This window comes from Staphylococcus caseorum (genome assembly GCF_049943195.1).
Classification (GTDB): domain Bacteria; phylum Bacillota; class Bacilli; order Staphylococcales; family Staphylococcaceae; genus Staphylococcus; species Staphylococcus equorum_A.
Genome location: NZ_JBNFUA010000001.1, coordinates 2,133,849 through 2,249,191, shown reverse-complemented (window position 1 = coordinate 2,249,191; position 115,343 = coordinate 2,133,849). Strand labels below are relative to the sequence as shown.

Annotated in this window: 104 protein-coding genes, 3 pseudogenes, 1 riboswitch and 2 other annotated features (2 of these 110 cut by a window edge); of the genes and pseudogenes, 56 read left to right on the top strand and 51 right to left on the bottom strand. The window is 33.3% G+C overall.

Annotated elements, in window-relative coordinates; genetic code table 11:
* The 5 genes from metX to hutH all read right to left on the bottom strand — a co-directional run.
* Positions 1 to 346, bottom strand: partial view of a homoserine O-acetyltransferase MetX gene (gene metX, locus ACP3TL_RS11465; RefSeq protein ID WP_069817318.1) — the beginning only. Its footprint begins 623 nt before the window's first position; 346 of the gene's 969 nt are visible here — the first part of the coding sequence; the start codon lies at positions 344 to 346; its stop codon lies off the left edge, out of view.
* A gap of 60 nt (positions 347 to 406) precedes the next feature.
* A riboswitch (SAM riboswitch) is annotated at positions 407 to 507 on the bottom strand.
* Between the two features lie 128 nt (positions 508 to 635).
* Positions 636 to 965 carry an AzlD domain-containing protein gene (locus tag ACP3TL_RS11460; RefSeq protein ID WP_069832335.1) on the bottom strand — a complete coding sequence of 110 codons (330 nt, stop codon included), beginning with the start codon at positions 963 to 965 and terminating at the stop codon, positions 636 to 638.
* Positions 962 to 1,657, bottom strand: coding sequence for an AzlC family ABC transporter permease (locus ACP3TL_RS11455; protein WP_285326564.1), 696 nt, complete (start codon positions 1,655 to 1,657; stop codon positions 962 to 964). Before ACP3TL_RS11455 ends, ACP3TL_RS11460 begins: the two co-directional genes overlap by 4 nt.
* 328 nt (positions 1,658 to 1,985) lie before the next feature.
* Positions 1,986 to 3,269, bottom strand: coding sequence for a serine--tRNA ligase (gene serS, locus ACP3TL_RS11450; protein ID WP_069826406.1), 1,284 nt, complete (start codon positions 3,267 to 3,269; stop codon positions 1,986 to 1,988).
* 67 nt (positions 3,270 to 3,336) lie between these two features.
* Positions 3,337 to 3,531: a binding site (T-box leader), on the bottom strand.
* 63 nt (positions 3,532 to 3,594) lie between these two features.
* On the bottom strand, positions 3,595 to 5,103 hold the full coding sequence (gene hutH / locus ACP3TL_RS11445; protein ID WP_069832333.1) for a histidine ammonia-lyase: 1,509 nt from the start codon (positions 5,101 to 5,103) through the stop codon (positions 3,595 to 3,597).
* Positions 5,104 to 5,507: 404 nt separating this feature from the next.
* Between hutH and ACP3TL_RS11440 the strand changes: the two genes are divergently transcribed.
* On the top strand, positions 5,508 to 6,320 hold the full coding sequence (locus ACP3TL_RS11440) for an NAD(P)H-hydrate dehydratase (protein WP_069826408.1): 813 nt from the start codon (positions 5,508 to 5,510) through the stop codon (positions 6,318 to 6,320).
* A 71-nt stretch (positions 6,321 to 6,391) separates the two neighbouring features.
* Here ACP3TL_RS11440 and gyrA read toward each other — a convergent pair whose 3' ends face one another.
* The 6 genes from gyrA to dnaA all read right to left on the bottom strand — a co-directional run bounded on the left by gyrA (position 6,392) and on the right by dnaA (position 15,693).
* On the bottom strand, positions 6,392 to 9,097 hold the full coding sequence (gene gyrA / locus ACP3TL_RS11435; protein WP_069832332.1) for a DNA gyrase subunit A: 2,706 nt from the start codon (positions 9,095 to 9,097) through the stop codon (positions 6,392 to 6,394).
* Between the two features lie 35 nt (positions 9,098 to 9,132).
* Positions 9,133 to 11,064: a DNA topoisomerase (ATP-hydrolyzing) subunit B gene (gene gyrB, locus ACP3TL_RS11430; RefSeq protein ID WP_176721542.1), complete on the bottom strand. Its 1,932-nt coding sequence runs from the start codon at positions 11,062 to 11,064 to the stop codon at positions 9,133 to 9,135.
* A 12-nt stretch (positions 11,065 to 11,076) separates the two neighbouring features.
* Positions 11,077 to 12,192 (bottom strand): DNA replication/repair protein RecF, encoded by a 1,116-nt coding sequence (gene recF / locus ACP3TL_RS11425; protein ID WP_069832331.1) that lies wholly within the window; start codon positions 12,190 to 12,192, stop codon positions 11,077 to 11,079.
* Positions 12,189 to 12,422, bottom strand: a complete 234-nt coding sequence (yaaA, locus tag ACP3TL_RS11420; RefSeq protein WP_172793137.1) for a S4 domain-containing protein YaaA — start codon at positions 12,420 to 12,422, stop codon at positions 12,189 to 12,191. Before yaaA ends, recF begins: the two co-directional genes overlap by 4 nt.
* A gap of 524 nt (positions 12,423 to 12,946) precedes the next feature.
* Positions 12,947 to 14,077 (bottom strand): DNA polymerase III subunit beta, encoded by a 1,131-nt coding sequence (gene dnaN / locus ACP3TL_RS11415; RefSeq protein WP_069832330.1) that lies wholly within the window; start codon positions 14,075 to 14,077, stop codon positions 12,947 to 12,949.
* Positions 14,078 to 14,325: 248 nt separating this feature from the next.
* The gene (gene dnaA / locus ACP3TL_RS11410; RefSeq protein ID WP_069817338.1) at positions 14,326 to 15,693 is read right to left on the bottom strand and encodes a chromosomal replication initiator protein DnaA; all 1,368 of its coding nucleotides are present in this window, start codon (positions 15,691 to 15,693) and stop codon (positions 14,326 to 14,328) included.
* Between the two features lie 736 nt (positions 15,694 to 16,429).
* Between dnaA and rpmH the strand changes: the two genes are divergently transcribed.
* From rpmH to ACP3TL_RS11370, 8 genes are all read left to right on the top strand, one after another.
* On the top strand, positions 16,430 to 16,567 hold the full coding sequence (gene rpmH / locus ACP3TL_RS11405) for a 50S ribosomal protein L34 (protein WP_000240855.1): 138 nt from the start codon (positions 16,430 to 16,432) through the stop codon (positions 16,565 to 16,567).
* A 160-nt stretch (positions 16,568 to 16,727) separates the two neighbouring features.
* Positions 16,728 to 17,072, top strand: coding sequence for a ribonuclease P protein component (gene rnpA / locus ACP3TL_RS11400; RefSeq protein ID WP_069817419.1), 345 nt, complete (start codon positions 16,728 to 16,730; stop codon positions 17,070 to 17,072).
* A gap of 162 nt (positions 17,073 to 17,234) precedes the next feature.
* Positions 17,235 to 18,614, top strand: coding sequence for a tRNA uridine-5-carboxymethylaminomethyl(34) synthesis GTPase MnmE (mnmE, locus tag ACP3TL_RS11395; protein ID WP_141714387.1), 1,380 nt, complete (start codon positions 17,235 to 17,237; stop codon positions 18,612 to 18,614).
* A gap of 16 nt (positions 18,615 to 18,630) precedes the next feature.
* Positions 18,631 to 20,508: a tRNA uridine-5-carboxymethylaminomethyl(34) synthesis enzyme MnmG gene (gene mnmG, locus ACP3TL_RS11390; RefSeq protein WP_069817342.1), complete on the top strand. Its 1,878-nt coding sequence runs from the start codon at positions 18,631 to 18,633 to the stop codon at positions 20,506 to 20,508.
* Between the two features lies 1 nt (position 20,509).
* Positions 20,510 to 21,229: a 16S rRNA (guanine(527)-N(7))-methyltransferase RsmG gene (gene rsmG / locus ACP3TL_RS11385; protein ID WP_069826411.1), complete on the top strand. Its 720-nt coding sequence runs from the start codon at positions 20,510 to 20,512 to the stop codon at positions 21,227 to 21,229.
* 41 nt (positions 21,230 to 21,270) lie between these two features.
* On the top strand, positions 21,271 to 22,110 hold the full coding sequence (locus ACP3TL_RS11380) for a ParB/RepB/Spo0J family partition protein (protein ID WP_002506209.1): 840 nt from the start codon (positions 21,271 to 21,273) through the stop codon (positions 22,108 to 22,110).
* 204 nt (positions 22,111 to 22,314) lie between these two features.
* Positions 22,315 to 23,769, top strand: a complete 1,455-nt coding sequence (locus tag ACP3TL_RS11375) for a carbon starvation CstA family protein (RefSeq protein WP_069832329.1) — start codon at positions 22,315 to 22,317, stop codon at positions 23,767 to 23,769.
* A 232-nt stretch (positions 23,770 to 24,001) separates the two neighbouring features.
* Positions 24,002 to 24,562, top strand: a complete 561-nt coding sequence (locus ACP3TL_RS11370; RefSeq protein ID WP_069832328.1) for a helix-turn-helix domain-containing protein — start codon at positions 24,002 to 24,004, stop codon at positions 24,560 to 24,562.
* A 276-nt stretch (positions 24,563 to 24,838) separates the two neighbouring features.
* Here ACP3TL_RS11370 and ACP3TL_RS11365 read toward each other — a convergent pair whose 3' ends face one another.
* Both ACP3TL_RS11365 and ACP3TL_RS11360 read right to left on the bottom strand, forming a co-directional pair.
* Positions 24,839 to 25,618 carry a cytochrome c oxidase assembly protein gene (locus ACP3TL_RS11365; RefSeq protein WP_069832327.1) on the bottom strand — a complete coding sequence of 260 codons (780 nt, stop codon included), beginning with the start codon at positions 25,616 to 25,618 and terminating at the stop codon, positions 24,839 to 24,841.
* A 20-nt stretch (positions 25,619 to 25,638) separates the two neighbouring features.
* The gene (locus ACP3TL_RS11360; RefSeq protein WP_256092653.1) at positions 25,639 to 26,094 is read right to left on the bottom strand and encodes a DUF2243 domain-containing protein; all 456 of its coding nucleotides are present in this window, start codon (positions 26,092 to 26,094) and stop codon (positions 25,639 to 25,641) included.
* A gap of 594 nt (positions 26,095 to 26,688) precedes the next feature.
* Here ACP3TL_RS11360 and ACP3TL_RS11355 point away from each other — a divergent pair.
* From ACP3TL_RS11355 to ACP3TL_RS11330, 6 genes are all read left to right on the top strand, one after another.
* The gene (locus tag ACP3TL_RS11355) at positions 26,689 to 28,119 is read left to right on the top strand and encodes an MFS transporter (RefSeq protein WP_069832326.1); all 1,431 of its coding nucleotides are present in this window, start codon (positions 26,689 to 26,691) and stop codon (positions 28,117 to 28,119) included.
* An 18-nt stretch (positions 28,120 to 28,137) separates the two neighbouring features.
* Positions 28,138 to 30,084, top strand: a complete 1,947-nt coding sequence (locus ACP3TL_RS11350) for a right-handed parallel beta-helix repeat-containing protein (protein WP_069832325.1) — start codon at positions 28,138 to 28,140, stop codon at positions 30,082 to 30,084.
* A 291-nt stretch (positions 30,085 to 30,375) separates the two neighbouring features.
* A complete protein-coding gene (locus ACP3TL_RS11345; protein ID WP_277575742.1) occupies positions 30,376 to 31,452 on the top strand; it encodes an acyltransferase in 1,077 nt (358 codons plus the stop codon).
* Between the two features lie 601 nt (positions 31,453 to 32,053).
* Entirely contained in the window at positions 32,054 to 33,598 is a 1,545-nt protein-coding gene (locus ACP3TL_RS11340; protein WP_285336758.1) for a hypothetical protein, read from the top strand.
* A complete protein-coding gene (locus ACP3TL_RS11335) occupies positions 33,568 to 33,978 on the top strand; it encodes a hypothetical protein (protein ID WP_285336757.1) in 411 nt (136 codons plus the stop codon). Before ACP3TL_RS11340 ends, ACP3TL_RS11335 begins: the two co-directional genes overlap by 31 nt.
* A gap of 104 nt (positions 33,979 to 34,082) precedes the next feature.
* Positions 34,083 to 34,601, top strand: coding sequence for a hypothetical protein (locus tag ACP3TL_RS11330; RefSeq protein ID WP_069826255.1), 519 nt, complete (start codon positions 34,083 to 34,085; stop codon positions 34,599 to 34,601).
* A gap of 187 nt (positions 34,602 to 34,788) precedes the next feature.
* On the opposite strand, the gene ACP3TL_RS11325 is transcribed toward ACP3TL_RS11330, so the two are convergent.
* The 3 genes and pseudogenes from ACP3TL_RS11325 to ACP3TL_RS11315 all read right to left on the bottom strand — a co-directional run bounded on the left by ACP3TL_RS11325 (position 34,789) and on the right by ACP3TL_RS11315 (position 37,138).
* Entirely contained in the window at positions 34,789 to 34,929 is a 141-nt protein-coding gene (locus ACP3TL_RS11325; RefSeq protein WP_081325276.1) for a FeoB-associated Cys-rich membrane protein, read from the bottom strand.
* 12 nt (positions 34,930 to 34,941) lie between these two features.
* Positions 34,942 to 36,909 (bottom strand): annotated as a pseudogene (feoB, locus tag ACP3TL_RS11320) (ferrous iron transport protein B).
* A complete protein-coding gene (locus ACP3TL_RS11315) occupies positions 36,902 to 37,138 on the bottom strand; it encodes a FeoA family protein (RefSeq protein WP_069832322.1) in 237 nt (78 codons plus the stop codon). Before ACP3TL_RS11315 ends, feoB begins: the two are co-directional and overlap by 8 nt.
* A 416-nt stretch (positions 37,139 to 37,554) precedes the next feature.
* On the opposite strand from ACP3TL_RS11315, the gene ACP3TL_RS11310 reads away from it, so the two are divergent.
* Positions 37,555 to 37,851, top strand: coding sequence for a hypothetical protein (locus ACP3TL_RS11310; RefSeq protein WP_069832321.1), 297 nt, complete (start codon positions 37,555 to 37,557; stop codon positions 37,849 to 37,851).
* A 499-nt stretch (positions 37,852 to 38,350) separates the two neighbouring features.
* Here ACP3TL_RS11310 and ACP3TL_RS11305 read toward each other — a convergent pair whose 3' ends face one another.
* Both ACP3TL_RS11305 and ACP3TL_RS11300 read right to left on the bottom strand, forming a co-directional pair.
* Complete coding sequence (locus tag ACP3TL_RS11305) at positions 38,351 to 39,184, bottom strand: aldo/keto reductase (RefSeq protein ID WP_069832320.1); 834 nt, start codon at positions 39,182 to 39,184, stop codon at positions 38,351 to 38,353.
* A 265-nt stretch (positions 39,185 to 39,449) separates the two neighbouring features.
* Entirely contained in the window at positions 39,450 to 39,548 is a 99-nt protein-coding gene (locus ACP3TL_RS11300) for a type I toxin-antitoxin system Fst family toxin (RefSeq protein WP_141714367.1), read from the bottom strand.
* Positions 39,549 to 39,808: 260 nt separating this feature from the next.
* Between ACP3TL_RS11300 and ACP3TL_RS11295 the strand changes: the two genes are divergently transcribed.
* A complete protein-coding gene (locus ACP3TL_RS11295) occupies positions 39,809 to 41,230 on the top strand; it encodes an APC family permease (protein ID WP_277575743.1) in 1,422 nt (473 codons plus the stop codon).
* A gap of 157 nt (positions 41,231 to 41,387) precedes the next feature.
* On the opposite strand, the gene ACP3TL_RS11290 is transcribed toward ACP3TL_RS11295, so the two are convergent.
* The 4 genes and pseudogenes from ACP3TL_RS11290 to ACP3TL_RS11275 all read right to left on the bottom strand — a co-directional run bounded on the left by ACP3TL_RS11290 (position 41,388) and on the right by ACP3TL_RS11275 (position 44,360).
* The gene (locus ACP3TL_RS11290; protein WP_069832318.1) at positions 41,388 to 42,311 is read right to left on the bottom strand and encodes an SMP-30/gluconolactonase/LRE family protein; all 924 of its coding nucleotides are present in this window, start codon (positions 42,309 to 42,311) and stop codon (positions 41,388 to 41,390) included.
* A gap of 542 nt (positions 42,312 to 42,853) precedes the next feature.
* A pseudogene (locus tag ACP3TL_RS11285) lies at positions 42,854 to 43,439 on the bottom strand (stage II sporulation protein M).
* A gap of 177 nt (positions 43,440 to 43,616) precedes the next feature.
* Positions 43,617 to 43,925 carry a hypothetical protein gene (locus tag ACP3TL_RS11280; RefSeq protein ID WP_069832317.1) on the bottom strand — a complete coding sequence of 103 codons (309 nt, stop codon included), beginning with the start codon at positions 43,923 to 43,925 and terminating at the stop codon, positions 43,617 to 43,619.
* Between the two features lie 240 nt (positions 43,926 to 44,165).
* Positions 44,166 to 44,360, bottom strand: a complete 195-nt coding sequence (locus tag ACP3TL_RS11275) for a hypothetical protein (protein ID WP_069832315.1) — start codon at positions 44,358 to 44,360, stop codon at positions 44,166 to 44,168.
* 410 nt (positions 44,361 to 44,770) lie between these two features.
* Here ACP3TL_RS11275 and ACP3TL_RS11270 point away from each other — a divergent pair, with 410 nt between their 5' ends.
* From ACP3TL_RS11270 to ACP3TL_RS11235, 8 genes are all read left to right on the top strand, one after another.
* Positions 44,771 to 45,565, top strand: a complete 795-nt coding sequence (locus tag ACP3TL_RS11270) for an SDR family oxidoreductase (protein WP_277575744.1) — start codon at positions 44,771 to 44,773, stop codon at positions 45,563 to 45,565.
* Positions 45,566 to 45,588: 23 nt separating this feature from the next.
* Entirely contained in the window at positions 45,589 to 47,472 is a 1,884-nt protein-coding gene (locus ACP3TL_RS11265; RefSeq protein ID WP_069832313.1) for a BglG family transcription antiterminator, read from the top strand.
* 3 nt (positions 47,473 to 47,475) lie between these two features.
* A complete protein-coding gene (locus ACP3TL_RS11260) occupies positions 47,476 to 47,949 on the top strand; it encodes a transcriptional regulator GutM (RefSeq protein WP_069817375.1) in 474 nt (157 codons plus the stop codon).
* Positions 47,933 to 48,484 (top strand): PTS glucitol/sorbitol transporter subunit IIC, encoded by a 552-nt coding sequence (srlA, locus tag ACP3TL_RS11255; RefSeq protein WP_002506182.1) that lies wholly within the window; start codon positions 47,933 to 47,935, stop codon positions 48,482 to 48,484. Before ACP3TL_RS11260 ends, srlA begins: the two co-directional genes overlap by 17 nt.
* Positions 48,485 to 48,493: 9 nt before the next feature.
* Positions 48,494 to 49,501: a PTS glucitol/sorbitol transporter subunit IIB gene (gene srlE / locus ACP3TL_RS11250; RefSeq protein WP_069832312.1), complete on the top strand. Its 1,008-nt coding sequence runs from the start codon at positions 48,494 to 48,496 to the stop codon at positions 49,499 to 49,501.
* 21 nt (positions 49,502 to 49,522) lie between these two features.
* A complete protein-coding gene (locus ACP3TL_RS11245; RefSeq protein WP_069832311.1) occupies positions 49,523 to 49,873 on the top strand; it encodes a PTS glucitol/sorbitol transporter subunit IIA in 351 nt (116 codons plus the stop codon).
* 256 nt (positions 49,874 to 50,129) lie between these two features.
* Positions 50,130 to 50,930, top strand: a complete 801-nt coding sequence (locus tag ACP3TL_RS11240) for a Cof-type HAD-IIB family hydrolase (RefSeq protein WP_069832310.1) — start codon at positions 50,130 to 50,132, stop codon at positions 50,928 to 50,930.
* A gap of 108 nt (positions 50,931 to 51,038) precedes the next feature.
* Complete coding sequence (locus ACP3TL_RS11235) at positions 51,039 to 52,415, top strand: MFS transporter (RefSeq protein ID WP_410529836.1); 1,377 nt, start codon at positions 51,039 to 51,041, stop codon at positions 52,413 to 52,415.
* Between the two features lie 54 nt (positions 52,416 to 52,469).
* Here the strand turns inward: ACP3TL_RS11235 and ACP3TL_RS11230 are convergent, their stop codons facing one another.
* The 6 genes from ACP3TL_RS11230 to ACP3TL_RS11205 all read right to left on the bottom strand — a co-directional run bounded on the left by ACP3TL_RS11230 (position 52,470) and on the right by ACP3TL_RS11205 (position 57,647).
* Positions 52,470 to 53,087 carry a flavodoxin family protein gene (locus ACP3TL_RS11230; protein ID WP_069826245.1) on the bottom strand — a complete coding sequence of 206 codons (618 nt, stop codon included), beginning with the start codon at positions 53,085 to 53,087 and terminating at the stop codon, positions 52,470 to 52,472.
* 73 nt (positions 53,088 to 53,160) lie between these two features.
* Positions 53,161 to 53,868, bottom strand: a complete 708-nt coding sequence (locus ACP3TL_RS11225; protein ID WP_285336756.1) for a peroxiredoxin — start codon at positions 53,866 to 53,868, stop codon at positions 53,161 to 53,163.
* On the bottom strand, positions 53,858 to 54,013 hold the full coding sequence (locus ACP3TL_RS11220; RefSeq protein ID WP_256092652.1) for a hypothetical protein: 156 nt from the start codon (positions 54,011 to 54,013) through the stop codon (positions 53,858 to 53,860). The genes ACP3TL_RS11225 and ACP3TL_RS11220 overlap by 11 nt, the downstream gene beginning before the upstream one ends.
* A 94-nt stretch (positions 54,014 to 54,107) precedes the next feature.
* Positions 54,108 to 54,248, bottom strand: a complete 141-nt coding sequence (locus tag ACP3TL_RS11215; protein ID WP_256092651.1) for a hypothetical protein — start codon at positions 54,246 to 54,248, stop codon at positions 54,108 to 54,110.
* A 327-nt stretch (positions 54,249 to 54,575) separates the two neighbouring features.
* A complete protein-coding gene (locus tag ACP3TL_RS11210) occupies positions 54,576 to 55,724 on the bottom strand; it encodes an alcohol dehydrogenase catalytic domain-containing protein (protein WP_069832307.1) in 1,149 nt (382 codons plus the stop codon).
* Positions 55,725 to 55,958: 234 nt separating this feature from the next.
* Positions 55,959 to 57,647 carry a CocE/NonD family hydrolase gene (locus ACP3TL_RS11205; RefSeq protein ID WP_285326593.1) on the bottom strand — a complete coding sequence of 563 codons (1,689 nt, stop codon included), beginning with the start codon at positions 57,645 to 57,647 and terminating at the stop codon, positions 55,959 to 55,961.
* A 170-nt stretch (positions 57,648 to 57,817) separates the two neighbouring features.
* On the opposite strand from ACP3TL_RS11205, the gene ACP3TL_RS11200 reads away from it, so the two are divergent.
* Entirely contained in the window at positions 57,818 to 58,405 is a 588-nt protein-coding gene (locus tag ACP3TL_RS11200) for a TetR/AcrR family transcriptional regulator (protein ID WP_069832305.1), read from the top strand.
* Positions 58,406 to 59,141: 736 nt separating this feature from the next.
* Here ACP3TL_RS11200 and ACP3TL_RS11195 read toward each other — a convergent pair.
* The 5 genes from ACP3TL_RS11195 to ACP3TL_RS11175 all read right to left on the bottom strand — a co-directional run bounded on the left by ACP3TL_RS11195 (position 59,142) and on the right by ACP3TL_RS11175 (position 62,171).
* Positions 59,142 to 60,635 carry a flotillin family protein gene (locus ACP3TL_RS11195; RefSeq protein ID WP_069832304.1) on the bottom strand — a complete coding sequence of 498 codons (1,494 nt, stop codon included), beginning with the start codon at positions 60,633 to 60,635 and terminating at the stop codon, positions 59,142 to 59,144.
* A 109-nt stretch (positions 60,636 to 60,744) separates the two neighbouring features.
* Positions 60,745 to 60,984: a DUF3923 family protein gene (locus ACP3TL_RS11190; RefSeq protein ID WP_285326597.1), complete on the bottom strand. Its 240-nt coding sequence runs from the start codon at positions 60,982 to 60,984 to the stop codon at positions 60,745 to 60,747.
* Positions 60,985 to 61,094: 110 nt separating this feature from the next.
* Complete coding sequence (locus ACP3TL_RS11185; protein WP_069817398.1) at positions 61,095 to 61,355, bottom strand: hypothetical protein; 261 nt, start codon at positions 61,353 to 61,355, stop codon at positions 61,095 to 61,097.
* Between the two features lie 92 nt (positions 61,356 to 61,447).
* Complete coding sequence (locus ACP3TL_RS11180) at positions 61,448 to 61,630, bottom strand: hypothetical protein (protein ID WP_069832302.1); 183 nt, start codon at positions 61,628 to 61,630, stop codon at positions 61,448 to 61,450.
* A gap of 274 nt (positions 61,631 to 61,904) precedes the next feature.
* Positions 61,905 to 62,171, bottom strand: a complete 267-nt coding sequence (locus ACP3TL_RS11175) for a hypothetical protein (protein ID WP_069826239.1) — start codon at positions 62,169 to 62,171, stop codon at positions 61,905 to 61,907.
* Positions 62,172 to 63,756: 1,585 nt separating this feature from the next.
* Here ACP3TL_RS11175 and ACP3TL_RS11170 point away from each other — a divergent pair.
* Positions 63,757 to 63,852, top strand: a complete 96-nt coding sequence (locus ACP3TL_RS11170) for a type I toxin-antitoxin system Fst family toxin (protein ID WP_141714419.1) — start codon at positions 63,757 to 63,759, stop codon at positions 63,850 to 63,852.
* 327 nt (positions 63,853 to 64,179) lie between these two features.
* Here the strand turns inward: ACP3TL_RS11170 and ACP3TL_RS11165 are convergent, their stop codons facing one another.
* Positions 64,180 to 65,373: an MFS transporter gene (locus ACP3TL_RS11165; RefSeq protein ID WP_176722977.1), complete on the bottom strand. Its 1,194-nt coding sequence runs from the start codon at positions 65,371 to 65,373 to the stop codon at positions 64,180 to 64,182.
* A 273-nt stretch (positions 65,374 to 65,646) separates the two neighbouring features.
* Here ACP3TL_RS11165 and ACP3TL_RS11160 point away from each other — a divergent pair, with 273 nt between their 5' ends.
* From ACP3TL_RS11160 to ACP3TL_RS11150, 3 genes are all read left to right on the top strand, one after another.
* Complete coding sequence (locus tag ACP3TL_RS11160) at positions 65,647 to 66,738, top strand: SagB family peptide dehydrogenase (protein ID WP_069832300.1); 1,092 nt, start codon at positions 65,647 to 65,649, stop codon at positions 66,736 to 66,738.
* Positions 66,739 to 66,753: 15 nt separating this feature from the next.
* Positions 66,754 to 67,326, top strand: coding sequence for a hypothetical protein (locus ACP3TL_RS11155; RefSeq protein WP_069832299.1), 573 nt, complete (start codon positions 66,754 to 66,756; stop codon positions 67,324 to 67,326).
* Between the two features lie 488 nt (positions 67,327 to 67,814).
* A complete protein-coding gene (locus tag ACP3TL_RS11150; protein ID WP_256092650.1) occupies positions 67,815 to 68,378 on the top strand; it encodes a GNAT family N-acetyltransferase in 564 nt (187 codons plus the stop codon).
* Between the two features lie 293 nt (positions 68,379 to 68,671).
* Here the strand turns inward: ACP3TL_RS11150 and ACP3TL_RS11145 are convergent, their stop codons facing one another.
* On the bottom strand, positions 68,672 to 69,079 hold the full coding sequence (locus tag ACP3TL_RS11145; RefSeq protein ID WP_069832297.1) for a carboxymuconolactone decarboxylase family protein: 408 nt from the start codon (positions 69,077 to 69,079) through the stop codon (positions 68,672 to 68,674).
* A 109-nt stretch (positions 69,080 to 69,188) separates the two neighbouring features.
* On the opposite strand from ACP3TL_RS11145, the gene ACP3TL_RS11140 reads away from it, so the two are divergent.
* Positions 69,189 to 69,599, top strand: a complete 411-nt coding sequence (locus ACP3TL_RS11140; protein WP_069832296.1) for an Lrp/AsnC family transcriptional regulator — start codon at positions 69,189 to 69,191, stop codon at positions 69,597 to 69,599.
* Positions 69,600 to 69,737: 138 nt separating this feature from the next.
* On the opposite strand, the gene ACP3TL_RS11135 is transcribed toward ACP3TL_RS11140, so the two are convergent.
* The 3 genes from ACP3TL_RS11135 to ACP3TL_RS11125 form a co-directional block, all read right to left on the bottom strand.
* Positions 69,738 to 70,241, bottom strand: a complete 504-nt coding sequence (locus ACP3TL_RS11135; RefSeq protein ID WP_285336755.1) for a hypothetical protein — start codon at positions 70,239 to 70,241, stop codon at positions 69,738 to 69,740.
* A 192-nt stretch (positions 70,242 to 70,433) separates the two neighbouring features.
* A complete protein-coding gene (locus ACP3TL_RS11130) occupies positions 70,434 to 71,234 on the bottom strand; it encodes an ABC transporter permease (RefSeq protein ID WP_069832294.1) in 801 nt (266 codons plus the stop codon).
* 368 nt (positions 71,235 to 71,602) lie between these two features.
* The gene (locus ACP3TL_RS11125; RefSeq protein WP_069832293.1) at positions 71,603 to 72,214 is read right to left on the bottom strand and encodes a YIP1 family protein; all 612 of its coding nucleotides are present in this window, start codon (positions 72,212 to 72,214) and stop codon (positions 71,603 to 71,605) included.
* Positions 72,215 to 72,459: 245 nt separating this feature from the next.
* On the opposite strand from ACP3TL_RS11125, the gene ACP3TL_RS11120 reads away from it, so the two are divergent.
* The 3 genes and pseudogenes from ACP3TL_RS11120 to ACP3TL_RS11110 all read left to right on the top strand — a co-directional run bounded on the left by ACP3TL_RS11120 (position 72,460) and on the right by ACP3TL_RS11110 (position 75,420).
* Positions 72,460 to 73,572: an efflux RND transporter periplasmic adaptor subunit gene (locus ACP3TL_RS11120; RefSeq protein WP_069832292.1), complete on the top strand. Its 1,113-nt coding sequence runs from the start codon at positions 72,460 to 72,462 to the stop codon at positions 73,570 to 73,572.
* The gene (locus tag ACP3TL_RS11115) at positions 73,569 to 74,249 is read left to right on the top strand and encodes an ABC transporter ATP-binding protein (protein ID WP_069826314.1); all 681 of its coding nucleotides are present in this window, start codon (positions 73,569 to 73,571) and stop codon (positions 74,247 to 74,249) included. The genes ACP3TL_RS11120 and ACP3TL_RS11115 overlap by 4 nt, the downstream gene beginning before the upstream one ends.
* A pseudogene (locus ACP3TL_RS11110) lies at positions 74,246 to 75,420 on the top strand (ABC transporter permease). Before ACP3TL_RS11115 ends, ACP3TL_RS11110 begins: the two are co-directional and overlap by 4 nt.
* 153 nt (positions 75,421 to 75,573) lie before the next feature.
* Here the strand turns inward: ACP3TL_RS11110 and ACP3TL_RS11105 are convergent.
* The 4 genes from ACP3TL_RS11105 to ACP3TL_RS11090 all read right to left on the bottom strand — a co-directional run bounded on the left by ACP3TL_RS11105 (position 75,574) and on the right by ACP3TL_RS11090 (position 77,692).
* On the bottom strand, positions 75,574 to 76,041 hold the full coding sequence (locus ACP3TL_RS11105) for a DMT family transporter (RefSeq protein ID WP_285326608.1): 468 nt from the start codon (positions 76,039 to 76,041) through the stop codon (positions 75,574 to 75,576).
* A gap of 12 nt (positions 76,042 to 76,053) precedes the next feature.
* Complete coding sequence (locus tag ACP3TL_RS11100) at positions 76,054 to 76,485, bottom strand: DMT family transporter (protein ID WP_069832291.1); 432 nt, start codon at positions 76,483 to 76,485, stop codon at positions 76,054 to 76,056.
* Positions 76,486 to 76,544: 59 nt separating this feature from the next.
* A complete protein-coding gene (locus tag ACP3TL_RS11095; RefSeq protein ID WP_069832290.1) occupies positions 76,545 to 76,856 on the bottom strand; it encodes an ArsR/SmtB family transcription factor in 312 nt (103 codons plus the stop codon).
* Between the two features lie 215 nt (positions 76,857 to 77,071).
* Positions 77,072 to 77,692, bottom strand: coding sequence for a hypothetical protein (locus tag ACP3TL_RS11090; RefSeq protein ID WP_069814956.1), 621 nt, complete (start codon positions 77,690 to 77,692; stop codon positions 77,072 to 77,074).
* Between the two features lie 563 nt (positions 77,693 to 78,255).
* Here ACP3TL_RS11090 and ACP3TL_RS11085 point away from each other — a divergent pair.
* From ACP3TL_RS11085 to ACP3TL_RS11035, 11 genes are all read left to right on the top strand, one after another.
* The gene (locus tag ACP3TL_RS11085; RefSeq protein ID WP_069832289.1) at positions 78,256 to 78,852 is read left to right on the top strand and encodes an NDxxF motif lipoprotein; all 597 of its coding nucleotides are present in this window, start codon (positions 78,256 to 78,258) and stop codon (positions 78,850 to 78,852) included.
* A gap of 395 nt (positions 78,853 to 79,247) precedes the next feature.
* Positions 79,248 to 79,388 (top strand): hypothetical protein, encoded by a 141-nt coding sequence (locus ACP3TL_RS11080; protein ID WP_285326613.1) that lies wholly within the window; start codon positions 79,248 to 79,250, stop codon positions 79,386 to 79,388.
* 90 nt (positions 79,389 to 79,478) lie between these two features.
* On the top strand, positions 79,479 to 79,634 hold the full coding sequence (locus ACP3TL_RS11075; RefSeq protein WP_176722976.1) for a hypothetical protein: 156 nt from the start codon (positions 79,479 to 79,481) through the stop codon (positions 79,632 to 79,634).
* A gap of 163 nt (positions 79,635 to 79,797) precedes the next feature.
* Entirely contained in the window at positions 79,798 to 80,064 is a 267-nt protein-coding gene (locus ACP3TL_RS11070) for a type II toxin-antitoxin system Phd/YefM family antitoxin (RefSeq protein WP_069832287.1), read from the top strand.
* 370 nt (positions 80,065 to 80,434) lie between these two features.
* Complete coding sequence (locus ACP3TL_RS11065; RefSeq protein WP_069832286.1) at positions 80,435 to 81,337, top strand: ABC transporter substrate-binding protein; 903 nt, start codon at positions 80,435 to 80,437, stop codon at positions 81,335 to 81,337.
* 235 nt (positions 81,338 to 81,572) lie between these two features.
* A complete protein-coding gene (locus tag ACP3TL_RS11060; RefSeq protein ID WP_069814952.1) occupies positions 81,573 to 82,004 on the top strand; it encodes a universal stress protein in 432 nt (143 codons plus the stop codon).
* Positions 82,005 to 82,343: 339 nt separating this feature from the next.
* Positions 82,344 to 83,918, top strand: coding sequence for a fatty acid degradation protein FadX (gene fadX, locus ACP3TL_RS11055; RefSeq protein WP_069832285.1), 1,575 nt, complete (start codon positions 82,344 to 82,346; stop codon positions 83,916 to 83,918).
* An 18-nt stretch (positions 83,919 to 83,936) separates the two neighbouring features.
* Positions 83,937 to 85,463, top strand: coding sequence for a long-chain-fatty-acid--CoA ligase FadD (gene fadD / locus ACP3TL_RS11050; protein ID WP_285326617.1), 1,527 nt, complete (start codon positions 83,937 to 83,939; stop codon positions 85,461 to 85,463).
* 93 nt (positions 85,464 to 85,556) lie between these two features.
* Positions 85,557 to 86,765, top strand: coding sequence for an acyl-CoA dehydrogenase FadE (gene fadE, locus ACP3TL_RS11045; RefSeq protein ID WP_069832283.1), 1,209 nt, complete (start codon positions 85,557 to 85,559; stop codon positions 86,763 to 86,765).
* Between the two features lie 52 nt (positions 86,766 to 86,817).
* A complete protein-coding gene (gene fadB / locus ACP3TL_RS11040; RefSeq protein WP_069832282.1) occupies positions 86,818 to 89,079 on the top strand; it encodes a 3-hydroxyacyl-CoA dehydrogenase/crotonase FadB in 2,262 nt (753 codons plus the stop codon).
* Positions 89,080 to 89,111: 32 nt separating this feature from the next.
* On the top strand, positions 89,112 to 90,296 hold the full coding sequence (locus ACP3TL_RS11035; protein ID WP_069826325.1) for a thiolase family protein: 1,185 nt from the start codon (positions 89,112 to 89,114) through the stop codon (positions 90,294 to 90,296).
* Between the two features lie 108 nt (positions 90,297 to 90,404).
* Here the strand turns inward: ACP3TL_RS11035 and ACP3TL_RS11030 are convergent, their stop codons facing one another.
* The 8 genes from ACP3TL_RS11030 to ACP3TL_RS10995 form a co-directional block, all read right to left on the bottom strand.
* Positions 90,405 to 92,228, bottom strand: a complete 1,824-nt coding sequence (locus ACP3TL_RS11030; protein ID WP_069832281.1) for an assimilatory sulfite reductase (NADPH) flavoprotein subunit — start codon at positions 92,226 to 92,228, stop codon at positions 90,405 to 90,407.
* 99 nt (positions 92,229 to 92,327) lie between these two features.
* Positions 92,328 to 92,789, bottom strand: coding sequence for a DUF3021 domain-containing protein (locus tag ACP3TL_RS11025; RefSeq protein WP_069832280.1), 462 nt, complete (start codon positions 92,787 to 92,789; stop codon positions 92,328 to 92,330).
* The gene (locus tag ACP3TL_RS11020; RefSeq protein ID WP_069832279.1) at positions 92,786 to 93,226 is read right to left on the bottom strand and encodes a LytTR family DNA-binding domain-containing protein; all 441 of its coding nucleotides are present in this window, start codon (positions 93,224 to 93,226) and stop codon (positions 92,786 to 92,788) included. The genes ACP3TL_RS11025 and ACP3TL_RS11020 overlap by 4 nt, the downstream gene beginning before the upstream one ends.
* Before the next feature lie 316 nt (positions 93,227 to 93,542).
* Complete coding sequence (locus ACP3TL_RS11015) at positions 93,543 to 94,283, bottom strand: cyclase family protein (RefSeq protein WP_069832278.1); 741 nt, start codon at positions 94,281 to 94,283, stop codon at positions 93,543 to 93,545.
* Between the two features lie 24 nt (positions 94,284 to 94,307).
* Positions 94,308 to 96,554, bottom strand: coding sequence for a 5-methyltetrahydropteroyltriglutamate--homocysteine S-methyltransferase (gene metE, locus ACP3TL_RS11010; protein ID WP_285336792.1), 2,247 nt, complete (start codon positions 96,552 to 96,554; stop codon positions 94,308 to 94,310).
* Entirely contained in the window at positions 96,548 to 98,389 is a 1,842-nt protein-coding gene (locus tag ACP3TL_RS11005) for a bifunctional homocysteine S-methyltransferase/methylenetetrahydrofolate reductase (RefSeq protein WP_069832276.1), read from the bottom strand. Before ACP3TL_RS11005 ends, metE begins: the two co-directional genes overlap by 7 nt.
* Positions 98,343 to 99,518 carry a cystathionine beta-lyase MetC gene (gene metC, locus ACP3TL_RS11000; protein WP_069832275.1) on the bottom strand — a complete coding sequence of 392 codons (1,176 nt, stop codon included), beginning with the start codon at positions 99,516 to 99,518 and terminating at the stop codon, positions 98,343 to 98,345. Before metC ends, ACP3TL_RS11005 begins: the two co-directional genes overlap by 47 nt.
* The gene (locus ACP3TL_RS10995) at positions 99,515 to 100,618 is read right to left on the bottom strand and encodes an aminotransferase class I/II-fold pyridoxal phosphate-dependent enzyme (RefSeq protein WP_069832274.1); all 1,104 of its coding nucleotides are present in this window, start codon (positions 100,616 to 100,618) and stop codon (positions 99,515 to 99,517) included. Before ACP3TL_RS10995 ends, metC begins: the two co-directional genes overlap by 4 nt.
* Before the next feature lie 62 nt (positions 100,619 to 100,680).
* Positions 100,681 to 101,057, bottom strand: a binding site (T-box leader).
* A gap of 180 nt (positions 101,058 to 101,237) precedes the next feature.
* Between ACP3TL_RS10995 and ACP3TL_RS10990 the strand changes: the two genes are divergently transcribed.
* Positions 101,238 to 102,083: a ParB/RepB/Spo0J family partition protein gene (locus ACP3TL_RS10990; protein ID WP_069832273.1), complete on the top strand. Its 846-nt coding sequence runs from the start codon at positions 101,238 to 101,240 to the stop codon at positions 102,081 to 102,083.
* 305 nt (positions 102,084 to 102,388) lie between these two features.
* Here the strand turns inward: ACP3TL_RS10990 and ACP3TL_RS10985 are convergent, their stop codons facing one another.
* Positions 102,389 to 103,993 (bottom strand): amidohydrolase, encoded by a 1,605-nt coding sequence (locus ACP3TL_RS10985; RefSeq protein ID WP_285326626.1) that lies wholly within the window; start codon positions 103,991 to 103,993, stop codon positions 102,389 to 102,391.
* Positions 103,994 to 104,284: 291 nt separating this feature from the next.
* On the opposite strand from ACP3TL_RS10985, the gene ACP3TL_RS10980 reads away from it, so the two are divergent.
* The 10 genes from ACP3TL_RS10980 to cysC all read left to right on the top strand — a co-directional run.
* Positions 104,285 to 105,430, top strand: coding sequence for a globin domain-containing protein (locus ACP3TL_RS10980; RefSeq protein ID WP_069814921.1), 1,146 nt, complete (start codon positions 104,285 to 104,287; stop codon positions 105,428 to 105,430).
* A gap of 411 nt (positions 105,431 to 105,841) precedes the next feature.
* Positions 105,842 to 106,570: a phosphoadenylyl-sulfate reductase gene (locus ACP3TL_RS10975; RefSeq protein WP_069832271.1), complete on the top strand. Its 729-nt coding sequence runs from the start codon at positions 105,842 to 105,844 to the stop codon at positions 106,568 to 106,570.
* A 331-nt stretch (positions 106,571 to 106,901) separates the two neighbouring features.
* On the top strand, positions 106,902 to 108,725 hold the full coding sequence (locus ACP3TL_RS10970) for an assimilatory sulfite reductase (NADPH) flavoprotein subunit (RefSeq protein WP_069832270.1): 1,824 nt from the start codon (positions 106,902 to 106,904) through the stop codon (positions 108,723 to 108,725).
* 20 nt (positions 108,726 to 108,745) lie between these two features.
* Complete coding sequence (gene cysI / locus ACP3TL_RS10965; RefSeq protein WP_069832269.1) at positions 108,746 to 110,455, top strand: assimilatory sulfite reductase (NADPH) hemoprotein subunit; 1,710 nt, start codon at positions 108,746 to 108,748, stop codon at positions 110,453 to 110,455.
* 23 nt (positions 110,456 to 110,478) lie between these two features.
* Positions 110,479 to 111,252, top strand: a complete 774-nt coding sequence (cobA, locus tag ACP3TL_RS10960) for a uroporphyrinogen-III C-methyltransferase (RefSeq protein WP_285326633.1) — start codon at positions 110,479 to 110,481, stop codon at positions 111,250 to 111,252.
* 14 nt (positions 111,253 to 111,266) lie between these two features.
* On the top strand, positions 111,267 to 112,007 hold the full coding sequence (locus ACP3TL_RS10955) for a sirohydrochlorin chelatase (RefSeq protein WP_069832267.1): 741 nt from the start codon (positions 111,267 to 111,269) through the stop codon (positions 112,005 to 112,007).
* A 36-nt stretch (positions 112,008 to 112,043) separates the two neighbouring features.
* Complete coding sequence (locus ACP3TL_RS10950; RefSeq protein ID WP_069832266.1) at positions 112,044 to 112,655, top strand: NAD(P)-binding protein; 612 nt, start codon at positions 112,044 to 112,046, stop codon at positions 112,653 to 112,655.
* 25 nt (positions 112,656 to 112,680) lie between these two features.
* Positions 112,681 to 113,586 carry a sulfite exporter TauE/SafE family protein gene (locus ACP3TL_RS10945; RefSeq protein ID WP_069826340.1) on the top strand — a complete coding sequence of 302 codons (906 nt, stop codon included), beginning with the start codon at positions 112,681 to 112,683 and terminating at the stop codon, positions 113,584 to 113,586.
* 22 nt (positions 113,587 to 113,608) lie between these two features.
* Positions 113,609 to 114,787: a sulfate adenylyltransferase gene (gene sat, locus ACP3TL_RS10940; RefSeq protein WP_069832265.1), complete on the top strand. Its 1,179-nt coding sequence runs from the start codon at positions 113,609 to 113,611 to the stop codon at positions 114,785 to 114,787.
* Positions 114,788 to 114,805: 18 nt separating this feature from the next.
* A protein-coding gene (gene cysC / locus ACP3TL_RS10935; protein ID WP_069832264.1) for an adenylyl-sulfate kinase crosses the window boundary here: on the top strand, positions 114,806 to 115,343 show its 5' portion. It continues 62 nt past the right edge of the window; only the first 538 of its 600 coding nucleotides appear in the window; it begins with the start codon at positions 114,806 to 114,808; its stop codon lies off the right edge, out of view.

Here is a 115,343-nt window from a genome sequence, read left to right as displayed (position 1 = left end):
TACCTAATTCAATTGCACGCACAATATCACGCAAAGTCAGTTGTTCTGGGAAGTCTTCATCCGTAAGCGCAGAACTAGAGCCAAATGGACTACCAATTACATTGAAAGTTAAAAACTGATAATCATTAATCGGCATATAACCACCATCAATAATACCTCTCCACCATCCAGGTTGTTCATTTGTGCCATATGTTAAGTGATTTCCTGTCAAAGCATGACACACGACCACAAGAGGTTGACCTTTCAATCCAACATGTTCGTAACGTAATTTTAAGTTTGAGATCGTTTCTCCTGACTCTGTTGTAAATGGTCCTAATTCTAATGTATCAACCGTATAATTCGTCATGACTTACCTCCTACTTAGTAAAAAAACTCCTCACTATTCAATAAGTAAGAAGTTGAAAATTACTTATCATTCGACTATATCGTTGGTTTTAGCACCGTACTTTATTTAGCCGGTTGCTGAAGCATCATTGGGCCAAATCCCTTAGCTTCTCGGAATAAGATTTATTTTAATTGTATTGCACTACATTACTACTATTGATGTTCCAACAATTCATTCATTTTTAAAAAATGTCGGAATTTTCTAATTATTGTCATTCTAACGGATAAAATGATTTACATCAATGAAATAATTAAAATACCCATCTTAATGCAGCCATAATAATAATGCCACCTATGATTGTAATTGTTAAACTACGTGTGATAACTGCAATCACTATTGTCGGGACCATCGTAATTAGAAACGGCACATTAATGCTATAACCCATCATGCCATCTTGTTGTTCAATCAAACCATCAATAACTAAAGCAGTAAATAACGTGATTGGTATAAACGACAACCATTTTACAACTCTTTCAGATAGTTTAATTTTAGATATAAGTAAAAACGGTATAATCCGTGTAAACCATGTCACAATACCACAAAGCAAAATAATAATAAGCATATGCGTCGTTGTTGTCATCGTTCCATCACCACCCCTAGTCCAGCTGCTACTGTAGAAGCAAGAATAATTGCCACGTAAGACGGCATAAAGAGACTTAGAAGAAGCATCATCACAATTACAGTAATGATCAATACAAAATACGTCTTGATGCGAGAGCGTTGAACTGATTCAAACTGTGACACAGCTAAAAAGATAAACATCGCAGCAATAGCGAAATCTAAACCTAACGTCTCTGGGTTGTTTATGTATTTTCCAAATATAGCACCAATAACACATGCAAATGTCCAAAACAAATAAGCTGTGATATTTAAACCATGTAACCAACGATCGTTAATTTTTTCTCCTTTAAGATGTGGCGTAATTGCTACACCAAACGTTTCATCTGTAATAAGCGTTGAAAGTCCTATTCGATTTAATAAGCCGTATGATTGGTAACTCGGTGCAAGCGTCATACTTAGTAGAAACATTCTGGAATTTACGATAAATGCTGTTAACACAATCGCAGAAATCGGTGTACCTGCGATGACTAATGCACAAATGACGAATTGTGCAGCACCAGCATATACAAGTAAGCAGAGTAAGATAATTTCAAGCAAACTAAATCCTGAGGCTACAGCAACAATTCCAAAAGACAACCCTATCCCAGCGTACCCTAATAATGTAGGAACACATTCTTTCACACCTTGCTTAAAAGTTACATGCGCTTCCATTACCTCACTCCTTTCATTTTCAATTTTTAAAAACAATAGCTTAAGTTTAATATAAATTAGGCGTTTTATTCAATCACTTTAGCATTCCGTTTGTGTGACGGAAGAAAACCCTCCGTTTTAAAAAGCTTATTTAACAACATTCTAAACCTTTCTTAATCTTATGAAATATTTTAGACTTACCTGTTATTTTTCACATGAAAAACCATTGATGTTACTTACATAATTTTATAAATCCACTTAATTTTACCCCTCCCCCACCCCACCTCGATATAAATAAAGAGCGCAACAAAGGTCTTTGCTACGCTCTTTTAGTCATACTTATTTAATTTTATTTTACAGGACGAATCTCTGTTTTACCGCCCATAAATGGAACTAAAGCATCTGGTATTGTAATAGAACCATCTGCGTTTTGATAGTTTTCAACGATTGCTGCAAATGTACGTCCCACTGCTAACCCACTACCATTTAGTGTATGCACTAATTCTGGTTTAGCATTTTTATCACGTTTGAAACGGATATTCGCACGACGCGCTTGGAAGTCAGTTATATTTGAACATGAACTAATTTCCTTATAATCATTATAGCTTGGTAACCAAACTTCTAAGTCATATGTTTTACTAGCTCCAAATCCAATGTCACCTGTACACAGATTCACACGACGATAAGGTAGCACAAGTTCTTCTAAAATCGCTTCTGCATGATTTGTCATTTCTTCAAGCGCATCCCAAGAATCTTCTGGTTTTTCAAAACGAACCATTTCAACTTTGTCGAATTGATGCAATCGAATCAGACCTCTTGTATCACGTCCGGCTGAACCCGCTTCACTACGATAACATGCTGATTGTGCTGTGAATTTAGCCGGTAAGACATCAGGACCTATAATTTCATTACGGTAATAATTCGTTAACGGTACTTCAGCTGTTGGAATTGTGTACAGCCCTTCTTTTTCAATTTTGAATAAATCTTCTTCAAATTTAGGTAATTGACCTGTTCCATACATTGAATCAGCGTTTACTAATTGTGGTACCATCATTTCTGTATAACCATGCTGTGTTGTATGTTTCGTTACCATATAGTTCATTAACGCTCTTTCTAATTGTGCACCTTCACCAGTTAAGAAGACAAATCTAGCACCTGATACTTTAGCACCACGTTCAAAGTTAGCCATTTTTAAATCTTCTACAAGATCCCAATGTGCTTTTTCTTCAAAATCAAAGTTTCTTGGCGTGCCCCAACGTTTAAGTTCTACGTTTTCTTCATCTGACGCGCCTACAGGAACATCATCTTGAATTATATTCGGAATACGAGACAATTTATCATTAAGGTCTCTGTCTGTTTGGTTTAAATCGTCATCTAAGACTTTAATTTCATCTCCAAGTTTACGCATCTCTGCAATAACGTCATCTGCATTTTCTTTGTTACGTTTCTTCTGAGCAATCTCTCCACTTACTTTGTTACGTTGCGCTTTCATTTCTTCAGCTTGGCTAATTAATTGGCGACGTTTTTCATCTAATGCTAAAATATCGTCAACTACTTGGACATCCATACCACGCTTTGTTACTTTTTCTCTAACTAAATCAGGTTCGTTACGGAATAATTTAATGTCTAACATATCGCATTCATCCTTTCAATTTTTAAAAATGTTTGGATAATAACACAAAAAAGACCACATCCCCTCTACAAGGGACGTGGTCTACGTGTTGCCACCCTATTTAACAGCCTAATTAGACTGCACTCTCCATAAATAACGGCCAAAGCCGGTTGTTCTTCTAATAGTAGGTAGATTCACACTAACGTTGATTACTTGTTCACACCAACCACAAGTTCTCTGAAATCAAACAATTAATACTACTTAGCCTACGAACAATAACTTATTAACTTGTTTTAAATATAGCAAATAACCTTATGTTTTTCAAGAGTGACAGTGCTGACGTCTATTATATCTCATTCATATACGCAGTATCGTGTAAATATTGCGATACCGCTGCGATATCTTTATGAAATTGTCTATCTTCTGTGATTGAAGGTACGATTTGGCGTAACGTTTGATATTTTTCATACGTTTTTGGTGATAGCTTATCAATATCTTTATATTCTACAGCTTGTAATGCAATAATCATCTCTATCGCTAAGACACGTCGTGCATTCTCAACCATCATATAACCGTGACGAGAAGCAATCGTTCCCATAGATACATGATCTTCTTGATTCGCTGACGACGGTATAGAATCGACACTGGCTGGATGTGCAAGTGTTTTATTTTCTGAAACTAAACTTGCTGCCGCATATTGCATAATCATTGCACCACTTTGTAAACCTGGTTGTGGACTTAAAAATGCAGGTAAGCCATTATTCAATTGTGGATTCACAAGTCTTTCTAGTCGACGTTCTGAAACATTAGCCAGTTCGCTGACTCCTAATTTTAAGAAATCTAAAGCAAAAGCAATCGGTTGTCCATGGAAATTACCACCCGATATCACTAGTGTTTCATCATCTTCATCAAATATAAGTGGGTTATCATTTGCAGCATTCATTTCAAATTCTAGTTTTTCTTTAACATAATTGAACACTTGGAAACTTGCCCCATGAATTTGTGGGATACAGCGTAAAGTATAAGCATCTTGCACACGTACTTCACCTTGTGTCGTTGTTAACTCAGAACCTTCTAACCAATCTAACATACGCGCAGCTACATCAATTTGTTCTTGGAAGTTACGTGCTTTATGTACCTTTTCATTGTAAGCATCTGTAATACCATTGAGTGCTTGATGTGTAAGTGAAGCAATCCATTCTGCTTGATAGCCTAGACTCTCTGCTTCTATATAGTTAATTACACCCTGGGCAGTCATCGCCTGTGTACCGTTAATTAGCGCTAGCCCTTCTTTTGCTTGTAATTCTAGTGGTTTACGTTTCAAGTTATTTAAGACATACCGACTGTCTACCTCTTCACCTTGGTAAAACACGTTACCTTCTCCAATCAAGGCCAATGCTAAGTGAGATAATGGTGCTAAATCTCCAGAAGCACCAAGTGAGCCTTGTTGAGGAACTACTGGCACAATTCTATTATTAATGAAGTATACGAGCTGTTCTACTAAATCTACTGTAGTACCAGAATGTCCTTTAAGTAGGGTATTTAATCTTAATACCATCATCACTAATGACACTTCCTCTGAAAATGGGTCCCCCATACCACACGCATGAGAACGGATAAGATTCACTTGTAATTGATTATATTCCCCTTCATCAATACGCACATCACTGAACAAACCAAAACCTGTTGTAATACCATAGACTGTCTCTTTATTCGCTATAATATTCTCTACTGTTTGACGGCTCTGTTTTACACGTTCAAAAGCTTCTTCAGTCACTTCCACCGTATTTTTCTCGTATAAAAATTTCTTGATATCTTCAATTGTAAGCATTTCTCCATTTAATTGTAATGTCATTTCTCCATCTCCCTACTTATGAATTTAATTCGATTAATTCGAGTATACGCTTACATTTTCAGCAGAACAATAGCTTTTGACACATCCGTAACATGGTATCAAATCACTGTTTTAATAGGGTAAAGGAGTATTAATCTTCATTTTAGAAAAGTTAATAATTTCTTAACAGGTTTACCTATTGACTTAAATGCAATGCGGGTTTATTATTTTCTATTGTATTAAAAAACAGCTTAAAAATTTCGAAAATAAAAACACTTCAATAGATAGCAATATTTTGCACGCATAATTGAAGATTTTAAAGTAGATTTATAATTACTTTTGTAATTTTAAACTCTGACTTTTACGCATATTATTCAAAAATCAATAGCGTTAAATTATCATGAATTTTAAAAGGAGGTTTCAATATGGAAACTTTATCATCGGTAAGCATTCCTAAACGTGAAGATGATACACATAAAGGTGATTATGGCAGAATCCTTTTAATTGGAGGTAATGCTAACTTAGGTGGCGCGATTATGCTTGCAGCGCGTGCATGTGTTTATAGTGGCAGTGGACTAATAACAGTAGCTACACATCCAACGAACCATGCTGCACTACATTCTCGTTGTCCTGAAGCAATGGTTATTGATATTAATGATACAAAAATGTTAACAAAAATGATTGAAAACACAGATTGTATCTTAATCGGTCCTGGATTAGGTTGTGATTTCAAGGGTAATAACGCAATTACATTCTTACTACAAAATATCCAACCGCATCAAACGCTAATCGTAGATGGAGATGCTATAACGATTTTCAGTAAATTGAAACCTGAAATACCTGCTTGTCATGTCATTTTCACACCGCATCAAAAAGAATGGGAACGTTTAAGTGGTATTCCTATTGAGGAACAAACATATGAACGCAATCGTGAAGCGGTAGATCGTATCGGAGCAACTATTGTCCTGAAAATGCATGGTACGGAGATTTATTTCAAAGATAAAGATTATAAATTACCAATCGGTACGCCTGCTATGGCGACTGGAGGCATGGGTGATACCCTAGCTGGAATGATTACGAGTTTCGTCGGGCAGTTTGATGATACTCAGGAAGCTGTCACAAGTGCAACATACGCACATAGCTTCATTGGTGAACAGTTAGCAGAGAAAATGTATGTCGTTCCACCATCAAGACTTATAAGCGAAATCCCACATGCCATGAAATCATTAGAAAGTTAACTTATAACGAAAAAAAGACCTACCTTAATGAGGTAGGTCTTTTTATATGTGTATTTATCTTTAATCAAAGATTATTCTTCTTCGTTGTCGTCGCTATCTGCATTATCGATATCTTCGTTAACACGATCCATAAAGTCTTCTCTTACTTCTTTACGGCCATCTTCTTCAGAGTTGTCATCTTCAACTTCTGTATGGATACCATTACCTGGTGTGTTATCTTCTACAACCGCTTCATCACTTGATGACGCATCTTGTGATTCAGAATCCGTTGTTTGGGCATTTGTTAAACCTGATTCAGTTGTTCCAGATTCTTCAGTTGCTTCAACTTCTTCTTCATCTTCTTCGTTTACTATAGCTACAGTAGATACAAATTGGTTATCATCTAATTTGATTAATCTCACACCTTGAGCTGCACGACCATTTTGTGAAATGTCATTTACATCAATACGAATAATAACACCAGAATTTGTGACAACCATCAAGTCTTCTTCTCCTGTGACTGATGTTATACAAACAATATTACCATTACGCTCAGTAATTGTAGCAGTCTTAATACCTTTACCACCACGGTTTGATAATCTGTAATCTCCTACAGGTGTACGTTTACCGTAACCATTTTCAGTAACGACTAGGATTTCATCATCTTGTTCCGCTTTAGTAACATCTAAGCCGACAACTTTATCGCCTTCTCTAAGCGTAATACCTTTCACACCTGCTGCTGTACGACCAAGTGGACGTAATGCAGTTTCGTGGAAGCGAATTAATGACGCATGCGCAGTACCGATAAGAATATCAGTTTCACCATCTGTAAGACGTACTGCAATCAATTCATCATCATCTTTAAAGTTGATAGCAATCTTACCGTTTCTGTTTATGCGTGAGAAGTTGCTTAACGCAGAACGTTTAACTCTACCTTTTAGTGTTGCAAATACAAGGTAATCTTCTTCACTTTCTAAATCTTTAACGGCAATCATTGTACTGATAGATTCATCACTATCTAACTCTATGGCATTGACTACTGGAATACCTTTAGACTGACGTGAAAGTTCTGGTACTTCATAACCTTTAAGTTTATAAACACGACCTTTATTCGTAAAGAATAAAACGTGATCATGCGTGCTTAACGTTACAAGTTGGCTAACGAAGTCTTCTTCGAGCGTGTTCATACCTTGTACACCACGACCACCACGGTGTTGTGATCTATATGTTGAAACAGGTAGACGTTTAATATAGTTATTATGACTTAATGTAATAACAATTTGTTCTTCAGGGATTAAGTCTTCATCCTCAATATTATCAAGGCCACCAAGTTGAATTTCAGTTTTACGTTCGTCACCAAAACGATCACGAACATCAATGAGTTCATCACGCACGATTTGTAAAAGCTTTTCTTCATCTGCAAGAATTGCTTTTAACTCTTCAATATAAGCAATTAAATCATTGTATTCTGATTCAATCTTATCGCGTTCTAAACCAGTTAAACGTCTTAAACGCATATCTAATATTGCTTGAGCTTGGCGTTCAGTTAACTTAAATTGCTCTTGCAAGCTTGCCATCGCAATTTTGTCGTTATCTGATTCACGTATTACTCTAATGATTTCATCAATATGATCCAGTGCAATTCTTAAACCTTCTAAAATATGCGCACGGTCTAATGCTTTTTTCAAGTTGTATTCAGTACGTCTTCTTACAACTACTTTTTGGTGATCTAAGTATTCAACCAATGCTTCTTTAAGCGTGATAAGTCTCGGTCTACCATTTACCAATGCAATCATGTTTACACCAAATGATGTTTGTAATGGCGTTTGTTTATACAAGTTATTTAAAACAACACTTGCGTTTGCGTCTTTACGAACATCAATTACGACACGTACACCTGTACGTAAACTTGTTTCATCACGTAAATCTGTAATACCTTCTATTTTTTTATCGCGAGCTAATTCAGCGATTTTTTCTATCATACGCGCTTTATTGACTTGATAAGGTACTTCAGTCACTACGATACGTTGACGTCCGCCACCGCGCTCTTCTATTTCAGCACGAGAACGCATTATAACTGAACCACGTCCAGTTTCAAATGCACGACGGATGCCACTTTTACCAAGAATTAAAGCACCTGTAGGGAAATCAGGACCTTGGACATCTTCCATTAATTCAGAAATAGTGATGTCAGGGTTATAACTTAAACTTAATACGCCGTTAATAACTTCTGTTAAGTTATGCGGTGGAATATTAGTAGCCATACCAACAGCAATACCCGAAGCACCGTTAACTAATAAGTTCGGGAACCTTGATGGTAAGACTGACGGCTCTCTTTCATTACCATCATAGTTATCTATGAAATCAATTGTATTTTTGTTAAGGTCTCTCAACATTTCAAGCGTGATTTTAGACATACGTGCTTCTGTATAACGCATCGCAGCAGCACCATCGCCATCCATTGAACCAAAGTTACCTTGACCATCAATTAAAGGATATCGATAGCTGAAGTCCTGCGCCATTCTTACCATTGCTTCATAAATCGATGAGTCACCATGCGGGTGATATTTACCCATTACGTCCCCAACAATACGTGCAGATTTTTTATATGATTTGTCAGGTGTCATACCTTGTTCATGTAATCCGTATAATATACGTCGATGTACTGGTTTTAATCCATCTCTAACGTCTGGCAAAGCACGTGAGACAATAACGCTCATCGCATAATCTAAGAACGATTCGCGCATTTCATTGGTTATATTTCGTTCATTAATTCTTGATTCAGGTAGTTCAGCCATCAAGATATCCTCCTTCAAAAATTCAGTTCATTGTATTAGAAATCTAAGTTCGCATAGACTGCGTTATCTTCAATAAACTGTCTACGATTCTCAACAACATCGCCCATCAACATTTCAAATACTTGGTCTGCTTCTATCGCATCATCTAGTGATACTTGTAGTAACGCTCTGTGTTCAGGATTCATTGTAGTTTCCCACAATTGATCCGCATTCATTTCACCAAGACCTTTGTAACGTGAAATCGACCATTTTGGACTTGGGTCTAGTTCTTCTTTAAGCTTATCTAATTCACGTTCGTTAAACACGTAATATTTTTGTTTACCTTGCGTCAATTTGAAAAGTGGTGGTTGCGCAATATACACGTATCCCGCTTCTAATAACGGTCTCATAAAGCGATAGAAGAATGTTAAAAGTAATGTTCTAATGTGCGCGCCATCGACATCGGCATCTGTCATAAGGACAATCTTGTGATAACGTGCTTTACTTAAATCAAATTCTCCGCCAATTCCTGTACCAAAAGCAGTAATCATTGAACGAATTTCATTGTTATTTAGTATTCTATCTAATCGTGCTTTCTCAACGTTTAAAATCTTACCACGTAACGGTAAAATCGCTTGTGTTTCTGAATCACGGCCTGATTTTGTAGACCCTCCGGCAGAGTCACCCTCGACGATAAAAATTTCACTTCGAGACGGATCTTTACTAGAACAGTCTGCAAGTTTACCAGGTAGACTTGAGATTTCCAAAGCAGATTTACGACGTGTCACTTCACGTGCTTTTTTAGCTGCAAGACGTGCATGTGATGCCATAATACTTTTCTCAACGACAATACGTCCGACTTGTGGATTTTCGTATAAGAATCTTTCAAATAGTTCAGAGAATAATTTATCAACGACTTGACGCACTTCTGAGTTACCAAGTTTCGTCTTAGTTTGTCCCTCAAATTGTGGATCACTATGTTTGATAGACACGACCGCTGTTAAACCTTCACGTGTATCCTCACCTGAAAGTCGCTCTTTATCTTCTTTGATTATTTTACTGTTTATACCATAGCTGTTTAGCACACGAGAAAGAGCACGTTTGAATCCTTCTTCATGTGTACCACCTTCGTATGTGTGGATGTTATTCGCATATGTTAATAAGTTAGTTGCATAACCTTTGTTATACTGTAATGCGATTTCAACCTCAATATCATCTTTTGATTCATGCACATAAATCGGTTCATCATGAAGTGGTTCTTTCGTTTCATTCAACATTTCTACGTAAGATTTAATACCACCTTCATAGCGATAAGAGTCTTCTCTAACTTCCTCTTCACGTTCATCTCTTAACGTAATTGAAATACCTTTATTCAAGAAAGCAAGTTCTCTTGTACGTTGTTGTAACGTTTCATAGTGATATTCTGTAGTTTCAGTGAATATTTCAGAATCCGCTTTAAAACGAATTACCGTACCAGAAGCCTCATCAGTTTCTCCGATAACTTTCAAATCGAATTGTGGTATCCCTTTTTTATAGGCCTGATGATAAATTTGGTTATCTTTGTAAACGTACACTTCAAGATCTTCAGACAACGCGTTAACTACTGATGAACCTACACCATGTAAGCCACCAGATACTTTGTATCCGCCGCCGCCAAATTTACCGCCAGCATGAAGCACTGTCAAAATAACTTCTACAGCAGGACGTCCCATTTTTTCTTGAATACCTACTGGAATGCCTCGTCCGTTATCAGTAACTTTTATCCAATTATCTTTTTCTATAACAATTTCAACTTCGTCGGCATATCCAGCAAGTGCCTCATCGATACTATTATCGACGATTTCCCATACAAGATGATGCAAACCTCTTGCTGAAGTTGAACCTATATACATACCTGGTCGTTTACGAACCGCTTCTAGACCTTCTAATACTTGAATCTGACCAGCACCATAATCTTCCGTGTTGTTCACATCTGACAATGCTTCCACCTTCACTTTCTATTACTTTATAATTTCGCCTTGGTTAATGCGATAAAGTTTAGCGTTCTTCATAATTTCATGCTCTATACCCTCGACTGATGTTGTAGTTACAAAAGTCTGCACTTTATGTTGAATTGTGCTTAATAAATGCGACTGACGTGAATCATCTAATTCACTTAATACATCATCTAGCAATAAGATAGGGTACTCTCCTACTTCGATATTCATTAACTCGATTTCTGCGAGTTTTATCGATAAAGCAGTAGTCCGTTGTTGGCCTTGAGAGCCATACGTCTGAGCATCCATATCATTTACATTGAAACCTAAATCATCTCTGTGAGGGCCGTATAAACAAACGCCTCTATCTTTCTCACGTTCCATATTGTCATTGAGTAAAATTAAGACTTCTTCTAAGCGTTCCGTCTCACTTTTCTCTTCATTGTCGAGTTTTATACTTGGCAAATATTTTAATGACAACGTCTCACGTTCGTCCGTTATCCCAGAATGGATAGGCTTAGCTAGTGATTCAAGTTCTTTAATAAAATGTTCACGTCTGAGCGTAATTTTGAGTGCATACGCTGCAAATTGTTGATTTAAGACATCTAGCATTGTGCTGTCTGTCTTTTGACCATATTGCAGTTGCTTCAAATAATTATTTTTTTGTTTTAAAATTCGCTGGTACTGGGACAAATCATTTAAGTATACTGCAGAAATTTGTCCAAGCTCCATATCTATAAATCTGCGTCTAATTTGTGGTGATCCTTTGACAATATTTAAATCTTCAGGCGCAAACAATACGACGTTCAAGTGACCAATATATTGAGTCAGTCTACTTTGTTCCAAGTGATTAATTTTAACTTGCTTACCTTTTTTGGTTATAAACATCGTTAAAGGCATTTCACCGTATCTATAACTAAGTTCACCTTCTATTTTAGCATAGTCCATACCGAAACGTATAAGTTCCTTGTCATTGGACGTTCTATGACTTTTAGCCAATGCTAATGTATAAATAGATTCAAGGAGGTTTGTCTTCCCTTGTGCATTCTCGCCAATCAATATATTGACCTCTGGATGACAATCAAGGGTAACTGAATCATAGTTACGATAATTTTCTATCTGGAGTGTCTTTAATCTCATTCTTCACCTTGATGTAAAATAACAAATGAACCGACTTCTGGTATGACAATGCTATCTTGATGGTTTAACTTTTTACCGCGACGTGTTTCACGTTCGTCATTTATCAAGACATCAAAATCTTGTAAGAACCATTTTGCTTGTCCGCCAGATTCGATAATACCTTCTGTCTTTAGAAATTGCCCTAAAGTAATGTCTCCATCAACGATTACCTCTTCAACCAAATCAATCACTCCGTTTCTTTTAAGCTCACTAATATATTATACCTTTTTTCACGAAAAATTTCATGTAAAATACAGCATGTAAGCGTATTCTTCTAACTAATTTTCACTTCTTTTTAATAATTATGTACAAAGCCCGTTATAGCGGTTGTTTTACATATAATATTATATCAAATTTCGAGTGATTTTATTCCGTTTTTTGATTCTCTATCAATAAGTTCCAAATTTAATATGAAATTAGAGCAGCATTTTTAATATGCGAGATTTTAAATGACATTTAAAGCGTGTTTTAGACGCTTTATAAAGTTTTATTAAAATACCCTAACAATTAACAATAAATGCTTATATTTAATCGCTCAGTGCCTTTAAAAATGAAATATACCTCTTAAAATACTTCTGAAATTTATCCTTCTCGTAAAAAGTGTCCCCTGCTTTATTTATATACACGTATATAGACAAGCGATTACTTTTGAATTTAAAAATTAAAAGAAAAAACCCCAGACAAAATAAATTGTCTAGGGATAAGTTATTAAGTTCTAATATGTTCTGATTGGCAGAATTAATTGTGTTACTGAATCATCGTCTTTGGGTTTTAAAATAAATGGTTTCATTGTGCCAAAGAATTCTATTTCGACTTCGTCATTATCGATTGCTTTTAATGCGTCCATCATATATTTCGAGTTGAATGAAATCTTCAAGTTGCCACCGTCAACGTTACTTGCTTTAACGTCTTCATTTACGGTACCAATTTCAGGAGATGTTGAAGATAATTCTACTAATTCATTACCAGTACTTAATTTAATAACGTTATTGCCGCCTTCACGTGCTAATAATGATGCACGATCGATTGCATGATAGAATTCACCGTTATTAATGCCTAATTTAATTTCGTAATTCTCTGGGAATAAACGAGATGTATCAGGATAATGACCTTCTAATAAACGTGAAATAAAGTTCACATTGCCAACTTTGAATAGTACTTGGTTTGATGCAAAGAAGATATCAATCTCTTCTTCACTATCTGTCATTATTTTATTTAACTCTGATAATGCCTTACCTGGAATGATGACATTTTTATTTTCAGACTCGTCTTCTAATGCCACTTTTCTTACAGCCAAGCGGTGTGAATCAGTAGCCGTGCATATTAATTCACTATCTTGTATAAGCCAGTTAACACCAGTGAGTACTGGGCGTGTTTCTGAGGTGGACACTGCGAAATTCGTCTGTGCTATCACGTTTTTAAGTACTTTTACAGATAATTGAATTGCATCATTGCGAGAAACTTGTGGTAACAATGGGTATTGATCTGGATCTAAACCACTTAAGTTAAATTCAGAATGACCTGAAGTAATTAATGTTTGAAATTGTTCATTTGTAGAAAGTTTTACTTCTTTACCAGGTAATTTTTTAATGATGTCTACGAAGAAACGACCAGGGAGTACGACTGATCCAGTTTCTGCAACTTCTATAATGTCTTCACCATCAACTTGTTTAGGTATAGTGATTTCGATAGATATTTCTGAGTCAGAACCAGTAAGTATCACTTCGTTATTTTTAACTTCAATTTTTATACCAGTTAATATTGGTAATGTAGTTCTTGGTGAGATGGCTTTTAATGTGTCATTTAATTGAGCAATAAAATAATCTCTTCTTATTGTGAATTCCATCTAATTTTCAAACTCCTTCCAGTCGTTTATATATAAATTATATAGGTTTTAAAACAGTAGTAATAGTAGTAGGGCCTGTGGATTACGGGATAACTTATATGAATTCAGGTGTGGCATTATTTAACGACTGTGGATAACTTGTGCACAGTGTGTATGACTTTTACACATTATCCACAATTCCCTGAAAATTATCGCTACTATGTTATTCCTCAATTTTCCTACAATTAATCTGTTATAGTACAGTTTTTTTATTGATTTCTAATTTCTTTTTCTAAGTTTTCAAGTTCTTGTTTAAAAGTTGAATCACTACTTACTTCTTTAGCTATTTTCTCATGCGCATGAATAACAGTAGTATGATCACGGCCACCAAACTCTTCACCAATTTTAGGTAATGAGAAATCAGTTAGCTCCCGTGATAAGTACATTGCAATTTGGCGCGGATAGGCAATGGATTTTGTACGTTTTTTAGCACTAAAATCTTCAATTCTCACGTTATAGTATTGTCCAACTATCTTTTGAATATCCTGAATCGTAATTTTTTTCGATTTTGGCGCTTGGATAATATCTTTTAACGCTGCAGCAGTTAATTCAGTTGTAATCGGTTGGCCTTGAAGTTTAGAAAATGCTAATACACGAGTGAGTGCACCTTCAAGTTCACGAATATTAGACTGGATTTGATTAGCAATATAAGTTAATGCTTCAGTTGGAATATTTAAATTTTCTTCTCCAATTTTTTTCTGCAAAATAGCCATTCTTGTTTCGTAATCAGGAGGCGTAATATCAACGATTAATCCCCATTCAAAGCGAGAACGCAAACGATCTTCTAATTTAGCAATTTCTTTCGGCGGTCTATCACTCGAAATAACAATTTGTTTGTTTGCTTGATGTAATTCATTAAAAGTATGGAAGAATTCTTCTTGTGTTTGCTCTTTATTTTGGATGAATTGAATATCATCTATTAATAAAACGTCAATATTACGGTATTTTTCTCTAAAACGCTCAGTTTTATTATCACGAATAGATTTAATAAATTCATTAGTAAATTTTTCACTAGACGTGTAAATAACTTTAGCATCAGGATTGTTTTCTAATACATAATGACCAATCGCATGCATTAGATGCGTTTTTCCTAAACCAACGCCACCATAAATGAAAAGCGGGTTATAGGCTTGAGCAGGTGCTTCGGCAACAGCGAGACTTGCTGCATGAGGAAATCTATTGCCAGGTCCGATCACAAATGTATCAAAAGTATTGTGTGTATTGAATTGTTCGCCGCCAATGACAGCTTCATCTACACCCGGTGTATACTTTTTCTTTTGTGGAACGTCTGGATTCGTGTGTTGATTCTCACCTGATTTTAAACTCTCTAATTGATCTTCAGAATAGAAAACTGGCATAATTTCATGACCGATTGCCTCATATAATGCAGTTTGAATAATTTCAACATAATGCGTTTTTAACCAATTGGCAACAAATGGATCATCGATAACAACAATGGCTTCATCATTTTGCAATGAGTAAAGCTTAGTATCTTTAAGGAAAGTTTGATAGCTAGGATAACTTACTTTCTCTTGAGCCAAGGTTAGGACTTTTTCCCAAATTTCTTTTTCTGACATATGAATAAACTCCAACTTTCATAAATTTTAAAAGTTATACACAAAAACAACAGGTATAAATGAGACTAATCACAGCATGTTGATAATTATCCACAAGTTACACACAATCGGTGGATAACTATTTACTTGCTATGATTTATACACAGCTGTTTAGTATATAATTCAATAAAGTAAACCCTGTATCTATCAATATTTACATGACTTATCCACACAATTATACTTTTTAACAATGACCAATGTCAAATGACTGTGAATATGTTGTTAAAACGTAGATGAACTTGTTAATAACATATATATTATCCACAAAAATAGAAACCGTGACTGTGCATAAGTGGATAACTTTGAGGAATAAACAGTATAACAAAAATCGAACCATTTGTGAGCTTGGGAAATAATTTATAAAGATTGTATGGAAAATGTATAATGAAAAATGAAGGATAATGCGGATTGTTTTTTAGATAGTAATGTTTCTACTATAATAGGGGAGGTTAGGCAATTTATAATCCAACACTTCTTTATATGTAATTAAATTGGGAAGTATTTTTAAATTGCCTATAAAATTGCAAAGACTCAAATTGATGCTTGCTTTATAAAATATATTTTGTTATATTGTAGAAGTTGCTTGAATTATGACTAGAAATTAATAACAGTTAAATCAAGACTTAAGAGCAGAAGCGTATATTAATTTATCTATTATAATAGTTAGATAACCGAATAAAGATGGAGGTGTTTTTGCATGGTAAAACGTACTTATCAACCAAATAAACGTAAACATAGTAAAGTTCATGGTTTCAGAAAACGCATGAGCACAAAAAATGGTCGTAAAGTTTTGGCGCGTCGTCGTCGTAAAGGCCGTAAAGTACTATCAGCATAAGATCACTGACTCATCAGTGGTCTTTTTTTTGGTTTTAATGAAGGAAAATGACAGGAAATTACGTTAATTTTCGTTAGTAATTTAAGAAAATTAATGATATAGATTAAACATATATATAAAACATAATACATCTAATGAAGAGATAAGTGAGTGATGGTTGGTGGAAAAAGCGTATCGAATTAAAAAGAATGGTGATTTTCAATTTATTTATAAAAAAGGGAAATCAGTCGCTAACAGACAATTTGTAGTATACACAAAACCCAACAAAAATTTAGAGCATTTCCGCTTAGGAATAAGTGTTTCTAAAAAAATAGGTAATGCTGTGGTTAGAACCCGTATTAAAAGAGCTATTCGTGAAAACTTCAAGATACACAAAGAAGATATGCTACCATTAGATATTGTGGTAATAGCGAGGCAGCCAGCTAAAGATATGGATACGCTACAAATTCAAGCGAGCCTTGAACATGTACTGAAAATAGCGAAGGCTTTTAATAAGCGCATCTAAGTAGGGTGGGGGAAGTGGTTGGTTAGACTACCGTTAGTCTAACTTCAGACAACCCTAAGACTAACTGTGTATTTTTTCAATCAATATATTCGCTTTTTGATAGGAAACTCTTTACAATATTATAATGATAAAATTTAGACAATAAAGGAGGCGAGATGGATGATGGATTTAGATACAATAACGAGTATATCCACGCCAATGGGCGAAGGTGCGATAGGTATTGTACGTTTATCTGGTGCTGATGCAGTTAACGTTGCTGACAAGTTATTTAAAGGAAAACAAAAACTTGCAGATGTAACATCTCATACAATTAATTATGGTCATATTATTGATCCAGAATCAGAAGAAGTTATAGAAGAAGTAATGGTTTCTGTGCTACGTGCACCGAAGACGTTTACGCGTGAAGATATTGTTGAAATCAACTGTCACGGTGGTATTTTAACAATTAATAGAGTGCTTGAATTAACAATGAGTAATGGCGCACGTATGGCTGAACCGGGAGAATTTACAAAACGTGCATTCTTAAATGGACGTATTGATTTGTCTCAAGCAGAAGCAGTGATGGATTTTATTCGTTCTAAAACCGATCGTGCATCAAAAGTTGCAATGAATCAAATAGAAGGCCGTTTGAGTGATATGATTAAACGACAGCGACAATCCATTCTCGAAATCCTTGCACAAGTCGAAGTTAATATAGATTACCCAGAATATGATGACGTAGAGGACGCTACTACAGAATTTTTATTAGGTAAATCAAATGAAATTAAAGAAGAGATTAATAAATTATTAGAAACTGGTACGCAAGGTAAGATTATGAGGGAAGGCTTATCTACAGTAATTGTCGGTAGACCGAATGTTGGTAAATCATCAATGCTCAATAATCTGATCCAAGATAATAAAGCTATTGTTACAGAAGTGCCAGGAACGACACGAGATACATTAGAAGAATATGTTAACGTTCGAGGCGTACCACTAAGATTAGTAGACACAGCAGGTATTCGTGAAACTGAAGATATTGTAGAGCGCATAGGTGTTGAACGTTCCCGAAAAGCATTAGGCGAAGCAGACTTAATCTTATTTGTACTAAATTATAACGAAGCACTTTCTGAAGAAGACCGTAAACTTTATGAAGTGATTAAAAACGAAGATGCGATTGTTATTGTAAATAAAATGGATTTAGATAAACAATTAGATATAGATGAAGTTAAAGCAATGATTGGAGATATGCCGTTAATCCAAACTTCTATGTTGAAGCAAGAAGGAATAGATCAATTAGAAATACAAATTAGAGATTTATTCTTTGGTGGCGATGTTCAAAATCAAGATATGACGTATGTATCTAATTCAAGGCATATTTCATTATTAAAAGAGGCTAGAAATACAATTCAAGACGCAATAGATGCTGCAAAATCAGATATACCAATGGATATGATTCAAATTGACTTGACGAGAACTTGGGAAATATTAGGTGAAATCATCGGAGAATCCGCAAGCGACGAATTGATAGATCAATTATTTAGTCAGTTCTGTTTAGGAAAATAATAAGGAGGAAAATAGTATGGCTCAAGAATATGATGTAATAGTAATAGGAGCCGGGCATGCTGGTATTGAAGCAGGACTTGCTTCAGCTCGACGTGGTGCAAAAACGCTTATGTTAACAATTAACTTAGATAATATTGCGTTTATGCCATGTAATCCATCAGTTGGTGGACCGGCAAAAGGAATCGTCGTGCGTGAAATTGATGCTTTAGGTGGACAAATGGCCAAAACGATTGATAAGACCCACATTCAAATGCGTATGTTGAATACGGGCAAAGGCCCAGCAGTGAGAGCATTACGTGCACAAGCAGATAAAGTATTGTATCAACAAGAAATGAAAAAAGTAATTGAAGATGAAGATAACCTTGATATTATGCAAGGCATGGTAGACGACTTAATGATTGAAGATGATGTGATTAAAGGCGTACGTACTAACATTGGAACAGAATACTGGGCAGAGGCAGTTATTATTACAACAGGTACATTTTTACGCGGTGAGATTATCTTAGGAAACATGAAATATTCAAGTGGCCCTAACCACCAATTACCATCTATTTCATTAGCCGATAATTTAAGAAATCTTGGCTTTGAAGTTGTTAGATTTAAGACAGGTACACCACCTCGTGTAAATGCGAAAACAATTGATTATTCTAAAACTGAAATCCAACCAGGTGATGATGTAGGTAGAGCGTTTAGTTTTGAAACTACTGAATATATCTTAGATCAATTACCATGTTGGTTAACATATACAAATGCTGATACGCACCAAGTGATTGATGATAATTTACATCTTTCAGCAATGTATTCAGGGATGATTAAAGGTACAGGTCCAAGATATTGTCCATCAATTGAAGATAAATTTGTGCGTTTCAACGATAAACCACGTCACCAATTATTCTTAGAACCAGAAGGACGTAATACGAATGAAGTATACGTACAAGGATTATCTACGAGTCTTCCAGAACATGTACAAAGACAAATGGTAGAAACAATTCCTGGTCTAGAAAAAGCAGACATGATGCGTGCAGGTTATGCAATTGAATACGATGCACTCGTACCTACACAATTATGGCCAACACTTGAAACTAAAAAAATCAAAAACTTATATACTGCTGGTCAAATCAACGGTACATCAGGTTATGAAGAAGCGGCTGGGCAAGGTATTATGGCTGGTATTAATGCAGCAGCTAGAGTACAAGATAAAGATGAAGTTGTCTTAAGTCGTTCTGATGCATATATCGGTGTATTAATTGATGATCTTGTTACGAAAGGCACAAATGAACCTTACCGTTTATTAACATCTCGTGCAGAGTATCGTCTATTGATAAGACATGATAACGCTGATTTACGTCTAACTGATTTAGGTCACGAATTAGGAATGATTTCTGAAGAGCGTTATGCACGTTTTAATGCAAAACGAGACATGATAAAATCAGAACAAGAACGTTTAGGTAGTATCCGAGTGAAACCACATGATCGCGTTCAAGAAATTATTGAAGCCCAAGGCGGTTCTCGCTTGAAAGATGGTATTTTAGCATTAGAGCTGTTACGTCGTCCTGAAATGACTTACGATTTAATTCTTGAAATTCTGGATGAATCACATGTACTTCCATCTGATGTTGAAGAACAAGTGGAAATTCAAACGAAATACGAAGGCTACATCAACAAGTCATTACAACAAGTTGAAAAAGTAAAACGTATGGAAGAGAAAAAGATTCCAGAAGACTTAGATTATAGTAAGGTAGATAGTTTAGCGACTGAAGCGCGTGAAAAATTAGCAGAAGTTAAGCCATTAAACATTGCGCAAGCTTCTCGTATTTCTGGTGTGAATCCAGCTGATATCTCAATTTTACTTGTTTTTCTTGAACAAGGAAAAATCCAAAGGGTGAAAAATTAAGATGAGTGTAGAATGGTTAACTAAGCAACTCAGTACACAAGGTATAGAACTTTCTGAAGAACAACAACGACAATTTCAAACGTATTATCAAATGCTTGTTGAATGGAATGAAAAAATAAATTTAACAAGTATCACTGAAGAACATGAAGTGTATTTGAAACATTTTTATGATTCAATTGCGCCAAGTTTTTATACGGATTTGACTAAAGAATTAACAATTTGTGATGTAGGTGCTGGTGCTGGTTTCCCAAGCATTCCTTTGAAAATTATTTTTCCGAATTTAAAAGTTACAATTGTAGATTCGTTAAATAAACGCATAAACTTTTTAAATCAATTAGCAGAGGCGCTAGACCTTGAAAACGTAAATTTCGTGCACGATCGTGCCGAAACGTTTGGCAAAGGAGTCTACAGGGAGTCTTATGATATCGTAACTGCACGTGCTGTTGCTAGACTTTCAGTATTAAGTGAATTGTGTCTGCCTTTAGTTAAAAAAGGCGGTCAATTCATTGCTTTAAAATCTTCTAAAGGTGAAGAAGAATTAGAAGAAGCACGTTTCGGTTTAGGTATTTTGGGTGGTAAAGTGCGAGAAACAATTTCATATGAATTGCCAGAAGAAGCAGGCGAGAGACAAATGATGATTATAGACAAGAGAAGTCAGACACCTAAGAAGTATCCTAGAAAACCAGGAACACCGAATAAGTCTCCATTGCTTAACAAGTAAATGCAAATCAATACAATTAATTTAGAGGGAGCGCATGGAAAATGAAGAAACCTTTTTCTAAATTATTTGGTTTAAAGAACAAAGATGACATTGTTGGTTATATTGAAGAAGATCATAATAATAGCGTTGAATCTATTCATATCGAACGTATTGTGCCAAACCGTTATCAACCAAGACAAGTATTTGAGCCAAATAAGATAAAAGAACTCGCAGAATCAATAGAAGAACATGGTTTGTTACAGCCTATCGTCGTACGTCCAATTGAAGAAGATATGTTTGAAATCATTGCAGGTGAACGTAGATTTAGAGCGTTTCAATCACTTGGTAAAACACACGCAGAAGTCATTATTAGATATTTAGATGATGAAGAGACTGCTGTGGTTGCACTTATTGAAAACATTCAACGTGAAAACCTATCCGTCGTTGAAGAAGCGGAAGCATATAAAAAGTTATTGGAAATCGGGGATACCACACAAAGTGAATTAGCTAAAAGTGTTGGTAAAAGCCAAAGTTTCATAGCTAATAAATTGCGTTTATTAAAATTAGCACCTAAAGTCATCGAACGTTTACGTGAAGGTAAGATTACTGAACGTCACGCTCGTGCAATGTTAAGTTTATCAGAAGAAGATCAAGAAATAATGGTTGAAACTGTTATTAGCCAGAAGCTAAATGTAAAACAAACAGAAGCACGAGTGAAACAAAAAGTTGGCCCTGAAAAGGTGACGGCTCAAACATTTGGATTTGAAAAAGACTTAACTGACGCACGTGATGCAGTTGGTAAAAGTCTTGAAAGCATTGAAAAAAGCGGCATTAAATATGAACATCAAGCTAAAGATCATGACGACTATTATGAAATAAAGATTAAATTATACAAACGTTAATATAACCAAAATAAAACAATCTGGGAAATAGATCCTAGATTAAATCACTGACTGTTAGAATCCTCATTGGAAATCTAACAGTCTTTTTTAATGTTTAAATTTTATTAAGTTAATATAAAAATTCCATTGTAATATTGTGATAAATCAAAAACTGTGATTAAATTAAGAAAACACTTACACATTATCTAAAGGGGGGATGATAATATGATTACGTTTATCGTGTCTATTATTTTATTAGTTGTAGGTTATTTCACTTATGGTAAATATATCGATAAGATGTTTGGAACGAAAGAGGAACGTCCGACGCCAGCATTTCATCAGAGGGACGATGTCGATTACTTACCGATGAAGACATCATCTAATTCACTGATTCAATTATTAAATATTGCAGGTGTTGGTCCAATTTTTGGACCAATTATGGGAGCACTTTATGGACCTGTCGCATTTATTTGGATTGTTGTGGGTTGTATTTTTGCAGGGGCTGTTCATGATTATTTAACTGGGATGATTTCAATCAGAAATAAAGGGGCTCATTTACCTGAGCTTGCTGGTAAATTTTTAGGAAAAGTGATGAAACACTTTGTTAATATTTTCTCTATTTTATTATTACTCTTAACAGGAACAGTATTTGTGACAAGTCCGGCATTATTATTACATGATTTATTAGACGGACGTATTGCATTAGGCATCATTATTTTTGTTATCTTTATTTATTATGTTCTTTCTACAATTTTACCTATTGATAAAATTATTGGCCGTATTTATCCAATATTTGGGGCATTATTATTAATTAGTGCGGTTGGTATTGGTTTCCGTCTTATTCAAACAGGCGCACCGATTCCAGAGATTAATTTAAAAAATATGCATCCTGATGGGGCATCTATTTTCCCATTATTATTCTTCACGATTACTTGTGGGGCGTTATCTGGTTTCCATGCGACACAAACGCCAATTATTTCTAGAACAACGAAAAAAGAAAATAATGGTCGTTTTATCTTTTACGGTATGATGATTGCTGAAGGGATTATCGCTATGATTTGGGCAGCAGCAGGTATGAGTCTATTTAATGGTTACAATGGACTTAGTGATGTATTAGCGCGTGGCGAAGCAGCTTTAGTGGTAAGTGAAGCTTCTCATTTATTATTAGGTTCTGTCTTAGGAACAATCGCAGTGTTAGGCGTAATCGTCTTACCGATTACGAGTGGGGATACATCTTTCCGTAGTGCTAGAATGATTATTGCTGATTACTTAAATTATGGTCAACGTAGTGTTGTAAAAAGAATTATCGTAGCTGCACCATTATTTGTAATTAGTTTCGCTTTGACTCAAGTAGACTTCACAATACTTTGGCGTTATTTCTCTTGGGCTAACCAAACCACTGCAACTGTTGCTTTGTGGGTCGGGGCTATGTACTTACTCATGGCTAAAAAGAATTTCTGGGTTGCAGCAATACCAGCCGTGTTCATGACATGGAATATATTTACATACATTCTCAGTCAGCCAATCGGTTTAGGATTAGATCTTACATTAAGTTATGTGATAGCATTTATACTGACGGTATTATGGGTTCTGTACTTTGGTTATCAATATAAGAAAATCACTGCAGGTGAAGAGTTTGAATTAGATCACCAAATTCAATATCAGCAACAAACGACTTAAGTTTTTATATTGGCAGTACTTGGCCGATAGCTAGTTAAACTTGTGGGGCGGATATGAAATCAAATTATGATTTCTATCTTGCCCTTTTTTGTGCTGTCTAAAGGCAGTCTAAAAAACGTTGGTATCATAGGGTGTAAAAGCATTTTGACAATTGAAAAGGTGCATATGTCAAAGAACTTTGGTAGTCTAATAATGAATTCCATATTAATCTCTAGTCAAAGGAGCACGACAAATGAATTTAGGTTCTCAAATTAAGTATTTCAGACAACGCGATTATTTATCTCAAGAAGATTTAGCAGAGAAATTATATGTTTCACGTCAAACAATTTCTAATTGGGAGAATGATAAGAGTTATCCAGATGTTCATAATTTACTTATGCTCAGTTCATTGTTCGATGTTTCTTTAGACGATTTAGTCAAAAGAGATGTGGAGATTATGGAACAGAAATTAAAGCAAACGAACTTTAACTTGTGGTCACATTTAATGGTGTGGCCGATATTATTAGCAGCGATTTTATTTGGTCGAGCGCTTTATTATTGGGGAACGATTGGCATTGTCATTGAGGTTGTGCTATTTATTATTGCGATGTACGCTTCTATTAAAGTAGATTTTATTAAGAAGTCTAATAATATGCAAACTTACGATCGAATCGTAGCATTTATGAAGGGTGAAGATCCTAATGAGGTTAATACTACAAAACTAAGAAATACCCTGACATTTATATATAGCTTCGTATTTCTCGTAGGCGGTTTTTTAATCATTATGCTATTAAGTATGTATTTTTTAAAATAGAAAATATAGTGAAAGGGAGTGGGAGAGAAATCTAGTTTCTCTAATGAGATTTCGTTGTATGAGCCCAACCCGGCAAAGCTGACTATAAAATGGAATACAAGCGCTGAAGCACTTGCATAAGGAACTACTTGTCTTCATAAATGAAGTAGTAGTTCCTTAATAGCTTGATATAAGCGCATTTTCAATTCAGTCAGCCAATGCCAATATAATGATTGAGGCTGAGACATGTATTTATGTCACAGCCTTTTTTATATTTTAACTTTTTAATATAATTCATCAGTTAGCGTGTTTAATCGTGCGTGGTGCAGTGGCTTTATACCATTGATAACAAAGTATGATAATCAAAAATAAATCAACAACGTCTCCACCATAATACATCCACATGCTGCCAATCTCAGCTTCAATTCTTGGAACACTACTTGGGGGTGTCGCATATATATGCTTGGACAGTATCTTGTGTCCGGCTAAAGATAAAACCAATACAATCGCTCGATAGAGATGACTATATCGATGTGGGGTAATATCGATATAAATAATCGATATAGTAAAAAGATAACCAGCTAAAAATACATGTAAATGTATTAGCATATAGAAAAATAGTGAGTGGTGCATAAAAAGATATAAATCTGTAGTGTAGAGTACATAAAGTCCGCCAATATTTAGTATAGAAGCGGTAATAGGATTATTAATAAATTGTATTGGACGACTTTTTAGCACGTCGGTAATTCTTCTGGCATTTTTTACTTTCAATGATCTTAATAATAAAGTCATCGGTGTAGCGAGTAGAAGCAGAAGTGGAGCTAACATGCCTAATAACAGATGTCCGAACATATGACCAACAAAATGAGTGTGTGCAAACGCTGCTAAAGGCCCTACCAAAGAGAGAGCTACACAAAAAAGGCCTAACCCCCAAAAGAAATAACGGTATATAGGCCATAGTTTATACTTTCGACTGGTTATTATTGCAGCGATTAAATAGAGAAGGAAGGCTGTAATAAGCAATATGGTCACAGTAGGTTCAAATGCGGTTCCTTCAATTTGGATGTGATGATGCATATTGATTTAGCCCCCTCCTTCTATAGCACATTTATTTTTTTTGTTTGCATAAAGAGAATTGCCCCAATAATAAGAATGATAACTGCAGTTACGTTCCAAACAATGTCATATGGAACAATATAAACATCGTAGCGGATTTGATGTAGGCCAAGCAGTTTGTGCTGTACTAGGCCATCATATAGTTGGAAAAAACCAACACCGAGTAACATGCCACTGATCCAACGTTTCATCCAAAATGCATTTCTTCTACGAAGGTCGGCTACTAAAAACATCGCGGCAATTGTAGCAAACCAACTAAATGCATGAAATAACCCATCTGAGAATAAACCAACGGCAACGGTAGATTTGTCGTAAAAATGATGCCACGCTAGAAGTTGGTGGAAGACGACTTCATCAAAAAAGGCTACTAAACCTAATCCAAAAAGAAACCCTGAACCTAAGTTACGTTTAGAATGTAAGATATGTTTATTTTTCAAGATTGGCCAGTCCTTTCTATGAAATATAGAATCTCTTATAATTATTTCCCCTCTTAGAGAAATAGATAAACTTGTAAGCATTTGGAGTTCAGAGTATATAGAGAAATGGGACTGAATGAACTTTTTAGTATTTTTAAAACTTTTATTAAAAAATATCGCAGTAAATGTTTGGGCAAGCAGTTTAGTAGTAATCAACTCCCTACAATTTAATAAATTTATTTGTAGATAATGTAGATAATGAAATACCTTAAAAATCAAGACACGTGCATGCTCATCGGCATTCATTTCAAAATAAAAAAATAAAGAATATAGCTAATTTTAAGTGAGTTATTATCCTTAAATTGTATTTAATTTTAAGGAGTAAAAAACTACTCCAATATAAGAAAGCGTTTACAAATAAGAAATAAGGTGATGTATTAACGTTAATTTGGTTAGTTAAATTAACAAACTAACCAAAAATAAGGGGGCTTTGCTAAAAGTTAACGCGTAAAGATAACTATACATATTACTGGTTTGGACATTCTAATTTATGAATAGTTGTTTTGTTAATCATCTATGAGCAGGCATACATTAAAAATTAATGGGGTGGGGATTATGTCCGTTAGTTATGATTCTAAACAAAGTGATAAGAATGAACGATTAGGTATGCCAGAGAAGATTACTTTTGGTATCGGGGATTTTGGAGCGAATTATAGTTGGACCTTTATTGCATCTTTTATAATAATTTATATGACTGATGTAGTGGGTGTTGCTGGTTCAGTAATAGGTACTATTATATTGATTTGTCGGTTTGCAGATGGTTTTTCGGATTTGTTTATGGGAAGTATCATTGATAATACAAATACAAAGATGGGCAAGGCTAAGCCATGGGTCTTTTGGACCGCTCCTATTTTGGGAATCTTAACTATTTTATTATTTAATGTGCCACAATCTTTTGGTGATACTGAAAAGATTATTTATATCTTTTCAATATACTTTTTGATATCAGTAGTGTTTTATACTGCCAATAATGTTGCATATTCTTCTCTTATTTCATTTATGACTAAAAATGAAACTGACCGTGTTTCATTAGGAAGTATCCGTTTTATTTTTGCTAACTTAAGTGTGTTGTGTATTACGACATTTACCACATTTTTAGTTAATGGATTCGGTGGTAATCAGCAAGGTTGGACTGTTACATCTATTATTTATGGCGCATTATGTGCTATACCGTTAATGATTGCAGGATATTTTGTAAAAGAAAGAAACGTTGCAACTAAGAAATATGACCACATTGATAAAAAAGGTGTCAAAAAACAAAAAAACCGCATACCTTTTACATTAATTATAAAAACATTAATGACAGAAAAATACTTTCTTATTACTATTGTTTTATATTTACTATGGTATTTACGTCAAACAGATAATAGCATGAGAATATATTATGCTACGTATATTTTTAACGATGAAAATGTTATGGAACTTTTAAGTTTTGCTACTTTAATCCCAACAATTTTAGGTTTACTACTTGCAGCTAAATTTTCAGAAAAGGTTGGAATTAAGAAAAGTATCATTATTGGTTTAGTAATATCAATAATTTCTTATATCATTATGAGTTTGTTTTCGGAAAACTTAACTATGTTAGTTATAGGTTTAGTTATACATGGTATAGGAATCGTACCATTTACTGCTGCACTCAGTGGTATTGTTGCAGATATTGGCGATATTATATATTGGAAAACAGGGGTGCCAGTACAAGGGTCAGTGTTTAGTTTGGCTAGTGCTGGGATGAAAATTGGATCAGGTCTGCAGTCAGCTATTGTAGGGTGGTCATTGTCCCTCGGTGGTTATGTCGCAGGAGCTTCAATACAATCTGAAAGTACTATATTTGCCATAAAATCGATGCAAATATACTTTCCGTTTTTAATGGTTATAATGATAATGATTGTTACATTCTTTTTAAATTATGAAAAATTCATAGGTAAGGTTAAGGACCAAATAAGAAATAATGAAGTGGGAGAACTGAGAAATAAAACAAATATATAAATAAGCGGAGGTTATATTATGTCAAAAAAATTATATGTAGCTAAAACAGGATCAGATTTTGCTAAGGGGTCTGAAGATGAGCCGTTATTAACAATTAATAAAGCGGCTTCGCTTGCGTTGCCAGGGGATACTGTAATTGTTCATGAAGGCATATATAGAGAAGAAATAAACGACATAAATTCAGGATTAAATGAATCTCGCAGAATTACATTTGAAAGTGCAAAAAATGAAAAAGTGACTATAAAAGGCTCTGAAGAAATAAATGATTGGCATCTTGTAGAAGGAAATATATGGAAAGTAGAAGTTCCTAATCAATTATTCAAAACATTTAATCCTTTTTCAGTGAAATTATTTGGTGATTGGCTTGAGGTTGATAATGATCAGACTTTAGGGCAAGTATATTTAAATGGTCATGCACTATTTGAAGTAAATGCTTTTGATAGATTGAAAAATCCACAAAGCGTCGAAAAAGTATTTGATCATTGGACCGAAAAAGAAGTTGATTTTGATTACGCTGATTTATCGACATTTTTATGGTATGCGGAAGTAGATGAAAATAGTACTACGATTTACGCTAATTTTCAAAATTATAATCCAAATGAAGAATTAATAGAAATCAACGTCAGAGAACCTGTATTTTCGCCAAGTCAAACACATACTAATTATATAACGATTCGTAATTTTGAATTAGCGCATGCGGCAACACAATGGTCTCCACCTACAGCTAAACAGACTGGTTTGATTGATACGAATTGGAGTAAAAAATGGATCGTAGAAAATAATTATATACATGATTCAATGTGTAGTGGTGTTTCAATTGGTAAAGAGATATCTACAGGACAAAACTTTAGTTCAATTAGAAAAGATAAACCTGGCTATCAATATCAAATAGAAACAGTTTTTAGTGCTGTTAACGCTGATTGGAATAAAGAAACGATAGGGTCACACATTATTAGAGATAATAAAATTAGCGATTGTGGACAAAATGCTATTGTGGGTCATTTAGGGTGCGCTTTTAGTGAAATATATAATAACCACATATTTAATATTGGTAATAGAAGAGCGTTTTTTGGATATGAAATTGCTGGTATTAAACTACATGCGGCTTTAGATACACAAGTTTATAATAATTACGTTCATAACTGCTCTTTAGGTATGTGGTTTGATTGGCAAACTCAAGGAACAAGAATTAGTAAAAATATATTCAATGAAAATACAAGAGATCTTTTTGTAGAAGTGACAAGCGGACCTTATCTCGTCGATAATAATATATTAACTGCTGATTACGCTTTAGATAATCATGCTCAAGGTGGCGCTTATGTTAATAATATTATTAACGGTGAAATGGTTCATAGATTGATGCTAGATAGATCAACGCCTTACCATGTGCCACATAGTACATTAGTCGCTGGATTTGCTCCAGTTTATGGAGGAGACGATAGATTCTACAATAATATATTTATAGGGAAAAATGCTGTAAATAATATTGGAACTGAACTGTATAATGGTTATACAACATCTTTAGAAGAATATAAGTATTTGGTCTCTCAAGAAGAAGGAGATCACCAAGCTTATCATAAAATAAAACAACCTGTTTTTATTAACAATAATGCTTATTTCAATAAAGCCAAACACTTTGAAAAAGAAGAAAATAATTTAATAGATGAGAACTTCAATCCTGCGTTATCTTTAGAAGAAGAATCAGAAGGTTTATATCTTAACATTTCATTACCAGCATCATTTTTTGAAATTAAAGGAGAAACTCAATCGAGTGACACTTTACCTAAAGTAAGACTAGCAGATGCAGATTTTGAAAGTCCGAATGAAAAGCCAATCAGTATTAATACTGATTTAGTAGAAAATATGAGAGCGGATACTACACTATTAGGACCAATTGAAAATTTACAAGCTGGTGAAAATAAAGTGCTAATTTGGAAACACAATGAAAACGGTGACTATATGTAGGACTAAGTCATTATTATAAAGATAAATGCACAAAATAATTAGACCGCTATAACATTCACAAATGAAAAACAGCCTCAATTTTTAAAAATTGAGGTGCATCCCAAAAGTTGGGCATAAAAATTCAACTTTTAGGGATGTTTTTTTATGTCAAAATACTATCAATCTATTTTTATTATTGTTTCATACAGAAGCAATGTGCTTTAACGGTTGATTTATGATAATATAGAATAATTGTTTTTTTATTTAATTTATTTAAAAACTTTTTATTAAAACCATAGGAGATATTAGTTTATGAAATATTATGAAGAAATACCTGTTATAAGAGCTATAGCCACGATGTTAGTTCTATGTATACATTTAACAGCTCAATTGTATAATTCAAATGGCGTCATAACAGATCCTATTTTGTCATATTTTAATCAAATAGCGAGATTAGGAACACCAATTTTCGCCGTAATCAGTGCATTTTTGCTTACAAGTTCGACTTTGAATAGAAAATTTAGTTTATTATACTTTATCAAATCAAGATTCACTAAAATCTTTATACCTTATATACTATGGACAACTTTATATATAGTATTGAGGTATCTGTTTACTAATACATATTATCCTCCAGGGACGCCTTTAATAAAATACTATATACTTGGTACAGCTGAAATACATTTATATTTCATTTTAGTAGTAATTCAATTTTATTTACTATTTCCATTCGTACACAAACTTAAAAAGGGGTTACCATTAATAGCAGCATATATCATTGCGACAATAATAAATGTGATTTGGTTGAATTATGGTAGAGGTGAAATCACATTCCAAAGTGACTTATTAAACGCTTTTGTTAATAGTAAAGCATTTATATTGAATTGGCTTTCTTTCTTTTTCCTTGGCATTTGTTATGCGAAGTTTTATAAAGAAATTAATAGAATAATATTAGAATATAAAATTTATTTCAAAATAATAGGGAAGATATTATTTGTTAATTTAATAATCAGCATTGATATTACAAATTTATATGGTTCAAGCAGTATAGCTAACATCATTTATATACCATTCTTTCTTGCGCTATTAATTATATTTTATAATCATGTTAAAAATTATAAGTATTTAATGAAATCTTTAACAGTTATAGGAAATTATTCTATGGGGATATACTTGATTCATGTTTTATTAATTATGATATATAGACAGTATCCTTATGCAGATATTGTTAATAATCCATCTACGTTTGTTATTTCTTATATCGTTATATTATGTCTTTCTGTAATATCCATTTATTTAATAAGTAAATTGCCTTTTTCAAGTTATATTGTACCGATTCCAGCTAAAAAAACTATTATTAATAAGCGTGTACGAAATGAGAAGACATAGTGAAGCTGTAATATGAGCATTAAGATGTTAAGAAAGAACAAGCTTTCAGGACGACAGACTTATCCATCTGCAAATAGAGAAAATAAGTAAATAGATGTAAAACATAGACAATTATAGAATTTGAAAAAGAGTGTTCAGAAAACAATCATTTCTGAACACTCTTTTTCATTATAAATAATTATATAAACAGTAGAGTAATTGAACGCAGTTTATGAACATTATATGAAAATAAATTGTAAATATTTATAATAAAATTTATTTACAATTTTCAATAATAATAAATATTTTCTTTATAAAAGTTCATATTATAACTTTAATTAATATGTTATAATAGAATTCTGACAATTAATAATTATTAAATATGTAAAGATTGTAATATCTATATAAGTTTTGTTTTATAATATATTTTTGTCATAAAATCGGAAAGTTTTGTTTTGTAAAAACTTTCCGATTGACTCACTTATTAACGAACAAACTTTTATATATTACGATTCAATCAATTATTATATTGTTTCTAGAACAACGGTTAAGTATAAAATGAAATATTTAAGTATTATTCTTAACATTTTAAACAATAACTCGGATGGAAGGATGACATGTAATGAGCGATAACATTTTAGATATTAGTTCTTTAGAAATAGACCATGTACTTGCAGGAGAAACCGAAATATATATTGTTCCAATCGTTGCCCCGGTATTGAGAAAAGGATATTCCAAAGGAAACGCTGTTGAATCTTTCAAACAAATCTTAGGTTCCTCTAAAATTGTGCAATCTTTTGATGTGACGATAGACCACAATGATGAAAATGAGCCTTTCAAAATATTTGAAGATCGAGAATACTGTGTTACAGATTTAACTTCCTTACATAACATAAAAGAAATTAAACGTCTTGACTGTAATTTTGGTTTAAGGGTTTATATACCTAATGAAAATGAATTTAAAGTAAAAATTATAAATAATGATATCTTAAAAGAGACAAATATGCCTGATTTTAATATTTCTGATCTAAGTAATGGCTTAAAATTTGAAATGCTACAACCATTGAAAGAAGCGATTATAAAACAAATTGGAAATAAAAATAAACGCGGTGCTAAGCAAAATTTGTTTAATGAAAAGAAGGAAAAACAAATTATATCTATTAACAAAAGCGAAGATTTTTCAGACATTCAATTTTTAAAAGATAATCTATATAACACGCTAGATTCACTTATAGATAAAGTTTATTTAGATGATGAAAATTTAGAATTTAGAAGTATTGTCGACGACAAAGGTTATAATGAAAAAGTATTGCCAACTTACCAAAAGCTTGAACAATTAACTGAAGATGACTTTAATAAAGCGAAAAATGACAAATTAGTAGTCCTACAAAAAAAGAGAGAAGATATTATAAACAGTATATTCAATCAACTTGTCACTGATTTGTGGAGCAAAAGTATTGAAGCGGATAAAACGCGTAATTATAAATCGAATGATTCTCAATATCACAAGTCTTACACACAAATAGAAAGTAAATTCCAAGAAGATTTAGGGATTATTCCAAATAAAGTTGAAGAACAAACCAAAAAATTAGAAAAAGATTTTGAAACAGGTAAAAATGAACGTGGCGAAAAAGCACGTCGAGACATGGAAGAAAAAATAGAAAGAGAAGAAAGACCTATTTTAACAAACCGCATTCGTGAATATGAAAAGACATTATCAAATAAAGCAAAAAATGCCTATCATAATCAAATCAAAGTATTAGATGCTAATGTTAAAAACAACTATGATTTGCATGTTTCTAAAATTGTAGATGACATTGTCCAACATCATCAAGAGACGATTGATACTAAAAAGTCGGAACTGCAAAACATTATGGAAAAAGATGTAGAAACATTAGTTCAAAAAAGAAGTGAAGATGTAGATAAACTTAGAGGAGAGATTAGTAAGTTAGAACAAGACTTAATTCATAATGAAACAACATTTAATGAACGTTTAGATTTAGCAGTGAATCAAAAAGTAACTGATTATGAATTAAAAGACTCACAAATGACAGATGAAATTAATTGGTTAAGAGTAGAATTAGAAAAACGAAAAGAGAAAGTACGGATAAAGACGAATCAATACGTTCTAAAGAAATGGAACTTCAAAATAATAGAAGTCATTTAGACCGTTTAAATCAGCAACTAGAACAAAGTAACCAAACAAGTTTAAGTATCTCTGCCCGTGCTATGGAAATTAAGCAACAAGCTTTAAGTTTTTCAAATAATGATTCAAATCAAACAAATTTCAATAATTTTGTTGAACCTCAAAACATCGATGTAGGCAACTTATTAGACGATGGTGCTGAAAAAGCAAAGCGTTATGAACGTAGGAAAAAACCGACGTTCTTCACTTGGTTAGGCGGTCTCTTTTTATGTGTCTTGTTAGGTTCGGGTACTTTATTTGGTAGTCACGTAGCCAATGCTCAAGAAAAACAAGATAGTACTACAGACACGCAAACTAAAGTTCAAAATTCACACAAAACAGAATCACCACAAAAGAAATAATAATGTTTAGAAGCACCTATTGTTAACAAATAGCAGACTCAATGGATAAATGAGTGCTAGCTTAATAACACGGATTGATATTAAACAATATGGGAGTGGAAACAATGAACCAACAAAAATTAGAAGAATTGAACCGTCTTGCAAAGGGCACAGAAAAAGAAAGAAAAATTGCACTTACGTTTGGTTATCAACCAATTATTGAAGAATTAAAAAAAGATAATAATAAAGAAATTTCAGATTTTGCACAAACGATGGATGCAAACGAAGATTTAAAATTATATAAAAACAATATTCACTACGAGCGTTCTAAAGAACAATTTCAAAAACATTTAAAACAAGCAACACAATATATGTATGCTACATTAATATTAATCAGTATCGCTGTAGTATCTATATTTATCGCTGTGATTATCTTTTTTGTTAATCCAACTACGTCTGTGTCGCCATTTATCACAATTACAATGGTAACGATGATAGGTTCACTAGTAACAGTTATACTTTCTAAGCGAACTGGGGTTTCCTATAATAATAGTAAGCAATCACTAGCAAAATCAAAATATTTACTTAATATTTCACGGTCTAATTCACAATCGTTACAAGCACAAATCAATAATAATGAATAAGTAAATCTAAAAAGTTAGAAAATCACATTGAGTATAATTTTAACTCCAAGCTTAGAATTCTGGTGAGCAATTAACTAGAGGAATTTAATATATGAGGCTGAGACATTTATTTCTGTCCCAGCCTCATCATTTTTTATGTTTTTATCTATTTTAGTGATTGAACACATAGGCTCTATTTAGTTCACTGTTATTCTTTTGTATTACAACCTTCTTTAGAACCGCAAGAGCTGCATTTTCCTTCTTTAGATTTTTTCATAAATTTAGTTAATGTAAATATAGTGTAGCCAAAAATTGCTAAAAAGATAACGATGTTAATGATAATCGACATAAAATCACGTGCTTAAATAAAAAATTGGCCAACTTGGTAGAAGATGAATGTCAGTATATAGGCAGCAATTAAAGGATAGGCTACTGCGAATATTGTCCATTTCAAAGCATAGGTTTCCTTACGAATGGTTGCTACAGTCGATAAACAAGGTATGTACAATAGGATAAATATCATAAAGGCATAGGCTGATAATGGCGTAAATTGATCTTGAACGATATTTACTAATCCGGCTTCATCTGAAGCATAAATAATAGCCATCGAACTAACTATGACTTCTTTAGCTAAGAACCCTGGAACAAGCGTCGCGCCTGCTTGCCAAGTTCCGAATCCTAAAGGTGCAACTAAAACTGCAAAGAAACTTCCGATAGAATGTAAAAAGCTGTCGTTTACATCTACGTTGAAACCACCTGGTCCTGTATAATTTAAAAGCCAAATAACTACTGAACCTGCAAAGATGAAAGTTCCTGCTTTTTTAACAAATCCTTTTGCTTTTCCCAAGTACTTCTCCAAAGTGTTTTGATAGAAGGTAAACGATATGTCGGTAATTCCACGATAAATACTGAATCATCATTTTTCAGCACAGTTTTAGTCAGTAAGACACTTGTTAATAATGCGATGACAATGCCAAGCACATAAAGACTTAACACAATGAGCGCTTGATTTTGCTCGAAGAAAACACCAACAAATAATGCATACACAGGTAGTCTTGCAGAACATGACATAAACGGTGCAATTAAAAAGACGTTCTTTCTCACTTTCAATACTACGTGCAGCCATAATACTAGGCACGTTACACCCGAAACCAATAATCATAGGAATAAAGGATTTACCACTTAAGCCAAAGGTTTCCATAATTCTATCCATCAATATAGCTATACGTGCCATGTAACCTGAATCTTCTAGTAAAGAAATAAAGAAGAAGAGTACGATAATCTGAGGGACGAATACTAATACACCCCCAACACCTGCGATCACTCCGTCAGTAATTAAATCTTGTAAGAAAGCTACAACACCAAGGTTATCCATGACTGACTTAACGGTATCGGTAAATGTGCCACCAAGAAATTCATCAAGCTGATCAGATAATGGTGTACCTACCCATGTAAATGTAATGTGGAATATGAGCCACATGATACCTAATATTCTATGTGTTAGCAATTTATCTATACGATTAGAAAGATATTGTTGTTCTTCATCAGGATATTCAATCACCCCGTCTAATAATTGAGCTATGTAGTCGCTACGTTTACGTTGTACTAATTCACGAATAGAACAGTCTAGTAAATCAGATAATGTTTCACGTAAAGGGATGATTTTTTCTAACACGATTTCATCGAGTAATTCATGAATTTTAGGATTGTCTAAAAGGAATTGTATAGCGATAAATCTGAAAAGCTGTTTATCGAAAGAAGTGTGTTCAGATAAATATTTTTCAATACAAGATATTGTATCTTCAAATTTTTCGCCATAATTTATTCGTAAAGGTCTAGATTTTGATAATGAATGGTCTTTAAGCGCATGTAATAAATGAGTCGTACCTTTACCACTTCTCGCTAGGATAGGTAATAAGGGTAGTTTTAATTTCTTCATTAGAGCAGTCTGATTAATACGAATACCACGTTTTGTGGCTACATCTATCATATTTAAGCCGATAATAATGGGTGCCCCTAATTCCATTAATTGAACTGTTAATTGTAAATTTCGTTTGAGTTGGCTTGCATCTATGATATTGATCATACCTGAGAAGTCATTGTTTAATAAGTAGTCGGTCACTACAGTTTCATCTTTAGAAATAGGTGACAGTTCGTATATACCAGGTAAATCTATAAGGCTTCCAGCGTTCTCTTTTAGACGGCCGACCTTCTTCTCAACGGTAACGCCGCTCCAGTTGCCTACATATTCGTAAGTGCCAGTTAATGCATTAAATAATGAGGTCTTACCTACATTAGGATTTCCTAGGATACAATAGCTATTATTCATGTGCTTCCTCTAAAAAAATCTGACATGCATCACAACCACGTATACTTAAACATTGGTCATTAACTTCTAAAATACAAGGCCCTTTGAATAAACATTTTTGCTTAATTTTCACGTTCGCTCCGTTATTTAAGCCTAGCGCATTTAAACGTTGTAACATATGTTGGTTTTTAATATGTAGAGCTTTAATTTTATAACGTTTTTCCAAAGTGGCTGTCTCGATATTTAGCATAGTCATCACTCTTTCTTAATTGTAAATAATAATCATTGTCAATTATACAACTAAGTTTTGTACGATAAAATCGTTTTAAATATTAATTTTGTGGACATTTTGTTAAAAGACATTGCAATGCTCATAGATTTCATTAAACTTATAATAAAATCTATCTGAAATATATATTAACCTTGAATTAAGGGTATAGATAAGTGAGCAAAAATATTGTATATTTACACGATAGGTATTACACTCGAATCAAACTTGAAATGAAGCGGTCTAGTTTTTTAGATATTTTGATTCGTAAATATAGTTTTTAATACATAAAAATAAAGACACCAAGACGATTTGTTTTCAATCCATCAGTAGCAATATGTAAATAGTTTATATGCATTAAGGGTTTGTAAAATGCGCATAATGTAGGAGGGATTCAAATGGTTATTCGTGAAAATAAACGTATCAAAGTCAAAAGATTGAATGAAACACGTTCTAGTGGTATTTCTGTGATGATTGAAGAAGGTGGATTGGGAGCCGATCAATATTATCAAATAGAAAAGCAAAACACGGAAACTTCAGAAGAGCATTTACACCAATTTGAAAATGAAGTTCGTGAAAAGAGTGACATTGAACTTATAGATTTATTAGTTGTAAATGCAAAAGAAAATACAAATACAAATTATAATGAAGCGTTGCAAGTAATTCAAGAAGAGATACTGGATCGCATGAAATAGTGATTAAATTCATACAATTGAATAATAAAATGAGCATATGAAGGCTATTGATAGGGGATAATTAGAACTATATCAGTAGCCTTTTTAGTATGATAGGCTGTCTAAAGTACGTCTAGAATATTAAAAATGATTAGAAATACCAATGAGAACATAAAAAAGGAACGGGAATACGAAATCAAAAGTTGAAATTTGATTTCGTATTATCGATCCTATCAGACTGCTACTGTGTAATTGTTAGTTGGTACTTTTTGTGCACGCTTTCCGAGGGCACAGCCTTAGCCTGTAGTCTTCGGCTGATGCTTTCCTCACAGGAGGCGGTCCAAATCACTACCATTTTTAAAACAATGAACAAATCAATTAAAAATATAAGGTTTGTCTCCTACGAAACATAGGAAACAAACCTTTAAAATTATATACTAACCCAAAGTACAACTTTTTGAGTTCTTTACACATTGAGTTTGTTTACGTTCAGTTACAACATCATATATTTGTATTTTTGTTAACCATTTAATTCTAATGGATTAGGTCCAATTCTCTTATTTTCGTTTAATGCATCAATACGTTCCATTTGATTAGTTGATAATGAGAAATCAAAGATATTAATGTTTTCTTCTATTCTATGAGGTGTAATTGATTTTGGAATTGTTACGACACCATGTTCAATATTCCATCTAATAACAACTTGTGCTGGAGATTTTCCAATTTCTTCTGCAATCTCATTGATTGTTTCATCTGTTAAAATCTCCGCGTTCATTAGTGGAGACCATGACTCCATGTATATAGCTTCAGTATCTAAGTAAGTTCTCAATTCTTGTTGTGTGAAGTAGGGATGAAATTCGACTTGATTGATGACAGGTTTAATAGAAGTTTGTGATTTTAACACTTCTAAATGCTCAATATTGAAGTTACTTACACCAATATTTTTAACTTTGCCTGATTCGTATAATGCCTCCATACCTTTCCAAGTGTCAATCATGACAGACTCATCTGTACCCGGCCAATGAATAAGGTAAAGATCTAAGTAGTCTAGATCTAAGTTATCTATAGAAGTTTGATATCCTTGTTCTACATTGTCTTTGCCAAAGCTATCAAACCAAAGTTTTGAGGTAATAAATAAATCTTTTCTTTGAATACTGGCTGCAGCCATACCTTCTTGTATACCACGGCCCACCATTTCTTCGTTTCCGTAAACTAATGCGGCATCAATACTGCGATAGCCGTTAATAATTGCATGCTTCACTGCATCTTTTGCAGTGTCATCATTTTCTACTCTAAAAACACCTAAACCAAGTTGAGGCATAGTATTACCATTATGAAAATCAATATATTGCATAGTTATTCTCCTTTTACTGTGTTTGATTTCAAAATATTTTCAAACAATGTTTATATTAGTTATATTACCGATGATTAAGTAAAAATGTAAGTACGCACTTTAAAGTAACCTAGGTATCTATTTTATGAATAATCATATTTTTAATTGATTTTTAAGATTGCTGTGATTATAATATAGGTATAAAAAATGTTACCATTTAGTTCACCAAGCCCTCACTATTGCCTATAATAGTGAGGGCTTTTTATGGTGTGGCTTACGTTATCGCCTATTGTTTTTCGCCACGATTACGAAGCCATTGCGTAAACATGGCAATGATGCAACCACTGATGATTGTGGCTAAGACATTTATAAAAAATGCTACCATTATTCAGATCACCTCCTCTCAACGTCTAAATTGACGCCTGAGAGATAGGCGACATCCATATTATATACTAGAAATGCTGTGCTTTTATCATATGTTTGAGCTTGTCACTTTATCTTCAAATATTTCCTCAATTATCCAAATTACAACAAATATCATTCTCAATTTATTTAATTTCTTCTTAAAACAACATGTACATTGTATTCGAAAATCATTATACTTAAGAACATGTTTATTTTTAAAACAACAAGGAGTTAGACAAAATGAGTATCATTAAAAGAGTATTTCGGAAAGAAGATTTATCCCGTTATCAAAATAAAGATTCAAATTTGGAACGTACACTTCGTGTGAGAGACTTTTTAGCATTAGGTGTCGGAACGATTGTATCGACTGCTATTTTCACATTACCAGGTGTTGTTGCTGCAGATCATACTGGACCAGCTGTAACACTTTCATTTTTAGTATCAGCTATAGTAGCGGCACTCGTTGCTTTTGTATATGCAGAGATGGCTTCAGTGATGCCATTTGCAGGTTCGGCTTATACTTGGATTAGTATATTATTCGGAGAGTTTTTTGGTTGGATAGTAGGATGGGCGCTCATTGCAGAGTATATTATTGCAGTTTCTTTTGTAGCGTCAGGTTTTTCAGCCAATTTAAGAGGGCTTTTAGACCCCTTCCATATATCATTGCCAAACGCATTATCCAATTCACTTGGAACTAACGGTGGCATAATGGATATTATTGCAGCAATTGTAATTATTATCACAGCACTCTTGTTAGCGAGAGGTGCATCAGAAACAGCACGCGTACAAAATATACTTGTTGTGTTAAAAATATTAGCGATTTTCTTATTTCTTATTGTAGGTTTATCAGTTATTAATCTTGGAAACTACATACCGTTTATTCCTGAATATAAAGAAACAGCAGCAGGTGCCTTTGGTGGTTGGCAAGGTATTTACGCAGGAAGTTCGGTTATTTTCATTGCTTATATCGGTTTTGATTCTATTGCAGCTAATTCTGGAGAAGCAATTAACCCACAGAAAACAATGCCTCGAGGTATCTTAGGATCACTACTTATTGCAGTTGGATTATTTGTTGCTGTATCACTCGTATTAGTAGGTATGTTTGATTACTCAGCATACAAAGATAACGCAGAACCAGTAGGTTGGGCATTACGTATGAGTGGACACGGCACAGTTGCTGTTATCGTACAGGCTGTCTCAGTTATAGGTATGTTTACGGCACTTATTGGTATGATGCTTGCCGGTTCACGTTTACTTTTTTCATTTGGCCGTGATGGCATTCTTCCGTCTTGGTTAGGGAAGTTAAATACCAAGAATCAACCTAATCGTTCTTTAGTCATACTAACAATTGTGGCAGTCATTATCGGATCTGTATTTCCATTTGGATTTTTAGCGGAATTGATTTCAGCAGGTGCGCTCGTCGCATTCATGTTTGTGACAATTGGAATTTATGCATTACGCAAAAGAGAAGGTAAAGATTTACCAGAACCAGCATTTAAATTACCATTTTATCCTGTTATGCCGATATTTATATTTATCTGTGTATTTGCAGTGTTTTGGGGATTAAGCGGACAAGCTAAATTCTATACATTGATTTGGTTTATTATTGGTATTGTATATTATTTATTTTATGCCATTAAGATGAATGGTCAGCAGAAATAGATAGCTAATTATTGGTAAATGTGTAAATACATATTATACCTTTAGGCTTTATAAAATACATGAAACCCCCTTTCACTAGTAGCTAAAGTGAAGGGGGTTTTATCAGTTTTTGATATCATATCCTAAATTGTGTTTGTGAAATAAACTGCAACACTTTTTAAGTTGTTCTGAATATATTCGTTTTATATCCACCAACTTCTAAATCGATTGAGAACATGTAGCCTGCCGTGGGTTCTTGGTGTCTTTCATACTCATTCAATGGTGCTAATGCCGTAGTCATAAATAGAGTTTTTAAATTTTCTCCACCGAATGCACAAGATGTAACGGTAGAAGTTGGTAAAGTAATACTGTCTATCCATTTTTTCTGGAAGGGGTTGATCTTTGCTACTACACCACCTTTGAATAAAGCAATATACAACATGCCTTGTTGATCAATTGTCATGCCGTCGGGTAATCCATCTGATTCTTCAAAAGTATAAACAGTCTCTTCATTTGAAATTTGACCAGTTTTTGAATCATAATTAAATTGACTCACGGATTGGTTAGCAGAATCGATATAATACATAATGTTTCGAACAGGGTCCCAATCAAGTCCATTAGAAAGTGTTACTTTCTCTTTTGCTGTTTCAATATTAGAAAAATCCTTTTCTACGCGATAAAGCTTAGCGATTTGTCCATGAAATTGAGTTTGAGTGCTATCTTGGCTTTCTTTAAATAATCTAAAGTCATCGTTAACTGTCCCTGCCCAAAGTCTGCCTTGAGGATCACACTTAGCATCGTTTAAAAGTATTTTGTTGTTTAAATCCATTGGTGTAAAAATCTCTTTTAACGTTTCTTTTTTTAAATCATACAGATAAAATCCATCTTTCATAATCACTATAAGTTCATTCTGTGAATATTTTGCAAGTGACATTGGAGATTTTTCAAGTTGGTAAAAAGTATATTGATTAGTTTGAGGATAATAAGCGCGTATTTTATTTTCTACATTGTCTATCCAAAATAAACATTGATTTTCATCGTCCCACAAAGGGCCTTCTCCAAAAGTTGATTGTACGCTTTCTTGTAGTAATTTAGCTTGCATGATGTTCCTCCTAATTTTTTCTATAAAAGTGTCTTATAGGAAAAGCACCTTATAGTAAACATATTCTTGATAAATGAAAATACCTAAAAGGTTTCTAATCTCATACTATCAATATTTAATCTTGAATTACCAATATTGCTAAGTAACAAATAGCAATTTATAATTTAATTAATAAAGGTAAAGAACTCATACTTAAGCGTGTTTTGGTTTTATAAAAGGTGGATTGTGAATTTATATGACTAATAAAGACAAAAAAAGAAAATTTGATAAAGAAGATAAATTTAGCATTATGACTATTATCCTAGATGTATTACTCTCAATAATTAGAGGTATAATTACTGTGATAAAAAACATATTTTCATAACAATACCCAATAAAAAGCGCTTAACAACTTGTTCTCTGTTAGGCGCTTTATATATTTCTATTCATTTTATTTACATCAAAATGTTGTTGATGAATAACTAGGAAATCTATCTATATAAAAACGCTCGATTATTTATATTATAGTAATCGAGCGTTTTTATAGTTAGCTTATACTAGAACTAGTTGAGTAGATGATAAATGAAGTGAGAAAGATAAGTTTCCATGAATGCTGAGATAATATATAAGGGTAGTACAATTAGTTATAGCTATTTTAAAAGAAAGGTTTGGTTTATTATTTTTTCTAAAAATATTTGTAATTTTTCTTATTATTGATTTGTTCAGTTTATATAGCCCACTGATAACAAAACACATTGCTAATATTTCTATTATTGAGTGTGGAAAAGATGAAATAACCATTGTGCTGCCTTTATATAAATCAAAATGAACAACAAAACCAAATGCTATACCTGTCATTATCGTCGTTGATAATAGGTTTACATAATATAGAAAAGGAATAGGAAGCAATGACAGTATAAACATTTGTAAAGGCACTCTAAAACCGTTATTTATTATGTACTGCCAAAGTTTGTTTAAACCATAAGCTTCAGATATACCTTTATGTGATGAACCGCCTAAGCTTTTAAAAGTTTCATAGGAAGGGCTAAAAATAATAGCTAAAATAAAAGTAAGAATAAAAACAATAGCAGTTATAAGATAAATTTTTATCGATCTCTTAAAGTAATTAGAATCTTTGATATTTAGCATAAGAACCTGTCCCTTTTCATTTATTTAACTTTTTTATTTTAATGATTCATAGTTATCTTTCTTTTTCTTATTCATAGCTTTAACAAAAATCGGATAAAAAAGTAATGAAAAGATGACTAACATTTTAGGTAACATATGTGACTTCCTTCTTTGATTTCATGTAATATACAAAAATTCTTAACTAATAAACACATTTATGATAAGCATAGCTAGACCAAAGTAAATATAAATCGGTTTAACTTTCTTTTTATTTAATAGAGAAAGTTGAATCATTGCTATGCCTAATAATATTAAAGTTCCTTCAAAATTTGACAGTTCAATAATTTTCAAAAGCCCTATGACTGCAAATATAATTAATAAAACACTATTTAACATTAAAAACATAGCGGTTATTTTCTTCTTTAATCCTTCTGACTCGTTACGATCTATGAATAAAAACCACAAACTTATGGTAATACCATAAATTAGTGAAAGTATCGCTATCATATTTTTAATCTCCTTATCTACATTTATTATGTTATCCATCATCATTCTTTTTTGGTTTTAAAAAGACAAAGCAATTATAGACAGAAATTACCCAGGAAATACTTACAAATATAAGTACTAAATAGTCTTTATCAGTAATAAATTTGGGTACAACAATAGCTACTAAAATAGTAAATAAAATAATGGCTATGACAGTTATTAACTCAATTATTTTCATTTTATATAATCTCATTGACGCTTTTAGCTATTCTCCGAATTATTACGATTTTTTGGAGCGACGATATCACTTAAGATACCGATAGCAGCAAAACTTAATACGAATGCTAGTGACCAACCTGAAGAAATCCAGTCAGTCGACAGTAATAATATGCCGTAAACGATGGCATATATAATTAGCCCTATATGTATGTAAAATCTTAATTTATTTTTATTCATATGTTAAAACCTCTCCAAAATATGCTATGTAATTTAGAATTCCAATAAATTACTATTTAAAAACACTTTATATTTAAATTAACACATCTTATTATAACTTTATACTTTGTTTTGAATATATCTTTAAAAATTTAAAGTATTATAAAAATAAAAGGGATTAGTTACTAATAGTCTTTTTTCTTTACGAAAAATTCAATTTGGCTGTTGCTAATGACTTTCAGTTATCCGTTTCATGATAATTTTAAATTATTCTAAATAACATAGCCGTATACATACTTTATTGGAAAAACAATCAGCTATTCTTCTATTATTCGTAACTTTTCTTAAATTCGCACAAATCTTTGTATTAATTATGTAAACGATTACAAATATAATGGGAACAAATCAATTTTAATAGGAGGATATAAGTTATGGATAGTTGGTTAGATTTAGAAAGCAAAATTATAATTGTTACAGGTGGGAGTTCAGGTATAGGAAACGAAATCGTTAATAACTTATTAGATAATGGTGCAATAGTTTATAATGTAGATTTGAAAAATAGTGAAGTAAATAACGGAAATTACAACTTTTTACAAGTAGATGTAACAAATCGAGACATCGTACAAGATGCTGTAGATGAAGTTTATTCAAAAGAAGGTAAGATAGATGTTTTAATCAACAATGCGGGGATTAATTTACCACGTATGCTAGTTGATGAGAAAGAAGAGCATCCTGAATATGAAATCAATAACAAAGATTTGGACTTTATGTTTGATGTGAATCTAAAAGGGCCTATCTGGTTCAGCCAGACAGTTGCTAAATATTTTATTAAACAAAACCAAGGACACATTATTAATATTTCCAGTGAGGCAGGTCAAGAAGGTTCTGAGGGACAAAGTATTTATTCAGCAACTAAAGCTGCATTAATTGGTTTGACCAGAAGTTGGGCTAAGGAATTAGGTAAATACAATGTTAGTGTTGTTGCTATTGCACCAGGAATAATTGAAGAAACTGGATTACGTACCTCACAATATGAAGAAGCATTAGCGTATAGTCGAAATACAACTGTAGATCAATTAAATGGGGATTATTCTAAATCCATTCCTCTAAAAAGAGTGGGGCAATTGAAAGAAATTGCTAATTTAGTATGTTATTTGAGTTCAAGTAAATCAAGTTATATAACTGGTACAACAATTAACATTTCAGGTGGTAAATCCAGAGGATAACCCCCATAAGATAGGGGGAAATTATGAAATTAAGTGAGAAACATATAAAAATAGTTGAATTACTGCTCAATGATAGTATTTCTCTTGAGAAATTATCATTTAATATAGAAGTTTCAGAAAAAACTATTTTAAATTATATAAAACAAATTAATCATTACTTTGATGATTTGGTTGTCATATCTAAATATCATAGAACTCTAACTCTTTATATCAAAAAAGAACAAGCTTTTTTTAATCACTTTGAAGATTTAGTAAGAAACACTGAAGAAAATAACTTCTCCAATTATAACGCAATGGTCGATATATTTTTTCAAATATTAAAAAATGATCCTATTACTATTGATGATCTTGCAGAGTATTATTTTATGAGTAAAACGAGCGTGAATAATTTATTGAGTAATCTAAAAACAGAAATTGATGAATACGATGTTTCAGTCATAGGTAAACCCAACGTAGGATTATCTATCGGTGGGTTTGAGTATGATATTCGAAAATTAATTATTGAGAAATTCATAGATCGGTATAACAATACTGAAATAGAGTATGAATTATTTATACATTTAACTAAACTTCGCGAGACGTTAAAGCTTGATGAACAATCTTATACGCGTTTTCTTGTTTCGATAATGGTGACAATAGAGCGGATAGAAGAAAGCGAACTCATAGATGATGATATCACTTTAGACAATCATATTTTCTCTTCAAATGACTATAAAGAAATACTTTTTATTCGAGATTATTTGAATGAAAAATATACAAATATTGATGTAGATAAAGAGATGATTTTAATCGTCATACAATTAATGGGACGACGTGCCTCTATATTAGATGAATTAATTTCATCCACAGATGAAGCACTAATTAATCGTATTATTTCAAACACAGTAGATGACGTTATTGAAAATTTTGCAATAGAAATAGATTATTCGTTATTTACCAAAGATATACGGTTACATATAAAACATTTAATTAACCGTATGCTTTTTGACATTAGACTTAATAACGAAATTTCTTATGATATGAAACAACGTTTTCCCTTTGCTTATGAATTGTCAAAAGTATTAGGTGAGAATATCACGAAAGAGATTGGTTTGGATGTTTCAGAACAAGAATTAGGATTCTTAACCATTTATTTTAGTATTTATTTGGAGCAATTAGAACAAGAATTAAATGAAATTTCCAATATTGCAATTTTGACAGATTATGGATTAAGTACCATTAAACTGTTAAAGAATAATTTGTTTAAAGTTTTTGGACCGAACATCAATATTACTACGATTGAAAAGGCAGAATTTAATGAACATGTAGTAAATGATTATGAACTAATTATATCAACGACCAAAGAAAACCGACTTTTCAATAGAGTTATTTATATAGAAGATGCATTTGATGAACAATTATTAAAACTCAAAGTAGAACAATTTTTAATATATAAAGATTTAAAAAGTAAAACCATTTTTAACAAAAGTGTCATTGTTGACTGCATGACTGATAAAGATTTGCATTATATAAATGACCTACTTAGTTATGAAGAAGTAATTGGAAAAATGGTAGATATTTTATATCACGAAAGTAAAGTTGATGAGACTTTCAAAGCACATATTATCGAAAGAGAAAAAAGAAAATCTACAGTTAATAAAAGTCTAGGATTCCCACATGCCAGTCAAAATCGAGAAGGTATATATATTAAAATCGCAATTTTAGAAAAAGGGTGTATCGATTATCCTGAATTAAAAAGTGTCGTGCTTATAGCTACTCCTGAAAGAGTTGTAAATGAAGCATTATTAATTCGAACATATGAAGAAATATTGAATTTATCAACAAATGCATTTTTAATTAATAAGTTTTCCCAGAAAACTACCTTTGCTGATTTTGCACAATTATTAAATCAAGAAATGAGGAATTAAGTTATGTTTTTCATCATACTCATCGTATTAGCTGCAGTTGGTTTTGTTGTTCAATATTTATTGGGGCTTTTACAGATAAAAAATTTCACGAAAAATTATACAGATTTACGTAGTAATGGCCGCGTAGCGATTGGGAGAAGACCCTCAATATTTAAAGCAGGAACATTAGTGTTGTTTCAATTAAACGGGAAAAATGAAGTTGAAGAAGCCCGTTACATGCAAGGGGTAACAGTATTTTCTAAATTTCGTAAGCTAGAAGGGTTAGAAGGTTTTAAATTAAATAAAGTTACTGATAAAGATTTAAAAAAATACAATAAATTACTAGTTAAAGCAATATTAGATGCTCAACACACACTCAATATTATTGATAAGGGTGGAGAAATTGAAAAAATTCCATCGCCTTTGATGAAAGCAGTTAAAAAGGTAAATAAATTATTTAAAAATGAAAGGGGTATGAAACATGGATTACATCGTTAAATTCGCAGAAGGCTTTATAAAATTATTCCAAACGGGAGCCGATACATTTATTGATTGGATGGGGACAATAGTTCCCTTAGTACTTATGTTATTAATAGCTATGAATACGCTAATTCAACTTATAGGTGAAGACCGTATTAATATTATTGCACAAAAATCAGCACGTAATCCTTTTATGAGATATTTAGTTTTACCATTTTTAGGATCATTTATGTTAGCAAATCCAATGGTTCATTCATTAGGAAGATTTATGCCAGAAAAATACAAGCCGAGTTATTATGCATCTGCAGCACAGTTTGCGCATACAAGTAATGGGATATTTCCACATATAAACCCAGCTGAATTATTTATTTTTTTAGGTATTGCAAATGGAATACAACAATTAGGTTTACCAACAGCTGACTTAGCAGTGCGTTACTTATTAGTAGGTTTAGTAATGAACTTTATTGGTGGTTGGATTACTGACTTCACAACAAGTTACGTAGAAAAACAACAAAAAGTTAAACTAAGTAAAGAAATCAATTTGGAAGGTTGAGGTGAAAAAATGAGTAAACAAGTAGAAATTGTAAAGGGTTCTGGAGGATTTGGTGGTCCGTTAAAAATTGGTGTAACAGGCAAAAAGAATAAATTAGTTTATATAACTGGTGGGCATAAACCAGCAGTTGTTGATAAAATTGCTGATATTACAGAAGCAGAGGTCATTAACGGTTTTGAGACATCAGTGCCAGACGAAGAAATAATGGCAACTGTTATAGATTGTGGTGGGACACTAAGATGTGGTATTTATCCTAAAAAAGGAATACCTACTATCAATATTATGGCTACAGGTAAGAGTGGACCTTTACGTCAATATATTACGGAAGATATTTATGTTTCTAATGTAGATGAAGGACAAGTATCAGAAACAGAAGAAGCGTTTTTGCGTGCTAGTTCAACTCAAGAAGAGAATACATCATCTGAAAAGGTAGATGGGACTTATTCTAAAGATAAAAAAATTATGGAAACACGTGAAGGAGAAGTAAACAAGTCATTCTTAACTAAAATTGGTTTGGGTGCAGGTAAGGTTATAAACACTTTTTACCAAGCTGCACGTGATGCTGTAGATACAATGCTACATACCATACTTCCATTTATGGGATTCGTAGCGTTATTGATTGGTATTATTCAAGGATCTGGTATCGGTGACCTTTTCGCACAAATTATGTCACCTCTTGCTGGAAATATATGGGGGCTGTTAGCTATAGGATTCATTTGTTCATTGCCATTCTTAAGTCCATTACTTGGACCAGGCGGGGTTATTGGACAAGTATTAGGTACACTAATAGGTGTGGAAATTGGTAAGGGCAATATTCCACCTAACTTAGCCTTACCAGCTTTGTTTGCAATTAATACACAAAATGGCGCTGATTTTATCCCTGTAGGTTTAGGATTAGCAGAAGCGGAAACAAAAACGATTGAAGTAGGCGTTCCATCTGTTTTATATTCAAGGTTCTTGAACGGTATGCCTCGTGTATTTGTAGCTTGGCTCGCAAGTTTTGGTCTATATAAATAAAATTAAGAAAGGATTTTAAAATTGTATAAAACGTTAGTAAAAAAAATTGGGCAAGATGCTGGAGCATTTAAAGAAGAAAAAATGATTATATTATTTGGAGACAATGCCCCTAAAGAATTAGCGGATTACTGCTACATTATTGAAGTACAATCTGTTGAAGATAGTATTACTGAGGAGCAAAATTTTTATATTGATAATACAGCATTTGATATTACCAAAGTAGGTTCAGCAGTTAATAAAAATTTAAATGATTTAGGTCACATTACGATAAAATTTGATGGTAGCACAGTGGAAGAACAATCTGGCACATTATATGTTGAAGATAAGGATATTCCAATTATTAAAGAAGGTTCAAAGATAGTAATAGAGTAATTCCAATAAATTCTCGGGAAATAATCTACTTATTAATAGTTTTGATTATATTAACTTTAAGTATATCTAAAAAATTAAAATATTAATGTAATGAAATAGATTCTACGCACAATATGCAAAAATAATTTAGACAGACTAAGGTAGCTCATAGAGGTACCTTTTTATTTGGATTTGCGACTCAAGTCGATATAAATATTATCGTTTTCATTTATAAACCGATACAATTATCTTAATTATGGTTAAAGGGGAATTTATAATGGATATTAAACTGGTTGTTGCGGACATGGATGGCACATTTTTAAATAATGATAGTCAATTTAATAGTGAATCGTTCCAATTATTAAAAGAGCATTGCGAGAAACACAATATTCGGTTTGTATTTTGTACGGGGAAACAGTGTGAGCGTGTCGAGAGTATTATTGGGGATTTAGCACAAGATACGTTTATCGTAGGAGATAGCGCAACAAGAATTAAATTTAACGGTGATTTTATTTATAATGCCACGATTGAAAATAAGAAAGCTAAAGAAATTATACAAGTGATCAAAGATATTAATCCAACGCAAACGGTACTTGCATGCACCGCATCAGGCGCGTATGTCTTACAAGACACACTAGAATCAGAGAAGAAATTGGTACATGGATCGTTCCAAAATGTAATTTATATTAATAATTATGACGAAATTGAAGAAGATATTTTAAAAATTTCTGTGCATGATGCAACAGGTAAGTGTAAAGAGACTGCTAATCAAATTAAACACTATGAGTCGGAGGTTTATATCATCGCATCTGATGAAGAATGGATTGATATTGCAGATTTGGGAGTTAACAAGGGAACGACAATTAACCGAATTCAAAGTTTACTGCAAATCAGCCCTTCAGAAACTATTGCATTTGGCGATGGATTAAATGATATTGATTTATTTAAAGCAGCGAAATATAAAGTGGCCATGGATAATGCTTACCCAGAGTTGAAAGCAGAGGCCAATTTAACAGCAATAAATAATAATGCTGATGGCGTAGTACAAACATTGAATTTATTATTAAATTTTAAATAATAAAAATATATAATAGTTTTTAACATTAAGTAGTTAATTCTGTGATATTATCTATCTAGTGCATATGTTTTTTTAACATATGAATTATATAAGATGGAGGCATAGAACATCATGAGTACGAAGCAACAATCGGGCAACAAATTAATTTTAGCTATTGTATTAAGTGTATTAACGTATTGGCTGTTTGCTCAATCGTTTATAAATATATCTACCCCAGTGCAACAAACATATCAAACAACGTCTGGTATTATTAATTTGTCAGTGAGTATTACATCTTTCGCAACTGGTATCTTTATGGTAGGCGCAGGTGATGTGTCAGACAAAATAGGAAGACTCAAAATGACCTATTTGGGTATCATTTTAAGTATTATCGCCTCGTTATTAATCATTATTTCGGATATTACGGCACTACTTATTATAGGAAGAATCATTCAAGGTATATCAGCAGCCATACTCTTACCTGCAACAGTAGGTGTGCTGAAAGATCAATTTGAAGGCAAGGATTTACGTAAAGCGATTAGTTACTTAATGATCGGGACTGTTGGAGGCGTAGGTATTGCTTCATTGGTTGGTGGATTTATCGCTACATATATCAATTGGCAGTCTAACTTCATCTTGTCTATTATCATCGCTATCCTAGCATTTGTGCTATTACTTGGCACGAAAGAAGAAGCTAAGGAAGTAATCGATAATCGACCATTCGACTATATAGGTATGTTAATCTTTGCTGTTTTAATAGGAAGTATCACCTTATTTGCAACGCAAGGCTTTGAACAAGGCTGGACGAGTCCTTTTTCAATTATTTGTGGTAGTGTATTTATTATTTCTATAATTGTATTTTACTTTTTTGAACGTCGAAAGCGCGCCCCATTTATTGATTTTGCATTATTCCGTAACCGTGGGCTCGTTGGGTCTTCTTTAGTTAACTTTGTACTTAATACAGGTATAGGGGTAACAACAGTATTTAATATGTATGCTCAGACAGAATTGGGCTTAACGCCGTTTCAATCAGGTTTAGTGACAGTGCCGTATGTCATCATGGCAGTGTTAATGGTTCGCTTAGGGGAAAAAATATCACTGCGTCATGGCGGTAAACCAATGTTACTTGTAGGACCATTATTTCCTGCAATAGGCATTATTTTCGCCAGTTTAACCGTATTGCCATCTGACTGGTATATTGTAGCTGTAACATTTGGTTTTGTTATTTTTGCTATTGGCAACGGTTTATGTGCGACACCTGGTTTAACTGTAGCTATTTTAACGATTCCAGATGAAAAAATTGGCCTAGCTTCAGGTCTGTATAAAATGACTTCTTCACTCGGTGGGGCGTTTGGCATTGCAATGAATACGACAATATTTGCTGCGGTACAAGTGACACATAGTGCAAGCGTGGCAGCGACTTGGTCTTTCATGGCTAGTATCATGTTAATGATTATTGGTGTGATTTTAGCGCAGATCATTATACCAAAAAATATAAAAGCTTAAACACTACGAGAAAAAGCCAGTTGCTGCTATGCAACTGGCTTTTGACATTGTATTTTATAATTGGTTACCTTCATTGGGAATAGGGTGATTCTTGAAAATTTTGGCTAAGTGCATTGTATTATAGGCGAGCATTTCAACGTGTTTTTTGGTAAATTCATTTACGTGCTCAATGTCTAAATAAGAAGGGCCTGGACCTGCTTCGCCAACCCAATAAGCGTCAACATTTGGAGGTATTGTTAAGCCGATATGAGATAGGGCGTATAGGATTGAGGCAGCTGCATTTTTTGCGCCATCTTCGTTACCAGTAACAATGGCACCACCCACTTTATTATAAAAAAAGGATTGACCACGTTCGTTGGTTAAACTTGTACTACCATAAAGGCGTTCAATGGCAAGCGTTGCGATACTACTTTTCTCACCTAGCCATAAAGGTGTACCAATAATTAAAATATCTGCATTTTTAATTTTTTCTAAAATGAGAGGCCATTCGTCTCCGTTGCCCATATCATCAGAAATGCCATAAGAAATATTATAATCACTTAATCGAATCATCTCACTCGTTACATTTTCTTTATGATAGATGTCAGTGACTTCTTTCGCTAAGCCTTCTGTATTGGATAGTTCATCACCATGTTTTAGAGATGCATTTAAAATAATTGCTTTCAAGGTCATAACTTAGCCTCCATTTTTATATTTTCATCTTGAACATGAGCTAGAAGTAATAACACATTTTCTTGGAGTAGGACTAATTGTTATATAAAAATGGGTTATAAAATTTTTTAGAGCTTTGTTCAGCATCTTTTTCACAATAATACCAATTTTTACAGTCATAATTGGAATCTTTCATTCGTTTTTTAGCATCTTCAAGCGTTTCTGGTGGGGCAGCTAATAAATTTTCTCCCTTTTTCCAATTAGCAGGTGTGTTATCTCCTGTTTCATCAGAAATCTTAATCGCTCTAGTAACACGTAAGAGTTCATCGATATTACGACCGGTAGTCATTGGATAGTAAATCATAGCACGGACCACAGCATCATCATCGATAATAAATACTGCTCTTGAGCTTTCGGTATTATGCGATTCAGGCGCCAACATACCGTAAGTTTCTGATATTACCCTGTTGGAATCTGAAATAAGTGGGAACTCAATTTGCACATCAAAAGACTCTTCGATACTGTTTAACCATGCCACATGTGACGCAAGACTATCTACACTTAAACCAACCAGTTTCACACCTAAATCTTGAAATTCCGAATATTGATTTTGTAACGCTACAAACTCCGAAGTACAAACTGGCGTAAAATCAGCTGGATGAGCAAATAAAATCACCCAGTCATTTTTATAATCATCTAAAGTTATTTCCCCTTGTGTGGATTGACCTTTAAAAAATGGTGCTTTTTCTCCAATGCGTGGTAGACGTTGTGTTTCGGAATGTAAATCTGAATTAAGTGGCATGTACATCACCTACAGTAGAAGGATGGTTGAAAAATTTCACTTGCATTTTATTTATATTCAAATTAAATAATGGCGTAGTTTGATTACCAACAATTTTGAATTCTGTCTTAAGATAAGAATTATTTTGAGCAAAAGAATATTTCACTATATATTTGTCGCCATCTTTAAAATACTCGTATTTGTAAAAAGTAGTTACTAAACGTGTGAGTTTTTTAAGTATTTATCTTTTATATAACGATTTACACCAAGGTGACCTGTTTTATATATAGTTTTTTTCTTAAAAGAGATAAATCTTTAGGGCATAATAAACTACAAAATAACTCTGGGTCTTTTTTAATAATACTTTTTATAAAATCTTCTATACATTGTTCTATTTTCATAATTATCACACCTAAACTTTGAATTTTATATCTTAGCTTTGGAATTGAAAATTTAAAACTGTAATGGAAATTGTAAAAAAGGTTAAAAAGGCGTTTATACAAAATAATATATTGAGTCGTTTGTGTATTAGACATGAATTTAAAAAGTTATATTGAAGGTTGAGAAAAATTACTTCTATGGTGTATATATTCCACAATTTTAATATATTAAACTTTTTACAATAAATATGTATTATATTTATTGTTTTGTGTAACAATTAAAAATATCTCCCCAATTCTATTTGAATTGAGGAGACATTCATAGTCGTATTAATTTTTTTATTTTTTTTAAGGTTTTAAAATCACTTTAATATTATTATCTTTTTTCTGGTCGAATATTTCATAAGCTTCTGCCGCTTTATCTAATGGCATCGTATGTGTAAGAATGTCAGTTGGATCAAATGTACCTTCACGAATCATCTCATATAATTTCGGCATAAGATGAATCACAGGTGCTTGACCGGTCTTAACTTGGACATTACGGTTAAAGATCAGGTTTAGTGGGAAATCATCGGCTGGTGTTGCGTAGATACCTGTTAATTGAATTGTACCGAATTTACTTACAGCTTCTGCCGCAGTATCAATGGGACTGATTGTGCCGCGTTGTGCAGAATCTGGACTCAAGTCACGTTCAGATGCTTTGACTTGGCCATCCATGCCTACGCAATCGATCACAATATCCGCACCACCATGTGTAGTATCACGCAGTAACTTACCGATTTCTTTTTCTTTATCAAAATTATAGGTTTCGACTTGGTTATATTCCTTGGCATGTTGCAGTCTGTGCTCAATGTTATCTACAGCGATGACACGTTTTGCACCTTTAAGTTTTGCGAATTTTTGTGCCATAAGGCCAATTGGACCACAACCTAAGATGACAACTGTATCACCTGATTTAACGCCAGAATGCTCTACACTCCAATATGCAGTAGGTGCGACATCAGATAAAAATAAAACATCTTCATCTTTCATATCATTGTCTGGAACAATAAAAGAAGAAAAGTCTGCGTAAGGGACTCTTAAATACTCAGCTTGGCCGCCCCAATGGTTACCATGCATACTGCCGAAACCAAACAAACCACCATTATCCATTTGCCAATTGGCTTGCTCTTGATTTGAATTATCACACTGCGATTCCATTTCGTGATTACAATAGTAACAATCACCACAGCCTATATTAAAAGGAATCACTACACGATCACCTTTTTTGAGTTTTTTAACGTCTTTACCAACTTCTTCAACGATACCCATAGGTTCATGACCAATGACAAATCCTGGGTCCATCATTAAATCACCTTGATGATATAAGTGTAAATCAGAACCACAGATGCCGGATGCCGTTATTTTAATAATAGCGTCTGTTGAATCTTCAATCTTTGGGTCGCTGACTTGCTTAACTTCCATTTGTTTTTGACCTTGAAAAGTAACAGCTTTCATAAATAACGCCTCACAATTTTTATAGAATTTCTAGTGATCAAGTGGCATAAATATAATCTGTTTCTTTCAATATATTCCCGTCGCCTATATGACTAAACTTTATGGACTTGTAAATTGAAATATAGTTCCATATAAAAAGCTTAATAGTACGTGTTTATGACCCAGTGATATCAATGTAAGTTTATAGACTCAAGAACATAGAAAAATGAGCGTTACTAACATTGAAATGAAATATTAGTGATTTGGTATTATTGGTACAAGTAGATGTGAATCATAGTCGCCACCTGTATAAATGTTGTGTTTACCTTGATTGACTGTTTCGGTATGTTCATAACGTGTTTTAAGGCCAGGTGTGCTATTCCCTTTAACGACTTCACTTGCTTTGATGACAACTTGAATACTTTCGCCTTTTTTGAACAATGTACCGGATGGCAATATTTCAATTTCTACTGGCACAATTTCATCGCCATTAAGTTTACGTTCGCTTTCATGTGTATGCCAAGGTTGTAGTGGTGTAGATTTCGTATTATCTCGTTCACGATGAGAAACACGTAGCCAACCCGTTGCGACTTGACCGTGTTCGATATGATTAAAGTCTGGGAAGTTAACTTCTTCGCCTTGACGATTCACTTTTTTAATTCCAGCAAATAGATCCATATCATCTGCGTTATCTGCAGATACCCATAATTTTAATTTCATATTACCTGTAAGTTCAGTATCTTCTTCAAATATTTTGCTGAATCTTACTTCGTCGTTGTCTGATACTTCACTATTATATAAAACTTTTGCAACGTCTTTAACTTTTGACGTATTTAATTTCATATTATGTCCATCTAAATATAAAGGCGTTGCTTCTGTATTTGGAAGCGGGTAGTTGGATGCTGATTTGGTTTGGCCTTGATAAAATTTATTTCTGACTTCATAAGATACAGTTGGTGTATCTTGCCAATCATTTTTAATACCTTTTAAATAGTAATCAAAGAAGTCTTTTTGTTGTTCTAGTGATTCACGTGCATAATATGTTTCCCATTCTTTACGTCCGTGAATTTTAAGCCATTTGTCTTTGGAACTTGCTTGTTTAAATCCTTCGAATGTACCTCTGTTATGCAATCCTTGTGTAGACCAACTTGCACAAACAAACATAGGTACTTGAATCGCTGATAAATTGGCTTGCTTTCCTTTCCAATAATCATCAAACAATGGATGGTCTTGTTGTACAGTTTTTAAATCTTCAATATCTGTGTCTGGCCATCTTGCGATAATACCTTCATACCAAAATCTATAAAAACCAGTATCAGGCATACCACCATGGAACGCTATTTCACGATACATATCGTTTAAGCCCTCCCAAGGAATCATCGCTTTTAAATGTGTTGGATTTAATGAAGCGACCCACCATTGTGTAACAGCTAAATAAGAAACACCATTTGTACCTACATTGCCATTACTCCATGATTGTTGGCCAGCCCATTCGATTACTTCGGCATAGTCTTTTGCTTCTGCTAGACCCCAAGGATATAAAGCACCCTTAGATTTCGCACTGCCACGTAATGCAACTTTCACCACGACGTAATCATTTGCTACCCAGAAACCAGGGTCAGGGGACTCTTCCGGCGTTATACTTGAAGTTGGAATGTGACCTAGTGTTGGCCATAATGCGCCCATGTTCGTAATTTTAGGTTTGTTATCTTTACCGTATGTGTCTGCGGACATTACTACAGGAAATTGACCTGATTTATTAGGACGGATGACATTAACATATAGCTCTGCACCGTCTGACATTGGAACGATGACATCTTTTTCCATAATCATTTCTTGATTACCATATTGGATGCTATCGACTACGATATGGTTTGTACCTTCTGTAATTTCTTTCATAGGTGTAGCTGTTAATTTTGGATTACCTAACATTTGTTTAGTCATAAATCATCATATCCTTTCTTGTATAAGGTAATACTTGTTTTTGAATACACTCTTACCCTAAACTTAAAATAATCGACAAACAACAAGCAGGGATGTGCTTTGTGTACGAAACTCAACAGTCTTTGTAGGATTGTCTATTAAAGAGAAACAAATGGAGGTGTGATACGTAAATGACTCAAGATCGTAGAGTAAGAAAATCACAGCAAGCGATAAAATCATCATTTTTACAATTATTGAAAGAAGTACGTTTTGAAGCTATCACGGTGCAACAACTTGCAGATTTAGCAGATATTAACCGTGGCACATTTTATGCGTATTATGTAGATAAATATGATTTATTAGAAAGTATGGAAAATGAAAAAATAGATGCCCTTCAAACATTTATTGAAAATCAACACAATAGTGATGGAGAAGAGGCACCATCAAATGTGGTGGAAAGTATTATGTCTTATCTCGTTGAGCACATAGATGACAATATAAATTTCTATCAAACGATGTTTGCGATTGGTAAAGCGTCTATGCTGCAAGAAAAATTATATAGACTTATTTATAATCATTTAAGTGCATATAAAGGGGAAGACAACAAAATTGGTAATATGCCATTTGATTATTTTATGAGTTATGTGTCAGGCGCAGGAATTTCAATATTAAAACATTGGGTTGAAGATGAGCACAGAATTACAAAAGAAGAATTTGTTCAGCATTTCTATAATATTGTGACTGTAGGAACTATTGGGATCGTAAAGCAGTCTATGTAAGGTGAACCGGCAGTGGTTAGTTGGAGCTATACGTGTGATTGAAGCGGGAAAAGATGGATATAAACGGCTATGCATGGAATGAACATGAAAAGCGTTTGAAGTGAGAATATAAAGTTAATATCCCGTCTCAGGATAAAGTGAAAATAATAGATGTTATTGATAAAAGAATAGAGTTCGAAAAAGTCGAATTCAGAGGTAAGTAATTTTGCTTCTCGTGTTTATACGCAAGCGATTGCTACAGGGCAGGGGCATGGGATTATGTATTCTGACTAAGCTATCAAAGTTGTGAATTTAAAAATAATGATTTTATAGTAAACATTCTGATCATTTAATAAGTGCTAATATTACCTGCATATGTATCTTAAAAGTCATTGTATTTTAGAGATAGTTAAGTAAAAGGTTATTTACTTTTTATATATCATGTTTTTATGAAAAACAAAAACACATACAAAATATGTATGTGTTTTGATCGTGTGTATTAAATGGTTTTCTATTTAACTAATTTTAAAGATACATTAATTAACAGCCATATGAATTGTACAATAATGGTATTACTAATAATCCAATAAGTAGCCAGAAAAATGAGTACACTTCTTTGTTATTAGCGTCGGATAATCCGTTGGACCAAGAATATAGTGACAATCCCAATATCACTAGAAGCCAAAATAAAGTTGCTACCGACCACAATATCCAAGAAAGTTTCATAATAATCCTCCATTTGCACTTATAAGTTCAATTATTGTTTTTTGTTGCTACTTACATCTTGTGTTTGATCGATATCATTTTTAAGCGCAGCTTCTTCATTTTCTAGATCATTATTCTTAGACATCTCATTTTGTTCAAAAGCATAAGTTTTCTTTTGATCTGAGACGTTCTCAAGCATCTTAGTTAAATTAAAACCAGTCATTTGGTTTAAACCTTCTTCAGCGTTAGCCATTTGAGTAATAATACCGTTTGATAAAGAATTAACACCATCACCGTTTCCACCATCAAGAATACGGATATTCTCAACGTTAGATAATGGTTCAGCAATTGCTCTAGCAAACTCAGGCATTGTTTTAATCATCAATTCAGCTAACATAACGTCTTTATTTTCCGCAAGCGCATTTGCTCTTTCTCTTAAGCCATCTGCTTTTGCTTTTTCTTGTTCTCTAATAACTTCAGCTTCAGCTTTACCTTCCTTGATACGTGATTCGTAAGATGCTTCGGATTGTTTAATCATAATTGCTGCATCTGTTTCGGATTGTTGGCGGCGTACGTCATCTTTTTGACGTTGAATATGAACGTCATTCTCACGCTCCATTTGGATTAAGTGTAATTCGTTTTCTTTCTCAGTACGTTCAACATGCAATTGTTTTTCTTTAATTTCTAAAGCTCTAGATTCTTTCTCTAATTGACCAGAAGCTTCGGCTTGCGCTTTATTTGTTTCACTCAAGATTGATTGTTCTTTTAAATCTTTCTCTCTACGAGAATCAGCTACGTTCATTTGGCGAGAAATCTTTTCCTTCTCAGTTAATTCCGTATTTTCTGCTATTTTCATTTCAGTTTCTCGTGAAGCATCACTTTCAGCAATATCTGCCTTTTTCTTAATCTTAGCAATCTCAGGTTTACCTAAGTTTTCTAAGTAGCCTTCGTTGTCACTAATGTCAGATAGTCCTAATGAAGTAATACTAAAGCCCATATTGTTGAGTTGCCCTTGAGCAACCTCGGTTACTTTATTATTGAATGCTTCTCTGTCTGAGTTGATTTCTTCAACTGTCATTTTAGATAAGATAGCTCGTAAATTTGTATTCAAAACTTGCGATATTTCATCAGATACTTCATCTTTTGACTTGCCTAAGAATTGTTCAGCATATTTAACAATACCTTGTAATTGATCGGCAACTTTAACTGTAGCCACCGCCTCAGCTTCGATGCCAACACCAACTTTAGTCCAAACAACAGGTGTTTTGATTTCTAACTGAAATGATTTTAGTGAAACTCGCGTTGATGATTGGAACATTTTCATTCTATAACCACCACCACGTACTACTCTCATGTGACGTCCTTCATCATCTTGATAAACATTTGACTCAGATTTTGGATCGCCGATGTTAGGTCCTGTAATGATTAAAGCTTCATTTGATGGAACTGTCTTAAATCTTGCTTTCATGTATAGGTACCAAATTAGACCTCCAAATACTACAAGTCCAATTATGGTAGCAATTGTAATTAATATAAATATATTCATATGGGTATTCTCCTAATTCTTTTTGAATTTAATAAACGTTACACATCTTTTAACGAATTTCGATATGATTTATCTTGTTTTTATTGATTTTGGAGTGACTTCGTTATTGTTAATGAACTACATTTTTGTTTTTTGAATAAATTAAATTTATGATTAACCATATGAGTTGCATTACGAAAGGTAGCAAGAAAAAAACAGCTAATATTGCTATGTTAATCCATTTAAGTTCAATTGTTTGAATAGCACCAGTAGCATCGACTTCTCTGAACCAAACCATAAATGATAGGATTAAAAACGCTGAAAATTCGAGTACGCTGATAATCCACAAAAAAATCCATGAAAATTTCATATTATCATCCTTTTATTATTAAATATTTCATTACATAACTAAGAAGCAAGCGCATCAAAATACATAAGGTTAGAATTAAATAAAACGTATAGTGAAAATTTAATAATTGGCTAGTTAGAATCAGTTTCTTTTTCAGTATTGAAAAACATATCGTAAATAAATGAAATAACGCCAAGTATAAAGCCAAGAACAATTAATCCATTTAAATTTTGACTATCGTATATATTAACCCAATCCAGATGACCTAACTTATTCCAATATTTATTAAGACTTAGATTAGGATTTATATAATTTAATAAAGTCGCTAATATAAAAGTGAACATAACAATGAAAATGAAATCTTTTATTGCGTCTAAAAATCTATGCTTCATACTTCATACCTCGTTTTTATACATATTTAGTATTTTTTATTCCATTTTTTTAGAACAGCTGACATCAAAGCACTTAGAAAAGTAATTAAAATTCATACACTCATGATAATTGAACTCGTACCACTGACAGTAAAGCCCATTTCGAAATTACCATTAGCGTCTGCATTTAAATAAAAATTCAAAATTACAATGATTATTGCTCCTATAAAAGCAATAATACCCAGTAAATCAAAAGCTAATTTAGTATAAGGATATTGAATGTTTTTAGTTAACATATATATATTCCTTTCTTCTCATAAAATATCGTTTATTTATTGCTGTTTTTGTTTAAAAATACAACAAAATAACACATGCTTATAATCAGCCATGTGGCGATTATTGGGATACATAAAGTAATCATTTAAAGTGTCCCTTTATAAAACAACTTATTTTGATACTTTTCTACTTAATTGAAAAAAAATCGACTATGTGATGGATGGCAAAACCTACAATGGCAGCTAGGATGATGAGAATAAATATACTCATTTACAACATTTGAGAAACGAGGTTCTAAGTTAAAAGTGTAATAATGATAAAGATGACTAACATTAAAGAAGCAATGCTTCCTATGATTGTTTTCGATATAAGATTCCCAATTAAGTAAGAAGTGAATGTCAAAAGAGCCGTAACAAAAGCTGCATTCTTTAATATAGAATCTCCGTTGTTTGAATCTAAGACAAATCGAAGTATAAACAATACAATAGTTAAACAACCTAAAATGTTACCGACCATAGCGAGTTTCTTTATCTTTTCCATTTTCGCTTTTTCCTCAGTCATTAGTTTACCTCCTTAAGACTTAATTGAGTTGTATTAGTTTAAATTATCATTACTATTATCTGGTTTCAGAAAAATAAAACAGTTATAGATGGAAATCCCTCAAGAAACACTTAAAATCCTCAGAAGAATATAATCTTTATTCGAAAACAATTTAGGTATATAAACAACCAGAGTGATAACGAAAATAATATTACTCGCAATTGTTATTAATTTAGTTTTTCTCATAGTAAGATTTGCCTTTCTTTTTAAGTTTGCTATCCAAAAACATTATTATAAATATGAAAATGATATAACAGACAATAAACGCAATATTCAAATCTTTATCTAATTGCCAATACATAAGGGCAAACATTGTAATTGATAGAATTAGTTTTATAGAAAATATAAACCATTTCATATTCAAACTATCCTTAGTTTTTTATTTGTTGTTCGTTTTATTCCACTTTTTAGAGGAAACGATATCATTGAAAGTGTCTATTGTTATAAATCATAAAACAAATGTTAATGATCATCCTGAAGTAATTCTATCTGTGATAATAGTAAAATACCGTAAACTAAAGTGTGGAAGTATGTTCTCAATTTCACATAATCTTCTTGTTAGTGTTTTCCATAAATCGAATTTTCAATATGTAAACTTTTAAATTCTCATACTAATTAATATTAACAAAATTAATATTTCAATGAAATACTAATTTTATAGGAATGGTAATTTTTATTTTTAAAAATATATTTTTTAGGGAGTATTGTTAGGAAAAATATAAAATGAATATTAGTAATCAAATTAACTTTGTTATTAGCATCTTTTAGTAATGGAGAATAAGAAGATAATGAATACGAACAAGAATCCAAAGCAACGGAAACTCTCAAAAAGTGTTTTTTTTTAGTCAAAAAGTGACAAAATGATCGACAAAGATGATGAAAATTTCAAACAGTTTATAGAGAATAATAAATTACCAAGGGTATATGAAAAGGGTAGTTAAGGAGTAAGTAATTATGTAATTTCTTTGAGGGACTTAATGAATAAGATTAACGAAAAAGTAGATGAATCAATGGGTGATTCTAATACAGGTAAGAAGAAAATTAAGAGTGCTGGTAAAAACAAAAGAGATCAATGCTAAATATAAAGAGCGAGTTAATGGTAAACAGGAAGTAGAAGTAAAAGATTTCTTAGATAAAAATGAAATACTAATGCTTTTAAATAAAGATTAAGGGAGTGTTGTAACTATGATACTTGAAGGCGCTATGTTGCAAGTTAAAAAAGATTTCGAAAATGATTTTGAACAGTCTTTTAAAGAAGCTTCAAAAATTATTCGTTGAATGGATGGTTATATAAGTCATACTTTGAATAGATGCTATGAGAAGAAGGGTAAATATTTATTATTACTTTGATAGGTGTAACTATAACTTGTAATTATTCAACAGAAAGCGTTTGGTTTATTTTTTAATACAAAAAACTATTATCAATTAAGGGATAGCCTTTTACTTGTTTATTTTAACTTACTGAAAGCCTATATGTTTACCAGATTCTCTGATGGTGTCGCCTATCTCTCAGGCGTCTAATTGGCGTAGAGAGGAGGTGTATAAAGTGACGCTTATTTTCGTTCACATCCTAGCGCCAGTCATCAGTGGCTGTGCCATAGCGTATTTTACTTATTGGCTAAGTAAGCGCAGTAAAAAATAGGTGACATTAAGCCACACCAACAAAAATCCCCTCACTATTGCGAGTAGTGAGGGGATTGGTGTATAAGTGAATACTTATTTTCGTTACACATATTTTACCATGATAGGATAGGGAATGTAAAATGAATCAATAAACTAAGAACCACTAGACAAAAATTCAAATATTTGAAAAATCAAAGTTCCTAGCCCAACGATACATGTGACAATTTTAACTATTTGGGCGCCATCTCATTTAATCGTTTATGGATACTTATTCCTCGTGAATGAAATCTAATTCTTAATGCAAATAAACGCGCCGCTTATGGTCACAACTCATATTTTTAAGTAATTAAGATGTTTGGGATTTATTAAGCGATAAGTACAAACTCATGCTTAAAAATATCAAAATAAGTGAAAGTAGTAATAAAGTGATAGTACCTGTTAATATGTTTAAAATGCCTCCTATGAGAACAATACTTATAGGAGATACTGATGATAAAAGAGATGCTCTTATAGCAAAAAATTGCCTTTGTATATCAGGCGACAATTTTAATTGAAAATAAGAATTATTGCCAATTCGTAACATAGATAATGATAGCCCTATGATTAAACTCCCAATACCTCCGATTAACAAATTAGGAGAAATAGCGATAACTATTAAACCCAATGCACAAAATATAAAGGGTAGAATGATTGAAGCTTTTAAATAAGAGACTGATGACTTTATAGTTAAACTTAGAGCACTCATTAAAAACAAACCTATACTAAACATCACTTCAAAATATGCTAAATAAGAAGAACTAGCATTATTATCTACTACTATATAAGATGGAAAAATTATATTTAATAAGGGTATTAGCATTAAATTTAAAAGCATAAAATGAACCAATATATATGAGATGACTTTATTTTTAATCAGCCATTGAAAATTAATTTGATCAGACTTTGTATTTATCATAGCTACTTTATCTGAGTTCAAAAATGCTATGTTCCCCTTACATAAGTAAAGACAAATTAAGAAAATAAGGGATATTAAAGTCAATAAAAGTTCTACTTTGTTTTTACTAAAACTTAATAATAATGAACCAATAACAGGGCTAATGAAAAGGGCACAGTTATCAATTATAGATACTAAAGAATTATGTTTTATGGACTCTTTAGTATCTATATATTCACCAATTTTTCCATAAACTATAGGTGACATAAAATTATCAAATAGTGCTGAAATACCTAATGGAAGGGTCCATAGCCACCAGTAAGTGTCATAATAAATTAATGTCGCTAATAATAAAATTGTTATGAACTTAAAAATAAAAGTAATATTTAGAATTGTTGTAGTTTTTAATTTTTCATCTAATTTATTTAGTAAAAAACCAGAGAAAAAAGTGAATATAGTTTCAATTAATATGATTATAGTAATTATAAAAGATTGTTTTAACGACAACCATAGAAAAAACAAAACTATAAATTGGAATATTCTATTGGCAAAACTTAATAGAGTATAATTTATCAATAAGTTAGTAAACCCTTTACTGATTTTCAACATGCAATCACCTTATTGTAAAAAATAAAATCCTTTAAAATATAAAAAATTAATTATATTATAGCATATAAAGGCGCGAACAATATGAGTAATGAAGCAGGAGCTAAAATTTTGTTAGATGTTTCAGATGTAGAAGAAAGTTACGAAAACCATGTTCATAGACAAGGTTGTGTAGCATAATCAAAATTATCATAGTTAGCCCCAACATAGTGGATTTCTTTATATAAAATTCAATTTGTTGAGGGCTGATTTTTTTAGGGGGGTATAAATTTTATGAATATAAAAGTTCCTGATTTTTTAACTATAGATAATAATCCAGTTACCGGTTTGCGAGTGTTAAACTCATTGGAAAATAAATATATAAAAAGTGATATTTTAAAAAGCAATTTAATTTTGGATATATTGAAAAATTGTGCAGATTGGATTGATGAGCAAAGACTATTTGATGAAATGAGTAAATCTTTTGATTTAGAAAAAGAGTATTTTGAAAATTTATTGAATAAAATGATTGAAAATGGATTATTAGTTAGTAATGAGTATAAAAGATATAAGGATATAGAAAGTAATTCTACACATTGGATAAAATATAATTGGAATGATGCTTTAAAATTCCATATTCATACTAATAATTTACATAAAAATGATTATAGTAGTAAGCAGGGTTATATAGATGATTTAGAAGCAATGAAAAGCAAAATGAAAGAAGATAAAAATCCAAGTAATTATAAAGAATATGATTTTATTCAAGATATTTCATTAAATAATGAACAAAAAGCAAATCATAAAAATCTAGATAATACATTTAGAGATTTTGTAGGAATTGATAAATATAAATCAGAGATAAGTTTTTCTGATTTTTCCAAATTACTTTACCTGTCTTTTGGTCAAACAGGTATTAAAACAGATCCTGTAACAGGGGAGCATATAGCGAAAACTAGCCCGTCTGGCGGAGCACGGCATCCTTTAGAAACATATGTTTTTATAGAAAACATTACAGGATTGGAGAGAGGAATATATCACTATAGCATAAAGAACCATAGTCTGAAATTATTAAAGCAAGGTGAGTTTCTAAGTACAATCAAAAAAGATATTATCTGTGGAAATGAGAAATGTAAATTTAATATTAAAGCATGTTTTATACATTCTTTGATTTTTGAAAGAAGTATGCATAGATATAGAGAACCCAGATCTTATAGAGCAGTAAATTATGATATAGGTCATATTATGCAGTCTACTGCTCTAACTTGTAGTTATTTAAATATAAATAGCTATAGAGGTTATTCAATGAATGAGAGAGTTATTGAAAATTTAATAGGCTTAGATGGAATTTATGAAAGTGCTTGCACTTTTACTATTATTGGTTAGTAAGGGGCGATTATTATGATGGATAAAAAAATTAAATTAAACCCATTATGTAGAATAAAGGTGGGTGAGTATACAAGCAATAACTTAATCGTAGAACTTTTATTAGAGGGAAAAAAGAAGAACGTAAAAAGTTTTGAATTTTTGAAAATTGCTAACTTTATAAAAGAAAACAAAGAAATTAACAACTTAATAACTTTTTTAGTTAATGAATTTAAAATGTCTAATGCTGAGGCCAAATCGTTAATTGAAAAATACATAGAAAATAAAATTATAGTTTATGAAGATTACAGTATAACAAATTATGCGTCAATCGAACATTGGATTAAAAGAGGGTGGCTAGAAGCTCTGATTTTTCATTTGAAAACTAAAAATTTAAATTATATGGATGATAATCAAAAGGAAAGAGGAAAAATACTACATAAATCATTGGAAGAAAAAATAGAAAAATTTGGAATTCCTGATATTTACGAATATAAAAGTGGAAAAAAACGATTGCTCTTCCTGAAATTACACCTTTGCCAGATGTATCATTTGAAGAAACACTTCTCTTTAGACGAACTCACAGACCTTTCTATGATGAAGAAATGAGCCAACAACAACTATCTAATATACTTTATTATGCATCAATTGAAACCAATATACTTAGGCAAAGAACACAAAAGCTGATGTATAAAGATTACCAAGTTTTTGTGAATTCTTCCTTTTCCTCGTTTTTAAATTTAGATGTAACTGAAGAAATATATTCAATTTTAAAAATGACTTAAAATTGATGGAAAAAATATTGTTTATATCATCTTTTAGGAATTAAATAAAATTTCTACTTCTGTTTTAATAGTAGTTGGTGTATCTATGTTAATTGGCATCGTGTTTGGATGAATTTTAGCCAGATTCTTAGCCAAGAAAGAATTGGTGGATATTATAAAATAGAGTTCCATAGTTCTATTTATCATGATAAACTCCCTTCAGAGTATGCACTTAAAATATGAAAAATTTGGGAGAAGCTTTTTAGATTAGAAAATATAAATAAGCCGTTATACAGTGATAGATATATCATGAACAAAAGAAGTAGGTTAAAGTTGGAAAACAAAAATAAGAAGACACTTCTAGAAGAACTAAATGAAGGTGATTTAGCTGATTATTATTATTGGAAACATATTGATCCTCTACAGAAAGCTAAAGAGTGGAACGGCCCATACATCGAAGAAGAATATTTTACGTTTAGTGAATTCGAAAAGAAATATAGAGAAAGTAAATATCTTTATAAAAATACATTATCAACTTTAGCAATAAAATATGAAAATGATTTTTTAGGTGTTGTCACATCATATTGGAAAGATAAGAAATCCAGATGGTTAGAATGTGGTATTGTTATATATAAAAATAATAAATGGGAAAAGGGATTAGGTTCTCAAGTATTCAAAGAATGGATTAATTATCTATTTAAAGAAACTGATGCTAATAGAATAGGTATTTCAACATGGTCTGGCAATATTAGAATGATGAAAGTAGCAAGTAAAGTGGGCATGGTAGAAGAGGCATGGATACGTGAAGGGCGCGTAGTTGAAGGCGAATTCTATGATGCCATACAGATGGGCATTTTAAGAGAAGAGTGGCAAAATGTTAATTATTATTCTCACTAAAATAATTAATATTCCAAGTACAAGTATATGTAATATAAGAGACTTCCTTTTTGAAAGGAGATCTCTTAATTATTTCATGATCGAATTTTGTCATACTAGCAAAGCTTATCGATACTTGTTCTTAACTTTTCATTGAAGGCTTTAATTTCTTTTAAATGAAATTATCGTACTGTTTTTCTACTAATTATTTGGTATATAGTTCTTGAGAAATATTTGTTGAAAAATGCTTTGTTCACTTACCTGTGTCCTTTTGATAGTTAAACCTTTTTTAATTTAAATTTTCCTTTAATATATTAAGGTTCTAATTGCATCATTGCACCAAAATATTGCTGACATGTAGTGAAAGTTATAAAAGCAATCAATTCGCTAATCTCTTTTTTTGTTAAGGTCTCTTTCAATATTCTTATAACATAATCAGGAATATCAGTTCCTAATGCTAAGTAAACTTCTACAAAACCTATACAAACAGCAGATTTTTCATCACCTAATTGATGACTTGGTTTTCCTTTTGCTTTGCAATACATACACCCGTTCTTTTGCGCCAACATTCTTCGCATCTCTTCTTTTAATTCTTTAGATAGTGAGTGATCTCTTTCTAATGATTCACTAAGGTTGTTCCAATTGTTCATTATCTCAATGTTATATCCCAGTAATTTTTGAAACGGCGTTTTGCCATTATTAGATAATTGAATTATCGTCATATATACTCCTCCTTCTTTTAATTTATTTTAGAATATTACTTTAGTGAATTGAATGAGATATATTAGGTATAATGTAAATATAGTTTCTTAATGTAAGGAGAATTTCTAAATGGACTTAACAGACAGAAAAATTATAGAAACACTAAAAAGAGATAGTAAAGTTTCACTAAGTTATATAAGTGATAGTGTTAATCTTTCTACGCCTTCTGTACGAGAAAGAATTAATAAAATGAAAGATATAGGCATTATTAAAAAATACACAATTGATATTGATTATAAAACGTTGGGTTATGATATCGATGTACTTATAGATATTGTTATAAAAAACAATCTATATAGAGATTTTAAAGTATTTATAGCAAAACAAGATAATGTGGAATTTTGCTATAGAGTCTCTGGAGATAGTTGTTTTATTTTTAAAGTGCGTTTTAAAAATATGATGGGTGTAGAACAATTCATTGATAATTTACAAAGTTATGGACACACAAAATCACATTTCATATTTTCAAAAACTGTATAATTACAATTCTAAAAGAGCATGCAGAAACCAGCGGTTTCTGCATGCTCTTTATTATAGATTAAGGGTTAGATTTAATAATCTTGTTCGTTCATTTTATCAAAAATATATTTGGAGTAATTTACCGTGATGTTTTATTAGTTAAGTAAATATAATTGTTGGAATTACGATAATAATCATAATAAAAGCAGCTATGATACTAAGATTTATTTTTTTAGAAAAATAATAGTAAAAAGTAGGGATTAAAATGATATTAAGAACTGATAATGTAATTGATACCGTGGAAGTAGTAAAATCAAGTTCCGTATTTAATAAAATTCCTAAGAATTTAGATATAGTTAATTCTAATAAAACACTAAATAATAAATCATTATTATTTTTATGAGTTTTTTTAGAGAAAAAGAAATGAGCTATCTTTATTAAAAATAGAATAAAAGCAAATATAACTATGCTATAAAGAAGAATGAAAAGAACTGTAAAAATATACATTTGCAACTCATTCAATCCTATAGATTGACTTAATTTATTAATTTGCTGTTTATCATTGCCTTCATAAGAAACTAAGAAAAAGAAAAAAATAGAAATTAAAAAATAAGGTAAAAAAAGAAAAAAATACAACAAAGAATTATTGGAAAATTTATTCATAAGATTACCTCCTATGCAATTTACTTAATAAGAACTGTATTCCATTCTATTATACAATACAACTTATTATTTTTAAAAATTAAATACCTAAACCTGTGTTTGATTTTCATAATTTCACCAACTCATTTCAATTTAATTTCTAAATTTTCACATCACTAATTGGAGTCAGCCCATTAATTTTTAATGCTTTTATTACATATAATCGGCAAATCTATCTCTAAAACGCATATGCAAAATGGACCCTAAGCTAAAGATTAGAAGACAAAGGAAGATATTATACAGTGCCAGTTCCCAATGCGTAATAAAATACCATTCGTGGTGTAATATAGCTGCCCTATATCCTCCAGCTAGAAAGTATATCGGATTAAATTGCATGACTGTTCCAATTATTTGATTATTTGGTAAATAGAGTATAGAAGAGACGAAAAATATCATTCTCATTAAAGTTTGTAGAATTAAATGTATGTCTCTAATTAACATACTTAATGTTGAAGCTAATAACGCTATAGCATTGGTTAAAACTAACGCATAAAACAAGTATATAAATAATTGTAAAGTATATATAGAAGGCTTGTATCCTCCAATGAAACAAACACCCATAATAATTACTAGTAGAAAAATATGACCGTAGAATTTACTAAAAACGACATAACTAGGAATAATAGAAAGTGGGAAATTCATTTTAGCTACTTGATTAAATTTAGAAGTAATAGACTTACTACCTTCTAGAACACCTTCATTTACGAAAAACCACATACTGATCCCAACAATGAGCCAATATATAAATGGAACGCCCTCCATAACCTTATTGCTTCTTAGAGCTAAACCAAATACAAACCAAAAAACAGCAATTTGCATAGTAGGATTAATTAATTCCCACGCCATTCCTAGATAATTCTTTTTGTTAGAAATTCTTAATTGAAATTCCGCTAATCTTCTTATTAAATATAAATTTTTTAGTTGTTCTTTTAATACAAACCATATTGAATTCATTTGAACATATCACTCTTTCTAAATGTAACGATACTTTTGCAAAAAACCAAATACATATCATATTCATATTTTATTATTATATAATTTGTTAACATTGCTAAACTTTACAATAACTAAATAACAGACACAACTTTTTATTCAGATAAAACAAAGTTATTTTTAAAATGACTAGTCTAATTCAGTCAGCCACTGCCAATATAAAAAAAGGCTGACACATGTGATATGTCCCAACCTTATTGTATTCTTATATAGAATTTCATCTTAATGACAATTTCTCTGGTATCTAGAAAGTATATGTATTAAACAATCAATTTTTACTTGTTCTTTGTGCACCCTTAACAAACTCCTAAATCTTTCGCATAATTCTTTTATGAGAAAGATGCGCCTAACAATGCAAAGCCTATATACACTACAAGATATGCAATTGTCCAAATAATAGCTGATTTTTTTGAAAAACGATTTGTAGCGAATAATATAACGCCAAATACATATGCACCAATAAATGTTTGTAAATTAAATGCACTTAATACTTTGTTTCCTTTATCAAAAATATTAAGACTTGTAATAGAATAATCTGTTGGTGATAAGCCAGCGATCCACTGAATCAGTATGACGATTAAAGCAATAATTCCGGTAATCAATGTATAACTTAAAGTAGCAGAGAAAATTGATTTTCCACTTGCATCAGATTTCATGATCATGGAAATCAGTAAAAAGATGACAAATGTAATACCAATACTAACAATAGCACCGAATATGCCAGCAATTGCACCACCGATTTGTCCGAACATTTTAGCTTGTTCTAATTCCGCTCCTGTCATACCTGCATCTTTATACAGTTCGTTATAGTCAATTGCAAGCGACCCAATAACAGCTGATAATGTCATTACTACTATTGCGAGAATTAATTTTAAAACCCATTTAGGCTTATTACGTAGTTCTGAAAAGTGTGAAACTAAGGGTAATTTTGATGTTTCCATATGAATTTTTCCTCCTGTATGTATAATGACCAAAGCATAACACTACACATAAAATATTAAAATAGTTTTATAGAAATTAAAAAAATAATAAGTATTTATAACACTTAAAGATATATAGAGTAAATAATAAGTATTTATGACATTCAAATAGTAATAATCATTCAAAAATATGTTATTAGATATATTTTTAATTGCGTGGCTATGGTAGTCTTGTAAAGTGAATAAATACAAGGAGTGTTTATCAATTGAAGAAAAAGTGGATGTGGCTTATAGGGATAGTCGCGATAATTGGATTAGTCGTCGTGGCATTGGTTTTGAAACAGACCAACAGTAGTTCGGCGGAGAAAGATGGTTATGATACATATACAGTGGAGAAAGAAAGTCCACTCAATTTAGAGGGAAAAGCATCACCCAATTCAGTTAAAACATATAACAACAACAGTCAATTAGGGGCATATATCAGTACACAAGTTGATGATGGTCAATCAGTTAAACAAGGAGACCCGTTAATTAACTACGATATTAATAATAGTAAGCGTGAACAATTAGCAGATAAAGTAGATGAAGCGCAAAATGCTGTGAATAAAGATTATCAAAATATTAATCAAAGTCCTAACAACAATGATTTGCAAAAACAATTATCACAAGATCAAAATGCATTAAGTGAAGCACAACTACAACTGAATTCGCATGATAAACAAGTCAATAACAGTATCTATGCAGATTTTGATGGAAAAGTGGATATTAAAAATGAAGATAATGTAACAGATGGTGAAAAGATTCTTCAATTAGTATCCAATGAACCACAGATTAAGACGACAGTTTCTGAATTTGACCTGAATAAAATCAAAGAAGGCAATAAAGTAGATGTGAAAGTGACAAGCACGGGTGAAACGGGCGAAGGTAAAATCCAAAAAATTTCAGAATTACCTAAGAGTTATGAAGAAAATTTAAATGAATCTGCTGCTGGTGGTGCTTCGGCTGTATCGGGTAGTGAGGATGGAGGTGACACGCCGCAAGCCTCGAACCCAGTTGAAGGTGATCCTAGTGGTGGAAATGATTCAGAATCATCCCAATATACCGTAGTTATTGACGATATAGATATCCCAGTGCGTGCGGGTTATTCTATGGAAGTGAAAGCACCGTTAGATTCTATTAAATTGCCTAAATCTGTCCTTACAAAAGATAATAATGTTTTTGTGGTAAGTGAGGAAGGAAAAGTTAAAAAACGAGATATTAAAACAGACGAAATCAACGGTGAAATTTTCGTGAAAGAGGGTCTGAAAAAAGGAGATAAACTCATTAAAAACCCTAAAAAAACAATGAATGATGGAGATAAAGTTGAGGTGTCATCATGATAGAACTGGTAGATATCAATCGATATTTCAAAAATGGCGATGAACAAAACCATATTTTGAAAGACATTAATATCAACATCAATGAAGGTGAATTCATTGCGATTATGGGTCCTTCAGGTTCTGGTAAAAGTACGTTAATTAACATTTTAGGATTTATTGATCGTGGTTATGAAGGTGATTACCTTTTTAATCGTAAAAATTATCAAGAAAGTTCAGATAACCAACTTGCAGATATCAGAAATAAAACAGTTGGCTTTGTCTTTCAAAACTTTAAATTAATTCAAAATAATACAATTTTAGAAAATGTCAGCATTCCGCTCGTTTATGCAGGGTTAGGCACTCAAGCGCGTAAATCACGTGTAACACGCACGTTACATGATGTAGGTTTGTTTGATAAAGAAAATTTAGTGCCCAACAAATTGTCGGGTGGGCAACAACAACGTGTTGCCATCGCACGTGCTATTATCAATCAACCCAAGTTTATTATTGCTGATGAGCCTACGGGGGCACTTGATTCGAAAACGTCTAAAGATATTATTGAATTATTTATAAAATTGAATAAAGAACATAATACGACGATGATATTAGTCACGCATGATCGCAAAGTTGCAGATCAAGCAGATCGTATTATTCATATTCTTGATGGTCGTGTTCAACGAGAAGAGGTGGTTGGATGAAGAATTTGTCTAATATTATCGCCATTTCATTCAAATCTATTTTAAAAATAAGCGACGTAATATTTTTACGATGATTGGTATTATTATTGGTATTGCAGCTGTTATTACAATTATGTCTTTAGGAAACGGTTTTAAAAAAACGGCTTCTGAAGAATTTGAAGATACGGGTGCTGGAAAAAATTCTGCAAATATTAATTTCATGAGCAATGATATGGAAGGCGCGAAAAAGAACCCTTTCAGCCAGCAAGACTTGAGTATTATAAAACAAGTTGACGGCGTGGCAGATGCCGAAATTAAAGAAACAGATGACCAAGGTTTTTCTGCAAAAATGACTAATGCGCAGAAAAAAGGCGATATCAGTATTGTGAAAAAAGAAGCTATGGATAGTCCTGAAAAAGGACAAGGCTTTGATGAAGATGATAATGAATTACGGAAGAAAGTCGTAACAGTTGCTGATAAAATTGCCAAAGATGTTTTTAATAAAGATGCCATTGGTAAAACATTATATATTGATGATCAAGGTTTTGAAGTCGTGGGTATTGCCAATGACACGATGAATCCATCAGCTGTGAATATGCCTTCAAAAACATTTGAGCAATATATGAGTGGTTTAAGTCAAGATTTTCCGTCATTAAAACTTTCATTGGAAGACGGAGCTGATAAAAAAGATACAGCAAATAAGGTCGTAGATGAATTAAATAAAAAAGGTTCTGGCATCAGTGACGGAAGCTATAGTTACAATGACACTGAAGAAATGATGAAAGGTATCAATCAAGTCTTTGATGCGATTACTTACTTTGTGGCAGCAGTCGCGGGTATCTCATTGTTTATTGCTGGAATTGGCGTAATGAATGTGATGTACATTTCTGTTTCAGAACGTACAGAGGAAATTGCGATTCGACGCGCATTTGGTGCGAAGTCCCGAGATATCGAAATACAATTCTTAGTGGAAAGTGTCGTGCTTTGTGTGATTGGTGGCATCATCGGTCTGATTATAGGTATCTTAATAGCGTCAGGCGTCCATGCGTTAACGCCTGACTACATTAAGAGTGTTGTCAGTCTAGGTTCCGTTTTAACAGCAGTTGGTGTATCTATGTTAATCGGCATCGTATTCGGTTGGATTCCAGCCAGATCCGCAGCTAAGAAAGAATTGATTGATATTATAAAATAGAGTTCGACAGTTCTATTCACATGATAAACGCCCTTCAAATTGACACTTAAAATGTGAAAGCTTTGAAGGGTGTTTTTTAGTTTAGAACATATAAATAAGCCGTAATTAAGTGATAGATATTGGTGTTGCGATTTTGAACATATTAAAAATAGTTTAAGTTAACTTTTCATGTAAGCTATTTTTGATATCAGCCTTATAAATCAATCTTAGTGCGATAACCATTAAAATTAATGCGATAATTCTTTTAGCATCAAAGTGAATGACCATGCCTTCAAATAAACCAAAATGGTCGATGATCATACCCATGGTTAGTTGTACGATAACAGCAGAAATATTTGTTGCTATAACGCCTATTTTGGGAATTGCTACAATTGTTAAAAATAGATAACCGACACCAAACCAAACAGCACTCAATTGCCATTTAGGGGCACTAAAGAAATCTAAGAAGTTACCTTCTCCAAAAAACAAAGTAATAATGAATAAAATCATACCACCTGTTATAAATGTTAAAAATGCACTTTCTAACGTTCCTGCTTTTTTGCTAAAAGCCCCGTTTACTGATGATTGTGTACTTAAAGTGATACCAGCTATTAAAGCTATGACTACTAAAGCTACTTGCATTTTATACTCCTCCTAATAAATAAGTGTTAATGCAACTATCATTAGTATAATTGCCACTACTTTTTCAATTCTTAATGGTTGTTTTTCACTGCCTAGTATGCCGTAATGTTCTATTAATGCACTCATAATCATTTGGCCAACCACAACGCTTCCCATTGCTAGGCCAACACCTATCATAGGAATGATGAAGACTAAAACAGTTAAGTAAATAACACCTAATATGCCGCCAGTTAATTGCCATTTAGGTGCTTTAATTGCGTAAGATAGTTTGCCTTTGCCTAAAAACAATAATGCAATGCCTAATATGATTGTTCCTATGGCAAAATTGTATAAACTACTTTCTAATTCTCCAATAGAATCACCTAATACTGCATACATGGCACCTTCGATACTCAAAAATATACCTGCTACTATAGCAAGGATATAAAATATAAATTTATTCATGATTTACCTCTTTTCCTCATTTCGCGAATTGTCGAATTATAATCAATAAAAAAAGACCTTTAAAGATCTTCTTTTATTAGATTGGCTAATTCATTAATACTTTCTTCGTTTCTTCTATAATAAGTCCATTGACCATGTCTTTCAGATTCTAATAGCCCTACTTGCTGCATCATTTTTAAATAATGTGAGACAGTAGAGGGGGACATATTGGCTTTCTCTTGTATATCTCCTACACATACGCCACCTTTTTCTTTTAAATATTCACCTGTATAAATATGTCCAAAATGATCACTAGGATGTTTCAGCCAAACTAAGATATCAACACGGGCATAGTTACTTAATACTTTAAAAGTTTCAACTAAATTTTTCATAACACATATACTATTCGAGAATATTCGAAATGTCAATGCACAAATACTTTTCAATATAATAACAACAAAATTTTGAATGTTATTATCACTAAAATGACTAATAGTCTAAGCATATATATTAAAAGAGACTTCCTTTCAAAAAAGGAGTCTCTTAATTGTTTCATTATCAAATTTACTTTTAATAACAAAGCATACGGATAGTTATTGTTAGCTATCTAAATAGCTTTTAACTTTTCATTAAAGTTTTTTATTTTTTCAGCTCTTAAATTTGTATAATATTCTATATCTTCTTCTCTAGTTTCTAAAGGGAATATGTTATAAATATCTTGATAAAATTCAATACTTGATTTATTACGTTGGCCTTCTAAAGATATTCTTGTACTATCAGGTTTAGTTGTTGATAATTCATAATTAGGTATCACACTATGATACACGTTTACTATTTTGCCATCTTTTATTAAATCTGATGTATTTATAAATTTAACCTCTATATGATGTTGATGTGATAATTCTCTAGTTAACATTGCTAGCATCACGTCACAAAACATGATGGTCATGACGCCTTTATTTTCAAATGTAGAGGTTACTTCTAGTTTTTCAATACAAAATTTTTCGGTTTCCCCAAAATGCTTGAACCTGGACTCGAATTCCTCATTTTCTTCACCATCACATCTACTAATCACACTTGTTGCAATGTAATCAAATGAAGTATTTTTTAAATAATAATAAGAACTTCCATAATCGATTAATCTATTGTATGTGAAGGCATTTGTTTCTTCATATTTATTTTTACAAATTATATTAAATGGATTGGTAATACTATCCTTTACAATCATACATTACGCTCCTTATAAATTTTTTGCTTATATAATAGATAGTCTTCACAACATCTATTATTAAACGTTGATTTAAAAACATAGAAAAACACCCCACATTAAAATGTGAAGTGCTAAAGCCGATATTTTTTGAATAGAAATAATATTTCAACGAAATAAAAATCGCTTCTTTTTAATATAATTCTGATATTTTATATTCAATATCCAACTATATCAAAGTTCAACATTTAAAGAAACATAATTGATTCATTCGAATTTAATTATGAGTAGATTAAAATATTTTTAATGAAATAAAGTCTTCTCGTATCGACATTTTCTCCGACTTTGTTGGCGATTTTTTATGTGTATTTTCTACTTGTACCGCCTCAGCTTGTAGTCTTCAACTAGTAATTCTCCTGCAAGAGTCGGTCAGACTACTGCTACTTCTTTATAAAAAATGGCTTACTCGTTTAAACAACTTTGAGTTTAATAAAACAATTGAAATAATAATAAAAATATAATTTTAATTAAAAGTATTTATAATATTTATAAAAATGGTATTCTAAAGTAAAGAGGAGGCTATTATGAAAATCATAAAATACATATCATTAATAACATTAGCCTTGTTATTAGCTGCTTGTAGCAATGGAGAATCCGAAAACAAAAGTTCTGATCAAGAAGCGAAAGCAACAGAAATTCCAAAAAAGGTCTTTTCAAGTCAAAAAAATGACGAAAAGATTAGTGAAGATGAAATGGGTTCAAGTATCAAAAAGTATTTAGACACATTTGATGCATTAGATGAAAATACTTCGGAAATTAGAGATAAAGATGAATTAAATGAAAAAGACCAGGATAAATTAAATAAACTTACTAAACTTACAAATAAAAATGATAAGAATTTTAAACAGTTTATAGAAAATAATCAGCTCCCGAAGCAATACGAAAAAGGAAGTTTAAAAGTAAGTAATTATGTAACTTCAATAAATGAATTAATGAATCAAATCAACGATAAAGTAGATGCAACAATGGATGATGCTAATACGGACCAAACAAAATTAAAAAATGTAGGCGAAATAAAAGAGATAAATGCTCAATATAAAAAGCAAGTTAATGGTAAGAAACAAAAAGAAGTAGAACAATTTCTGAACAAGCATGATATCCAAACTAAGGCTTTTGAATAAAAAGGATTGAGTTAGATTGACACAACGAAGAACAAAATATAAAGCAATTACTATTGCGTTGAATTTTGTCTGTATAGAGGTGATATTGTGAAGTGGTTTTTATTTTTAATCCAAACAATTTTGACAATTTTATTAGCTGTTTTTGCATATCAACAAATGAATCAAAATCACTTAGACACTTGGTTTTCTTTTTATCTGTTGTTTTTTATTCTCTTTTTATTTTGGAATAATCGTGATAAAAAACGTTGAATATATAATTTAGATAAGATTTGTAAGAGCTAAGTGTTCTGAAAGATGGCTTTTTCGTATTTATAGGTATTGCTGTAGTTGCTATATTTTTAAATGTTACGGGTTTGAATTTTGCGCATAATAGAGTTTGGAGTAGTTTAGGTAATTTGGAATTAATTAATATCTTTAAAGATAAAGAATTGAACGGAATGATTGTATTAGGACTTATACTAGGGTTTATTGCTTTTATTTTAGGCTTTTCTTCTTTTGAGAAGGTGAAAAAATCTAAAAAATTAAAAGACGAATAGAGAAATATACAACAGCTGAATATTGTAAAATGAGGAAAAGGAATTCGAATGAAATAATTATGTCATTTTAATTTTAAAGGAGATAAAGGTATGAAAAAATTTATTAGCTGGATTCCATATATGGCAATTATATCTATTGGAATGTGTTATACATTAGGTTTTCCTTTTGGTATCGGACCTAGCATTGCAATAGGCGCAATGATTGGTATGACTGTTGATCTCGATAAAAAGAGAAAATTAATTTAAGAATTTAGGTGTTCCATCTAAAGCACCATTTGTAGCAGGTGAGAAGCCGATATTACTTATAAATACATGATAGGCATTTTCATATATAAATTATATAATTTCATCAAGAAAGAATAAATTAAAATTGTATTTTTTGAATTGTTGATTTAGGAGGAATGAGATTATGATAGTAAAAAACTATAAGTTTGTCCAAGATAATTTTCGAGATATGATTAATAAAGTGAATGAGGATAGGAATACGATCACTATTACAACGAAAGAATATAATGCTGTCTTGATGTCAGAAGATGATTATGAGGCAATCATGGAAACATTATACCTTCAACAGAATCCTGCCAATGCGAAACGACTTGCAAGTGCTATTGAGAATTTAGAACGTGGAAAAGGTAAGATTGTAACCATTAATGAGTCATCAAATGATATCGTGTAGAGATAAAGGGACTATGAAAGGACTTGAAAGAGATAATGCAAGTTTAGTTGCTTCATGTAGGTACTATTATAAATAAAGTACCTTACTTTACAGAATAATCTCCACTTTTCATAAAACACCTCCGTATAAGTTCATTTGGAAATGAACTTATACGGAGGTGTTTTTATTATTTTCTATTGCCTCAGTTAATACGTTTTTGTAACACTCATAAGCTTATGAAAATTTTCGTTTTATGAATTAAGTCGCCCTTATATTACATGTTTTGTTCTTTTAAATTAATTAAATTATTTTTAAATAGTAGTTGCTAAAGTAACAAAAAATTATATAATTGATAATGAATATCAATATCAATTATATATGGGGAACATAGATGAAAAAATTAACAGTACCATTTTTAATAGTATTATTGCTACTGACTGCATGTAGCAATAATGATCATAATGAAAAGGCGAAAGATGAAAAAGAGTATGCTTTAGACTCTGGTAAAAAGATAAGTATACCCAAAAATCCCCAACGTATAGTTGTTGCAGCTGATACATACGCAGGAGGTATAAAGCAACTAGGCGGACATGTAGTTGGTGTGACTAAAGATATAAAGCAAAGTGATATATTAAATGAAAAATTCAAAAAGGTTAAAAAAATAAACGCTGAAAATGTAGAAGAAATAGCTGAACTAAAACCAGATCTTATTATTGCAGATACTGATGACAAAAACTTGAAGAAGTTCCAAAAAATCACAAAAACAATCCCGATGGAATATGGTAAAAGAAATTATTTAGATACTCAGCTTCAATTAGGAAAATTATTAGGAAAAGAAGAAAAAGCAAAGCAATGGGTGAATAATTGGAAGAAACAGACAGCTAAAGATGCTAATGAAATCAAAAAGCACATTGGCACTAATGCCACAGTTTCAATTTTTGATGACTTTAATAAAGAATATTATGCTTTTGGTAAAGATTGGGGTAGAGGAGGAGAAATTTTGTATCAGGCATTTAATTTAAAAATGCCAGAACCTTTAGAAAAGGTAGTGAAAAAAGATGGGTATAAAGCTTTATCATTAGAATCAATGCCTAAATACGCTGGAGATTATATTATTACAATGAGTGAGGGAAAATCCTCTCCAGAATTTGAAAAAACTAATGTTTGGAAGAATATTCCGGCAGTAAAACAAGATCATGTATTTCACGTTAAAGCTGAAAACTATTGGTATAATGACCCATACTCATTCGAAGAAAATAGAAAAATACTAAAATCCAAATTGCTAAACAACTAAATTTAATCCTTTATAGTTTATTAATTAGAATATTTGAGATAAACAATCTTGTATCCTTTCATAATGCAAAATGATTTTAGACACATCTCTGTTATTATAAAGTTTCTAACTTCAACTACTTTGAATTTGTCTCTCCAATTGGTTGGCATCTGTTGTCGCTAAATTAAAAAATATTTTTGAGGGTATTATATAAATAATAGGTATCTAAATACTTGCCACTAGGAGGTTAGTGTATATGTTTAAAAATATATTATTACCCTATGATTTTGAAAATGATTTTAGTGCAATTCCTGACCATTTAGCAAAAATGGTTGATACAGATTCAATTGTTACAGTTTATCATGTGGTTGAAGAAGCTAATTTTGCAACTAATTTAGAAAATTATATTGAACATAAGAGTGATATTATTAGAGAAACAGAAAGCGATCTTGCTCCATTTTTACATGAATTAGATGAAAAAAAGGTTCAATACAAAGTAGATATTGATTTTGGACCTGTTAAAGATACAATCTTAGACAAAATTACTTCTGGCGATACAGATAAAGGTGAATACGATTTAGTAATTATGAGTAATCATAGAGTGAGTTTGAATATTAAACACGTTTTAGGAGATGTTACGCATAAGATTGCTAAAAGGAGTTCTGTCCCAGTATTAATTGTTAAATAAAGATAAAAAGTATAGAAATTCTATTGAACTAACCATCATGTCTAATATTTTTAATATATACTGACCTGAAAAGTACTACAATCTTATAATGATATATTCCCTTCAAGGTGTCCGCTGAAAAAGTGTGGATTTTGAAGGGATTTTTAATTCATTCATATCTGCCCGCCATTATCCCGTTTGTTTATTAATTTACTATGTAAAATAAAAAATTTTTGCATAATTTTCAATAATGATGGTATATTACATGTAAGGGCTTACATTTATATAAAGGGGAGAGATTATTCAAGGGGAAAATGATAGATAAAATAGCCGGATTAAACAAAGATAGGAGTCGCAAGTATGAAAATTATTCCTTTTTCAGATTTGAAAGACATCATTAATGAAGGTGATGTGATAGCCCTAGCAGCATTATCAACGGCTAACTTACCAGCTGAGATTCTCAAAACATTAGTCGATCAATATGATGAGCATCAAACACCTAAAGCCTTCACCTTTATGTTGGCAAACGATATTAGTGATTATCGTGGTGACAGTTATGATTTAGATTCTTTTGTATCAAGGGGTATGATCAAACGATTAATCACAAGTATTATTACTGGTTCACCTAAGACAATCAATGCAATGCGCAATAATGATATTGAAGCCTATTACGTGCCTCAAGGTGTAATTACGACACATTATCGTAGTCAAACACCTGCTTCACCAGGGACAATTACTAAGATTGGGCTGAATACTAATGTCGATCCTAGATATTCTGGTGGCAAAGTAAATACACGTACGACAGAGGATTTAGTATCTTTAATTGAAATCAACGGAGAAACATATTTAAATTATGATTTTCCAGAAATTGATGTCGCATTGTTACGAGGTACATATGCCGATACAGAAGGTAATATTTATATGACGCATGAAGCACACCTTGGAGAGGGTTACAGTGTTGCAGCAGCTACACATAAGAATAAAGGTAAAGTGATTGTGCAAGTGAAATCAGTCATCCAAAGTGGGCGTTTCAATCCAAGTGATGTATTTATTCCAGGTAAACTTGTAGATTATGTTGTAGTTAATAGTAACCCAAAATATCATAGACAGGTTGTCCAAACACAATATGACCCAGCACTTTCAGGACATTATCAGATTACTGAGATGCGAGAGCCATATATAGCATTAGGTAGCCGTAAAGTGATTTTGAGACGTGCAGCTCAATTTTTACTTGAGGGAGACGTAATCAGTATTGGTTTTGGCATTAATAATGAATTGTCGAATGTTTTAGAAGAGGAGCAAGCCAATCATTTAGTTCAAACGAATATAGATACAGGCGTTTTTGGTGGATTGATTAGTAGTGGTAATTACTTTGGTATGAACTACAATCTCAGTGCGCGTATGAGACATGAGTTAACATGGGATTTTATCTATAACGGTGGTATAGATGTTGCATTTCTAAGCTTTGCTGAAGTTGACCAATATGGCAATGTTAATGTGTCTAAGTTTGGAGACAAAATGAATGGTTGTGGCGGTTTTATTGATATTAGCCAATCAGTTAAAAAAATTGTTTTTTCAGCTTCGATGGTTGTTGGGGGTCAACTAAATTTCGCTAATGGTGAAGCTCAAGTGGAAACCCAAGGTAAGTCACCCAAATTTGTAAAACAAGTGGGCAACATAGATTTTAATGTTGAAAATGCACAAAAATTAGCACAGGAAGTTTATTTTGTTACCGAACGCGCAGTATTTGAACTAACGGACAAAGGTATTAAATTAATTGAAATTGCACCTGGCTTAGATTTAGAACGAGATATTTTAGCAAATATGGAGTTTCAACCAATCATTTCTGAAGAGATTAAGGTAATACAGAGTGATATTTATCAAAACACATGGGGAGGTCTGTCTCAGGTAATTAAGTCGGAAGATCGTATTTAAATTAAGGGGGAGAAAAATATGAATTACGACTGGATTAAAACGAGAGCAGTATTTGATGAGGAAAAGCCAGCAGTTATCGATCCATTTAAAGGTACTGAATGGACTTATCAAGATTTAAATAAACGTGCAGAGAATTTAGCAAACCATTTACAAGATCAAGGTATAGAACGTGGGGACGTCGTGGGTATTTTCTCACAAAACGATGTAGCTATTCTAGATTTACTATTCGCTACATTCAAGATAGGTGCAGTATATTTACCGATGAATTGGCGTTTAAAACCACAGGAAATTGAAAGTGTAATCCAAGATTCTGATGTGAAATTAATTTTTTATTCACAAAAGCATTTATCAAGTTTAGAAGGCATTGCAGACGGACTCATTCATATGGATGTTGATTCCGAGCAATATGATGATATGGTGGATCCTAACAATCACCGTCCATTCAAAACGGTAAATGTAGAAAAAGATGATTTAGCAGCGTTAATGTACACGAGTGGTACCACAGGATTACCTAAGGGCGTTATGTTTACGTATGAAACTTTCGTCAGTAATCCAATAAACACGGCACTCACTTATAAAATAAATTCTACGTATAAGACCATTGTTTCAACACCCATGTTTCATGTATTAGGTTTTAATGATTTGACGCTACCATTGTTAATGGCAGGCGGCACATTGATTATACAACGTTACTTCAATGGTGAAGCATTGAATGATCTCATGGCACATTACAAGCCTGATTATTTAATACAGATACCAACGATGTACTATGCAATGTTAGTTGCAGAGAATTTTGACCTTAAAAACTTCGATAACATTGAATTCTTACTTCAAGGTGGGTCAGCACCGCTACCAGCTGTGCAAAAGAAATTTAACAGCATGGGCTTATCTATCATTAATGGTTACGGTTTAACGGAAGCACCACTTACAGTGGTTAACACGCCAGAAAATGGTGCTGAAAAACCTGGTAGTATTGGACAACCCGTCATGTTCGTAGATTACCGTATTTTAAATGATGAATTTGAAGATATACAAACTGGAGAAATTGGTGAATTAGCTGTAAGAGGTAATAATGTCACACCGGGTTATTGGAAGAAGCCTGAAGAAACAGCGAAAAACTTCAAAGATGGATATTTCTTAACAGGAGATTTAGCAAAAATAGATGAAGACGGTGATATCTATATTGTTGATAGACGTAAAGAAATGATTATCACTGGTGGTGAAAATGTGTTGCCTTCAGAAGTAGAAGCGGTCTTAGCAACACATCCTTTAGTAGCACAAGGTGTGGTAGTGAGCTATGAAAGTCCCAAATATGGAGAATCTGTCTCAGCAGCAGTGGTATTGACTGAAGATGATCCAGACTTTGAACAAAAACTGGACGCGCACATGAGAGAAAACATAGCTGGATATAAAATTCCGAGAATGTATTTAAAATTAACAAATATTCCGCTGAACTCAACTTCAAAACCAGATAAGTTAGAGTTACAGAAGAAGATGAATAGTAAAGCTGACAAAGCACGTCAACAAGATGATGAATTAGCTTAAATAACTTATGCTTTTATAAATATTTTAAGATAGTAACTATAAAATTTTTTGACAATCTTTGTAAGCGTTAACGTTAAAGTGGAGGTTTTAATTATGTCAACAAAAGAAGAAGTAATCAAAGCATTATATCCAGAGGATATTTTAAGTATTGCGAAAGATTTAACTGAAGGAGAAGTTAAATTATTAAAACAGCTTAATGATATGTTAGAAGAAAAGTACCGCGACTCTATTAATGAACATTGGATAAACGCGACACAGCCCGAAGACTACTTTGATGAATTAGGAAAGTTAGATTATTTCAACAATCCATTATTATATGAAGGACGTGAAGGTGAACATACGCCAAGTCAGATGTTCCAATTCTTCATGTCATATACAATAGCTAAATTTGATGTATCTTTAGCGACACTGCTAGGTGTACATCAAGGCTTAGGTCATAATTCGTTTTGGTTTGGTGGTAGTAAGGAGCAACAAGCTTATTATTTACCAAAATTACAGTCACACGAATTACGTACGTGTTTTGCTTTAACAGAACCAGAACATGGCTCTGATGTCGCAGGTGGTTTAGAAACTACTGCTAAAAGAGAAGGCGATGAGTGGATTATTAATGGTACGAAAAAATGGATCGGTGGAGCGAATGTCGCTGATGTGATACCACTGTATGCAGTGGACGTGGATACTGGAAAACCTAAAGGGTTTATTATCGAACCAGACCAAGAAGGCGTGGAAATCGATCTTATTGAAAATAAAATCGCATTACGTATTATACCGAATGCTAATATTCGTTTGAAAAATGTGGTCGTTAAAGAAGAACAAAGGCTGCAAAATATTAATAGCTTTAAAGATATTGCGAAAGTATTATATTCTACTCGTGCAGGTGTGGCGTATATGGCAACAGGAGCGATGGCAGGTGCATTAAAAGCTACGACAGACTACGTAACGCAACGTAAACAGTTTGGTAAAGAAATTAGTAAGTTCCAATTAATTCAAGAGAAATTAGCCATGATGCAAGGCAATCTAGCTCAAGCAATGGCGACATGTGCGCAACTTGCACGCATGCAAGCGAAAGGTGAATATGATGAAGTGGCAACTTCAACAGCTAAGATGATGAATGCATTAAGATTAAGAGAAACAGTAGCAATGGGCCGTGGCGTACATGGTGGTAACGGTATTTTAGCTGGAGAGTATGACATTGCAAGATTCTTTGCAGATGCGGAAGCGGTTTACACATATGAAGGTACACATGAAGTCAATGCGCTCGTAATTGGAAGAGCAATCACGGGAGACTCAGCATTTATTTAATATAAAGCATGAACGATTGAAACTATAGAAAAAACAATTTGGAGGTTTTAGTATGACGATAAGAAAAGCAACTGTGTTAGGTGCAGGTACGATGGGTAGTCAAATCGCTGCGCTCCTTGTCAACGCAGGTTTAAAAGTAAAATTATTAGACATTGTGATTGATGAGAACGAACCTAATAAAATTTCCAAAAAAGCATATGAAATCATAACAAATCCAAAGCGCCCACAGCTATTTGATTTAGCCTTTGCCTCAAATTTATCTTATGGCAACTTTAATGAAGATTTGGTTGAGCAAGATGATGCGGACATATATATTGAAGCAGTAAAAGAAGAAGTAGATATTAAGCATCAAGTTTGGGATAAAGTAAAAAAAGTAGCAAAAGCTGACGCTATATTTGCAACGAATACATCAGGAATTCCAATTGAATCGATTGCTGATGTATTTGAAGAAAAAGATAAAGCACGATTTTTCGGAATGCATTTCTTTAATCCACCACGCATTATGAAGTTAGTCGAAGTGATTCCAAACGAAAAAACGTCTGAAGCAGTAGTGGAACGCGTACAAGCATTTGCAGAAGACGTATTAGGTAAAGGTGTCATCGTTGCAAATGATGTCCCAGGGTTTGTGGCTAACCGCGTTGGTACACAAACAATGAATGACATTATGTACAGAGCAGAAAACCAAGACTTTTCTATTACAGAAGTGGATGCTTTGACTGGGCGTAGTATTGGACGACCAAAAATGGGAACGTATGGTTTATCAGATTTAGTTGGTCTTGATATTGCTATGACAGTAATTAAAGGCATGCAAAACGTACCAGATGAACAACCATTTTTCCACGACGTAAAACTTTCGGAAAAATTAGCAGCAAAAGGTGCATTAGGTAATAAAACGAAACAAGGATTTTATAAAAAAGTAGATAAAAAACGTTTCGTCTTTGATTCAGAACAAAATGATTATGTGCCACCGCAACCACCACAATTAGAGATTTTAGGTAAGTTTAGTAAAGACTTGGCTTCTAACTTAGACGTTATCTTTAATGCACAAGATGATGCCGGCGTATTTTTATGGGAAACATTGAGAAATAATTTCTATTATTCAGCGATTAATGTACCTAAAGCTGCAACAGATTTTAAAGATATTGATCGCGCCTTAGTATGGGGCTTTAACTGGAAACAAGGGCCATTCCAATTGTGGGACTTAATGGGCTTCGAACGTGTGAAGTCACGCATGAAAGAAGAATTAGGATCACTTCCAGAAGATTGGATAGAGCAGCGCAATGAAGCATTCTATAGTGAAGGTGAATCGATTGAACGTGTTACACCAGTAGCAGAGTATATTGACCAAGAGATTTGGGAAAGAGCAGATTCTAACTTATCAGTAGCGCATAAAGATCAATTGCTATTAAAATTACAAAGTAAAAACAATGTGATTACTGGCGGATTCCTTGATGATTTATTAGAATCTATTAACAAATTAGAAGATGAAGACTACAGTAGCATGGTCATCTATGCAGGCGGCAACAACTTTAGTGTCGGTGCGAATTTGTATCAAATGAAAAAAGCACACGAAGAAAATAAAGTGGTCTCTGAAGTAGGTGACATGGTCGGAAAACTACATTATATTTTCACTAGACTGAAACATGCGTTGAAACCAGTTGTTACTGCAGTTCAAGGCAGAGCGTTAGGTGGCGGTTGTGAACTTGTACTTCATTCACCATTTGTGGTTGCTGCAAGTGAATCTTATATTGGTCTTGTCGAGACAGGCGTAGGGTTACTACCAGCTGGTGGTGGACTCGCAGAATTAACGGATAGAGTATTGCGCACAAATCATAAAAATAATGATAAACAAGATTCAATTACTAAAATATTAATGCAAGTTGGTTTTGCAAAAGTCTCAACAAATGCATATGAAGCAGTGAAATATGGTTATTTAAGAGAGACAGATACTGTGATCTTGAATACTGAAAGACGTGTCGAAGTTGCATTAAATAGAGCACGTTACGAATCAGAAACAAATTACGTACCTACACCAAAATCACAATACATTGCTTTAGGCAAAGACTTTAAGGCATTAGCTGAAGGTCAGTTAGATGCACAACGTATGGGTAACTTTATCAGTGACTACGATTATGAAATTACGTTAAAAGTGGCAGAAGTTTTAGCAGGCGGTGACATTCCTCGTAACACATACGTGAATCAAAGATATTTACAGACACTTGAAAAAGAAAGATTTTTAGAACTTTTACAAAATAAAAAAACGTATGACAGAATTTCACACATGTTAGAAAAAGGAAAACCACTACGCAATTAATAATTGAGAGTAAAAAGAAAGGGTGAACTTAAATGCGAGATGCATATATTGTAGCTTATGGACGTTCAGCAGCTGGTAAGGCAAAGAATGGAGCGATGGCTCACGAAAGACCAGATGAAGTGGCAGCAAAAGTATTAAAAGGTGTATTAGAAAGAGTTGGAGGTTCATTTGATCCTAGCATGGTAGAAGACGTTATCGTCGGCAATTCGTTCCCAGAAGGTTTGCAAGGACAGAACATTGCAAGAACGATTGCATTACTTGCAGGCATGCCAAACGAAGTACCAGGACAAACGGTCAACCGTTACTGTTCATCAGGGCTTCAAACAATTGCACATGCAGCAAACCAGATTAACGCGAATCAAGCAGACATCCTTGTAGCAGGCGGTATTGAATTAATGAGTGCAGTACCAATGGGTGGTAATGAACCAACGAATAACCCAATTCTACAGGACGAAGATTCAGGTGTTTCTTATCCAATGGGACTGACTGCAGAAATGGTAGCAGAAACTTATAATGTATCTAGAGAAGATCAGGATGCATATGCAGTACAGAGTCATCAACGTGCTACAAGAGCACAACAAGAAGGTAAATTTGATGACGAAATTATACCGATTGAAGTGAATAAAGTCACTTATGATCAAAATGGTCCAGTCGTTTCGAAAGAAGTATTTAAAGACGATGAATTAATCAGACCAGATACAAATAAGGAAACTTTAGCTAAATTACCTACAGTGTTTAAGGCTGACGGTACAGTGACCGCAGGCTCCTCGGCCCCCTTAACAGATGGTTCAGGGTTTGTCGTGGTCATGTCTGGTGAAAAAGTGAAAGAATTAGGCGTGAAACCAATTGCACGCTTCGTTGGCTTTAAAGCCGTGGGCGTAGATCCTAAATTAATGGGTATTGGTCCAGCTTATGCAATTCCAGAAGCATTGAAATTAGCAAACTTGGATGTTAAAGATATTGATTTAGTTGAGTTAAACGAAGCATTTGCATCTCAAACGTTAGCCTCTATTAGAGAAACAGGTTTAGATATTGAGAAAACGAATGTTAACGGCGGTGCAATTTCGCTAGGGCATCCGCTTGGCGCAACAGGCGCGATGTTAGTAGGAAGATTACTTTCTGAAATGAAGAAACAGCCAGATACGAAATACGGCATGGTTACGATGTGTATTGGTGTTGGCATGGGCGCTGCTGGTATCTTTGAATATGTAAGATAATCGTAGTTTGAATATGTAATAAATAACCCCTTAAGCGTAAGATAAATGCTTAAGGGGTTTTGATATGAATTAAATCATTGTTCTGTGCTTAGTTATACTTGATACATACTAATAAACGTCTCGTTGATAACGTTGATTTTTAATTAAATCTCTTAAATAGTCTTCTGCACTATCTTGACTGTAATTACCATGTTTAATCAGTACATTCACTAATGCTTGATGGACACCTGAAGCCATCTCATCTTTATTTCCACATAGATAAATCGTAGCGCCCGCTGTCATCCATTTATAAAATTCAGCACTATTATCTTCAATACGATGTTGGACATAAATTTTAGTTTCAGTATCTCTTGAAAAAGCTAAATCTAATTTACTGAGTACACCGTCACTCAGCCAGCCCTCTAGATCACTCTGATAAAGGAAGTCTGTATCATAATTTTGGTTGCCAAAAATAAGCCATTGTGAGCCTTTAAGATCTAAATGTGCACGTTCTTGTAGATAGGCTCTGTAAGGTGCAATGCCTGTGCCAGCACCAATCATAATGACAGGTGTTGTTTCTTCATAAGGAAATTTGAAGTTTGGATTCTTTTTAAGATAAACAGGTATATGATCACCAGGTTTTATACGTTCAGCAAGTTGAACGGAACAAACGCCTAGACGTTCACGGCGATGTGCTTCATATTTCACGACACGTACTGTGATTTGTACACGATTTGGATTAACGTTGTTACTGCTTGCGATTGAATATTCTCTAGGTGGTAACTTTCTTAATAATTTCGGTAACATTTTTGGTTGAAGTGATACGGGTGAAAAGTCTTTAATCAAATCGATGACATCTCGACCATAAATATAATCTTGAATCCAATCACTATTTTGAACATTTGCATTTAACATTGGGTTACTGAATAATTCAGCGGCACTGCTCATTAATGCAGGTGTTATTTTTGAAATTTCAAAGTGATGTGTCAATGCATCTTTTAATGTTAGTTGCTGTTCATCTTTATCAACATAAACAAGTGTTTCAGCGTCCCAGCCTAAAGTATCGATAAAGTGTTCAACAAGGGCAGGATCATTTTCAGGGATCACTACTAAACTATCTCCAGGCTCATATGATTCGTTATAACCCTCAAGAGACAATTCAAGATGTCTGACTTCGCGTGTTGCATTGGCTTCAGTCAGTACATTATTTTGTATCACTTCAGCTTGAAATGGGTTTGATTTGGAATACTGACCATGAGGTTCTTCAATTGTGACTTCATCGTCTATCACATCATTTGAATCTGTGTTTGGCGAAACGTTGGTCAATAGCTCTAGCATATCTGTGATCCATTGTTCTGCTACTTCTTCAAAATCAAAATCACAATCTACCCTTTCAGCTAATCGATGGCCACCAAGTTTACCAAAGATTTCATTAAAGTCTCTTCCTGCCTGACAAAAATCGGGATAGCTTTCGTCTCCTAATGCGAGTACAGAGAAGTTTAATCCATCTAATTGTGGGGCTTTATCACTGTGCATAAACTCATGGAAATCTATCGCATTGATTGGGGGCTCACCCACGCCTTGTGTAGAGCATATGATAAACAAGTAATCTATATTTGTCAGTTCATCTAGCGGAAAATCATCCATCTCCGACAAATGAACGTTTAAATTGTGTTCCTTTAATTTTGCTTCAAATTGCTCGGCAACTTCTTCAGCATTACCTGTTTCAGTTCCAAATAGAATATTTACTTCTAAAGGTTCAGCCGTCGTTGTTGATTCAGGTGTTGAATCAGCAGTTGCTCCTGAGGACGTCGTATGACCATCTTGTTCTTCAGGATTTAGCAAATAACTACCCAACCACTGTTGCTGGCTTGAAGATAATGTTGGCAGAAGTTGATTTATAAGTTCCAATTGTTCTCTATTAAAAGGGGTATTGTTTTCATTAAGTTGCAAATCATTCACCTCGTTTTTTTATTGTATGAGGTTTGCGTAAACATCATGTCCTTAAATCATAACATCATTGAATTACTTTATTAATTAATTGAAATAGGATTAATGTTTTTGATTCTCTGAAATGATTTGGTTTATTTCATTTACATCTCTTTGCGCTCTCCTACTTTCAATAAACCAAATAATAAAGTAAATCATTGTATATATGAGAATAAATACGATGATGACCGAGATTCGGAGTGGAAACCAACCTGCTAATATGCCTAAAGGAAACATGACTATCAACATGACACTAAAGTGAATAACCGTCTTTTTAAAAATTGAGAGGCGGGTATGTGAAAATATTAGTTCACCAAAACTAAATGTGACACCGATGCATGCCCAAATTAGAACGGATATCAGCATAATCTGTAACTCAGTGAAGTGTTCATAGTAAAATCGTCCCATCGTCGATATTGGAGAAACGGGCATAAATTGCGTATGTGAAAAAATAAAAGAAAATAATAACGAAATCATCGTGCCTATGGAAACGCCTATAGTTGCCCCATGTATTATCCTTTTCATAGTTTTAAAGCCTCCTTTATTATAGATAAGTATCTTCTGGAAGAATATGTGAAGTCATCATTTGAAAAGCGAATTTCTATGGTTCCATTTTTATTGAGTTTCAAATGGTCGATATAATCTATATTGATGATTTCTGATTTAGATATTTGTAGGAAGTTTGAACTTAATTGTTTTTTGATGGTATATAGCCTTTCGTTCAGCGTAAATTGTTGATTCGATGTATATATAGTTAGTATTTTATTTTCCATCCTGAAACATATAATATCTCGCTGTTTTATAAAGTGAATTTCATCATTATATTTCCCAGTAAATGTTTTTCGGTTGGATAATTGTTTGATGTATTGCACGATATCCGACAAATTTTCTGCATTTTCGTTAGCTTGTATGATAACTTCATCTTCTGATAGTTCATTGTTGTATTTAACTCTCACCTTCATATGCAACGCCTCCTGTTAAGTTAAGTAAAACAAATATGAGCATTAAATACTATATAGTTTAATTAAGCGGTCAGTATTGCTAACTAAGTGGTAACAAATGCACATTAAGCGGATGAACTTTAAAGATGCACATATAAATACCCCCCAAATCATTTTTGGTAGGCAATGATTTGGGGGTATAATTTATATATTTTAAAAGGAGATGTTGAGATATCAGAAGGGCTCAATTTCTTAATATCTTTGTACATATATAATAGCTAGGCTTTTAAGTTTGGGGTGCTCGTGTATATCTAATGATATTTTAAAGATTTAGCCATTAGGGTGTAATAGCGAATGCGCGTACAGGAAATCCTGGCGCGTCTTTAGGTTTAGGGCTAATCGTGTAAATAATGGCGCCTCGTGTGGGTAGTTGATCTAAATTGGTCAACAGCTCAACTTGGAATGTATCTTGTCCTAGGACGTAACGTTCGCCAACAATATTACCATTTTTGGCTACATCTATCGAAGCATCTGTATCAAATGTTTCGTGACCAATGGCTTTGACCTGTCGTTCTTCGAGCAAGTATTTTAAAGCATCGAGGCCCCAACCAGGTAAATGAAGGTCGCCATTGCTGTCTTTATTCTCGAACTGTTCGATGTCTGGCCAACGTTTCGACCAATCACTGCGTAAGGCGACAAATGTACCAGGTTCTATTGTTCCATGCGTTGCTTCCCATTGTTCGACATGTGTGCGAGTTAAGATAAAATCTGCATGCGCTGCTACTTCTTGTGAAAAATCTAAAACTACAAGTGGTAGAGCGAGTTCTTTTAAATCTAATTCATGTAAATAGCGTGTGTTTTCCACAAAATGAATAGGTGCATCAATATGTGTACCGTACTGACTTACTATATTCCAATTTTGAACATAAAAGCCATCGTCTGCTACGTTAAACAGGGTAGAAACTTTAGCGCGTTCAAATTCACTGAAACACGGAATGGTTTCATCAAATGTGTGGGTCAAATCGACCCACTTTGATGATTTTAATTGCTCTAATTGTTCCCATAATGGATAACTCATGTGTATCACCACCTTTTTTAATCGTTATACTGTTGCTGTGTTTGTTGATTTTCGTAACTTATCAACGGCATTTACTAAGACACTTAATGCTTCTTTTACTTCATCTTCTTTACGTGTCTTCAAGCCGCAATCTGGATTGACCCAGAATAGCGAACGGTCAATTTCTTGTAAGGCACGGTGGATTGCTTCTGTAACTTCTGATTCAGTCGGAATACGTGGACTATGAATATCATATACCCCTAAACCAATACCTAAATCGTAAGTAATATCTTCGAAGTCTTTAATCAAGTCACCATGGCTACGAGATGTTTCAATAGAAATCACGTCTGCATCTAAGTCGTAGATTGCATGTATGATTTGTCCAAATTGCGAATAGCACATATGCGTATGAATTTGCGTTTCATCAGCCACGGAAGATGTTGCAAGTTTAAAAGAATGTACAGATTTGTTTAAATAGTCTTCGTGATATTCTGAACGAAGCGGTAAACCTTCTCTTAAAGCAGGTTCGTCTACTTGAATAATTTGAATGCCTTCATTTTCAAGTGCCAATACTTCTTCATTAATAGCGAGTGCAATTTGATCTTGTACTTCTTCACGCGGTAAGTCTACGCGTTCAAATGACCAGTTCAGAATTGTGACAGGTCCAGTGAGCATACCTTTTACAGGCTTGTCTGTTAAACTTTGTGCATATAGCGTTTCTTTCACTGTAAGAGGTTCAGCCCATTTCACATCGCCATAAATGATAGGTGGTTTCACCGCACGCGATCCGTATGATTGTACCCAGCCGAATTTAGTTACTAAGAAACCTTGTAGTTTTTCACCAAAGAATTCAACCATATCATTACGTTCAAATTCACCATGGACTAAGACGTCTAAACCAATATCTTCTTGAATTTTAATCCAACGTGAAATCTCATTTTTTAAGAATGATTGGTAATCTTCATCTGAGATGCGGTCATTTTTCCAATCCGCACGGTATTTACGTACTTCTTGAGATTGTGGAAATGAACCGATTGTTGTCGTTGGTAAATCTGGTAAATTAAGACGTTTGTCTTGTGCTTGTTTACGTACTTTAAAAGCAGATTGTCTTGAAGTGCGTACGCTATCAAAATCATATTCAAGATTTTTAAATGATTGGTTTTGGAAACGATTATAGCGTGCTTTTAATTCATTATATTTTTCAGCATCATTGTCATTAAATAGGCGTCTCAAAGCATCTAATTCGTCTAATTTTTCAGTAGCTAAGCTTAAACCCTCGGCAATTGAATCTTCAAGTGTTTCATCATCTAATGATACAGGAACGTGTAATAGCGACGCTGATGGTTGAATAACAAGGTCATTTGTATAATTTTGTAAAGTGTCGATGAGTTCTTTTTTAGCTTCAATGTCGGCAGCCCAAACATTACGGCCATCGATAATACCTGCATAAAGTGTTTTGTTTTTATCAAAATCGCCAGCTTTAATTTGTTCAAGGTTAAAGTTATGGTCATGAACGAAATCTAGGCCGAGCCCTTTAACTGGTAGGCTGTTTAAAAACTTTAAATTAACGCGTTCGAAATAAGTTTGTATCACGATATGATTTTCTAAACCAGCATCAGCGAAATATGCATATGCTGCTTGTGTAATACTTTCATAATCTGCACTATCATCTGTCACTAATGCAGGTTCGTCGATTTGAATATATTCAGCCCCAGCATCTTTTAATGATTGTAGAACTTCTTTATATAAAGGTAGTAGTGTGTTTACTTTTTCTTCGAAAGATTGGTCGCCACCTTTAGATAATTTAACAAATGTAATTGGACCTACAATGACTGGATGTGCGTTTACGTTTAAAGATTTTGCATAGTTAAAGCGTTCTAATAATACATTGTGATTAAGTTTCGGTTCTGCATGATCCCATTCTGGAACGATATAGTGATAGTTTGTGTTGAACCATTTGATTAAGGCACTTGCAACGTGTTCTTTATTACCTCTAGCAATATCGAATAATAAATCATCATCTATGTCTCTACCTTGGAAACGTTCAGGAATAATATTGAAGAGTAAAGACGTATCAAGAATATGATCATAAAGTGAAAAATCACCGACAGGAATACTTGATAAATTGTAATTTTTTTGTAGTAATAAATTTTCTTTATGCAAATCTGTTAATTGCTGGTGTAATGTATCTAAATCTAATTTTTTAGACCAGTAACCTTCGATTGCTTTTTTCCACTCTCTTTTTCTACCTAATCTTGGAAAACCTAAGTTTGATGTTTTAATAGTCATAATATTGCCTCCTGTTTAGTTGAAGTAATTGATTTTGAATAAGCTGCAAGTTCTAATGTGTAATCTACTTTTTGGAATGGTGTAATTAAATACAAGCCATTAAAATATTCATGTACTGTGTCAATCAGTTCTTTGGATAGTTTCAAGCTTAATTCTTTTGTTTTTGTTTTATCATCTTTAACGGCTTCAAATTGTTCTAACACTTCTTCTGATAATTTAATGCCAGGCACTTCGTTGTGTAAAAATATTGCGTTATTATAACTTGTCACTGGCATAACCCCGATAAAGAAGGGAACATCTAAATGTTTGGTTGCTTCATAGACTTCTTTAATTTTTTCAGTGCTATAAACTGGTTGTGTAATAAAGTAGTGCGTACCACTTTCTAATTTTTTTTCTAAGCGTTTTACTGCACCGTCTAATTTTCTTACATTTGGATCAAAGGCACCTGCGATGTTGAAGTTTGTCTTTGTCTTCAGCGCATCACCATCTGTGTTGATACCTTGGTTGAAACGTAATGCAATTTCGGTTAAACCTTTGGAGTTTACATCGTATACGTTTGTGGCACCTGGTAAGTTGCCTATCTTAGAAGGGTCACCTGTAATAGTTAATATTTCATTGATGTCTAGTAGTGATAGCCCTAATAAGTGTGATTGCAATCCAATAAGATTGCGGTCGCGACAAGTGATGTGCACTAATGGTTCAATATCGTATTGTTGTTTAATAATGCTTGCTGCAGCGACATTACTAATTCTTACGGTTGCTAAAGAATTGTCGGCTAATGTGACTGCATCGATATAGGCATCATCAAGTTTTTTGATATTTCTGAAAAATGTATCTGTGTCTAAGTGCTTCGGTGTATCTAATTCAACTATAATCGTCGGTCGTTGCTTTACCTTTGATGTTAGGCTCTGAGATTGTGTTTTTTTAGATGAAGTACTTGTATATTTTGTGATCGGTATTACATTTTTATCTGTTACGGGTTTTAAATTAGCTATGGATGATTTAATGAATTGAATATGCTCAGGTGTTGTACCACAACAACCACCAATGACGCGAACACCTTCGTTAATAAGTTTCTGTGCTACATTGCCAAAATACTCAGCGTTATCGCTGTATTTGAATTGGCTATTTTCGATATCAAGCAAACTTGCGTTCGGATAGCACGATAAGTATGCGCCTTCTGGTAACTCAATATGTGAGAATGACTGTTGCATATGGTGGGGGCCATGATGACAATTCAACCCCACAATATCAGCGCTACTTGCTGCTACTTGTTGTAACGCGGTATTAATCTCTGTACCATCTCTTAAATAATTTGTATTCAAAGCAGTGAGTTGCGCAATAATCGGTATATCGTGTTTACGTTTTGTCGCTTTTATAATATTTGTAAGTTCTTCTAAGTCGTAATAAGTTTCAAAGAGTAAACCATCTACGCCAGATTCTACTAAAGTATCCACTTGAATTTCTGTATGATATTGAATCGCAGATAGACCTAAATCTTCTTGTTTAACGCCTCTAAATCCTCCAACAGTACCTAATATGAATGTGTCATCTTTTGCAGCTTCTTGTGCGATTTTTACAGCAGATTGATGAATTTCTTTCACTTTATGTTCTAAGCCAAAGTCTTTTAACTTTTCAAAATTTGCGCCATACGTATTGGTCTGTATAATATCTGCACCGGCTTCAATATAAGAACGATGGATATGTGCTACTTTCTCAGGATGTGTTAAGTTGTAAGCTTCGGGACAAGTATCTAGGCCTTCAGAGTAAAGAATTGTGCCGATAGCGCCGTCAGCTACTAATATGTTGTTCTTCAGTTTGTCGATGAGTTGACTCATTGAAAGCCTCCTTAATTGCGTAATTTAAATCTGAAATTAATTCATCTGCAGATTCTAAACCAACACTTAATCTAAATAATCCAAATGTAATGTTACGTTCTTCGCGTACTTCTTTAGGTACTGCTGCGTGTGACATTGTAGCTGGGTGTGAAAGGATTGTTTCTACGCCGCCTAAACTTACAGATACGAGTGGTAATGATAATGCGTCTACAAATGCTTGTGCTTTGGTTTCGTCTTTCAATCTAAATCCTAATACTGCACCGCCATGACGTGCTTGTGATAAATGTAAGTCGTCATTTCCCGGGTAATATACTTCAGCAATTTCATCGCGCTGAGCTAAGAATTCATAAAGTTGTTGCGCATTTTCCACAGATTGATTGAATCTCACTGGCAACGTTTTCAAATGTTTGGCTAAAGTCCAGCTATCGTGGGCGGATAATGCTGTGCCAGTGCCATTTTGTAATAAATAAAGTGCATCTGCTACGCTTTGATTATTGGTAATCGCTACACCGGCAATAATGTCGCTATGACCACTTAAGAACTTCGTTGCACTATGAACAACGATATCTGCACCAAGTGCTAATGGTGATTGACCAAGTGGTGTCATAAATGTGTTATCCACTGCGAGTAAGAGTTGATGTTGCTTGGCGATGTGCGCAACACCTTTAATATCTGTAATTTTGAATAATGGATTAGATGGTGTTTCCACATAAATCAGTTTTGTGTTGTCTTGTATTGCATCTTCTATCTCATTTAAGTTTGTCGTATCTACTGTTGAAAATTGAATGTTAAAACGTGTTAAAATCTGTTCAGTTAGTCTGAATGTGCCACCATAAACATCATCAGGTAGGACAACGTGATCACCAGCATTTAACGTAAGCAATACTGCTGAAATTGCGGCGATACCTGAAGCATAAGCAAATGCATGACTGCCACCTTCTAGTTTGGCTAATTTTTCTTCTAATAATGCTCTATTAGGATTACCACTTCGTGCGTAGTCGTATTTTGCATTGCCACCTAACACTTTTTGATGAAACGTAGAAGAATCATATAAAGGAGGGTTCGCTGAATCATAATCAGTACCTCTATGTGCATCGAATATTACTTCTGTCTCTTTTGATAAACTCATGAAATCACTCCTTGGTTAGATGTTTGTAATGCTTGTATGATATCTTTCTCAATATCTTCATAATTTTCAATTCCGATAGATAATCTAAGTAAATGTTCATCAATGCCGCGTTTGTCTTTTTCCTTATCTGGCATATCTACATGGGTTTGGGTATATGGAAATGTTATGAATGTTTCAGTACCGCCGAGACTTTCGGCGAATAAACAAACTTTTAAATGTTCTAAGAATTTATCAGCTTTATAAGCTTTGTTTAAACGTAAGCTCAACATGCCAGTGCGTCCGCTATAAAGTACTTTATCAATTGCGTCTAAGTTACTACATCGTTCTGCGAGTAGTTTAGCGTTATGTTCTGAACGATCCATTCTGATGTGTAGTGTTTTTAAACCACGTTGTAGTAAATAACTATCGAAAGGTGATAGTGTAGCACCAATCATATTGTGTAACTGTGCTAATTGTTCTGCTAGCGCATCGTCATTCACTGTGACAACACCAGCAAGTACATCGTTATGACCACCTATATATTTTGTAGCAGAATGTAAGACGATGTCTGCACCATCCTCGAGTGGCGTTGAAAGATAAGGTGTTAAAAATGTATTATCTATAATTGTTAGTAAATTGAATTTTTTACTTAAGATATAGTACGGATCAATATCAACATCTATCATTTGTGGATTAGAAATTGGTTCTATAAATAGTGCTTTTGTATTTTCAGTAATACTTTGTTCTACTTCTTCATAATTAAGGAAGTCTACATATTTGAAATGAATACCGTACTGTTGCTCGTAAAAATCAAAAAGTCTAAATGTGCCACCATATAAATCGAAAGATACCAATATTTCGTCACCAGTTTTGAATAAGTTACAAATAAGTTGAATGGCTGACATGCCACTTGAAGTTGCAAATGAAGCAGTACCTCGTTCTAGTTTTGCAAAAGCTTCCTCAAATGCTGAGCGAGTTGGATTTTTCGTTCTTGTATAGTCGTAACCAGTTGATTCGCCTAGGTGAGGGTGTTGGTATGCTGTTGATAAATAGATTGGATTTGCAACTGCGCCTGTATGATCTTGTGACAAAGCAATTTGTGCCAGTTCAGTATTTTTCATAATAGATAACCTCCTTTTAAAAATAAAAAAAGCTTCCGTCCTTTACACCCGAATAATCGGATATAAAGGACGAAAGCTTAGCTCGCGGTACCACCTTTGTTTGTTACTCTATCACTAAAGTAACCTTATCCAGTACGCCAAATTGTTGAATAGGCAACAAAGACTGAATAGTGACATCGTATCTTCGTTGAAATTAAAAAACTCATCTTATATGAATAAAATGAGTATTAACGAAATATACGACGCGTGGATTTAATCCAGTACGCCATTTAACAAAATGTTAATACTGTATCGCTATAACGGGCGATCCCGTTGACGCCTCATATTGGTATCAACACTCAAAGGCCATTTTCAAACTTTCTTTCCGTGTCTTCTTTCAGCGAACAAAGACTCTCTGTGTCAGCAGTGTAAGTTTTACTTTCCCTATTACTGTGTTTCGTATGTGTAATTCGTATTTGATATACCTTAGATTACACACCAAAATACTTTTTGTCAACAACTTATCTGAAAATTTAGAGTAAACAAATTATTTTCCATGTATATTTACTGTCATGAGAGTGATGATATACTGTGAATATATTAAATACGTAAAGAGATATTGGATGAGGAAAGTAGGTGTATGATAATCGAAAATTCAAAAGATCATAGATTACAATTAGAAGAAGATGCTCAAATTCAACAAGTTAAAGTAACGACTATTAAAGCGAACCCTTATCAACCACGTAAAACATTTGATGAGGAACGTTTAAATGACTTAGCAAAATCGATTAAACTTCACGGTATTTTACAACCTATCGTATTAAGAAAGACTATTACGGGTTATCACATTGTAGTAGGTGAACGACGTTACCGAGCGGCAAAAATAGCAGGGTTAACAGAAGTGCCCGCAATTGTTAAAGCACTAACTGATGAAGATATGATGGAACTTGCCATTATTGAGAATTTACAACGCGAAGATCTCAATGTCATTGAAGAAGCAGAAAGCTATCGTCAATTAATGGATGATTTAAAGCTAACCCAACAAGAAGTTGCAGCGCGTTTAAGTAAATCTAGACCTTATATTGCGAACATGCTGCGTTTGCTACAGTTACCTAAAGACGTATCGAATATGATAAGAGAAGGTACACTATCTGGTGCGCATGGACGTACCTTATTAATTGTAAAAGATGTACAAAAAATGCGTCAAATCGCCAAGCAAGTCTCCCGGGAGTCTTGGAGTGTTCGTTATTTAGAGCAATACGTAAATGAGAATTATAATGAAAAAAATACAAAGACGAAAACACAGAAAGCAGCTTCAAAACCTAAGTTTATTCAACAACAAGAAAGACAACTTAAAGAACAATATGGTTCAAGCGTTTCTATTTCTACACATAATAAAAAAGGAAACATCACTTTTGAATTTAAATCAGAAGCTGAATTTAAAAGATTAATCCATCAATTAAATGAGAAATATAATAATGATTAACTTACTTCATATGTGAGGAATAAAACACTGTAATTTTAGACTGACTTGCCTAGGACACTGACTCAGCTTGCAGTCTTTGGCTCGTGCTGGTTCCTCATGCGACTCGTCAACATTTTGATAAATGTTAAATATAGCATCACTAAAAAAGGACATGTTGAATTTTGAGTTCAACATGCCCTTTTTTATATCAATGTTTCGTATTGTGGTGCGCGCTTTCCGTGGATATGGTTTGAGACTGTGGCATTGAGATGGATGCCATTCTCATAAGGAGTCTTTCAAACAATACACATCATCCATAGGTGCTACTATTTTTTATAGACTAATTTCCCGTTACAAATCGTTGCTTCAATTAAGTTGTTATCGAGTGTTACATCTTCCTCGAGAGGATTACGATTCAGTATGACAAAGTCTGCAACATGTCCAACTTTAATTGTACCTTCGTAGTCTTCTGTATGATTTAAACGCGCTGCATCTGCAGTCATCTTTTTATATGCAGAGCTGCGAGATAAACATTGGTGGGAACCAAGTATCTCACCGTTTTTAGTTTTTCTATCAACAGCAATCTGAATAGATTCTAAAGGAGAAATCGGTGTCACTGGCGCATCCGTATGCAAAGTAAACACCATGTTTTCATCTTCTGCCCATTTAACTGGGTCTAAATTTTGCGCTTTATCGCTGCCTAAAAAGACATCACGGTGTAAGTCACCAAAATAATACACATGATTAATAAAGAAAGAGCCTCCAATATGATGCTCTACCATTTCTTTAATATCTGAACGTGTTACTGTTTGTAAATGTTCAACTCTATTGCGCAAAGCATTTGTTTTATACGCTGCTGTATCCTTATAAGCTTCTATTACAGATTTGGCTGCATAATCACCATTTGCGTGGGTAATAATATTAAAGCCTAATTGCTGAAAATGTTTGAATTTTTCTGTCATCACATCTTGTGACATTAAAGGTTCAGGTGGTGTTGCGCCATCTAAGTAAGTGCCTCTTATAGAAGCAGTTTGTAACTGAATAGATCCGTCATTAAAGAATTTTACGCCGCCTAAATGACTCATACGATCACTATGCTGTTGAAAAGTACGATCAAGTGTTTCGGCATGGACGTCTTTAAATTCAGGATGTTTTTCCAATAATTCATGCGTAATCACCCAGCGTGTGCGGATACGTTGAGGTGCGTTTAAGAATGTTAATATGCCTTCATAGTCTGCGTACCCATTACTGCCGATGAGTAAATCAGACGTATTCGTTATACCATTTTTTACATAATCATCAATTGCTAAATTCATACTATAAGCGAAACTATCTGCTGTAGCTTTAGGTAGTGCTGCTCTTAATTTAACAGTAGCTGGCAATTCAATAAGCACACCGTTGACATAGCCTTCTGAATCTCGTTGGTAATAACCACCTTCTGGATTATCGTCTGTTAGGTTAACACCCATAACTTCAAGTGCCTTGGTATTTACAGTAGCCATATGACCAGAGTAATGCATAATCGCAATTGCAGTATCCTGAGAAATTTGGTCTAAGTCAAAACGATTAGGATGACGTTGTTCGGTTAAAGCTTTTTCGTTATAACCGTAACCTATCAACCAACCGCTGTTAGTTAAGCTATGCTTATTGTCATTAAATTTATTAATTAAGTCTGTGATGTTTAGAATGTCAGAAGCAGCACAATCTACCATTAATTTTGTTGAACCATAGCCTGTCGGATGACTGTGCGTATCTATAAAACCAGGTGTAATCCATTGTTGTTCCAAGTCTAGCGCACTGTCATCTTCTACGATAGCTTCTTGTGGCACAATGTCAGAGATGACACCGTCATTTAATATTAGCGTGCCTAAAAATGGTTCGTTATCTTCCATATTCAAAATCATTGCATTTACTATTTTTGAAAATTTCAAAGTAAAGCCTCCTACGTGTCTTTTGTATCCATTACATATACTAATCTTGAAAAAAAGTAATTTCAATTGATAACATATTTTAAAGAGAAATTTATTAGTTTAAAATATAAGTTTTTAAGTAGTATAAGTTTTAAATTCATGTTATGCGCATTGTTTATTTTTAAAAAACAGAAAATAGTTACAAATTTATGAACATAGAATGTAAATGTTGTGTGAAATAAGTTTCAATTTATTGTAAGTAATTGAAGTTCGTATAATAATGGATATATACAAAAAATTAGGAGGGCCAATATGTTAACTCAAGAAGAGATACAAACAATTAAAGAAACAGTGCCATTACTAAAAGATAAAGGACAAACGATTACATCAATTTTTTATAAGAGACTCTTTGAACAACATCCAGAATTAAAAAATGTATTTAATCAAACTAACCAAAAAAGAGGATTACAATCTTCAGCACTTGCAATGGCTGTATTAGCAGCAGCTGAAAATATCGAAGATTTGTCACCGATTGTTCCAGCGATTATGCCTGTTGTATACAAACACTGTGCATTACAAGTTAAACCCGAACATTACCCAATTGTTGGTGAAAATTTAATATGGGCGATTGAAGAAGTGACTGGTCTTGAAGATGAAGATCCAATTATCCAAACATGGATTAAAGCTTATGGAGAAATTGCTGATGCGTTTATCGGTTTAGAAAAAGAAGTTTACAGTAATATGGCTTGGGATGGTTTCAAACCATTTGAAGTTACTGAAATCACTGAAGAAACTGAGATTATTAAAGCATTTACAATTCAATCAGAGGATATTGATTTAAGTCAATTTGTTCCTGGTCAATATATTACTGTAGATATTACGAGTGAAAAACTACCTTACCAAGCTAAGAGACATTACTCTATCGTTGATGGTGGTAAAGACTTCTTAACATTTGGAGTTAGAAAAGATGTTACTGAAGCGCATGAAGGTGAAGTATCAACAATTCTACACGATGAAGTGTCAGTTGGAGATACGTTAAGCTTATCTGCGCCAGTAGGTGGTTTTGCTTTAGCGAATAAAGAAAATAAACAATTATTCTTAGGTTCAGGTGTGGGCGTTACGCCACTTGTCTCTATGTATAAAGAAGCGGTCGACGCAGGTTTAGAGTCAACATTCTTACAATCAACATCTAATGCGCAAAATGTCGCTTTTGAAAACAAATTAAACGATATTTCTGATCGCGCTTCATTTGCACGTTTTGACACACATTTCCGTGATGAAGACGGCTTTATTGAAGTAGCACAACTACAACAATATGTAGATAATGAAACAGAAATTTATATTTGTGGTGGCGATTCATTCTTAAAAGCAATGATTTCTGAATTACAAACAATTGGCGTGCCAATGGATAATATTCATTTCGAAACATTTATTCCAAGACTTAGTTTTTCAGCATAATTATTAGATAAAATTGAATTTATTTTATGAACTAGCGCCAATGACATTTAATTGTTATTGGCGCTTTTGTCATTTGATTAAAAATAAATTATGATCTTATAATAATTAAAATAAGAAAAATATTTTTAAAAAATAAGAAATGTTGATGCAACGTGTTTTACAACGTTGTTAATGAAAATTACATTATTATTTAAAAATAATTATCGAAAACATTTTGAACACGCCATGTTAAACGCTTACATTTAACAAAATTATACTGTTTTTAATAGAAACTATAGTTTAAAAGTACGCTTGACATAAAAAATTACAATGAGTAAAGTATGTATCATAATTATTTTCGAATAATTCTAAAGACTAAAAATGATATGAATTTTAAACACAGCACATTAAAGAAAGGGGATGAACCCATTAATGTCAGAGGAAAAAATAACATATGAGCACTTTAAAACCGACGCTTTTAGTGACTTAAATATTTCAGATGAAACTAAAGGCGCACGTCAGGTTATCGCATGGGCATATGAAATGTATGGTGATTCGATAGTTTATGCATGTAGCTTTGGTGCGGAAGGTATGATCTTAATTGATTTAATTTATAGTGTTAGAAAAAATGCTGAAATCGTATTTTTAGATACTGATCTTCATTTTCAACAAACCTATGATTTAATCGAGAGGGTGAAAATGCGTTATCCAGAACTGAATATCAAGCTTAAAAAGCCAGAATTAACACTAGATGAGCAGTCAGAGCAATTCAATTCTGCACTTTGGAAAAATGATCCTAATCAATGTTGTTACATACGTAAAATTAAGCCACTGGAAGAAGTGCTATCAGGTGCTACAGCTTGGGTTTCAGGATTGCGTAGAGAACAATCGCCAAGTCGTCAATTTACAAATTATGTAAACAAAGATGAAAGATTTAAATCAGTAAAAGTGTGCCCGCTTATTCATTGGACCTGGGATGATGTATGGCATTATATTAAAAAACATGAATTACATTATAACGAACTACATGATTTTAATTTTCCGAGTATTGGCTGCATACCTTGTACATCAGCAGTTTCAACTTCCGGAGACTCAAGGGAAGGTAGATGGAGTAATTCTAACAAGACAGAATGTGGTCTTCATACTACTGAAAAACCATAATTTAGATTAAGATTCTTTTTTTTACTATTAATCCTTAGTATACACATCGGATAGGTATAGAATGAAAGCATTATTTATTCAATAAATATATTATGAGTAAGATATAGAGCTGTTTTTCAGACATGAGCTTAGGACATGAATATATATCTCAAACTCAATTATTAAATTGGCAATAGCTGACTGAATTGAAAATATGCTTATGCAGGAGCTTCAGCCCTTGTATTTCATTTTCTAGTCATCCTTGCCGGTCTGGGCTCATACAACGAAATCTTATTAGAAAAATTAGATTTCTGTCCCACTCCCATAAAAACAAAAAAGAGGTGAACTTGCGGTGAATTTATCTGTATCAAATAGTCCATTTAATGAGCATCAAGCAGACCAACTCAATCAGGTTGTTAGCATTTTAACCACAGAACAAAAAGTTTGGTTGAGTGGTTATCTTTCAGCATATCAAAACACTTTAGTCAGTGATGCTGAAGCCCCACAGCAAGTAGCAGAATATGTATTAAATAGTGAGTCAGAAGACAATATTGATAGAAATATAACAATACTTTATGGCTCAGAAACTGGTAATGCGCAAAGTTTGGCAGAAATTTTTGCAGATCGATTAGTAGAACATAACTACACTGTGAAATTGACTGCAATGGACGAGTTTAAACCTAAAGACTTGAAAAAAGTAGAAGATTTATTTGTGATTTCAGCTACGCATGGTGAAGGTGATCCACCAGATAATGCACTTACATTTCATGAATTTTTACATGGCAGAAAAGCGCCTAAATTAGAAGGTGTACGTTATTCAGTACTTGCTCTTGGAGATGAATCATATGAGTTCTTTTGCCAAACAGGGAAAGACTTTGATGCTAGATTTTTAGAATTAGGCGGAGAACGTTTAGTAGCAAGACGTGATTGTGATTTAGATTTTGATGAGCAAGCTGAAGCCTGGATGAATGAAAATATTCAACAACTCAACCAATCATCGAGTCATAAAGAATCAGTAATACTAGCAGAAACAGCACAGGCTACAAAAGAAAAGCGTTACTCCAAGTCGAATCCATATGAAGCAGAAGTATTGGAGAACATCAATTTGAACGGCCGAGGGTCTAACAAGGAAGTAAGGCATATTGAGTTTTTACTAGATGACTATGGTGAGACATATGAACCAGGTGATTGCTTAGTCGTAGTGCCACAAAATAATCCGAATATTGTGGCATTACTTATTGAAACTTTAGGTTGGCATGCTCAAGATGAAATTGCTATTAATTCGAATGGTGACAAGCTCACACTCGAAGAAGCATTACGAGACCATTTTGAAATTACTAAATTAACAAAGAACTTAGTGCTAAAAGCCTCAACGTTATTTGAAAATACGACATTAACCGAGCAAGTAGAGGATACGTTATGGATACAAAGTTACATAGAAGGTCGAGACTTAATCGATTTATTAACAGATTTTCCACCGAGTCGATTTAATTCACAGTCATTACATCAATTGTTAAGAAAGTTACCACCGCGAGAGTATTCTATTGCAAGTAGTTTTCAAGCAAATCCAGATGAAGTGCATATTACAGTCGGTGCAGTAAGGTATGAGGCTCACGAACGTGAACGTGATGGTGTTTGTTCCGTACAATTAGCCGAACGCTTACAACCTGGAGATAGTATACCGGTTTATTTGAAGAAGAATCCTAATTTTAAATTTCCATTTAACGAAGAAATACCTGTGATAATGATTGGCCCAGGTACCGGAGTTGCACCATTTAGATCATATCTTCAAGAGCGAGAGGAACTTGGATTAACTGGTAATACATGGCTGTTTTTCGGAGAACAGTACTTTACTACAGATTTTTTATATCAAACGGAATGGCAAACTTGGTTAAAAGATGATGTATTAAGCAAATTAGATGTAGCATTTTCACGCGATTCAGAAGAAAAAATTTATGTGCAACATCGTATTGCTGAACAAAGTGCAACATTTTACGAATGGATAATGAATGGCGCTGCATTATATATATGTGGTGATGAAAAACAAATGGCTAAAGATGTGCATGAAACGATTCGCTACGTATTAGAACAAGAAGGCGGCATGTCTGAAACGGATGCCGAAGCGTATCTTACACAAATGAAAAAAGAAAAACGTTATCAAAGAGATGTTTATTAAAAGAGAGGTAGGGATAATGTATGGCTGAAACGAATGTAAGCTTTTCTGACAGACTCGATGAATTAGAACGTATCAAAGAGCATAGTAATTATCTCCGTGGCACGATTGTTGAAGGTTTAGCAGATAGAATTACTGGTTCGATTACAGAAGATGATACAAAACTTTTAAAGTTTCATGGCAGTTATATGCAGGACGACCGAGATATTAGAGATGAACGTCGTAAGCAAAAATTAGAACCGGCATACAGTTTCATGATTAGAGTACGTGCGCCAGGCGGTGCTTCAACGGCTGAACAGTGGATTGCGATGGACGATATTGCGAATACTTATGCCAATGGAACAATCAAACTTACGACAAGGCAAGCATTTCAATTTCATGGCATTTTAAAGAAAAATTTAAAAAGTTCTATGCAAAGTATAAATCAGGCATTACTAGATTCTTTAGCAGCTTGTGGTGACGTGAATCGTAATGTGATGTGTAATCCGAATCCTTATCAGTCTCATGTACATGGAGAAATTAATCAAATTGCGAATGACATCAGTCGACACTTGTCACCGAAGACGCAAGCTTATCACGAAATTTGGTTAGATGGTGAGAAAGTATTAGATACGAGTGATGCAGAACCTGAGCCAATGTACGGTAAAACGTATCTTCCACGTAAATTTAAGATTGGTATTGCAGTGCCACCTTCGAATGATATCGATGTTTATTCACAAGATGTTGGTTTGATTGCCATTATAGAACAAGACGAACTCGTCGGTTTCAATGTAACAATTGGTGGTGGCATGGGAATGAAACATGGCAATACAGCTACCTATCCTCAAGTAGGTCGGCTGATTGGCTATTTTCCTAAAGCAGAAGTTGTGGACGTTTGTGAAAAAATATTAACGATTCAACGAGACCATGGTAATCGTGAAGACCGTACGAACGCACGTTTTAAATATACAGTAGATCGCAAAGGCGTAGAGTGGGTTAAAAATGAATTAAACGCACGTCTGGGATGGCAATTAGAAAGTGAACGACCATATCATTTTGACCATAATGGAGATCGCTATGGTTGGACAGAAGGCAGCGGTAAATGGCACTTCACGCTATTTATACAAAATGGACGAGTCAAAGATACGGATGACTATAAATTAAAAACAGCGTTAAGAGAAATTGCTCAAATTCATAAAGGTGATTTTAGACTAACTCCTAACCAAAATTTAGTTATTGCGCATGTTTCTGACAGTGAAAAGCCAAAAATAGAAAAAATCATCTCAGAATATAGTCTGACAGATGGCGAACATTATACAGGCTTAAGACGAAATTCTATGGCATGTGTTGCTTTTCCGACTTGTGGTTTAGCGATGGCTGAATCCGAACGTTATTTACCATCACTTATTGGAAAAATTGAAGAATTATTAGATGAAGCAGGATTAAACGACGAAGAAATTACGATTCGAATGACAGGTTGCCCTAACGGATGTGCCAGACCTGCATTAGCAGAAATTGCATTTATAGGTAAGGGCCCAGGAAAATATAATATGTACTTGGGTGGCGGATTTACAGGCGATCGATTAAATAAAATTTTCAAAGAAAATATAGCAGAAGCTGAGATTTTAGAAAGCTTGAGACCGATATTAATCCAATATGCGAAAGAAAGAACCGAGGGTGAACATTTTGGTGATTTCGTCATACGTGCAGGCATCGTAGCCGAGGTTAAAGACGGTCAAGTATTTCATAACTAATAAATTGAGAAGGTGGTGTCAAGATGAGCAAAGTATTTTTAGTAGGCGCGGGTCCAGGAGATCCTGATTTAATCACAGTAAAGGGATTAAAAGCGATTCAACAAGCAGACATCATTTTATATGACCGACTAGTAAACAAAAAATTATTAAGTCATGCATCGCCGCAAGCGAAGTTTATGTATTGTGGGAAAGATCCTTATCGTCATTCTTTATCACAAGAAGATACGAATAAGTTGTTAGTGAATTTTGCGAAAAAAGGTCAAACCATTACAAGATTAAAAGGTGGAGATCCTTTTATTTTTGGAAGAGGTGGAGAAGAAGCAGAAATTTTAGCAGAACATCAAATTCCATTTGAAATTGTGCCAGGTATTACATCAGGTATCGCAGCACCTGCATATGAAGGTATCCCCGTTACACATAGAGATTATAGTTCATCTGTTGCCTTTGTTACAGGTGTGATTAATAAGAATATAGATAAAGATTCGTATTGGAAACATCTTGCTCTCGGTCCAGAAACACTGTGCATTTATATGGGTGTCAAAAAATTACCAGAAATTAGTAAACTATTGATTAAACATGGACGTCCCATTGATACACCGGTTGCTTTGGTTCAGCTTGGTACATCAGAGAATCAAAAGACAGTGGTTGGTAAGTTGATGAACATTGTTGAAGTTGCCAAAGATATTGAAAACCCAGCAATGATTGTCGTAGGCGAAGTGGTCAAATTAAGAGAACATATCAGTTGGTTTGAAGCGGGACAATCAGAAGCGTCACTTGCGAATTTAACATATCAATAGAGGGAGGTCTTAGTATGCGAGGCGTCTTATATGTCAGCCACGGTAGTAGGGTAGATGAAGCTGTTACAGAAGCTGTGAACTTTATTGAATCAGTTAAAAATCAAATCGATGTGCCATTACAAGAAACATGCTTCTTAGAATTAACACAGCCTAATGTGTCACAGGGTTTTCAGCGATTAGTTAATAAAGGAGCAACTGAAATTTCTGTGATACCCGTACTTTTACTAAGCGCAGGACATTATTTCAAAGATATACCGACAGAAATTCAACGAAATCAGCAAATGTACCCACATGTCAAAGTTTCTTATGGAAAACCATTAGGGGTACAACGCCGGTTAACTGAAATACTACATCAAAGAATTGAAGAAACACATATGACACCTAATATGGATGCGAAAGTATTGATCGTGGGCAGGGGGAGTTATAATCCTCAAACACAAAAAGACCTCTCGACAATCAAAGCGCAGTTACAAGATATAAATATTAATTTAGACATTGAAGTGTGTTATTTGGCTGCGTGTGGGCCTTCATTTGAAGAAACGCTTCAAGATGCAGTCAATAAAGCACATTCACAAATATTTGTAGTTCCATATTTGTGGTTTACAGGTATTTTAGAACGTCACATAGCAACAACTATAGATGACTATCAAGTAGAGCATGGCATTGTACTGTGTGACCGACTTGGCAACCATAGTCATTTACAAATTGCATTGAAAGAACGTGTAGAAGCAACATTTGAAACTGTAAACCAGTAACAGTCTTAATTACTCAAGATAGTAAGGAGTGACATAATGCCATTGATTCCACTCATGATTGATATTTCAAATAAGAAAGTCTTTGTAATTGGCGGTGGTGAAGTTGCAGAACGAAGAGTGAATACTTTAGTCAATTATGCCAAAGACATTCATGTGATTAGCCCCACTATTACTGAAAATTTGAAAGATATGGTTCAACACTCAGTAATAAAATGGAGTGAAAAATTATTTGAAATTAACGATATCCAGCAGGCAGATTTCATTGTTGTAGCGACAAATAGCGCATCTACAAATCAATGTGTATTGCAACATAAACCAAGTCACGCAATGATAAATATGGCTGGAGCAGCGAACTCTGGTGATGTGGTATTTCCAAGCATATTACGACGTGGCAAGTTGATATTAAGTATTTCTACAAACGGCGCAAGCCCAGCGCTCACAGCACAAATTCTCGCTGAATTTCAACAACAGTTTACGAGTCGTTATGAAGTGTATGTAGATTTCTTATATGAATGTAGACAACGCGTTAAACGGAGTTCGTTATCTTCATTAGAAAAGCAAAGATTTTTGAAATCAATTTTAGCAGATCGTTATTTGGAAAAAGATAACCAAAGAGATGTGGTTAAATGGCTTGATTCACTGAACTAAACACAATTCGGAAGGAGTATGACACATGTATAAGTTATTTATCTTCGCACTTGCAGGATTTCTCGCACAATTGATAGATGGTTCCCTTGGTATGGGATTCGGTGCATCTTCTTCCTCAATATTATTAACTTTCGGTATAGCGCCAGCAATCGCATCTGCAACGATTCATTTTGCTGAAGTTGCAACAACTGCTGCTTCTGGCACAGCACACTGGAAGTTTGAAAATGTGCACAAGCCGACAATGATTAAATTAGCAATTCCAGGCGCAATTACAGCATTTATTGGAGCGGCGTTTTTAAGTCATATACATAGTAATTTAATTAAGCCTTTTATTGCTGTGTTTTTATTAACTATGGGTTTTTACATTTTATACCAATTTTTATTTAAAAAAGACAACCAAGTACAAAAAGATGCAAGTAAAATAGGGCGTTACGCTATGATTCCACAAGGCGCAATTGCAGGTTTTCTTGATTCAGTTGGTGGCGGGGGCTGGGGTCCAGTCAACACACCATTGTTATTAGCTCAAAAAAAGTTAGAGCCAAGATATGCAATTGGTACCGTGTCTGCGAGTGAATTTTTCGTGGCACTCTCAGCATCAATTAGCTTTATTATCTTTTTAGGTTGGAGTCAGATTAATTTAGGTTTAGTGGTTTCATTGAGTATTGGAGGGTTAATTGCAGCACCTTTCGCAGCTTGGCTTGTTAAAATTTTACCGGTGAATATCTTAGCGGTTTGCGTAAGTGGTTTGATTATCTTTACTAATAGTAGTTCTTTAATCAGTGTTTTTGACCCAACACCAGTAATATCCATAACAATTAAAGTATCGCTTATTGTCATTTGGATTATTTTAATTACTTATGCTTTATATCAAAATAAAAAATTATCATTTTCAATTTCTAAAAATAAAGCAAACACGAATGAACTAGATTAAAACATAAAGGGAGTGTATAAGCATGACATTAACAACAGAAACAATTACAAATACGATTGAAGCACATGGTGGGAAACTCATTAACAGAGAAGTGAGTGACTTACTAAAAAAAGAATTATTGGCCGAGTTGAAATCATTATCTGCTATTACGCTGAATCCATGGAGTTTGTCAGATTTAGAGCTTATTGGTATTGGCGGGTTCAGTCCGTTAACAGGATTTATGAATGAAGCAGACTATACAAATGTAGTAGAAGACTTACATTTAAGTAATGGCTTAGTGTGGAGTATTCCCATCACTTTACCTGTAACTGAAGATAAAGCAAAGCAACTAGAGATAGGAACACGTGTCGCATTATACGGTGAAGATGAGCATTTATATGGCGTACTTGAATTAGAGGGAAAATATACGTACGACAAAGAGAAAGAAGCGCAACGTGTATATGGTACTACAGACATTGACCACCCTGGCGTGAAGAAAGTACATGAAAAAGGGAATGTCTATCTTGCTGGACCAATCTATTTACTAGATCGACCAAAGCATGACGATTTTGTAGATTATCATTTAGATCCCGCTGAAACGCGACAATTATTTAATGACTTGAATTGGAAGACAGTTGTAGGATTCCAAACAAGAAATCCAGTACATAGAGCACACGAGTACATACAAAAAGCAGCTTTAGAATCTGTTGATGGACTATTATTGAATCCGTTAGTTGGAGAGACAAAATCTGACGATATTCCAGCTGCTGTACGCATGGAGAGTTATGAAGTCATTCTTAATAATTATTACCCGGAAAATAAAGCACGTTTAGTCATTTATCCTGCGGCAATGCGCTATGCCGGTCCACGAGAGGCAATATTACATGCGACAGTAAGAAAAAATTATGGATGTACACATTTTATTGTTGGACGCGATCATGCTGGTGTAGGTAACTACTATGGTACTTATGAAGCACAAGAGCTTATTTCTAAATATGAAGCAGAGTTAGGAATACAAATTTTGAAATTCGAACATGCGTTTTACTGCAAAACTTGTGAAAATATGGCGACTGCGAAAACATGTCCACATGACGCTTCCTCACATTTACATTTGAGTGGTACAAAAGTTCGTGAAAAGCTTAAAAATGGAGAATCATTACCTAAGGCATTTTCAAGACCAGAAGTAGCAGAAGTATTGATTAAAGGTTTGCAAGAGCAATAATTTAAAGGAGTGAAGTGAATGAATACATCTCAACATATTACATGGCATGAATCCGAAGTTAAAAAAGAAGAAAGACAACACCGTAACGACCATAAAAGTGTATTGATTTGGTTTACTGGATTATCAGGGTCTGGTAAATCGACGGTATCTGTTGCGTTAGAAAAAGCATTGTTTCAACGCCAGATACATACGTATAGATTAGATGGAGATAATGTCAGACATGGACTTAACAATAATCTTGGGTTTAGTCCAGAAGACCGTACAGAAAATATTAGACGGATTGGCGAAGTAGGAAAGTTAATGGTAGATGCAGGGTTAATCACTGTTTCTGCATTTATTTCACCTTATCAAGCGGATCGTGAGACGGTACGTAGCTTATTACAAAAGGACGAATTTATAGAAGTGCATACATTATGCAGTCTCGAGGAATGTGAAGCGAGAGATCCTAAGGGATTGTATCAGAAAGCTAGAAGTGGAGAAATTGCTGGATTTACAGGTATTAGTGCACCTTATGAAACACCAGAAACGCCAGAAATAATCATAGATACAGAAAAAG

Excerpts from the sequence above, each read along its gene's own strand:
- ACP3TL_RS11210 (WP_069832307.1), bottom strand. The coding sequence starts at position 55,724 with ATGAAAGCTGTTACTTTTCAAGGTCAAAAACAAATGGAAGTTAAGCAA.
- ACP3TL_RS11325 (WP_081325276.1), bottom strand. The coding sequence starts at position 34,929 with ATGTCGATTATCATTAACATCGTTATCTTTTTAGCAATTTTTGGCTAC.
- ACP3TL_RS11340 (WP_285336758.1), top strand. The coding sequence starts at position 32,054 with ATGAGCGATAACATTTTAGATATTAGTTCTTTAGAAATAGACCATGTA.
- ACP3TL_RS11160 (WP_069832300.1), top strand. The coding sequence starts at position 65,647 with ATGAATATAAAAGTTCCTGATTTTTTAACTATAGATAATAATCCAGTT.
- mnmG (WP_069817342.1), top strand. The coding sequence starts at position 18,631 with ATGGCTCAAGAATATGATGTAATAGTAATAGGAGCCGGGCATGCTGGT.
- ACP3TL_RS11060 (WP_069814952.1), top strand. The coding sequence starts at position 81,573 with ATGTTTAAAAATATATTATTACCCTATGATTTTGAAAATGATTTTAGT.
- ACP3TL_RS10980 (WP_069814921.1), top strand. The coding sequence starts at position 104,285 with ATGTTAACTCAAGAAGAGATACAAACAATTAAAGAAACAGTGCCATTA.
- ACP3TL_RS11020 (WP_069832279.1), bottom strand. The coding sequence starts at position 93,226 with ATGAAGGTGAGAGTTAAATACAACAATGAACTATCAGAAGATGAAGTT.
- ACP3TL_RS11310 (WP_069832321.1), top strand. The coding sequence starts at position 37,555 with ATGGTTATTCGTGAAAATAAACGTATCAAAGTCAAAAGATTGAATGAA.
- ACP3TL_RS11130 (WP_069832294.1), bottom strand. The coding sequence starts at position 71,234 with ATGAATTCAATATGGTTTGTATTAAAAGAACAACTAAAAAATTTATAT.
- ACP3TL_RS10995 (WP_069832274.1), bottom strand. The coding sequence starts at position 100,618 with ATGAAAAATACTGAACTGGCACAAATTGCTTTGTCACAAGATCATACA.
- ACP3TL_RS11295 (WP_277575743.1), top strand. The coding sequence starts at position 39,809 with ATGAGTATCATTAAAAGAGTATTTCGGAAAGAAGATTTATCCCGTTAT.
- ACP3TL_RS11195 (WP_069832304.1), bottom strand. The coding sequence starts at position 60,635 with ATGAATATATTTATATTAATTACAATTGCTACCATAATTGGACTTGTA.
- fadE (WP_069832283.1), top strand. The coding sequence starts at position 85,557 with ATGTCAACAAAAGAAGAAGTAATCAAAGCATTATATCCAGAGGATATT.
- ACP3TL_RS11280 (WP_069832317.1), bottom strand. The coding sequence starts at position 43,925 with ATGATAGCGATACTTTCACTAATTTATGGTATTACCATAAGTTTGTGG.
- ACP3TL_RS11025 (WP_069832280.1), bottom strand. The coding sequence starts at position 92,789 with ATGAAAAGGATAATACATGGGGCAACTATAGGCGTTTCCATAGGCACG.
- ACP3TL_RS11085 (WP_069832289.1), top strand. The coding sequence starts at position 78,256 with ATGAAAATCATAAAATACATATCATTAATAACATTAGCCTTGTTATTA.
- ACP3TL_RS11290 (WP_069832318.1), bottom strand. The coding sequence starts at position 42,311 with ATGCAAGCTAAATTACTACAAGAAAGCGTACAATCAACTTTTGGAGAA.
- ACP3TL_RS11135 (WP_285336755.1), bottom strand. The coding sequence starts at position 70,241 with ATGAATAAATTTTCCAATAATTCTTTGTTGTATTTTTTTCTTTTTTTA.
- cysI (WP_069832269.1), top strand. The coding sequence starts at position 108,746 with ATGGCTGAAACGAATGTAAGCTTTTCTGACAGACTCGATGAATTAGAA.
- ACP3TL_RS11380 (WP_002506209.1), top strand. The coding sequence starts at position 21,271 with ATGAAGAAACCTTTTTCTAAATTATTTGGTTTAAAGAACAAAGATGAC.
- ACP3TL_RS11140 (WP_069832296.1), top strand. The coding sequence starts at position 69,189 with ATGGACTTAACAGACAGAAAAATTATAGAAACACTAAAAAGAGATAGT.
- ACP3TL_RS10945 (WP_069826340.1), top strand. The coding sequence starts at position 112,681 with ATGTATAAGTTATTTATCTTCGCACTTGCAGGATTTCTCGCACAATTG.
- ACP3TL_RS11215 (WP_256092651.1), bottom strand. The coding sequence starts at position 54,248 with ATGAAAATAGAACAATGTATAGAAGATTTTATAAAAAGTATTATTAAA.
- ACP3TL_RS11005 (WP_069832276.1), bottom strand. The coding sequence starts at position 98,389 with ATGAGTCAACTCATCGACAAACTGAAGAACAACATATTAGTAGCTGAC.
- ACP3TL_RS11145 (WP_069832297.1), bottom strand. The coding sequence starts at position 69,079 with ATGACGATAATTCAATTATCTAATAATGGCAAAACGCCGTTTCAAAAA.
- ACP3TL_RS10990 (WP_069832273.1), top strand. The coding sequence starts at position 101,238 with ATGATAATCGAAAATTCAAAAGATCATAGATTACAATTAGAAGAAGAT.
- srlA (WP_002506182.1), top strand. The coding sequence starts at position 47,933 with ATGGATTACATCGTTAAATTCGCAGAAGGCTTTATAAAATTATTCCAA.
- ACP3TL_RS11200 (WP_069832305.1), top strand. The coding sequence starts at position 57,818 with ATGACTCAAGATCGTAGAGTAAGAAAATCACAGCAAGCGATAAAATCA.
- serS (WP_069826406.1), bottom strand. The coding sequence starts at position 3,269 with ATGTTAGACATTAAATTATTCCGTAACGAACCTGATTTAGTTAGAGAA.
- dnaA (WP_069817338.1), bottom strand. The coding sequence starts at position 15,693 with ATGTCAGAAAAAGAAATTTGGGAAAAAGTCCTAACCTTGGCTCAAGAG.
- ACP3TL_RS11070 (WP_069832287.1), top strand. The coding sequence starts at position 79,798 with ATGATAGTAAAAAACTATAAGTTTGTCCAAGATAATTTTCGAGATATG.
- sat (WP_069832265.1), top strand. The coding sequence starts at position 113,609 with ATGACATTAACAACAGAAACAATTACAAATACGATTGAAGCACATGGT.
- ACP3TL_RS11275 (WP_069832315.1), bottom strand. The coding sequence starts at position 44,360 with ATGAATAAAAATAAATTAAGATTTTACATACATATAGGGCTAATTATA.
- ACP3TL_RS11035 (WP_069826325.1), top strand. The coding sequence starts at position 89,112 with ATGCGAGATGCATATATTGTAGCTTATGGACGTTCAGCAGCTGGTAAG.
- ACP3TL_RS11125 (WP_069832293.1), bottom strand. The coding sequence starts at position 72,214 with ATGGAAACATCAAAATTACCCTTAGTTTCACACTTTTCAGAACTACGT.
- fadB (WP_069832282.1), top strand. The coding sequence starts at position 86,818 with ATGACGATAAGAAAAGCAACTGTGTTAGGTGCAGGTACGATGGGTAGT.
- fadD (WP_285326617.1), top strand. The coding sequence starts at position 83,937 with ATGAATTACGACTGGATTAAAACGAGAGCAGTATTTGATGAGGAAAAG.
- ACP3TL_RS11185 (WP_069817398.1), bottom strand. The coding sequence starts at position 61,355 with ATGAAGCATAGATTTTTAGACGCAATAAAAGATTTCATTTTCATTGTT.
- ACP3TL_RS11330 (WP_069826255.1), top strand. The coding sequence starts at position 34,083 with ATGAACCAACAAAAATTAGAAGAATTGAACCGTCTTGCAAAGGGCACA.
- ACP3TL_RS11095 (WP_069832290.1), bottom strand. The coding sequence starts at position 76,856 with ATGAAAAATTTAGTTGAAACTTTTAAAGTATTAAGTAACTATGCCCGT.
- rpmH (WP_000240855.1), top strand. The coding sequence starts at position 16,430 with ATGGTAAAACGTACTTATCAACCAAATAAACGTAAACATAGTAAAGTT.
- ACP3TL_RS10950 (WP_069832266.1), top strand. The coding sequence starts at position 112,044 with ATGCCATTGATTCCACTCATGATTGATATTTCAAATAAGAAAGTCTTT.
- ACP3TL_RS11230 (WP_069826245.1), bottom strand. The coding sequence starts at position 53,087 with ATGACCTTGAAAGCAATTATTTTAAATGCATCTCTAAAACATGGTGAT.
- ACP3TL_RS11265 (WP_069832313.1), top strand. The coding sequence starts at position 45,589 with ATGAAATTAAGTGAGAAACATATAAAAATAGTTGAATTACTGCTCAAT.
- ACP3TL_RS10955 (WP_069832267.1), top strand. The coding sequence starts at position 111,267 with ATGCGAGGCGTCTTATATGTCAGCCACGGTAGTAGGGTAGATGAAGCT.
- ACP3TL_RS11365 (WP_069832327.1), bottom strand. The coding sequence starts at position 25,618 with ATGCATCATCACATCCAAATTGAAGGAACCGCATTTGAACCTACTGTG.
- ACP3TL_RS11460 (WP_069832335.1), bottom strand. The coding sequence starts at position 965 with ATGACAACAACGACGCATATGCTTATTATTATTTTGCTTTGTGGTATT.
- ACP3TL_RS11225 (WP_285336756.1), bottom strand. The coding sequence starts at position 53,868 with ATGCCACTTAATTCAGATTTACATTCCGAAACACAACGTCTACCACGC.
- ACP3TL_RS11300 (WP_141714367.1), bottom strand. The coding sequence starts at position 39,548 with ATGGTAGCATTTTTTATAAATGTCTTAGCCACAATCATCAGTGGTTGC.
- ACP3TL_RS11350 (WP_069832325.1), top strand. The coding sequence starts at position 28,138 with ATGTCAAAAAAATTATATGTAGCTAAAACAGGATCAGATTTTGCTAAG.
- ACP3TL_RS11155 (WP_069832299.1), top strand. The coding sequence starts at position 66,754 with ATGATGGATAAAAAAATTAAATTAAACCCATTATGTAGAATAAAGGTG.
- ACP3TL_RS11355 (WP_069832326.1), top strand. The coding sequence starts at position 26,689 with ATGTCCGTTAGTTATGATTCTAAACAAAGTGATAAGAATGAACGATTA.
- ACP3TL_RS11315 (WP_069832322.1), bottom strand. The coding sequence starts at position 37,138 with ATGCTAAATATCGAGACAGCCACTTTGGAAAAACGTTATAAAATTAAA.
- ACP3TL_RS11345 (WP_277575742.1), top strand. The coding sequence starts at position 30,376 with ATGAAATATTATGAAGAAATACCTGTTATAAGAGCTATAGCCACGATG.
- srlE (WP_069832312.1), top strand. The coding sequence starts at position 48,494 with ATGAGTAAACAAGTAGAAATTGTAAAGGGTTCTGGAGGATTTGGTGGT.
- ACP3TL_RS10975 (WP_069832271.1), top strand. The coding sequence starts at position 105,842 with ATGTCAGAGGAAAAAATAACATATGAGCACTTTAAAACCGACGCTTTT.
- ACP3TL_RS11065 (WP_069832286.1), top strand. The coding sequence starts at position 80,435 with ATGAAAAAATTAACAGTACCATTTTTAATAGTATTATTGCTACTGACT.
- metC (WP_069832275.1), bottom strand. The coding sequence starts at position 99,518 with ATGAGTTTATCAAAAGAGACAGAAGTAATATTCGATGCACATAGAGGT.
- ACP3TL_RS11175 (WP_069826239.1), bottom strand. The coding sequence starts at position 62,171 with ATGACTGAGGAAAAAGCGAAAATGGAAAAGATAAAGAAACTCGCTATG.
- ACP3TL_RS11105 (WP_285326608.1), bottom strand. The coding sequence starts at position 76,041 with ATGCAAGTAGCTTTAGTAGTCATAGCTTTAATAGCTGGTATCACTTTA.
- cobA (WP_285326633.1), top strand. The coding sequence starts at position 110,479 with ATGAGCAAAGTATTTTTAGTAGGCGCGGGTCCAGGAGATCCTGATTTA.
- ACP3TL_RS11335 (WP_285336757.1), top strand. The coding sequence starts at position 33,568 with ATGGAACTTCAAAATAATAGAAGTCATTTAGACCGTTTAAATCAGCAA.
- ACP3TL_RS11270 (WP_277575744.1), top strand. The coding sequence starts at position 44,771 with ATGGATAGTTGGTTAGATTTAGAAAGCAAAATTATAATTGTTACAGGT.
- ACP3TL_RS11240 (WP_069832310.1), top strand. The coding sequence starts at position 50,130 with ATGGATATTAAACTGGTTGTTGCGGACATGGATGGCACATTTTTAAAT.
- ACP3TL_RS11015 (WP_069832278.1), bottom strand. The coding sequence starts at position 94,283 with ATGAGTTATCCATTATGGGAACAATTAGAGCAATTAAAATCATCAAAG.
- ACP3TL_RS11455 (WP_285326564.1), bottom strand. The coding sequence starts at position 1,657 with ATGGAAGCGCATGTAACTTTTAAGCAAGGTGTGAAAGAATGTGTTCCT.
- ACP3TL_RS11260 (WP_069817375.1), top strand. The coding sequence starts at position 47,476 with ATGTTTTTCATCATACTCATCGTATTAGCTGCAGTTGGTTTTGTTGTT.
- ACP3TL_RS11440 (WP_069826408.1), top strand. The coding sequence starts at position 5,508 with ATGGAAACTTTATCATCGGTAAGCATTCCTAAACGTGAAGATGATACA.
- fadX (WP_069832285.1), top strand. The coding sequence starts at position 82,344 with ATGAAAATTATTCCTTTTTCAGATTTGAAAGACATCATTAATGAAGGT.
- ACP3TL_RS11115 (WP_069826314.1), top strand. The coding sequence starts at position 73,569 with ATGATAGAACTGGTAGATATCAATCGATATTTCAAAAATGGCGATGAA.
- ACP3TL_RS11370 (WP_069832328.1), top strand. The coding sequence starts at position 24,002 with ATGAATTTAGGTTCTCAAATTAAGTATTTCAGACAACGCGATTATTTA.
- ACP3TL_RS11075 (WP_176722976.1), top strand. The coding sequence starts at position 79,479 with ATGAAAAAATTTATTAGCTGGATTCCATATATGGCAATTATATCTATT.
- ACP3TL_RS11305 (WP_069832320.1), bottom strand. The coding sequence starts at position 39,184 with ATGCAATATATTGATTTTCATAATGGTAATACTATGCCTCAACTTGGT.
- ACP3TL_RS11180 (WP_069832302.1), bottom strand. The coding sequence starts at position 61,630 with ATGTTAACTAAAAACATTCAATATCCTTATACTAAATTAGCTTTTGAT.
- rsmG (WP_069826411.1), top strand. The coding sequence starts at position 20,510 with ATGAGTGTAGAATGGTTAACTAAGCAACTCAGTACACAAGGTATAGAA.
- ACP3TL_RS11375 (WP_069832329.1), top strand. The coding sequence starts at position 22,315 with ATGATTACGTTTATCGTGTCTATTATTTTATTAGTTGTAGGTTATTTC.
- ACP3TL_RS11205 (WP_285326593.1), bottom strand. The coding sequence starts at position 57,647 with ATGACTAAACAAATGTTAGGTAATCCAAAATTAACAGCTACACCTATG.
- dnaN (WP_069832330.1), bottom strand. The coding sequence starts at position 14,077 with ATGGAATTCACAATAAGAAGAGATTATTTTATTGCTCAATTAAATGAC.
- ACP3TL_RS11100 (WP_069832291.1), bottom strand. The coding sequence starts at position 76,485 with ATGAATAAATTTATATTTTATATCCTTGCTATAGTAGCAGGTATATTT.
- hutH (WP_069832333.1), bottom strand. The coding sequence starts at position 5,103 with ATGACATTACAATTAAATGGAGAAATGCTTACAATTGAAGATATCAAG.
- ACP3TL_RS11090 (WP_069814956.1), bottom strand. The coding sequence starts at position 77,692 with ATGATTGTAAAGGATAGTATTACCAATCCATTTAATATAATTTGTAAA.
- ACP3TL_RS11190 (WP_285326597.1), bottom strand. The coding sequence starts at position 60,984 with ATGAAATTTTCATGGATTTTTTTGTGGATTATCAGCGTACTCGAATTT.
- recF (WP_069832331.1), bottom strand. The coding sequence starts at position 12,192 with ATGAGATTAAAGACACTCCAGATAGAAAATTATCGTAACTATGATTCA.
- gyrA (WP_069832332.1), bottom strand. The coding sequence starts at position 9,097 with ATGGCTGAACTACCTGAATCAAGAATTAATGAACGAAATATAACCAAT.
- mnmE (WP_141714387.1), top strand. The coding sequence starts at position 17,235 with ATGGATTTAGATACAATAACGAGTATATCCACGCCAATGGGCGAAGGT.